This is a genomic window from Arthrobacter sp. SD76 (assembly GCF_049726125.1).
Taxonomy (GTDB): Bacteria; Actinomycetota; Actinomycetes; order Actinomycetales; family Micrococcaceae; genus Arthrobacter; species Arthrobacter nitrophenolicus.
This window is the reverse complement of record NZ_JBNBLR010000001.1, coordinates 3,556,952-3,668,647: the sequence shown is the minus strand read 5'-3', so window position 1 is coordinate 3,668,647 and position 111,696 is coordinate 3,556,952. Positions and strand designations below refer to the sequence as shown.

Below are 111,696 nucleotides of genomic sequence, written 5' to 3'. Positions count from 1 at the left end.
CCTTGCGGCCGCCGACGTTGTGGTCACCGGCTACCGGCAGGGGGCGCTGGACCGGTTCGGACTGGGGGCCGGGGACCTGCTGGAGGCCCGCCCGGGGCTGGCCGTGGTCACGCTGAACAGCTGGGGTGCAACAGGGCCGTGGAGCGGCCTGCGCGGCTTCGACAGCATTGTGCAGGCGGCTGCGGGCATAGCAGACCTGTACGGCCGGACCGACGACGACGGCTGGCACCCGGGTGCCCTGCCCGTCCAGGCGCTGGACCACGCCACCGGGTACGGAGCGGCAGCCGCAGCTGTCACGCTCCTTGCCCGCCGCCGTCGTACCGGCCTGGGCGGGACCGCGCGGCTGTCACTGGCGAGGACCGCCGCGGAGCTGTTCTCCCTGCCCGGAACCGACGACGCGGCAGCAGGACTGGCGCCGCCGGACTGCCGGACCATGGACAGCTCCTTCGGGGAGCTCCGGTACGTCCCGCCGCCGTTGCTGCTGGACGGGCAGCCCCTCGATTACCGCAATCCGCCCCCGCCCTACGGCAGCTCCGCCCTGGCCTGGGCCTGACCCCGGCAGCTGCCGGCCCGGTTTCAAGCGTCCGCCCTCGCTGTGGTTGAGTTGGACCATGATTCTCCTGGGATCACCGGCCGTCCGGGTAGGTATCTCCATCAGCATCGCCACCGGGCTGTACGGGGTGTCCTTCGGGGCACTGTCGGTCACGTCCGGGCTCAACTTCTGGCAGACCATGGCCCTCAGCCTCCTGCTCTTCAGCGGCGGCTCCCAGTTCGCGTTCATCGGCGTGGTGGAGGCGGCGGTTCCGGCATCGCGGCCATGAGCGCGGCAACGCTGCTGGGGATGCGCAACGGCATCTACGGGATGCAGCTGAACGCGCTGCTTCGGCCCACCGGCTGGCGGAAATACGTCGGTGCCCAGCTGACCATCGACGAATCAACGGCCACCAGCACCGGGCAGGCTGATCCGGCAGAGCAGCGCCGCGGATTCTGGGCAGCCGGCATCGGAATCTACGTGCTGTGGAACCTGTTCACCGCCGTCGGCGCCCTGGCCGGCGCAGGCCTCGGGGACCCCGGCGATCGGGCCTGGACGGCGCCGCGGTGGCCGCCTTCCTGGCCTTGCTCTGGCCCCGGCTCAAAGGCCGCGAGCCCGTGGCCATTGCCGTGGTGTGCGCTGTTGCAACGGTTATTGCCGTTCCCTTCGTGCCGGCGGGCGTGCCCATCCTGGTGGCCGCCGTCGTGGCGGCAGTCATTGGCTGGTTCAGTCACGGACGCAGCGACGAGGGCCTGGAACCCGACGTGGATCCTTACCGGGAGCACCACCGGCACGACGGGGGCCACGGCGGCAGGCACGACGGCGGCCATCACGGGACTGTTCCGGGAGCAGGCGCATGAGCCTCTGGTTCTGGCTGCTGGTGGCCTGCGCACTGGCCTATGCCTGGAAACTGGTGGGCTACCTGTGCCGGCCCGCTTCCTGGAGAATCCGCGGATGTCGCGCATCGCAGGAACCATGACCATCGGGCTGCTCGCCTCCCTCACCATGGTCAATGCCGTGGCATCGGGCCAGTCGCTGGCCGCCGACGCACGGCTCGGGGCGCTGGCTGCGGCAGCGGTGGCCCTGGCGCTGCGCGCCCCGTTCCTGGTGGTGGTGCTCGCCGGAGCGGGAACGGCGGCGCTGCTGAGGCTGTTGGGCTGGAATTGACCGCCCACCGCCGGGGCCGCGCCGGGTGACGTAGGTCACTTCCAATGGCTGTCCCCGGCTGTACTATGGGAGCGGCTATGCAGTTGGCCACTGAATTCCCTGTGAACGGCGACCATGGACAATCAGCTGCACGCTGCCGGAGAAAGAGCCGGCCGGCCCCGAAAAGATGCCCGGCGGCGGGCGGGGCTTCCTGCCAAACGCTTCTACACACGATTTGCTGCCCTGTCCGACGTCCCGCCGGAGGATCTTGAGCTGCTGGCCGAGAGGCTGCGCGCCGGCCTGACGGCCGATCCGTCGTCGCCGGTTCCAGCGCTGCAGGCCCTGGTGCGGCGGGAAATCCGCAAGAGGGGGGACGCGGCCAGCGGATGACCCGCAGCCCGGACAGCCAAAGTCCGGAGAGCGGCTGCAACGCCCCCTTGGCGGCCAAAGGAGGAACCGAGATGAACGCAGAATCCCAACCCGCGGGGGAGCGGTCAGGCAGGCGCCGGCCCGGCTACCGTGAGCCCCGGGGCGCCGAGTCCACCCGGGAAATGCGGGATACCGCGCGGCGGCGCAGGGACGCCGAGGAGAAACTGCAGCAGCATCTCCTGGAAGCGAAGGGCCATGTCCCCAACGAAAACCGTGGTCATCGGGGGGCCGGGCGGCGGGCGGGAATAGGTGCGGAAAGTCCCGGTGCTACGCCACTCCGTGGGCGGCGCCGTCACGCAGTGCGGCCCTGCGGCAGCTTTCTTCGACGGCCATGTCGTACCAGGCCTGGGCGCCGAATTCGGGTTCCGGCGTGTCAAGGTTCTGGTAGAGCGCGTCCAGCAGGTCCGCGAGTTCATTCGCGGTTAATGTGGGCAGGACTTCTTCCGGATCGCGCGGATTATTGAGGTAGTGCGAAAGCTTTGAACTGTTCATCGCGCCGCTGCCAGTGGGCGCCGGAAATGCAGGAACTGCATCATTGAGATCGCTCCATCTCGAATGTCCAGAGGCTGGCTGCGTAACCCTCTTGAAGTGTATTGCACAAGGCTGGGGGCCACAATGGGTCCCCCGGCGAGGGGACCGGCGGCCGCCAGGTCAGGGCAAATCCAAAAACCTACCCCAGTTCAGGGTCCTCCAGCGCGGCCAGGGGCAGCGCGGCCGGGGTGGTTGCGGCCGGCACCGGGACGTGCGGCGGCAGGGGCCGCGCGGGCCGGGTGGTGCGGATAGCGTCCTCCACCAGGGCCAGCGGCCGACGCCACGCATCGGATCCTGGTTCCATGGTGTCCACCACGCCGATCAGCATGGCGAGCAGCCGGAACATGTCCGTCATGGAGATGTCGGGCCGAAGGCTTCCCTGCCCCTGCCCGCGCACCAGCAGGACGCTGATGGATTCCATGAGGGACCCGGTGATGCCCGTCAGCAGTTCCCGCCTGCCCGCCACGGCGCCCAACAGGTTGGCGTCGGCGCTGGAGGCATCCATGAGGGACTCCATCACCCGGAACAGGCCGGCGGCGGCGTCAATATCGGCCAGCGCGCCTTCGATCACGGGATCGACGGTGAGCCGGAGCTGGCGGTTCAAGGCCGCGAGGACGAGCTCCTCCTTGTCCGCAAAGTTCCGGAAGAGGGTGGCTGGGCCTACGCCTGCGGTCATTGCGATGGTCTGCAGGGGTACGTCCGGGCCGAATTCCCGGAAGCACTGGCGCGCCGCCGTGATGATCTTGTCCACGTTCCGCGCTGCGTCGGCGCGGAGGGGCTTGCGGGCGACTGCGAGGCTCATGCCCAAAAGGTTAGCAACGCGGCTGCGCACCTTCACCGTTACTGAAGGGTAGGAGCTTATGTGACGGCGGCGCTGCCCGCGCTGCCCGTTTCGCTGCCCGCGCTGCCCGTTTCGCGGGCTGGCGGCGTGGCAAACTGGCACCATGTTGCTTGCGTTTTCTGTTGCCCCGTCCGGCACCCCCCGCCGAAGGTTCCCGCCCGGGTGACGCCTCCGTCCACGATGCCGTTGCCGCCGCCGTGAAGATCGTCCGCGAGTCGGGACTTCCCAACCAGACGGACTCGATGTTCACCACCATCGAAGGCGAATGGGATGAGGTCTTCGACGTCGTCAAGCGCGCCACCGAAGCGGTAGGGCGTTACGGCAGCCGGGTATCCCTGGTGATCAAGGCAGACATCCGGCCCGGATACACAGGAGAGCTCACCGCCAAGGTGGAGCGCCTGGAGGGCGCCCTGGCGGACGGTTCCTGACACTTCCGTTGCGGTGCCCCGCAGTCCGGCTGATTCTCTGGACCAGCAAGTCCGCCCGTGCCAAACTGTGGCAATGTTCGAGCACAAACCCCGGCCGGAGTGGACGGCAGCTGAAGAGTTCCTGACACGCGTGGTGGTCCATCCGGACCCGGCCCTGGAGCAGGCCATCAGTTCCGCCGCGGAGGCGGGGATGCCAGCCATCGAGGTGGCGCCAAATGCCGGTAAGCTCCTCAAGCTCCTGGTTCAGCTGTCCGGTGCCCGCCGCGTCCTCGAAATCGGGACGCTTGCCGGTTTCAGCACCATCTGGATCGGCCGGGGGCTTCCCGAGGACGGCACGGTGGTCACCTGCGAATTCCTTCCCAAGCACGCGGAAGTAGCCTGGGCCAACATCGATTTTGCCGGTCTGGGCGAGAAGGTGGAGATCCGGCTGGGGCCCGCGCTGGAAACCCTGGCAGCACTCGCAGAGGAGGGCCGCGAGCCGTTCGACTTCATCTTCATCGACGCGGACAAGGAGAACAACAGCCGGTACCTGGACTGGGCGGTGCGGCTGGGCCGGCCCGGCGCCACCGTGGTCCTGGACAATACCGTCTGGGAGGGTGCCATCCTGGATCCTGACCTGGACCCGGTCAACGCCCCGGGCATTGTGGACGCCCTCAAGCTGCTGGGGGAGCACCCCAGGCTTGATGCCACCGTCATCCAGACGGTCGGTTCCAAGGGATGGGACGGCTTCGCGCTCGCGAGGATCAGCTAGCTGTATTGTCCCGACAGGCATGGGCAGCAGCCCGGCAGCGACATCCTGGCAGCGGCAGTGGCTGGCCCATTACTAAGTATGCTTAGAATGAGGTCCGGCTGAAGGGCAGCCGGCCAGGCCGCATCGGAGGTACTTGATGAAAGCGTCACCCACCCTTGCCAGCAACCTGCAGATGGTCCTCACCGACCTGATTGAGCTGCACCTGCAGGGAAAACAGGCCCACTGGAACCTCGTGGGCACGAACTTCCGCGACCTTCACCTGCAGCTCGACGAGATCATCGCTGCGGCCCGGCTTTTCGCGGACCAGACCGCCGAACGGATGCGGGCCCTGCACGCCCTGCCTGACGGGCGCAGCAGCACGGTCTCGGCCGACAACAGGCTGGACGAGTTCCCCGAGGGCCTCACGTCCACTAAGGACACCGTCAAGCTGATCACCGCGAGGCTGGAGCGCACGGTGCAGACGATGCGCGACGTCCACGACGACGTCGACGACGAAGACCCCACCAGCGCTGACCTGCTCCACGCAGCCATCGAGCGACTGGAACAGCTGGCCTGGATGGTCAACGCGGAAACCATGTCCCCCACCGCCTCCGTCACCGAGCCGGCCGCCAAATAGGTGGCAGTCGGGCAGGCGGTCCACAAAAAAGCGGATCAGCTCCACAGCGAAGCCGGCGGACCGGACGGAACCGGAGGCCCGCTCCGTCCGGTCCGCCTGGCGTCCCCGCCGGAAGATCTTGCAGGATGGACGCCGCTGCTCCAGGCCGTGCAGCGCAGCGTGGGCGACGTGCCCGCGCTGCTCCGCCTTGCTGCTGACGCGGGCCGCAGCTGGCCTCGGCCGGGCGAAGGGAACACTGCCCTGCTGTGGGAACTGCTGGCATCCGTCACCGCTGTGGACGTGGCGGCAGGCCGGGTCTTCGAGCCCCACCTTGATGCCCTGGCCATCCTCCACCAGGCCGGGGCGCCGTACGGGCTGGACCGCAGTTGGGGCGTCTTTGCGGCTGAAGGGCCAGGGATGCTCCTCCGGGCAGAAGGCTCCGGCCCCGGCGTCCTCCTCACCGGCTCCAAGCCGTGGTGTTCCCTGGCGGGTCTGCTGCAGCACGCCGTCGTCACGGCACACACCGGCGACGGCGGCAGGGCAGCTTTCGCCGTGGACCTCAAACACAGCGGAGTGGCCTGTGACGAGCCGGGGTGGATTGCCCGCGGGCTCCGGGAGATCCCCAGTGGCACAGTCCACTTCGACCAGGTCCCCGCGGCAGCGGTCGGCACCGCCGGCTGGTACTTCAGCCGGCCCGGCTTCGCCTGGGGCGGCATGGGCGTTGCCGCGTGCTGGCTCGGCGGAGCGGTTGGGGTGGCCCGGGACTACCGCCGCGCCCTGCTGGCCGGGGCAGATGCGGGACGCGAACCGGACCAGCTGGCGCTCGCCTCCCTGGGCGAGGTGGACCGGATCCTGGCCTCGGCCCTCCAGTACCTTGCCCGGACCGCCCACGCGATCGACGAGGGAAGCCTCGGCACGGAGGAAGGCCGGAGCGCCTGGAGCGAGGCCTTGCGGGTACGCGGCACCGTTGCGGCAGCGGTGGAGCGGGTCCTGCACCTCGTCGGTTCCAACCGGGGACCGGCCCCGCTGGCCTTCGATGAGCAGTACGCCAAGCGCACGGCGGACCTTGCCCTCTACGTCCGGCAGCACCATGGCGGCCGCGACGACGCGCACCTGGGTGCGCTCGCGCTCAAGGGCGACTGCGCGTGGTGACCTTCTCCACACCGACCAGGGAACGGAAGAAGCCGCCTGGGAGGCTAGCGGCCTGCCGGTGGCGCCCGAACTGCCCCTGGGCCGGACGAACTCGCAGCCCTGCGCTTCGTGGTCCTCGCTGCCCATCCCGATGATGAAACCCTCGGCGCCGGCGGCCTGCTCGCCTCCCTGCAGGCCACGGGCGCAGCAGTGGAAGTCCTGCTGTGCACAGCCGGCGAAGGCTCGCACCCTGACTCCCCGACCCATACGCCGGAGGAACTTGCCGCTGTCCGGATCAGGGAGTTCTCCGAAGCCATGGCTGCCTTGGGCCTCCAGGACCGCTGGCACTTCCTGGGGCTGCCGGACAAGGGATTGGGCATGCACGCGGACACCATCGCCGCGGCCATCCGCGATGCCGGCCGCAGGCTTCGGGGAAACCCTGGCTCGCTGGTCCTGGTTGCTCCCTACCGTGCCGACGGCCACGCCGACCACGACGCCCTGGGCGCTGTCTCCGCTGAGGTTGCCCGCCAGGACGGCCACGGCCTGCTCGAGTACCCCATCTGGTACTGGCTGTGGGCCACTCCGGACCACGCGGACTGGCAGGACTGGCTGCGGTTCCCGCTGGACGCGACGGCCCGGGCGGCCAAGAACCAGGCCCTGCAGGCGCACTCATCCCAGGTCCGTCCGCTGTCGCCTGCAGCGGGGGACGAGGCCCTGCTGGGCGAGGGATTCCTGGGCCACTTCACCCGTGGCTACGAAATGTTCGCCTGGACGCCGCCACGGGAGACCCCGGCAGGCTCCCGCCGAAGCACCGACGCCGAACGGGTTTTCGATGACGTCCACGGGCGGTCCGAAGACCCGTGGAACTACACGTCCAGCTGGTATGAGCGGCGGAAACGTGCCCTGACGCTGGCCGCACTGCCTGCGGAGACGTACGGGTCGGGGCTGGAAGTGGGATGCTCGATCGGAACCCTGACCGCGGAACTCGCAGGCCGCTGCCGCAACCTCCTGGCTGTGGACGCGAGCGGGACGGCCCTGCAGCTGGCAGCCAGGCGGCTGGCCGGACTGCCTCATGTCGGGCTCCGCCAGCTGGTGGTGCCCCAGGCCTGGCCCGAAGGAAAGTTCGACCTGGTGGTGGTGTCCGAGGTGGGCTATTACCTCGCCGCCGATGAGCTTTCCGTGCTGTGGGACAGGATTGAAGCATCCCTCGAGCCTGGCGGGACACTGCTCCTCTGCCACTGGCGGCACCCGGTGGACGGCTGGGAGCTCGACGGCGACACGGTCCACGCCTTGGCAAGGAAGAGGCCCGGATGGAAGCCCGCCGGGCTCCACCGCGAACGCGATTTCGTCCTGGAAACGCTGGTGGCGCCCGCCAGTATCCGGCCGGGGGAGCGGCGATGACCACCGTGGGCTGCGAATGCGCTGCTTCCCTTTCCTTCGCCTGCCCGGACCATCCCGACGTCGGCTCCGTCATGGTGGTTGTCCCCGCACACAACGAGGAGTGGCACCTGGAGGGCTCAATCGCCAGTGTCCGTGCCGCCGTCGACGTCCTGCAGGCCGAGCAACCCGGCATCATCGTCCGCGCCATGCTGGTCCTGGACTCCTGCACGGACAACTCGTCCTTCCTCGCCCGGAAGTTCACGGCCGGCGACGGCCGGTTCGGCACCATGGAGGTTGCCTACCGCAGTGTCGGGCGGAGCCGGCGGGCCGGAATCCAGGCACTCTGGGCCCAGGCCGTGCCGGACGCCAGGGCGGCCTCCGGAACCTGGATAGCAAATACCGACGCCGACACGCGCGTCCCAGCGGACTGGCTGGTGCGCCAGCTCCAACTCGCGGCTGCCGGCGCGGATGTTGTCCTGGGCGCCGTGGAACCCGATGCGGACGGAATGGATCCGGAACTGCTGAGGCGCTGGCACCTGCGGCACCCGTTCGTGGAAAACCATCCGCACGTGTACGGGGCCAACCTGGGCGTCCGGGCCTCCGCCTATCGGGCAGCCGGAGGTTTTCCGCGTCACGAGTACGACGAAGACCGGACCCTCGTGGCCCGGCTCCGGGCGGCCGGGGCAGCCATCCATGCCACGGACAGCAACCGGGTGGTGACCTCGGGGCGGACAGCGGCGAGGGCTCCCCGCGGCTTCGCAGCCTACCTGCGGACCCTTGCCGGGGACTGCGGGGGAGCGGTGGGGGTTGCGGCGTTGTGAAGCACGCGCACTGGACCCGGGCAAGCGAAAGGGTGCTGCCGCACCATGCGGCAGCACCCTTGCGCGTGGACCTAGTCCTTCTTGAAGGCGTCCTTGACCTTCTCGCCCGCCTGTTTCAGGTCGGCCTTTGTCTGGTCCATTTCGCCCTCGGCCCGGAGGTTTTCGTCGTCCGTGGCCCGGCCGGCGGCCTCCTTGGCTTTGCCGCCCATCTTCTCGGCGGCGTTGTCGATCTTGTCATCCAAACCCATGGCATTGCTCCCTTCGGCTGGTGGCCGGCGGACCATGATGCCCGCCGGCCATAATCCCATGCTAGCCAGACTCGGGACGCTCCAACAGGGGCTGTCCCGCCCTTGACCTGCACATACGTGGAAACCGGAAGGATCAGACCAGCGGCGGTGCGCTGGCCACGATGTAGTCGGCGGCCGCCGGCCCGGTCATGGACAGGTTGTTGCTGTCCGGGTTGATTCCGTGTTCCGCGAGGGCGTCCCAGAGTGCATCCGGTGACTGAAGCTGTGCTTTATGGATGAGGCACCAGCTGGTGTAGAGGCCGTAAAGTTCGTCGCGTCCAAGGCCCAGGCCGGGCTCCCTGTCCGGAACAACTGCTTCGGCAAGAAATTCTTCAAAGTGGTTAGCAGGCATGTCCGCTCATTAGGGTCGACCGTGATGCCGCCGTATCTGCTTCAGCGGCCCTGCCGGCACCGGGGACCGGGGCCAGCAGAGTAATCAAGAAAGTATTGCAGTACGGATCACTTTGTCCAGTTAGGCCACCGAATTGAGGCGCTGCCAAGTGCGCGGATCGAGGGGGCCGACGGCGACTGGGGGGACTGGCCTCGGTCTCAGAGGAGGCCATCTCACCGCCGGCCCCGCCTTGCCCCGGGCCCTTGCCAAACCCGGGATCTTCAACTGGACCTACCTATAATTTTCCCCCATCTTGGAGGTCCTGCCTAGTACCTGCGGCGCACGCCCTGAGCGCGCCGCACGAGGAACGGCCGTCAAGCACAAAGAGGGGTACAGCGCCCTGCAGCGGACGCTGTACCCCTCCGTTGGAAGCAGCCGGTTGTGACTACCGGTTGCCGTGTTCCCCGCCGCCGGGGGACTCCCGGTGGCTGGCGCGGTCCCGCACCTTGTCCTTTACCCGGTCTCGGTGCGGCTCCGTTTCCTGTTGCCGGTCGTTGTCATCCTCATCCTGGTTTTCCGTGCCGTCGCCATGTTGCGCGCTGTACTTCTCACGCAGTTCGCGGCCAACCCGGATGTCTTCTTCCTCCTGCGCCTGGAGCTTTTCGCTCTTCTTGGTGTCCCTTGGCGGCAGCTGGATGGTTTCTTCCGCCTCGATGCCGGCCTCAAGCTGGCGGCCGCGTTCGAGTTCGGCATCGAACTCGGCGCCAAACAGCAGGGACAAGTTCAGGATCCAGAGCCACAGGAGCATAACGATCACGCCACCCAGGGCGCCGTACGTCTTGTTGTAGTTGCCGAAGTTGCCCACGTAAAACCCGAAGCCAAGGGACGCAATCAGGAAGACGAACAGGGCAATGCCCGAGCCCATGCTCATCCACTTGAACTTGGGCTGCTTGACGTTGGGAGTGGCGTAGTAGAGCACGGCGATGATGACGATGATGAGGGCCACCATGACCGGCCATTTAGCTATATTCCAGACGGCGAGGAAGACGCCGCTCAGCCCGATCAGGCCGCCCACTGCCTCTGCTACCGGACCGCTCAGGACCAGCATGCCGGCGAGGATCGCGATGATGACAATTGCCAGGAGGGTGACCACCAGCATGGTGCCGCGCAGCTTCACGAACGGCCGGCCTTCATCCACCTCGTACACCCGGTTCATGGCCCGCCCAAACGCGCCAACATAGCCCGATGCCGACCACAGGGCGGTGGCAAGACCGATGACCAGGGTCAGCCCTGCCGCCGGCGCGTTGGCCAGGTCTTCCACCACGCCGCTGACCGTATTGACTGTCTCCGCGGGGGCGAAACCGCGGACGATGTCCAGCAAGGCAGTGGTGGTCTTTTCCGGATCGCCGAAGATCCCGACCAGTGACACGAGGGCCAGGATGGCCGGGAACAGCGACAGGACGGCGTAGTACGTCAGCGCTGCGGCGAGATCGGTGCATTGGTCCTTGTTGAACTCGCGCAGTGTCTTCTTGAGGACGTATTTCCAGGAGGGCTTGTCCACGTCCCGGAGGTTGTCCGGTTTCCTGGAGTCGTTCGGATCCGGCGCCTGTCCTGCCTTGGCTGTGCTGGTCTCGGATGCGTCGTGAGTGGCCATGATGTGTCCTCTCGATCAGGGGCTGAAACGGACAGGCCGGTTCCGCGGGGTGCGGAACCGGCCTGTCTTCTGGTGCAGTTGCCTTGCGTTGCCGCGGGGCCCGGGCTCAGGTGTTTTGGACGTTGGTTTTGGCGTCGGTGGCGCGGTCCTTGACGTCGGTGGCGGCGTGTTGGCCTTCTGTTTTGACGTTTTGGGCTGCGTCGGTGGCGGTGGCTTTGACGTTTTCCATCGCTTCGCGGGCGGGTTCCTTGAGGTCCTGGGCCATGTCTTTTGCGGCCTCGGTGACCTGGTTGGCCAGGGGCTGGGCTGCGGTTTTGAGCTGGTCCGCGGCTTCGCGTTCTTTCTGGCTTGGCGGGATCAGGGAGGAGACTAGCATCCCGGCGCCGAAGGCGATCAGGCCTGCGGCGAGGGGGTTGCCCTGGGTTTTGGCTTTGACCTGGTCCGGTGCGTGGGACACGGCGGTGCCGGCGTCGGAGAGCCGGGCGGCGACGTTGTCCTTGGCGTCGTGGAGGGTGTCGCCGGTGTGGTGCAGGGCGTCGCTGGTGTGTCCGGTTCCGGTGTGCATGGTGTTCTGGACGCGGGTGGTGGCGTGGTCTGCTGTTCCCATGATTTTCTCCTTGACCCCGGTCACGGCGTCCCGGACTTTGTCGGTTTGGCGGTGGACGATGTTGGACGGGTGACTTTGTCCGCGACGGCGTCCACGTTGGTGCCCAGCCGGGCGCGGGTGGCTTCGATGTCTTGGCGGATTGCGTCGGGGTTCTCGCTCATCGGTTGACCTCACCTGGTTTTAGGGTTGGGGGGATTTCGGAGAGTGTTTCGCCGGTCTGGGCAGGCCTTTGATCTGCTTGAGTTCCTTGCGGCCGATGCTGGCCAGGACCGCGGCGATGATGGCCCAGAGGACGGCGACGATCACGGCGGCCCAGCCAAGCGGCATCAGGGCGCCGAGGGCGAACATGAGGGCAAGGGACAGGAAGACCAGGACGAAGTGTCCGGCCACGCCGGCGCCGGCGAGCATGCCGGAGCCTTTCCCGGCGCGGGTGGCGGATTGTTTGAGTTCGGCCTTGGCCAGTTCCACTTCCTGGCGCATCAGGGTGGACAGGTCCCGGGTCACATCACCCAGGAGCTCGCCAAGGGAGGCGTTATCGGCCTTCTGATGCGCCTCACTCGGCGGCATCTCAGGAATCTGGCTACTCATCACAAGCCGCCAGTGTGGCCATCCGCCCTGCGGTCACGGGTGAGCGGGTCTCCCGGCATGGGGTCGTCCGCAAGGTCGCGGTCGCGGAGGGGATCGTCAGCAATCCGGTTGCCCGACCATGGTTCTTCCACCAGTTGCGGGCTATCCAGGGCGCTGGCGGGACGCACGGGTTCGGCGTAACCGCCGCCGGGAGCGCCGCCGTCGTACCCCGCCGTGGTGGTGGCGGGGCCGGGGAGCTGGACCGGAGGTGGCGGAACGGTACCGCCGGCAGGTGCGTACGATTCGCTGTACTGGTCGCCGTACGGGGTGCCGGAGTACTGCCCGGCAAGGCCGGCACTGCGGCGTGTTCCGGACGACGATTCCGGGGCGCCTGCGGTGAGGCCGCGGGTGAGGCGGCCGGCCAGGACGCCGGCCCCGGCTGCCAGCAGCAGAAAGGTCCCGGGACGGTTCCGGGCGAACCGCTGGACCTCTGTCAGAAGGTCACCCGGCTCCCTGTTTTCCAGCCACGTGGCCATGGAGGAGGTGCGCTCGGCGGCCTGCCGGATGAGGTCGCTGGCCATGCCCTGCTGGTCCGGGGCGTCCGCCATGCTCCGCAGCTGGCCGGAGATAGAGCGCATGCCCTCGGCTGCCTTCTGCTGCTGCGTGCCGGCCTGGCTGGTCAGGCCCGTCTTCGCCTGGTGCAGCAGGTCCTGCGCGCTGTACTTCGCCTCCGCAGCAACGTTGGCAGCCTCGCTCTTGGCCGTCTGCGCCACGCTTTGGGCCGAATCTTTTGCCGTGCGGGCTACGTCCGCTGCTTCTTCCTTTGCCGCGTCCTTGCGGGACGCCCCGGCGGTGTCACCGGTTTGCGTCACCCCGGTCTGCGTCACCCCGGCCGGCGGAGTGGCGGCGGCTGGAAAGGTAGTGGCGGTCCGCTCGCCCGGTACACCCGTTGAGGCCGGGGGAGCCGTGTAGGCGGGATCCTCGGGCCATTGGTTCTCTGTCATCTTCGCTCTCTCTTTCCAAGAAGGCCGGCTGTTGATCAAGAACCAGCAATACTGGCCGTAAAATAATAAGCATGATTACTAATGGAAAGTAAGTACCCTTGCTAAGCGAGTTATAACGGTTCCAGAAACGTCAGCCGGAATGGCGCAGGCCTGCCCGGACATCGAAGTGGAAAGTGGTGGGTAGTTTGGAAACAGCTCCATGGGTTTGGGTGGTAGTGGCCATTGTTGTGCTCGTCCTTATTGTGTTGCTGCTGGCAACCGGAAGGCGCCGGAAGGCAATGCAGCAAAAACGCGATGAAGCCCACCGGGAACAGGCAGCCGAAATCCGCCGCGAGGCAGAAAATGTGGAACTTGATGCCCGGGAGCGCGAGGCCAAGGCTGCGCGTGCCCGTGCTGACGCAGAGCAGGCGCAGGTAAATGCCGCACGGCTCAAGCAGGAAGCCGACGCGACAGCCCGGGAAGCACAGTCGCTCCGCGCCGATGTTGCGGACCATACCCGCAGGGCGGACGAGGTGGATCCCGACGTCGGACGGGACGGAGCTGCGCGGGACCGGGATACCCGTGGTGACGGTGTCCGTGACGACACTGTTCGTGATGACGCCGTCCGGGATGACGCCGTCCGGGATGACGCCGTCCGCAGCGACGGGGTCCGCCGGGACGCCGTCCGGGATGATGCCCGTGGTGCCGCCGGCCCCGTCGGTGCCGCGGCCGGCGACGCACGCGCTGAGCGCCAGGAGGGTACGCATGTGGACCGGGACCGGATGGATGCTGCCCGTGAGGAAGCGGCACGCCGGGATGCTGCCCGGGAGGATGCGGCACGCCGGGACGGCGAGAACCCGCGGACCGGTATCTCAGCCCGCCAATGGCCTCCGGCTGGCCCCCGATAGGGCTCCCGGTCAGGGTTTACGCGGCTTGAGGACAGGGGAGGGGCTAATGCCCTTCCCCTGTCCCATGCCTTCGAGGACTTCCTTGACGGCGTCGACAGATGAGGTTCGCGCTTCCCATCCCAGGATGCGGCGGGCCCGGCTGGTATCCATCACCGGTGCCCCGGCTGCCATTTCCACCCAGCCTGAATCGGTGGGCACGAGGCGCAGCCACCAGGCCAGCCCCACCAGCCTGTGAAGCAGTCCCATGGGAATCGGAAGGATCCTGCGGGCGCCCAGGATGCGGGCCAGTTCCCGGGGCGTGAGGACGGGTTCGGCCGCGATGTTGAACGCCCCGCTGGCCCGCTGGTCGATGACCCGCCAGTAGGCCTCCGCCACATCGTCGGCGTGGACCGCCTGGAAGATGAGATCGTCAGGTGCGGGCAGCAGCGGAATCCGGGGCCGGGCCGGCAGGAGCCGCGGGTATACAGGTCCCAGGAAATACCTGCCGATTTCGCTGCCCGCGTCGCGCTGGAAGATCAGCCCCGGCCGGAGCCTGGCCACGGAGATCCCCGGCTCGGCCGCCGCGAACTCATCCAGCAGTTTTTCCTGTTCGGCCTTGTGCCGGCTGTAATGCGAGCCCGGCATGCCCTCTGCCGGCCACGATTCGTCCGTGCGCCTGTCCTTGGGGGCTTTGCTGTAGGCGCCAACTGAGGAGGCGCAGACAACCTGCTTGGCCGCTGCCGCCTTGGCTGCCGCCAGAACATTTCTGGTGCCCGTGACGTTGGTGCGGTAGAGCTGCTCGAGGTCCCGGTTGGGCTGGATCTGCCAGGCGAGGTGGACCACGGCGTCCACTCCGCGGAGCGCTGCCTCCAGCAGTGGCTTGTCCCGCTCCAGGCCGACGTCCAGGGTGTGCCAGTCCACGCCCGAATACGGTTCCCTGGTGGTGTCCGGAAGCCGCCTGCTCATGCCAACCACCTCCAGGCTTCCCGGTTTTTTGGACAGGTGGCCCTGCAGGTTCCGTAGCAGCGCTGTTCCTGCGTTTCCACTGGCTCCGGTGATGGCGATGCGCATGAAAAGGCTCCTCCGGCGGGGGGTGTGCTGATTCCGCTTACGTGTTGAGCCTATAGGGGGAAGGATTGTTTTATAAGCAACCTTATGATTTCCTACTTCTAAGTCTTGCCGCAGGCTTTCGGAACCAGACCGAGGGAACCATCGACAATGCCCGAATACTTCGCCGCGCTTGCCGTGGATGCTACGCCAGTCCGCCGGGAACAACCAGAACTCCCGCATCGAAACCCCTCAACCACCGCTTCCGGACAACTGCGGGAAACGTTTGAAAACGACCTGGTCCTCAGCTACCTGGATCTCGCGGAAGCCCTTGCCGGCCGGTTCGAGGCCCGCGGACGCGAACGGGCGGACCTGAACCAGGTGGCCTACCTTGGCCTGGTGAAGGCAGCCCGCGGGTTTGACCAGTCCAAGGGCGAAAGTTTCCCCGCCTACGCCGCCCCCACCATCACCGGTGAGCTGAAGAGGTACCTGCGGGACCGGACCTGGGTGGTCCGGCCGCCGAGGCATATCCAGGACCTCCGGACCAGGCTTTTCCGCGCCGAGCCGGAACTGACCCAGGCGCTGGGAAGGAACCCCAGCGTGGAGGAACTGGCCGGAGAGCTGGGGACGGACCCGGCGGAAGTCCAAGAAGCCATCTCGGCATCCAGCAGCATGCACCCGGATTCCCTTGACGCCGTCAACCCCAACTCGGACGCGCCGCCCATCGGCGACGTGCTGGCCTGCCCGGAAACGCCGCTGGAGCGGCTGGAGGACCTTGCCTGCCTGCGTGAGGCGATGCAGGACCTGGACGCCGCGGACCGGGAGCTTCTGTACCGCCGCTACTTCTGCGAGGAAACCCAGGTGCAGTTGGGGAAGCGGCTCGGCATGTCCCAGATGCAGGTTTCGCGCCGGCTGGCCCGCGTCCTGGTGGAACTCCAGCGGCGGCTTGAAAACAGCTCCCGTCCCGGCACTGCCCAGGACGGCGGCAACGCAGGATCATTGCGTGCCGTCCGCGGTGGCAGGGCTTCCGGCCCGGCCTCCCACACCCGCCGGTTGGGTGCCAAGCCAAGGACCGTTTAGTCCCCTAATGACCGTACGCCTGCCATGGAAAGTGTCTCCGCGGCGGGGCTGAAGGAGCAGCAGCAAACCCGCGAATTTCGTATCTTGCCTGTTCAGCGGCTCGGATCTTTCCGGTCCGAAAGCCGGGAAAAGCCTGCGGCCCTGTTTAGGAGCAGCAGGAGGAGGGAACAGGGTGCTTATGGAAAGCCCCGAAACGTCCAAGTTCCGCGCTGTCCTGTTCGACCGGGACGGAACCCTGGTGGTCGATGTGCCCTATAACGGGGACCCGGCACTGGTCCGGCCGGTGCCGGGTGCCAAAGCCGTGCTGGACGGCCTCCGGGCCGAGGGCATCGCCACCGGCGTCATCAGCAACCAGTCCGGCATCGCCCGGGGCCTGATCACTGAAGCCGATGTGGCGGGCGTGAATGCCAGGGTGGAAGAACTGCTGGGGCCTTTCGATGTGTGGGAAGTGTGCCCGCACTCGGAGCAGGACGGCTGCGCCTGCCGGAAGCCGCAGCCCGGAATGGTCCACAGCGCCTGCCGGAAGCTGGGCATCGCCGAATCCGAGGCAGCACTCATCGGCGACATCGGGGCGGATGTCCGTGCGGCGGAGGCTGCCGGAGCAACAGGCGTGCTGGTTCCCACCCCGGTGACCCGGGCTGAGGAGGTGGCAGCGGCGCGGCTGGTCGCCCCTGACCTGGCGGCCGCCGTCGGCCTGCTGCAGGGGACGCCCTGATGGGCCGCGTGCTGGTTGCACGCCTGGACAGCATGGGCGATGTCCTCCTGGCCGGGCCCGCGGTCCGGGCCGTGGCCCACGGCAGGGTTCCGGACGGCAGCGGCGCCAACCACGTGGTGATGCTGTGCGGCCGGCAGGGGGAGGCCGCGGCTGCGCTGCTGCCCGGCGCCGCGGAGGTGTACAGCTGGGACAGCCCGTGGATCATGAACCCCGCCCCGAAGATGACCGGCCCCCACGCGGACCGGCTCATCGATTTCGTCCGCAACTCACGGATCACCGAAGCGGTCATCCTCACGTCCTTCCACCAGTCCCCGCTGCCGCTGGCCCTGCTGCTGAGGCTGGCCGGCGTGGAGCGGATCACCGGGGCGTCCACCGATTACGCCGGGTCGCTGCTGGATGTCAGGCTCAAGCCCGGTGAGGATTTCCCGGAGGACCAGCCCGAGGCCGAGCGGGCGCTGGGCATCGCGGAGGCCGCCGGGTTCCGGCTGCCGGCCGGGGACGACGGCAAGCTCCACCTCGCGTCCGTCCCCGATGTACGGGACCTGGTGGGCACCGAACCCTACGTGGTGGTCCATCCGGGGGCTGCCGTCCCGGCCAGGGCGTGGCCGCCGCTGCACCACGCCGCGGCCGTCGAACTGCTTCAGGGCGCGGGACGCCGGGTGGTGGTGACGGGCGGCCCCAACGAGGCCTCACTGACCGCCACCGTGGCCGGCCCTTCCGCGCTGGACCTCGGCGGACGGACCGACCTCTCAACCCTGGCGGGTGTCATGGCGGGGGCCGACGCGGTAGTCACCGGGAACACCGGCCCCGCCCACCTCGCAGCCGCCGTGGGCACTCCGGTGGCGTGCCTGTTTTCGCCCGTGGTGCCCGCCATCCGCTGGGCGCCGTACGGGGTGCCGCTGGAACTGCTGGGCGACCAGAACGCGGCCTGCCGGATGACCCGCGCCCGCGTCTGCCCGGTCCCGGGCCATCCCTGCCTCGACTCCGTCTCGCCCGAGGAGGTGGTTGCCGCCGTCGAACGGCTGATCGGCGGAGTGAGCTCCTTCAGCACCCATGTCAGCACCCGTAGAAAGGCCCGTAACAGATGAGAATCCTGCTATGGCATGTCCACGGTTCCTGGACGGACGCGTTTGTGCGCGGACGTCATGAGTACCTGCTTCCTGTCCTGCTGGAAGGTGGTGCCTGGGGACTTGGCCGTGCCGGCAGGGACTGGCCGCCTTCAGTGCGGGAGGTGGACCTGGCAACGCTCGACGCCGACGCCGTTGACGCCGTCGTGCTTCAGCGCCCGGAAGAGATTGCGGAGGTGTCCCGGCTGCTGGGCGGACCCGGGCCGCGACCTGCCGGCGGTGTACGTGGAGCACAACACCCCCAAGGGCAATTTTCCGAACACCCGCCATCCGCTCGCGGACCAGGACAGCATCCCGGTGGTCCACGTGACCCATTTCAACCGACTGGCCTGGGACAACGGCTCGGCTCCCGCCACCGTCATTGAGCACGGGATCCCGGACCCGGGCACCTGTACACGGGGGAGCTGGCCGAGCTGGGCGTTGTGGTTAATGAGCCGGTGCGCCGCGGCCGGGTGACCGGAACCGATCTGCTGCCGGCCTTTGCCTCGGTGGCGCCCCTTCAGGTCTTCGGCATGAAGACGGACGGGCTCGCCGCCGCCACCGGCATCGATGCGTCCCGGCTGGCGGCCCGGGGCGACCTGAAGACGCAGGAACTGCACCGGGAACTGGCCCGCTGCCGGGTCTACGTGCACCCCATGCGCTGGACGTCCCTGGGCCTGTCCCTCCTGGAAGCCATGCACCTGGGCATGCCGGTGGTGGCGCTGGCCACCACCGAAGCGCCGCGGGCGGTGCCGCCGGAGGCCGGCGCCGTCTCCGCCGACATCGACGAGCTGCTCCGCTGTGCGCAGAGGCTGGTCGCCAATCCGGATGAAGCACGACGGCGGGGCGCAGCCGCCCGTGAGGCGGCGCTGGAACGCTACAACCTGGGCACGTTCCAGGACCGCTGGGATGAGCTGCTGGCGGACCTGCGGAGCCGGCCCCGTCACTCCGTCAACGAGCACCCGGACGAGCGGATCCTTGTCCCGGCGCCAGAGAGGAAGACCCCATGAAAATCGCCATGATTTCCGAGCACGCCAGTCCGCTGGCGGCCCTGGGCGGAGTGGACGCGGGCGGACAGAACGTCCATGTTGCCGCGCTGTCCGAAGCGCTCGCCAAGCGGGGCCACCACGTCACCGTCTACACCCGCAGGGATGCAACGGAGCTCCCGCCAGGGTCCGGGTGGGTCGCCGGCTTGAGGTTGTGCACGTCGATGCCGGCCCCGCCCGGCACGTGCCCAAGGATGAGCTGCTTCCCTACATGGGGGAGCTCGCGGACGGTGTGGCCAGGGACTGGGGACAGCGGCCGCCGGACGTGGTGCACGGCCACTTCTGGATGTCCGGTCTTGCCGCGCTTGACGCTGCGCGCCGGCCCGACGCGGGATACCGCGTCCCGGTGATCCAGACCTTCCACGCCCTCGGCACGGTGAAACGCCGGCACCAGGGCGCAGAGGACACCAGTCCCACCGAACGCCGCTGGCTGGAGCCCGGCGTGGGCGCTCCGCGGACAGGATCATTGCCACCTGCTCGGATGAGGTTTTTGAGCTCAAGGCCATGGGCATCACCACGGGCAAGATCTCCATCGCCCCCTGCGGCGTGGACCTGGGCTTCTTCTCGGCTGAGGGACCCGCTGCCGCCCGGAAGCGGCGCCACCGGGTCCTCTCGGTGGGCCGGCTGGTGCCGCGCAAGGGCGTCGACCTGGTGATCCGCGCCCTGCCGCACCTGCGTGCCGCGGGGTTCGACGACGTCGAGCTCCTCATTGTGGGCGGCGGCGGGGATTCCGGCGTCCTGCACGCGGACCCGGAGGTGCGCCGGCTGCTGGCCCTCGCTGCCGAGCTGGGCGTCGCGGACCAGGTCTCGCTGCAGGGGCAGGTGTCCCGCGCCGAAATGCCCGGGATCTTCCGCAGCGCCGACGCCGTGGTCTGTGCGCCCTGGTACGAGCCGTTCGGCATCGTCCCGCTGGAGGCGATGGCCTGCGGCGTCCCCGTGGTGGCGGCTGCCGTGGGCGGCCTGCGGGACACCGTGGTGGACCACGCCACCGGCCTGCACGTGCCGCCGCGGGACCCGGAAGCGATCGCCTCGGCGCTCGCGCTGCTGCTCGGAAACCCGGACCTGCGCACCGAACTCGGCAACGCCGGCCAGGTGCGTGCCCGCACCAGGTACTCGTGGGAGCGGGTGGCCGCCGAAACGGAGAAGGCCTACCAGCTCGCCGTGGCGGAGACCCCGGCCGGCGCCATACCCATGGAAGGAGCAGCGCTGTGACTGCTGAATGGTCCCTGAGGGAAGCCGACCTGCGGGTGCTGGCCACCGCGCCGGCGCTGCCCGCCGTGCTGCCTGGGGCGGCTTTTGTCGACCCGGACAGTGCCGATGCCGTGCGCAGCCACCTGGACAACGTGGTTCCGGCGCTGGAATCGCTCCGCAGCCAGTCCGGCCGCCTCGCCGCCTGGGGAGTTGAGCTCGCCCAGCGGCTGCTGCGCGGCCAGCGGCTCCTCGCCGCCGGCAACGGCGGGTCCGCCGCCGAGGCACAGCACCTCACCGCCGAACTGGTGGGCAGGTTCGACGGCGAACGCGTCCCGTTCTCCGCCATCTCCCTGCACGCGGAATCCTCCGCCGTCACGGCCATCGCCAATGACTACGGCTACGACGAGGTGTTCGCCCGCCAGGTCCGGGCGCATGCCCGTTCCGGCGATGTGCTGATGCTGCTGTCCACCAGCGGCAAGAGTTCCAACCTGCTGCGCGCCGCGGAGGCGGCAGCGCGGCTCAACGTGACCACGTGGGCGCTGACCGGAACAGGCCCCAACCCGCTGGCCGATGCCTGCGACGAGGCCGTGATGGTCGACGCCCTCAACGCCAATGCCCAGGAAGGGCACCTGATCGCGCTGCACGCCGTGTGCCGGGCCTTCGACCTCGAGGTGGCCCGCCGCAGTCCCACGGTGGGAGGTGGCCGGCCATGAGGATCGTGGTGGTGGGCGACGTCATGCTGGACGTTGACCTTTCGGGTGAGGCCACCCGCCTCAGCCCCGATGCTCCGGTTCCCGTGGTGGATGTCTCGGGCGTCCGCCGTCGTGCCGGGGGCGCCGGGCTGGTGGCCCGGATGCTGGCCGAGGACGGCTGGCCGGTCACCCTGGTGACGGTTATTGGCGACGACGACGCCGGGCGGCAGCTAAGGGAGCACCTCGCCGGAGTGCGGCTCGTGGCAGGCCCCAGCGGCTACCCTTCGCCGGTGAAGACCCGGGTGCGGGCAGGCTCGCGCCCCTGGTGCGCTTCGACCAGGGGTGCGAAAAGACGCCGGTACCCGACGTCAACCCCGCCATGCTCAGCGCCGTGGAGCAGGCGGGGGTGATCATCGTCGCGGACTACGGCAGGGGAGTGGCCGCCAACCCGCGGCTCCGCGAACTCCTCACCAGGCTGGCCCGGAAGGTGCCCGTCATCTGGGATCCGCATCCGTCCGGTCCGGACCCGGTGCCCGGCGTGGCAGTGGCCACGCCCAACCTGTCCGAAGCGGTCAGGGCCGCCCAGGCCTTGGCACCCAAGGACCCGCAGCCAGCAGCGGACAAGGGGGCAGCCGGCGGAAAGGACGGGTCCGGGGACCATGCCGCAGAGGCGGGCCGCATCCTGCTGGACCACTGGCAGAGCAACGCGGTGCTGGTCACCCGGGGAGAGCAAGGCGCCGTCCTGCTGCGCCGCGATGGCCAGGAGCCGCTCACCGTGCCTGCTCCCCGGGTGGAAGCGGGGGATCCCTGCGGCGCCGGGGACCGGCTCGCAGCGGGCCTGGCCGTGCACCTGCTGGCCGGGCGGAGCCTGGAGGAGGCCGCCGGCCTGGCGGTTCACGACGCCGCCGATTTCCTCGCTGCCGGCGGGGTGGCGGCGCTTCCCGACCGCACCACTGGTCCTGCCGGGCAGGACGCTGAAACGGACGGCGCAGCATCCGACCCGCGGTCCCTCAGGGCGAAGCGCCGCCCCACCGAGCCGCTGCTGCTGGCCAGGACGGTCCGGCAGAACGGCGGAACCGTGGTGGCCACCGGCGGCTGCTTCGACCTGCTCCATGCAGGCCACGTCCGTTCCCTCACCGCGGCCCGCGAGCTGGGGGACTGCCTGATCGTCTGCCTGAACTCGGATGACTCGGTGCGGCGGCTCAAGGGCCCGGAACGTCCCATTATCGGCCAGCTCGACAGGGCCGAGCTGCTGCTCGCCATGGAGTGCGTGGACGCGGTGCTGGTCTTCGACGAAGACACCCCCGAGGCCGCCCTGGAGCGGCTGCGCCCGGACATCTGGGTCAAGGGCGGCGACTACAAGGGCGCCCGGCTCCCGGAATCGGACCTGGTGGAAAGCTGGGGCGGCCGCTGCCTCACGGTTCCCTACCACCCGGCGCGGTCCACCACCGGACTCGCCAACGCGCTCGCCAAGGTGGGCTGACCGGCCCTCCCCGCGCTACACGACAACGTATTTACCCATGTGAAAGGAACACCATGACCGCAGAATCGCATGCACCCGGCCGCGTCCTCATTACCGGAGGGGCCTCCGGACTGGGCGCCGCCGTCGTCGAGGCCGTCCTCAACGCGGGCGGCACCCCGGTGGTGCTGGACCGCGACATCAGCAACGTCTCCGGCGTGAAGGCCTTCGAAGTGGACGTCGCCGACCGCCTGGCGGTGGAAGTCGCGGTGCGCGAAGCCGCCGAGACGGTGGGCGGGCTGGACGCGGTGGTCACCGCCGCCGGGATCGACCGCTGCGGCAAGCTGGCCGACGTGGATGCCACGGAGTGGGAAAAGGTCATCGGCGTGAACCTGATGGGCACCGTGTCCGTGGTCCGGGCCGCCCTGCCGTACCTCAAGGCCACCCACGGCCGGGTTGTCACGGTCGCTTCCACGCTGGGCAAGCGCGCGGTGGCTGACGCCACAGCCTACTGCGCCTCCAAGTTCGGCGTGGTGGGCTTCAGCCACGCGCTCGCCGCCGAGACTGGCGGGGAAATCGGCGTCACCACCATGATCCCGGGCGGGATGAAGACCCGCTTCTTCGATGACCGCACCGAACAGTACAAGCCCCAGGACGATTCGAGGCTCAACGATCCGGCGAACGTGGCCAAGGCCATCCTGTTCGCGTTGTCCCAGCCGAAGGGCTGCGAAGTCCGCGAGATGCTGGTCTGCCACGAGGAGGAGGGCTCCTGGCCCTAAGCCCAGACCGGCCCTGCATGAACCGACGGGAGGAACCCCATGCCTACAACAGCCACCGAAACCATCAGCCAGGACACCGCCAGCGGTTCCGGCATCACCATCCGGGATCCACGCACGGGTGACATCCTGTGGACGGTGCCCGAAGCCGGGCCGGGTGCAGTGGACCATGCCGTGGAAGTGGCCCGCAGTGCCACCGCCGAATGGGCGGCCACGGCCCCGGGAGAGCGGGGTGCCGCGCTGCGCTCCGCTGCCCGTGCACTCGATGCCGCAGCGCAGGAGCTGGCCGGCCTCAACGCCAGCGAAACCGGCCGGCCGGTGGAGGAAGCGCTCGCCGGCATTGCCGCCGGGGTGTCCACCCTGGAGCAGTACGCCGAGCTCGGCCCGGTGCACCGTGGCCACAGCCTCCGCGGAAACCGGCTCGCCTCCGACTACACGGTGGCCGAACCCCGGGGCGTGGCAGTCCTCCTGACGCCCTGGAACGATCCGGTGGCGGTGGCCTGCGGCCTGATCGGCGCAGCCCTGGTCACCGGAAACACCGTCATCCACAAGCCCAGCGAGCGGTGCCCGCGCCTGGGCGAGGCGCTCGGCGAGGTCCTGGCGCCGGCCTTTCCGCCAGGGGTGTTCCTTACGGTCAACGGCGGGGCGGAGGTGGGCGCCCTGCTGTCCCAGGCCGACGTGGATGTGCTGGCCCACGTGGGGTCCAGCGCCTCTGGTGCCCGGATCGCCCGGGCCGGGGCGCTGACCGGAGCCCACGTGATCAGGGAGAACGGCGGCAACGATCCGCTGCTCGTGGACAGCGATGTGGATCCCGCCTGGGCCGCCAGCCAGGCCGCCATCGGTGCCTTCAGCAACAGCGGCCAGATCTGCACAGCGGTGGAGCGGATCTACGTCCACAAGGCCATCGCGGAGGAGTTCTGCGCCGCCCTGCAGGCAGAGGCCGCGCAGCGCAACAGCAACGGCAGCGTGGCGCCGCTGGTGGACCTGCGCATGCGCGACGAGGTGCACGCCCAGGTTGCGGACGCCCTGGAACAGGGTGCCCGGGCGGTTGAGGGCGGCACCCTTCCGGACGGGCCGGGTCCTTGTATCCGGCCACCGTGCTGCTGGACTGCACGGACGGGATGCAGGTCATGACAGAGGAGACCTTCGGCCCGGTTGCCCCGGTGCAGGTGGTGGACACGTTCGACGACGGCCTGCGCCTGGCATGCAGCGGCAGGTATGGCCTGGCCGCCACAGTCCTGAGCGGCAATATCGCGCACATCCAGCAGGCGGTCGCGGCCCTGCCGGTGGGAACCGTCAAGGTCAATGAGGTGTTCGGCGGCGCCCCGGGCGGCGCGGCACAGCCGCGCGGCGACAGCGGGCACGGGTTCGGTTACGGCCCGGAGCTGCTGGACGAGTTCAGCCAGGTGAAGGTGGTGCACATTGCTGCCCCGCCCGCGACGACCCCCCGGAAGGACCAGCCATGAGCACGTCTCCCGAAGCCGTGGACCTCTCCAGCCAGCGGGCGCTGTCGGAGTGGCTGCCCGGGCGGCTGGCGGCGGAAGAACCACGCATCCTGGTGATTGGCGACCTCATGCTGGACGGCTGGTGGAGCGGCACCATCGAGCGGCTCTGCCGCGAGGCCCCCGCCCCGGTGGTGGACATCCAGGTCCGGGAGTCCGTCCCCGGCGGTGCAGCCAACACCGCCATGAACCTGGCCGCCCTGGGCGCGCGGGTTTCCGTGGCCGGGATCATCGGCACCGACGACGCCGGCGTGGACCTGCGGAACCAGCTGGTGGCTGCCGGCATCGACGTCCGGCACCTGCAGACCCACCCGGACATGGTGACCACCACCAAGACCAGGATCAGCAGCGGCGGGCAGGTGATGCTGCGCCTGGACGACTCAGCCAGGACTGTGCCGGCCGACGCGCTGGCCGCGCTGGCCGCCTCGGTGCGCGCCGCCGTCGAACGCCAGGATGCCGTCCTGGTCTGCGACTACGGCAACGGCGTCCTCGCCGGGCCGGTGCATGACGGACTGGTGGCGGCGCTGGGGTCCCGGGAGGGCGTGGCGCGGCGGCCCCTGGTGGTGGTCGATTCGCACGATCCCCGCCCCTGGGCTCCGCTGCACCCTGACCTGGTCACCCCGAACGCGCAGGAAACGGCGCGGCTGCTGGACCGGCGGCTGCCCGACGGACAGGAACGCGTGGACGCCGTGGGTGCGCACGCCGAAGCCCTGCTCGCGGCCACCGGCGCCCGGGCGGTGGTGGTCACCCTGGACCGCGACGGCACGGTTCTGCTGACGTCCGACGGCGTCCGGCACCGCACGTGGGCACGGCCGGCGGCCGAGAAGCAGGCCTCCGGGGCCGGCGACACGTTCGTTGCGGCCCTCACGCTGGGCCGCTCGGCCGGGCTGCCCCTGACCGCGAGCCTGGACCTGGCGCAGTCCGCAGCGGATGTGGTGGTGCACCAGCCGGGCACGTCGGTGTGCAGCACAGAACAGCTGGGCCGCTACCTCCGGGCCTTCGCGGACACCGCGCTGGGTGCCGACGAACTGGAACGGCAGCTCGACGTGCACCGGGCGCAGGGGCAGCGGATCGTGCTGACCAACGGCTGCTTCGATGTGCTGCACAGCGGGCACACCCGCTACCTCAACCAGGCCAAGCAGCTGGGCGACATCCTGGTGGTGGCCCTCAACAGCGACGACTCGGTCCGCCGGCTCAAGGGCGCCGGCCGGCCCATCAACGCCGTGGGCGACCGGGCCGCCGTGGTGGCCGCCCTCAGCTGCGTGGACTACGTGACCGTCTTCGACACCCCCACCGCCGGGCCGCTCATCCGGCAGCTCCGCCCGGAGGTCTACGCCAAGGGCGGGGACTACACCCCGGAGATGCTGGCGGAGACCCCGGCCGTGGAGGAATACGGCGGCCGGGTGGCCATCCTGGACTACGTGGCGGAACGCTCCACCACCGCCGTGGTCAACCGGATCAGGGACGGCGAGGGTGCCGCTTCGGCCATCTAGCTGTTTCCGCAGGCCCGCCTCTGTCCGCGAAGGACCGGAGGCGGGCCATGGATTCAACTAGGGTTGAAGCATGACTGAGGCGCGGCACGGGTAATGGCGAAACGCGGAAAGTCAGGGGGCCGGGCCGGCCGGACGGCGGCTGTCACGGCCGAACAAACCAAGGGGACAAAGCCTGGCGGTCCCGTGGAAGGCGTCTACTACATCGATACCGGCGACTGCGAGCTGATCGCGGACCAGGACAACTCCACCGGCTGGCTCCTGAAGATCAACGGCGTCATGAGCTCGCACATCGACCTCGCCGACCCGCTGTTCCTCGACTTCGAGTACATGCGCTGGATGGCGGCGCTGATCGAGTCGCGCTGGCCGCCGTCGGGCATTGCTTCCGGAGGCTCCGCAGCGGGCACCGGCACAACCTCCCGGCTGCGCGGGCTGCATTTGGGCGGCGGCGCCTGCTCGCTGGCCCGCTACTTTGCCGCCGCCTACCCCGACGCGCGGCAGGTGGTGGTGGAGCTCGACGGGAAGCTGGCCGAATATGTCCGCGGCTGGTTCGACCTCCCCAAGGCCCCGCTGCTGCGCCTGCGGGTGGGGGAGGCCCGCCAGGTGACGGAGACCCTGACCCCGGACACCCGGGACTTCATCATCCGGGACGTCTTTGCCGGTGCCCTGACCCCGCGCCCGCTGACAACGGCCGAGTTCAACCAGCACGTCCGCCGGGTCCTCGCCCCCGGCGGGGTGTACGTCGTGAACTCGGGCGACGGGCCGGACCTCAAGAACGCGCGTGAAGACGCCGCCACCATCGCGGCCGCCTTCGCGCACACCGTCATCATCGCCGACCCCGCCATGCTGAAGGGCAGGCGCTACGGGAACATGGTGATGGCCGGCAGCGACGTTCCCTTTGGGGACGATCCGCAGCTTGCCCGCCGGCTCCTGGGCGGCGCGGTCCCGGCACACCTCTGGGACGACGCCCAGGTCCGGGCCTTCGCTGCCGGCGCCCCGGTCCGCCACGACCCTCCCGCACCGGTGGATGGGCCCGGTCAAACCAGTCACCCATCGATTGCTGAGTAACTGCCGTTATCAGGGCTCATAACGGCAGTTATGGAGCAGTCGATGAGGAGGAAGCCCGGCCCAGGAGCGCCTCCCGGTGGGCGGCCACCTGGTCCCGCAGCGCCTGCACCACGGCCGCGACCGCCGGCCGTCGCAGTGACTCCGCACGCAGGACCATCCAGTAGGGGAGCAGTTCGGCGATCTCATCCGGGAACAACCGGACCAGGTCATCGTGGAGGTCGCCCATGAAGCAGGGCAGGAATCCCACACCTGCGCCCGCCCGCGTGGCCTCGACGTGGACGAAGACGTTGGTGGACGTCAGTCCGTCGCGCATGGCGGGGACCAGCCGGCGCGGCGCGTCCAGGTCGTCCACCTGCAGCATCGAGTCCACGAAATACACCAGCGGATGCTCGTTGAGCTCGGCCACGCTGCCGGGCATCCCATGCTCGGCAAGGTAGGCCCGTGAGGCGTACATGCCCAGCATGTATTCGCCCAGCCGCACGGCCTCGGCACGGTGCACCTGCGGCTCTCCCACCACCACCTCGATGTCAAGCCCCGAGCGCTGCTGCAGAGCCCGCCGGGTCATGGTCACCACCTCCACGCTGAGGCCCGGGTGGTCACGGCGGAGCCGGGCCACTGCAGGAGCCGCGATGTAGGCGCTGAACCCGTCGGTCGCCGTCATGCGCACGACGCCGGTTATCGGGTCCGGTGCCTTGCCCGCCGGTCCCAGCGTGCCCAGGACGGCCTCCACCTGCTCGGCCACAAGCACCGCCTGCTGGCCCAGCTCGGTCAGTTCCCAACCGCCCGCGGCGCGGGCAAGGACCCGGCCGCCCAGCGCTTTCTCCAGCGCGGCGATCCTGCGCGAGACGGTGGTGTGGTTCAGCCCCAAGGCCTGGGCCGCCGTCGTAAATTTTGCCGAGCGGGACACTGCGAGCAGGACCAGGAGGTCATCCGGATTGGCGTTCATATCTGCAATTCTGCACATGGCGGGTGCCGGTTTGGTTATTGAAGCCGCATCTGTGTGCAGCAATACTCAGGGTAGCCGTCAGTGCTGGAGACCAGCACGTGTCAGTGAAGACACCAAGGAGAAACAGTGAGCGCAGAGCAACGCCCCGCAAACCAGGCAGCCGGGTCCGGCGGTGATTTGAACGGCCGGAAGGCGCTGGTTACCGGAGGTGCCAGTGGAATCGGAGCGGCGTGCGTGCGGGAGCTCGCGGCGCGCGGGGCCAAGGTGGTGGTGGCCGACGTCGACTCCGCCGGCGCCGCCGCGCTCGCCGACGAGGTGGGCGGCACCTCCTGGGCTGTGGACCTGCTGGATGTGGACCGGCTCGCCACCCTGAGCCTGGACTGCGACATCCTGGTGAATAACGCCGGGATCCAGCGCATCAGCCCCATCGAGGAGTTCGATCCCGCCGATTTCCGGCGGCTCCTCACCCTGATGCTGGAGGCGCCGTTCCTGTTGATCCGGGCGGCACTGCCGCACATGTACGCCAACAATTTTGGCCGGATCATCAACCTTTCCTCGGTTCACGGTATTCGGGCTTCGCCGTTCAAGAGCGCCTACGTCGCCGCCAAGCACGGGCTTGAGGGGCTCAGCAAGGTGACGGCGCTGGAGGGCGGGGAGCACGGGGTGACTTCCAACTGCATCAACCCCGGCTATGTGCGCACGCCGCTGGTGGAGTCGCAGATCGCGGACCAGGCCAAGGTGCACGGCATCCCCGAGTCCGAAGTCCTGGCCAGGGTGATGCTTACCGAGTCCGCCATCAAGCGCCTGGTGGAGCCGGAGGAGGTAGCATCCCTGGTGGCGTGGCTGGCGTCGGCCCCTGCGGGAATGGTCACCGGTGCCAGCTACACCATGGACGGCGGCTGGTCAGCGAAGTAGCCCCCCTCGAGTTCTTGTCCTTTGGGGGTTAGTCAAGGCGTTTGAGCTGCCGGTGGTCGTAGAAGAACACGCCCTGTGCTGTGTCCACACCGGCGGCGGTTCCCTGCAGGAACACCACCACCCCCTCATGCCGGCCCTTGAAGGGATCGTCACCCACTACGGCGTCGCCGATCTTGAAAGGGGAACGTGGGGCGAAGGACCTCCGGACCCGGGTCCAGGTGTGCTTTGCGGCTTCGGCCAGGCTGACGGGCCGGCCCATGCTGTAAGGGTCCTGGACTTGGGCTTTGACCATGCGAACCAACTCCTCGAAAGCGGCAGGGGCCGCTCACTGGCGGTGCAGGTCAACCGGAACGCTCCCAGCAGAGGGCGGCCCTCCCATTCCGGCTGGGCACCTTACCCCAAAGCTATGCGCTATTCACATCAGTCACACCAGTAACAGGTACTCGTCTTTGCTTGGGCCGCTACTTGCCTTGCCCGGCTCCGCGACTGCTCTGGCCGTTGATGATGTCGTCAGCGTTGTCGAAGGCCCAGGCAACAGGGGCACCAGCAGTCCGCTGAGTTCGTACCCCTTCTCCGTGAGGCTGTAGTCGACGCGTGGCGGAATGACCGGCTGGGCGTGCCTGCTGACCAGGCCGTCCCGTTCCAGGGTCTTGAGCGTCTGGGCCAGCATTTTTTCGCTGATGCCCTCGGCCCGCCGCCGCAATTCGCTCCACCGCTGCTCCCCTTCGGACAGGGACAGCAGGATCAGCACGCCCCATTTGCTGGTGATGTGGTCCAGCAGGGTCCGGCTGGGGCACCCGGCCGGGAAGACGCCGTCGGCAAAGCTGCGGGGCAGCGGGGACGGATGCGTGGTGGCTTCCATGGACCTAGCTTACCGCGGGGTCAGTACCTTACTTCAAAGTGCGTACTATCTTTCGGGAAGTAAACCCAGCGGACCATGGTTGTGCCCTTCGACAGGCTAAAACCAAACGAAAGGACCCATTGTGAGCATCGTCGTAACCGGAGCCACCGGACAACTCGGCCGCCACGTCATTGAGGCACTGCTGGAGCGCAACGTTCCCGCGCAGGACATCGTGGCCGCCGGCCGCTCCATCGACAAGCTCGCGGACTTCGCGGAGCAGGGCGTGCAGGTCCGGCGCATGGACTATGCGGACACGGCATCCGTGGCTGCGGCCCTGCAGGGTGCCCGCCGGGTGCTGCTGGTCTCCGGCAGTGAGGTGGGCCAGCGGGTGGAGCAGCACCGCACTGTTATTGAGGCGGCCAAGGCCGAAGGCGTGGAGCTCCTGGCGTACACCAGCATTGCGAACGCCGATACCACCGGCATGCTGCTGGCCGCCGAGCACAAGGAGACGGAAGCCATCCTCCGGGGATCCGGCGTCCCCTTCGTCCTGCTGCGCAACGGCTGGTACCTGGAAAACTACACGGGGCAGCTGCCGGGAACCCTCGCCCAGGGTGGGCTCGCCGGCGCCGCGGGCTCGGGCAGGGTCAGCGGTGCCTCCAGGGCTGACTACGCGCACGCGGCCGCGGCGGTCCTGGTTGCCGACGGGCAGGCGGGCAAGGTGTACGAGCTGGGCGGCGACGAAGCTTTCACCATGGCGGACCTGGCCGCCGAGATCACCGCCGCCACCGGCAAGGAGACCAGCTACAACAACCTGCCCGCCGAGGATTACGCGGGCCTGCTCGCGGGCGCCGGCGTTCCGGCTGCCTTCGCGGAAATCCTTGCCGACTCGGACCTGGGCATCGCCCGCGGCGACCTGCTGGTCAGCACGGGCGACCTGCGGAAGCTGATTGGACGGCCGACGACGTCCCTCGCCGAGGCGGTGCGGTCGGCGGCCGCCGCCGTCTGACGAACGCGCCGCACCTCCCGGCGCTCCCGCACATCCTGCAGGTTTTGGGGGATCCCTCTGTCACCCGGTGAGAGAGGGATCCGACATACCCGTGCATTAAGTGAGCGAGCGCCGGGAGGGGGTCAGGACTTGCTGCCCGTGAGGGCGAGGGTGCCGCCCAGTCCGATCATCAGTGCTCCGCCCGTGGCCTCCACAGCGTCCACCCTGCGCGGAGACCGGGCGAACCACTGCCGGGCCGTGCCGGCGGCAATGGCCCAGAGGCTGTCCGAGACCAGGGCGATCAGCAGGAACACAGCGCCCAGCAGGCCCAGTTGCAGGGGGATGGCGCCGGACGGATAGTCCACGAACTGGGGCAGGACGGCAACGAAAAAGACGACCGACTTGGGGTTGGTGGCACCCACAATGGCGCCCTGCCCCACCAGCCGCCAGGGCGCGGACGGGGCAGGGTTTCGTTTCGGCGCTGCCGGCCTGCGGTGATGCCGGATTGCCTGCACGCCCAGATAGACGAGGTAGGCGGCACCGGCAAACTTCACGATGGTGAAGAGAGCCACGGACTGCGCCACCACGACGCCCACCCCCAGGGCCACGGCAGCCACCTGGAGCAGCTGCCCCGCCGCATTTCCCAGGACGGTGAGGACACCGCCCTTCCAGCCCAGGGCCAGGGAACGGCCGATCACGAAGAGCACGCTCGGCCCCGGGACGGCAATGAGTACCACCGAGGCGAGCGAAAACGCCAGCAGGTTGGAGAGGGGAACCATGCCTGATTTTCAGTCCCGGGGCGGGGCGGGCGGCACCGGTCGGGCCATGCCGGACCAGCCTTCCCGGGCAGGCTGGACCACGGGCAAGGGCGACGTTTCGTCCACAAGGTAGGCCCGGCGTCGTCCGTTGCTGCAGTCACTGGCGATGTCTGGAATCCCAGACAACGGTTCTTGCTAGCGGTGGTCTGTTCTTCCCCTAAGGGCGCATCCTTGTGTATGGGATACCGGACAGTTCCGGTTTCCCGGAGGGAGGAGTACCTGTGGCAGTAACGGAAACCCAGCCGGCCCCCGCGCGCGAAGCAAGGGTGGCGTCGAAAGTTCCCGCGGCCGAAAACACGCTGCGCATTTTGAAGCTGCTCGCGTCCCGGCGGGGGCCGATGGCAGCGTCCCAGATCGCGGCGACACTCGGGCTGCCGCGCTCCAGCGTCTACCACCTGCTGGGGGTCATGGAGGCCAACGGCTTTGTGCTCCACCTGCATGAGGAGCAGCGCTACGGGCTGGGGATCAGCGCCTTCGAACTCAGTTCCGCGTACTCCGCCAGGAGCCGCTGTCCCGGCTGGGCCGCCCGCTGCTGGCGTCGCTGGTGGACGCCATCGGCGAGAGTGCGCACCTGGCCGTGCTGCACGGCCGCGACGTGCTGTACATCGTGGAGGAGCGGGCCAAGAACCGCCCGTCCCTGGTGACCGACGTCGGCGTCCGGCTTCCCAGCCACCTCACCGCCAGCGGGCGCGCCATCCTCGCCGCACTGCCCAAGTCTCAGGTCCGCGCGCTCTACCCGAACGCGGCTGCGTTCACGGCCCGGCATGAGACCGAGACGCCCATCATGAAGTATTCCGCGCTGTCCTCCACCTGGACCAGGTCCGGCACCGCGGCTATGCCACCGAGCACGGCGAGGTGACGCCAGGGTTCGGGTCCATCGCCGCCGCCGTCACCGACCACCTGGGCTGGCCCACGGCCGCCGTCGCCGTCACCTTCCTCGAGGATAAGCTGGCGGCGGACGAGTGGCCCGCGCTGGCCGCCCGGGTCCAGAAGGTCGCCGACGAACTATCGGTCCGGATTCACGGACGCCCCGGCAAATAACCCTCGTTGCTCCATCACTTACGGCTGCTAAAACCCCGGAATGGGAGCCTTAAGTGATAGAGCAACCTGGCCGGCCGCGGGTGTCTGGAATGCCGGACAGCACCCTCGCAAAACCCCTGTGAACCCCCTTCCCAAAGGGCTTTAGTTGTTACAGAAGTTCTTTCCCATCACAGACACACATGAAAAGGAGCCATCATGGCACCCGCCGATTTCACCACCGGTGCCCGCCCGGTCAAAGCTGCCCGCGGCACCGGGCTCACCGCCAAGTCCTGGCAGACCGAAGCGCCGTTGCGCATGCTGATGAACAACCTGGACCCCGAGGTCGCCGAGCGCCCGGATGACCTGGTGGTCTACGGCGGCACCGGCCGTGCTGTCCGGTCCTGGGCCGCGTTCGACGCCATCACCCGGACCCTGGAAACCATGGAAAGGACGAGACCCTGCTGGTCCAGTCCGGCAAGCCGGTGGGTGTGTTCCGCACCAACGAATGGGCGCCCCGGGTGCTGCTGGCCAACTCCAACCTGGTGGGGACTGGGCCACGTGGCCGGAGTTCCGCCGGCTCGAAGCCGAGGGCCTGATGATGTACGGCCAGATGACCGCCGGGTCCTGGATCTACATCGGCACGCAGGGAATCCTGCAGGGCACCTTCGAGACCTTCGCCGCGATCGCCCGCAAGCTCACCGGGGACGAGAACGGCACCCTCGCCGGCACCCTGACCCTCACCGGCGGCTGCGGCGGCATGGGCGGCGCCCAGCCACTGGCTGTCACGCTGAACGAGGGCGCCTGCCTGATTGTCGACGTCGACGAGACCCGCCTGCGCCGCCGCGCCGGCAAGCGCTACCTGGACGAAGTGGAAACCGACCTCGACGCCGCCATCGCCAAGGTGCTCAAGGCCAAGGAAGAGCGCCGCGGCTGGTCTGTGGGTTACGTGGGCAACGCCGCCGAGGTCTTCCCCGAGATCCTCCGCCGCCACAAGGCCGGCGAACTCACCGTGGACATCGTCACTGACCAGACCTCCGCCCACGATCCGCTGAGCTACCTGCCCGAGGGCATTTCCGTGGCCGAATGGCACCGCGAGGCCGAGTCGGATCCGGAAGGATTCACCAAGAAGGCCCAGGCCTCGATGGCCCGGCACGTCCAGGCCATGGTGGAGTTCCAGGACGCCGGCGCCGAAGTCTTCGACTACGGCAACTCGATCCGCGACGAGGCCCGCAAGGGCGGCTACGAGCGCGCTTTCGAGTTCCCCGGCTTCGTCCCGGCATACATCCGGCCGCTGTTCTGCGAGGGCCTGGGCCCGTTCCGCTGGGTGGCGCTGTCCGGTGATCCCGAGGACATCCGGGTCACCGATGAAGCCATCAAGGAACTGTTCCCGGAGAACCAGCACCTGCACCGCTGGATCGACGCCGCTCAGGAACGCGTGGAGTTCGAAGGCCTGCCCGCCCGCATCTGCTGGCTTGGCTACGGCGAACGCGCCAAGGCCGGGCTGCTGTTCAACCGGCTCGTCAAGGAAGGCAAGGTCAAGGCCCCCATCGTGATCGGCCGCGACCACCTCGATTCCGGCTCCGTCGCGTCCCCGTACCGCGAGACCGAGGCCATGGCAGACGGCTCCGACGCGATCGCCGACTGGCCCCTGCTGAACGCGCTGCTGAACACCGCCTCCGGTGCCACCTGGGTGTCCCTGCACCACGGCGGCGGCGTCGGCATCGGCCGCTCCATCCACGCCGGCCAGGTCTCCGTCGCAGACGGCACCGACCTCGCCGCCGAAAAGCTGGAACGCCTCCTCACCAACGACCCCGGCATGGGCGTCATCCGGCACGCCGACGCCGGCTACGACCGCGCCCTCGACGTCGCCAAGGAACGCGGCGTCCGCATCCCCATGAACGAGAACCGGTGATTGAGCTTGTCGAATCAAGGTTTCGACAAGCTCAACCAACGCCACAGGCTCAACCACAGAAGTAGGAACCAGGATGACCATCACAACCCATGAACCGCTGACCGTCACCCTCGGCTCCAGCGGCGTCACGCCCGAGGATGTGCTCGCCGTCGCGCGCCACAACGCCAAGGTTGCCGTTGCGCCTGAGGCCCTCGACGCCGTCGCCAAAGTCCGCGCCCACATCGACAGCCTGGCCGCGAGCGACACCCCCGCCTACGGCATCTCCACCGGCTTCGGCGCCCTCGCCAACCGGCACATCCCCAACGAGCTGCGAACCCAGCTCCAAAAGAGCCTGATCCGCAGCCACGCCGCCGGGATGGGGCCGGCGGTGGAACGCGAAGTGGTGCGCGGCATCATGTTCCTGCGGGCCAAGACCCTGGCATCAGGCCGCACCGGCGTCCGTCCCGTGGTCCTCCAGACCATGGTGGACGTGCTCAACGCCGGCATCACCCCGGTGGTCCGCGAGTTCGGGTCGCTCGGCTGCTCCGGCGACCTCGCCCCGCTCTCGCACTGCGCCCTGGTGCTGATGGGCGAGGGTGAAGCGGAAGGGCCCGACGGCGTCCGTTACGGCGGGCAGGGACAGCGGCCTGTCGCCGAACTGCTTGCAGGGCACGGCATCGAACCCGTCATCCTCGCCGAGAAGGAGGGCCTTGCCCTCGTCAACGGCACCGAGGGCATGCTGGGCATGCTCCTGATGGCCATCGCCGATCTCCGCCAGCTGCTGACGACGGCGGACATCACCGCCGCGCTCAGCGTCGAGGCACTGCTCGGCACCGACCAGGTGTTCCTCCCGGAGCTGCACGCCGCCCTGCGTCCCCATCCGGGACAGGCGGCCAGCGCGGACAACATGCTGCGCGTGCTTTCCAGTTCGCCGATCGTGGCCTCCCACCGGGTGGGCGATTCGCGCGTCCAGGACGCCTACTCGCTCCGCTGCGCGCCGCAGGTCGCCGGTGCCGTCAGGGACACCGTGGACCATGCCGAACTCGTGGCCACCCGTGAGCTGGCGGCCGCCATCGACAACCCCGTGGTGCTGCCCGACGGCCGGGTCAGCTCCAACGGCAACTTCCACGGCGCCCCGGTGGCCTACGTCCTGGACTACCTGGCCATCGCGGTGGCTGACCTGAGCTCCATCGCCGAGCGCCGGACGGACCGGATGCTCGATCCCGCGCGCTCGCACGGCCTGCCGGCCTTCCTGGCGGCAGACCCCGGCGTCGACTCCGGCCTGATGATCGCGCAGTACACCCAGGCGGGGCTGGTCTCGGACAACAAGCGGCTGGCAGTCCCGGCGTCGGTGGACTCCATCCCGAGCTCCGCCATGCAGGAGGACCACGTGTCCATGGGCTGGCATGCTGCCCGCAAGCTGCGGAAGGCCGTGGACAACCTGCGCCGCGTCCTGGCCATTGAGCTGGTCACCTCGGCCCGGGCCCTGGACATCCGCACACAGCTGTCCGGGGGCGTCCTGACGCCGGGGCCGGCGGGTGCCGCCGTGGTGGCTACCCTCCGCGAGGTGGTGGACGGGCCCGGAACGGACCGCTTCCTGTCTCCGGAACTGGAAACGGCTGACCGGCTGGTGGCGTCGGGGGAGGTGCGCCGGGCGGCCGAATCCGCAGTCGGCCCCCTCGCCTGACAGCGAAGGATCTTCGGCTTCTGCTGCCTCTGTGTCCACCTGATGGAATTTTGGCCGACACGGACGTCAGGGGCGTACAGAGTGTAGTAGAACTGAAGGTGTAGTGAAAGTCACATCAACGAGGCTGTGGCGCAGAACGTATACAAAGGGGTAGAAGTTCACATGAAAGCACGTGGGGCAGTCCTATCGAGGCGCAATGCCCATTCCGCCGTGGTATCCGACTGGAAGAGCCTTTCCGTCGGTGACCGCGTCGAGATCATCAAGCATGCGCATGTTGTAGCGGCCGGGGAGGTGGAAGAGGTGTCGCAGAGCGGAAACGTCCTGTGGCTTGTGCCGGCGGGCCCGGCGGAAAAACAGCTCTTCCTGAAGTCCGACGGCGTGCAGGTCCGCCGCGGCTAGCAGCCCCTGGAGAAACAGCAAAATCCCCGTACCGCCTTGGGCGGTGCGGGGATTTGTGCTTAAGCGGCTTGTGCCGGAAGGGCCGTGCTTACGCGGCGATGGCCTCATAGGTTTCGCCGAACGGCACTGATTCATCCAGGGCCACGGTGTAGCGGCCCGGGTGGAGCCTGGTCACCAGGATGCCGCAGGAGGCGTCCTTGCTTGCCACCTCGATCAGCTCGGCAACAGCCTCTTCCAGCCCGGCGTGCACCTCGAGGGCACTGGAGAATTCCAGGTCGATGGACCGGGCGGGCGCTGCTTCAGCGAGCTCCGTGGTAGCCGGGTGGCGTTCCAAAGTTGCTGTAGTCATGTGCTGAACTTTCTGTGTTTTCGTGCCGGAGGGCTGGTCCAGTTTACCCGTTGCGCGCATAGATGTCAGATGACTGCTGTTTTCGGCGGCCGGAAGGGCAGTCACAATCGGTGCGTTTGGCGGGAGCCTGGCCGCATCCGCCACTATGAAATCCAGCAAACCGGGACCACGGATCAAAGGAGACCCACCATGAAGCTAATGCGCCTGGGCGAGAGCGGGCACGAGCAGCCGGTGGTCCTGGTGACCGCGGACAATGGATCCGGCCAGTACTTCAGCCTTCTCCCGCTGACCCGCGATGTGGACGGCGCCTTCCTGGCGTCCGGCGGCGTCGCGAAGGTCCGTGCCGCGCTGGAAGCCGGGACACTGCCGGCCGTTGAAGTCGCGCCGGACCTGCGCGTGGGGTCCCCGGTGGCCCGGCCGGGAGCGGTGGTGGGTATTGGAATGAACTACGAGGCCCATGCGGCGGAGTCGGGCTCCGCCCCGCCGGAGGTACCGGTCATGTTCCTCAAGCCCAGCAATACTGTCACCGGGCCCTTCGACCGGGCCGCAGTTCCGCCGCTGTCCAGCAAATTCGACTGGGAAGTGGAACTGGGCATCGTCATCGGCCGGGAAGCCAGCTACCTGGAAAGCACCGCAGAGGCGGCGGCATGCATCGCCGGCTACGTCACGGCGAATGACCTTTCCGAGCGGGAGTACCAGCTTCCCGGCGCGGCGGGGCAATGGACCAAGGGCAAGACATTGCCGGGTCCACACCCCTGGGCCCGTGGCTTGTGCCGGCAGAGGATATCGACGGCGGGAACCTGCCGCTTCGGAGCTGGGTCAACGGGGAGCCACGCCAGGACTCGGACACGGCGCAGCTGATTTTCGACGCACCCACGCTGGTCCACCACTGCAGCCAGTACATGCGCCTGGAGCCCGGTGACGTGATCCTCACCGGAACCCCGGAGGGGGTGGCGCTGAGCGGCCGCTACCCCTACCTCCAGCCTGGTGACGTGGTGGAGGTAGAGGTGCAGGGGCTGGGCCGCCAGCGCCAGGAGCTGGTCCGCTCCTAGCCTGCCTTCACGGCAAGGACCGGGCAGTCCGCTTCCAGCAGGATCCGCTGGGAGACGCTGCCCATGATCAGCTTGCCCACCGGGGTCCGGCGGCGCAGGCCGATCACGATCAGCTCGGCGTTGTGCTCCTCCGCGGCATCCAGGACCTCGGCTGCGGCATCGTGCCCACGGACCGGCTGCTTGATCTCGTGGTCGATGCCCTGGGTTGCCAGGCGGTCCTCGATGCTCTGGATGTCCGGCTCCTGGGCATAGCGGTTGTCCACCAGCGCGTCCCCACGGGACGAATTGATGACCAACAGTCTGGTATTGCTCTTCCGGGCCTCGGTGATGGCCTGGGTGAGGGCTGCTTCGCCTTCGGGGGTCGGGACGTATCCCACCACGATGGTCATGGTGTCTCCTTCTTGTCTGAGCGGACAGTGCGGTCCTCGTGGCCTGAACCGGGTGCATGGACAGTGGTTTCGGTGCGGGCTGCAGGCTCCTGGCGGCCGGGGAGTTCTGCCGGCGCTGAACTGCCTGACGGGGCGGAACTGCCTGACGGGGCGGCCGGGGCCGACGGGGCGCCGGCAGCCTGCGGCCGGTTGCGGCGGATCAGCTTCAAGACAAACGGCCACACCAGGATGAGCGCCACGATGATGTAGACGACGATGGCAATCGGCTCGCTGAAGAGCCCGGCCGGGTCGCCGGCACTGAGCTGCAGGGTCTTGCGGAGCTGCCCCTCGATGCGCGGGCCGAGGATGACGCCAAGGATCAGCGGCAGGACCGGAAGGCCAAAGCGGCGCATCATGAAGCCCAGCGCACCCAGGACCAGCAGGACCACCAGGTCGAACGCCTGCAGGTTCACCGAGTAGGCGCCCAGCGTGGCAAAGAACAGGATGCCGGCGTAGAGGTACGGACGGGGCAGCTGCAGCAGCTTGGCCCACAGCGGTGCCAGCGGCAGGTTGATCAGCAGGAGGAGCAAGTTGCCGATGAACAGGCTGGCGATCAGCGCCCACACCAGGGGTCCCTGGCTGGCGAAGAGCTGCGGCCCGGGCTGGATGCCGTAAGTGGTGAAGGCGGCCAGCATGACGGCGGCGGTTGCGTTGGTGGGCAGGCCGAGGGCCAGCAGCGGAGTCAGGGTTCCCGCGGCGGCTGCGTTGTTCGCCGCTTCAGGTCCGGCCACACCCTCGATGGCCCCCTTGCCGAATTCCTCGGGGTGCTTGGAGAGGCGCTTTTCGGTGACGTAGGACAGGAACGTGGGGATCTCGGCACCACCGGCGGGCAAGGCGCCGAACGGGAAGCCGAAGGCGGTTCCACGAAGCCAAGGCTTCCAGGAGCGCCCCCAGTCCTTCCGGCCCATCCAGGGCCGCCCCACGGGAATGACATGCAGGGGATTGCGGCGCAGGTGGGCGGCCACCCAGAGGGCTTCACCGACGGCGAAGATGGCCACGGCCACCACCACGATGTCCAGGCCGTCCGCCAGCAGCGGCTGGCCGAAGGTCAGGCGGCGCTGGCCGGTCACGGAATCGATGCCCACCAGGCCGATGGCCAGGCCGAGGCCCAGTGAGGCGAAGCCGCGCAGGCGGGACGAGCCCAGGACGGCCGTCACAGCCAGCAGGGCGAGCACCATGATGGCGAAGTAGCTGGGGGCACCCAGGCTGACGGCGAACTCCACCACGATGGGTGCGAAGACGGCGAGGAGCGCGGTGCCGATGGTGCCGGCAACGAACGAGCCGATGGCCGCCGTCGCAAGTGCCTGCGCCGCGCGGCCCGCCTTGGCCATCTTGTTGCCTTCGATGGCCGTCACCACCGACGACGATTCGCCCGGGGTGTTCAAGAGGATCGAGGTTGTGGAGCCGCCGTACATGCCGCCGTAGTAGATGCCGGCAAACATGATGAAGGCGCTGGTGGGTTCCAGGGCGTAAGTGACCGGAAGCAGCAGCGCCACGGTCATGGCCGGGCCCAGGCCCGGAAGGACGCCGACGGCGGTGCCCAGCAGCACGCCGATGACAGCGTACAGGAAGTTCATGGGGGTCAGGGCGGTGGCAAAACCGTCCATCAGTGAGGACCAGACGTCCATCAGAGGATTCCTTCCAGGAGTCCGGCCGGGAGCGCGATGCCGAGGCCGAGGTAGAAGCCGTAGAAGGTCAGCAGCGAGAGGGCCACGGAGAGGAGCCCGTCCCGGATGTAGTGGCGGCTGCCCAGTGCCAGGACGCTGCCCCAGAACAGGACAGTCCCGGAGATGACCCAGCCGGCCCAGTCGATGAGCAGGATGTTGAGGACGAACGCGCCGGCCAAGGGCAGGACGGTTTTCCAGTCGGCGGGGTGGCCAAGTTCAATGTCCTCGCCGCCTTCGGCTTCACCCTTGCCGCCGCGCATGACGTTGACCGCCAGCAGGATGGCGCACACTACCAGCAGCCCGGCCACGATGAACGGGACGGTCTTGGGCCCTACCGGATCCGACTGGGAATAGGGGACGGACAGGCGGCTGGCGTCAAGGAAGACCAGGACGCCGGCCGCGCCGAGCAGGAGGGCGACCCCCAGCTCGGCGCGGCCTTTCAGGCCGGTTGGCAAGGAGCTCACGCCAGGCCCAGTTTCGTCAGGACGTCCGCCACCCGCTTGTCCTGCTCGGTAAGGAAGGTCTCGAACTCATCGCCGGTGATGAACGCATCGGTCCAGCTGTGGGTCTTCAGGGCTTCCTTCCAGCCTTCGCTCTCGTGCATCTTCTCGAGGGCGGCGATCAGGGATGCCTTGTCCTCGTCGCTGATGCCGGGAGGGGCCACGACGCCGCGCCAGTTGGTGAACACCAGGTCGATGTTGGATTCCTTCAGCGTGGGTGCATCCACGCCTTCGAGCCGCTCTTCGCCGCTGGTGGCCAGCACCCGGATCTCACCGGACTGAATCTGCTGGAGGAACTCGCCGGCACCGGAGGCAGCGAAGCCCAGCTTGTTGCCGAGGATCGCGGGCAGCAGGTCGCCGCCGCCGTCGTAGGAGACAAAGTTGACCTTGGTGGCGTCAATGCCCACCGCGCCGGCCAGCTGCATGGGAAGCAGGTGGTCCGGGCCGCCGGGGGAGGAGCCGCCGCCCACGGAGATGGAAGCGGGGTCCGCCTTCCAGGCTGCCACGAGGTCGTCGATGGTCTTGTACGGGGAGTCCTTGCTGACCATGATGGCGCCGGGCTCTTCGATCAGGCGGGCCAGCGGGGTGGTCTCCGTCAGCTTCGACTCGGACTTGTTGGTGTAGCTGGCACCAACCACGCCAAGGCCCATGAGCATGGCAAGATCGCCGTTGCCCTTTTCGTTGACCACGCGGGCCAGGCCCACGGTGCCGCCGGCACCGGCGAGGTTGAAGACTTCGGTGTTGCTGGTGATCTTCTCGTCCTCGAGGACCTTCGCAGCTGCACGGGCAGTGGTGTCGTACCCGCCGCCCGGGGTGTTGGGGACCATGATCTGGAGGCCGGTGATGGGGCCGGCGGCGGCGCCGGAGGTTTCCGAACCGTTGGAGCTCTTGCCCGTGGCACCGCAGCCGGTGGCCATCAGGGCGATGCCGGCAGCGACGGCGGCGATTCGCAATGCGCGGATCTGGCGCATGGTGTTCCTCTTCTCTGAAAAACGATCAGCAAGACTGACTGGTGATTCGATGCTAGGTTCCGCCGTGATGCCGGTCACTCTTGTGTACGCAGAGAAAGTTGAGTTCATTAAGTTCACGTGTCAGCCGGGCCGTGCTGCCGGTGGGGTAGCCAGACGCCGGGAGGGCGACGGGGTTTAGGCGGCGGGAGGTGAGAAAGCGTCTGAGGTGGTCGGCCCGGTATAGTTCCCGGTAATTACGGCAGGAACCAGGCCGGCATGGGAATCAAAGGGAAGCAACCACAGTGACTCGACGAAGAGGGATGTCCCTCGCGGGGCAGTACCTCCTGCTGCAGTTGCTGATTGTCCTGGCCGTCCTGGTGGCAGTGGTGGCCATTTCCCTGGCCCAGTCCGCCGCCACATTCGAGCGGGTCGAGGGCCGCCGCGCCCTCTCCGCCGCTGAGGCGCTCGGCAGCAATCCGGCCGTCCGCGAGCTCCTGCCCACCGCCGAACCCAGGGCCGGAGCCGCGCTGCCCGCCGTGGCCGAATCAGTCCGCACCGTTTCCGGCTCCTCGCACGTGGCGCTGGCGAAAATGGACCGGACGGTAGTGGCGTCCTCGGACCCGGCCTGCTCGGACAGCCCCTGGAACTGGGCGCCAGCCGGGTGCTGGAGGGCCGGGCCTGGACCGGCGTGGTGGCCGGCAGCGGCAGCGCCGTCCTTTCCGCCCACGTCCCGGTGCTGGACGACACCGGGAAAATGATCGGGATCGCCTCCATCAGCAGGGACTACCCCACCACGTTGGAGCGGCTGGGCGACGCCATTCCCAACCTGGTCACCTATGTGGGCGTGGCCAGCGTCCTGGGCGTTGCGGGATCCTTCCTGCTGTCCCGGCGCGTCAAGCGACAGACCTTGGGCATGGAGCCGAGCGAGATCACCGGGCTGGTGGAAAACCGCGAGGCCATGCTGCACGGGCTCAAGGAGGGCGTGGTTGCCCTTGACCCGAACGAACGCATCACCGTGGCCAATGACAGCGCGCGGGAGCTGCTGGGCCTGCCGGAGGACTGCGTCGGAAAGAGGCTGAATTCGCTCCCGGTGGATCCGGCGCTGAAGGTGGTGCTCACCCGGGACCAGCCGGACCCGGACCAGCTGGTGCTGGTGGGGGAGCGCCTGGTGGTCCTGAACCGGGTGCCCATCCGGTCCCGCGGCCGCGAGATTGGTTCCGTCACCACGCTGCGTGACCGGACCGAGCTGTCCTCGCTGGAACGGGAACTCGGCGCCACCCGGACCGCCACCGACACGCTGCGCGCCCAGGCGCACGAGTTCGCCAACCAGCTGCACGTCATCTCGGGGCTGATCCAGATCGGCGACTACGATTCCGTGGTGCAGTTCGTCAACGGCGCCACCGTGGACAGGACCCGGCTCAACGACGAAGTCACCGCCAGGATCCAGGACCCGGCCCTGGCCGCGCTGCTGATTGCCAAGTCCAGCCTGGCCGCGGAACGCAATGTCACGCTCCAGCTGGACCCCGCCTCTGCCCTGGCTCCCGTCAGCGATGAGCTCTCGCGCGACCTCGCCACGGTGGCGGGAAACCTCGTGGACAACGCGTTCGACGCCGTCTCCGGGGTTGGGCAGGCGACAGTCCGGGTGCTGGTGAAGGACGGCGGGGACCAGGTCACCCTGACCGTGCGGGACGATGGGCCCGGCGTTCCGCCGGAAGCAGTGGAGGACATCTTCCGGCAGGGCTTCACCACCAAGGCCTCCGTCCGGGAAGGCGGCCGCGGGTTCGGCCTGGCCCTGTCCCGCGTGGTCTGCCGCCGGTCCGGCGGCGACCTGACGGTGGACAATGACAACGGGGCGGTTTTCACCGCCCGCTTTACGCGAGGTGTACATCATGATTAAGGTCCTGATCGTCGATGACGACTTCATGGTGGCCAAGGTCCACGCCGGTTTCATCCAGCGGACCCCCGGCTTCACGGTGGTGGGAGCGGCGCATACCGGCGCCCAGGCCGTCGTCGAAACCGAACGCCTGCAGCCGGACCTGGTGCTGCTGGACATCCACCTTCCGGACATCAACGGCCTGGACCTCATGCACCGGCTGCGTGAGGTGGCCCCGGAGCTTGACGTGCTGGTGATCAGTGCCGCCCGCGAAGTGGAAACGGTGCGGAAGGCGCTGCGCGGCGGCATCGTGCACTACCTCGATTAAGCCCTTCTCCAGAAGGACCTGCAGGAACGGCTGGAGCACTACCGGAGCGCGTACCAGGCCCTCGACTCGGCCAAGGACATCGCCGAGCAGTCGGACGTCAACCGGGTGTTCGGGCTGGACAGGAGCGAACGGCCGCTGCCCAAGGGCTGCAGCGTGGAGACCCTGAAGCTGGTGGAGGACGCGCTGAAGGAGGCCGACGGCGACCTGTCGGCTGCCGAGGTTGCCGAACAGCTGGGCACGTCCCGGGTCAGCGCCCGCCGCTACCTGGAGTACCTGAACGATGAGGGCCTGCTCGAGGTACGGCTGAAGTACGGGGTGGGCCGGCCGGAGCGCAGGTACCTGCTGAAGGCCTGAGGGCTCCGGCGGGCTGAAGACCCCTAGCGCTCACCGCCCGTCGTCGGGCCGGGCAGGAACTCGGAAGGCAGTTCAGCCACCGGGACGATCACCATGTCCTGCACCTTCCAGTCCATCGCTATGCAGGCCTCGCGGGCCTGCTCCAGCTGCTCCAGGCTGGGCATGCTGCCGGCGGCGGGCACCACGAACGATTCCACGTGGAACACGTGCCCCTCGTCCCGGATGCGGGACCGGGCCTCCCGCGTCCAGGGCAGTCCGCGGAGGTAGGCGTCCAGCCGTCGGGCCAACGGGTGCGGGGCGTCGTCGTCGTATGTCATGGCCCTTTTGTCCATCAGCGCCGAGACTGCTCCGCGGGTGTTCCGGATGCCGTCATGAAGGATGCTGCCGGAGATGAGGATGGCCGCGGCGTAGTCTGCCCACCACCAGCCCAGCCCGATCCCGGCCACGCCCACCGCGGCGGCCGCGGCCGTCATCCAGTCGGCCTTGTTCATGTCCGCGTCGGCGTACAGCACCTTGTCGTGCAGCTTCTCCGCGAGCTTCATCTTCACGCGGCCCAGCCAGATGGGCGGCCCGGCCGTGAGCACCATGGCCGTGATCATCAGCCAGCCCAGCCAGATGGTCTGGCCGAAGAAATTAAAGCCGCCGATGGTGGGATGCTCGGCACTGAGCAGGCCGATGGCCGAATCCACGATCAGGTAGGCGCCCATGACGGTGAGGGCCACCGCCGCGACCACGTGGGCGATGCCCACCGCGCGGTGGTAGCCGTAGGGATGGTCCTCGCTGGGCCGCTTGCGGATGACCCTGGCCGCGAGCAGGAAGGACAGCGGCGGCAGGAAGGACAGGAGATCCTCCACCCAGGCGGCCTTCATGGCCTGGGAGTTGCCGAGCACCGCGTAGACCAGCGCGGTGGAGGCTGCCAGGAAGGCGATGGTGATCCACTCATACTTGCGCGCTTTGCGCAGGGCTTCCTGCTGTTCGGGCGGCAGCTCGGTATGGCCGAACCGGACGGTTTGGGTGCTGTTGGTCCCGATCATGCCTGCCTGCTTTCCAACAGGAACCGGTCCAGCTCAAGGAGGAAGGCGTTCTCGCCCAGCGGGACCAGCATGACGTGCCTGTGCAGGGAGCCGCGGCTGTCGCGGGACTCCGTGTATGGCCGGGTCAGTCCGGCATGGGTGGACCACGGTGTCTTGTCGTCCAGGCCGCCGATCACCAGATCCAGCCCGCCGTGCTTGAGCTCATCGGCCAGGACCTGTTCGGTGCCCGTGACCCACTCGATGTCCGCACCCAGCCGCTCAGCGAACCGCTGGACCAGCTCGGCCTCCTTGCCCTCGACCCTGGCCGCGCCGCCGCTGCCGGACGGAAGCCGGACCCAGTCGCCGTTGGGGCTGGCGCCCACGCGGAGCGTTCCGCCGCGTACCCGGTCCAGCGTCCCTTCCGGGTCTGCCGGATAGCTGGTGCCGCAGCCGGCCAGGGCCAGCAGCGCGGCCAGCAGCAGGAAAAGTACTTTGCAACGCCGCATGGGCAACTCCTTCCAGCTGAAGATCCACCTTCATAATAGACAGCATGCTTATCACTTTGGCGATTCCGGTGCTGGCGGAGCGTGCAGCGTCAGCGCAGCAGGGTGTCCAGAAGCCGCGCGGCAACCCTTGCCGTCCGCCCGTCCACGTCGAAGGCAGGGTTCAGCTCGGCGATGTCCAGGTGCAGGAGTTTGCCGCTGGCTGCCACCTGCCGGCACACGGCGCTGATGACCGGCAGGGGCACGCCGAACGCGGCGGGGGCGCTGACGCCGGGCGCAACGGCGGCGGGAAGCACGTCCAGGTCAATGGTCAGGTAGAGGACGTCTATGTCGGCCAGGAACGATGCCACAAACTCACGGACCCGGCCCGTTTCGCAGTCCTCGTCCAGCAGGTACTGCACGCCGAGGTGCCGGGCGGTGTCGAACAGGGCCCGGGTGTTGTTGGCCTCCGAGATGCCGGCGACGGCGTACCTGAACTGGCGCCCCGCGGCGGCTTCGGCGCGGGCCATCTGGAGGAACGGGGTCCCGGAGCTGGGAACCGGCTCGTCCCGGAGGTCGAAATGCGCGTCGAGGTTCAGCACTCCCAGGCGTGCGCCCTGCTGGACTGCCTGCGATCCGCTCACGCCCAAATAGCTGGCATAAGCGGTCTCATGGCCGCCGCCGAGTACCGCCGTGAGGTGCCCGGCGTCGAGCAGTTCCGAGACCACGCTCCCGAGCCGCGCCTGGGCGTCTTCGAGCGCACCCCCGGAAACGGCCACGTCGCCAGCGTCCGTCACGGAACGGTCCAGGTGGAAGGCCAGGGGCCCAGGGCTTTGCGGATTGCGGCCGGTGCCGCGGCGGCACCGGTCCGGCCCTTGTTGCGGCGCACCCCTTCATCGCTCGCAAAGCCAATCAGCGCGGCAGGCTTGGGGGCGGAACCGGACGCTGCGGCGCCGGTGGAAGGCACCACCGCCTGCCACCAGCGGCGGTGCTTCGGCGCATCGCCGTCGAACCTTCCCGTCCAGGGTGCGGGCGGGACGTCGACGGAAGGGGTCATGGAGGCCATGCCTCCAGCTCACCGCATGCCGGCCGGGAAAACCAGCAGCGCCGCCGCGGAGGTGTCTGGAATGCAAGACCCCCGCGTAGTTTTGTCCAGATACGGCGACTTCGCCGGGCCCGGAGGCCGCTTTATCTGGCCAAAAACGCTCGGCTGCACCGGGAGCCGGCAGAGGCTATGGTGGAGCAATCCCTCCCGGGACCGCACCACGCTGCTTGCGCCGGACCGGCGCAACGAACAGGCCGGAGAACAGCACGTGTTTGAAGCCCCCAATATCCTGTTTGCCGCGGCAGGCCTGGCGGTGTTTACCGCCGCAGTATTGCCCAAACTGCTGCGCAACATGCCGTTTTCGATGCCGATGGTCTTCCTTGGGGCGGGGATGGCGGCCTTTGCCCTGATTCCCACCCTGCCCAACCCGGATCCCCTCGCCCACGGCGACTTTGCCCTGCACCTTTCCGAGATCTGCGTGATCGTCTCGCTGATGGGTGCCGGGCTGGCGCTGGACCGGCCGTTCGGCCGGAGCAACTGGTCCACCACCTGGCGGCTGCTGGGAGTCGCCATGCCGCTGTGCATCGTGCTCCTGACAGTGCTCGGAATGGGATTCCTGGGACTGGGCCTGGGTGCCGCACTGCTCGTGGCCTCGAGCCTTGCCCCCACGGACCCGTCCTCGCGTCGGAGGTCCAGGTGGGTGAACCCGCGGATAACGACGACGATGCCAACCAGGAGGACGAGGTCCGGTTCGGCCTCACCTCCGAAGCCGGACTCAACGACGGCCTGGCCTTCCCCTTCGTGTACCTGGCCATCGCCATCAGCATCGCCGGCCCGGACCCGGCCGGCTGGTTCCCGCAGTGGTTCGGGGTGGACGTGCTGTGGCGGCTGGCCGTCGGCCTGCTCCTGGGCTTCCTCACCGGCAAGCTGCTGGCGCGGCTCTTCTTTTCGGCGCGGAAGGAAAGCCTGCGGCTCTCCAACCACTCAGAGGGGTTTGTCGCCCTGGCCGCGACCTTCCTCGCTTACGGGCTGACCGAGATGGTGGAGGGCTACGGGTTCATCGCCGTTTTCGTCTGCGCCGTCACCATCAGGGCCGCTGAGCACACGCACGGCTACCACCGCGTGCTGCACTCCTACGTGGAGCAGCTGGAACGGCTCCTGACGGTGGTCATCCTGGTCCTGCTCGGTGGTGCCATCGCCCGGGGCCTGCTGGCCGGAATGGGGCTGGCAGAGGTGCTGGTGGCGCTGGTGTTCCTGCTGCTGGTCCGCCCGCTGGCAGGTTGGCTGGGACTGCTGGGCGGGAAGACCGGTCCGCGGGAAAGGATTGCCCTGTCCTTCTTCGGCATCCGCGGGATCGGCTCCCTCTATTACCTCTCCTACGCGCTGGGCAAGGGCGAGTTCCCGGACCAGGCGGAGTGGCTCTGGGGCTTCGTGGGGCTGGTTGTCGCCATGTCCATTGTCATCCACGGCGCCACCACCTCGCCGCTCATGAACCGGCTGGACCGGCTGCGGGAAAAGAAAGCCCGGGCGGTGTCCGGGGACGAGGGCCTGGCCCCGAACACGCCCGTGTAGGGCTACATTCCCAGGGCCGCCTCAATGGGGCCGACGGCGAAGAACAGCAGGAACGCTGCGGCCACGGCCCACATCAGCGGGTGAATGTCCTTGACCCGGCCCTGGACGGTGCGGATGAGCACGTAGGCGATGAAGCCGGCACCCAGGCCGTTGGCGATGGAGTAGGTGAAGGGCATCAGGGTGAAGGTCAGGAAGGCCGGGATGGCGATGCCCCAGTCCTGCCAGTCGATCTTGCCCACCTGGGAGACCATCATGAAGCCCACCACCACCAGCGCCGGCGCCACGGCCTCGAAGGGGACCAGGTTGATGAGCGGGGTGAAGAACATGGCAACGAGGAACAGCAGGCCCGTGACGATCGAGGCGATACCGGTCCGGGCGCCCTCGCCGATGCCGGCGCCCGCTTCGACATAGATCTGGTTGGACGACACGGACGCGCCGCCGCCAACAATGGCACCCAGCGCGTCCACCTGGAGCACGCGGTCCACGTCCGGAATGTTGCCGTGCTCGTCCACCGTCCCTGCTTCGTTGGCCAGGCCCACCATGGTGCCCATGGCATCGAAGAAGATGCTGAGCAGGATGACGAACGCCAGCAGCGTGGCCGCCACGAATCCGAGGCGGTCGAACGCGCCGAACGGGTTTGCCTTGCCGATCAGGGAAAGGTCCGGTGCGGCCCACTCCGAGAACGTGGGGGCCACCAGGGACCAGCCCTCCGGGTTGTACTCCTTGCCCGGGACCACGCTGGGGCCGATGCGCAGCGTCAGTTCCAGGATGACGGAGATGACCGTGGAGGTGATGATGCCGATCAGGATGGCGCCTTTGACCTTGCGCACCACCAGCGCGATGGTGAGGACCAGGCCGAAGACGAACACCGCCGTCGGCCAGCCAAGTAGCTTGCCGTCAAAGCCAAGGCCCACCGGGACCGTGGTGCCGGCCACGTCCGGGATGCGCCGGACAAAGCCTGCATTCACGAGCCCGATCAGGGCGATGAACAGGCCGATTCCCACCACGATCGCGGTCTTGAGTCCGTCCGGCACGGCCTTGAAGACGGCGGTCCGGAATCCCGTGAGGACCAGGATCAGCATGGTCACGCCGGACAGGACCACCAGTCCCATCATGTCCGGCCACGTCAGACCGGGGTTGGTGGCCACGGTGACGGCGACAAAGGCGTTGACGCCCAGACCGGTGGCGAGAGCAAAGGGATGCTTTGCCCAGGCGCCCATCAGGATGGTCAGGATGCCAGCAACGAACGCCGTCACCGCTGCAACCGCGGTGAAGCCGAGCGTAGTGCCAGTGGAATCGGGGCCCGAGAGGATCAGGGGGTTCAGCACCACGATGTAGCTCATGGCGAAGAAGGTGGCGAAGCCGCCGCGGATTTCGCGGGAGAGGTTGGAGCCACGCTCGGTGATCTTGAAATACCGGTCCAGGGCAGAGCCTTGCTTAAGCATTAGTCCTCCGGGGGAGTATGTGGGGATAACTGCATCCTATGGCGGCGGCGGCGGAAGCCCCGGCAAATTCCCCTAGTCTGTAAGGAAGCCAACACAAGGAGCAGTCCCGCATGCGCCCCATCCGCCGCCGTCCGCTGAGCTTCCTGCTCGGATTCCTCGTCCTTGCCGCCGCAGTGCTGGGCCTGGCCGGGCCGGCCGCCGCCCACGACGCCGCCGAATCCAGCAGCCCGGCGCAGGGCGCGTCTGTCCCCGTCCCGCCGGAACAGGTGTCGGTGACGTTCAGCAACAAGCCCCTGGGAATTGGCGCGTCCGTCTCCGTGAAGGACGCTTCGGGCACGGAGTGGGCCGACGGGCAGGTCCAGATCGTTGACAACGTGGCATCCCAAAAGCTCCGGCCGGGAGCACCCGCAGGCGCGTACACCGTGTCGTGGCGCGTGGTCAGTTCGGATTCACACCCCATCGAGGGCACCTTCGGCTTCACCGCCGCCGCTGCCGCAGCGGGAACGGCTCCGGCCACGGGCCCGACGGCGGCCGCCAACGTTCCGGGAATGGGCACCGCGGAGCCGGGAGCCACGGCTGAGCCGTCCGCGCCCGCGGACTCCGGCGAGCCCTTCCAGTGGAGCATCGTGATCTTTGCTGCGGTGGCGGTGGGCCTGCTGGTAGCGCTGGCTGTCATCGCAAAGCGCCGGCTGTCCGCCGGCGAAGAGCCGGACGCGGGATAGCCCGTCCCCAACGGGAGGCTTCGGGCGGCAGCGCCGGCGCACACGCTAGCAGGGCAGCATCGCGAGGCTGCCGGTTGACGGCGGGGCCAGGGGAGCCGGGTGGACTTTGGCCGAAATGGCCAGGCCCACGGTCTTGGCCTGGCGCAGGACTTCCTTGGGGGAGGGCGTAATCAGCTCGCCCACGCCCACCAGGTAGATGCCGATGGCCCGCATGGCCGCAGCCAGGTTCCGCCCTACGGCGATGCCGAACTCGTTGATCATCCGCCGGAGCTGGCTCTGTGCGCAGCGGGTCAGGACGATGTGGTCTGCCAGGAGGACACCCGTGGCCGTGTGGACTTCCCACTGCGGGGCGGGTGCGGCATCCACCTTGGTCAGCTGTACCGCGCGGGTGGTGTTCCGCACGTCCACCTGGTGGCTGGCGGCGTAGTTGCGCAGGTGCCGCAGGATCTCGTTCCGCTCGCGCAAGGTGGCGGGGTCCGCGGCGTCGCAGCGCTGCAGCGACGTCGTTGCGGGCTGGGCGGCGCCCAGGACGTCGAGGCCGTCCACCACGATGGAGTCCACCCCGCGCCGGCGCAGCTCGGCCGCCACGGCAAGGCCGGAAAGCCCAGTGCCAATGATCACGGTGGTGGTCTGTTCGGTCCCGGCACTCCCAGGCATGCTTGACACTACAGTTTCCCTCCTTCGAAGTTTCGGCTGGTGCCGGCATCCTCGCCGGCGCGCGTTCCGTGCCCCCCAAAGTCCGGCCGCAGCACATTGGAGGGCAGCCCTGGCAGGCAGTGCCTGCGGGCTTCCCGGACCAACAATGTCCTGAAGACTACAGAACATTTCCGGCCAGGGATAGCCCAAAACGCAAACATTCTTCTGCGGGTGAACGCGCTTTCCGGAGGGGTGTGGAAAGGCTGTGGATAACATGTGGATTTCCGCGCTGATCAGGCTTGCTAAGGCATCCCGGACGGAGAATAGTGAGAAGCGGAGGCGGGTTGTTCCGCCGGCGCCCGCGGCGGCCCGCCGGGTGCGGGTAACGCTCCCCGCTTCTGGCAGAATAGCCGCAACATCAGCGGCAGTAGCGCAAGGAGGCGGCCCCATGGGCGCACACGAGTTGCATCCGGACCCGGCCCGGGACGGCGGCGGCACTTCCGCCGCGCCTGAGGGGATCGTGGTCGGCGTTGACGGCTCGGACCATGGCCAGTGCGCCCTGGTGTGGGCGGCCCGTGAAGCGCAGCGCCGCCGTCGTCCCCTGCACATCGTGACCGCTTACTCCGTGCCCATCTTCGCTGCCTCCGGCCTTGACGGCGGCTACGCCACAGTGGACGACTCCGTCATCCGCGAGGGCGCCGAGGCCGTGGTCCGGCAGGCCCTGCAGAAGGTCTCCCAGTACGACATCGAGGTGACCTCGTCCGTGGAGAACGGTGACGCCTCGGGAGTGCTGCTGGACATGTCCGAAACCGCCGAACTCCTGGTATTCGGTACCCGCGGCCGCGGCGGCTTCGTGGGCCGGCTCCTGGGCTCGGTCAGCAGCGCCCTGCCCGCCCACGCCAAATGCCCCACGGTGACCGTGCCGCTCATCTGCTCCGACCGGCTCGGCGAAACCACCGAGGACCGGCGCATCAAGGCAGAACAGGCGAAGGCCGGGCACCAGCGCGTAGAAAATGTGGTGGTGGTGGGCGTGGACGGATCGGAACAGGCCCGGGTTGCGGTGCTGGAAGCAGCAGACCAGGCTGAACGGCTGGGTGCCACGCTGCGTGTGGTGTGCGCCGTCCCCCAATACAGCGGCTCGCTGGCCTGGGTTCCGGCACCGATGGACCGCAAGGCCCTTTTCGCCGACATCCAGGTGACCCTGGACGCCGGCATGGCCTGGCTGCGGAGCCATTACCCTGCCCTTCCTGCCGAATCGCAGTTGCGGGACGGATCACCCGTGGACGTGCTGGTTGAGGAAAGCCGCCACGTGGAGCTGGTGGTGGTGGGAACCCGCGGCCGGGGCGGCTTCACCGGAATGCTGCTGGGTTCCACCTCCGACGGCGTGCTGCACCACGCCAAGGGCCCCGTCATGGTGGTCCCGGACCGGGAAGACCCCCGGCTGGCGGACCGGGCCAGGTTTGGGCCCATCCTCGGTGACGCTGCCTGATCCCGTAGCCCCGCCGCCAGGAACGCCAGGACATGCAGCCGCACGCCGAGCCCGGGGGAAGCCCCGCGGCGGACACTCCCGGACTGGTCCGGGACCTGTCCTCCCTGGACACCGGCATGCTGGACCTGGCCGGAGGCAAGGCAGCCAACCTGGGCGAACTGATGTCCGCGGGCCTGCCCGTGCCGGACGGCTTCTGCCTCACCACGGAGGCGTACCGCCGGGCAACCGGCGCGCCTGCTTCCCTGCTTCCCGGCCTCGCCTACGTCCAGGCCGCCCTGAAGCCGGAACCCGGCGCGGGGCCCGTGGATCCTTCGGCACTGGCGGATCTTGCCGCAGGGGCCCGCAGTGCCATCCTTGCTGCGCCGATCCCCGCTGACATCGCCGCGGCCGTCGAACAGGCCTACCGCGGACTGGGTCACGACGTGCCGGTGGCGGTGCGGTCATCGGCCACCGCGGAAGACCTGCCGTTCGCAAGCTTCGCCGGGCAGCAGGACACGTACCTTAACGTGGTGGGTGTGGCCCCCGTGCTGGAAGCGGTGCGTAAGTGCTGGGCGTCGCTCTGGACGGACCGCGCCACCACCTACCGCGCGGGCCTGGGCATCGATCCTGCCGGCGTCGCCCTGGCCGTGGCGGTCCAGCGGATGGTGGAGGCCGAGACCGCTGGGGTCATGTTCACCGCCAACCCGCTCACCGGCCGCAGGGGCCACGCCGTCATAGATGCCAGCCCCGGCCTGGGCGAGGCAGTGGTGTCCGGGGCAGTCAACCCGGACCATTATGTGGTTGATGCCCTGACGGGCAGGGTCCTGGAACGGAAACCGGGGGACAAGAAGGTGGTGGTCCGGGCAGTCCCGGGAGGCGGGACCCGGACCCTTGAGGCGCCGGACGCCGCGGCGGGCGAGTGCCTCGATGACGCCCAGGCCGCCGCCTTGGCACGGCTGGGCCGCCAGGCAGAGCAATACTTCGGGGCGCCGCAGGACATCGAATGGGCCATCGACGGCTCCGGAACCCTGTGGCTGACCCAGTCCAGGCCCATCACCACCCTCTATCCGGTCCCGCAACGGGCCGGCGCGCAGGGCGGCACCGGCACCCGGGTCTACCTCTGCTTCAGCCTCGCGCAGGGCCTGACCCGGCCGATCACACCCATGGGCCGGGCGGCATTCCGGCTCATCGCCTCCTCGGTGGCGCAGGCGGCACGGTTCCACGTTCCCGATCCGCGTAGGGACCGTCCCCTACGCGGAGGCCGGCCAGCGGCTGTACTTCGACCTCACCACCCCGCTGCGGAGCACCGTGGGCCGGTGGATCCTTCCCCGCGTGTTCGACGTCATGGAGGCCCGCTCGGCAGGCCTGTTGAGGCAGCTCTTCGACGAGCCCGCGTTCTCCGTGACACGCAGGACGCCGCTGGCGCTGCTCCGCCATGTTGTCCCCGCCGCCGTCCGGCAAGGGCCCCGGAGTCGCTCCTGCGGGGGATGTTCAGGCCGGCTGCTGCACTCCGCCGCCTGGACCGCTTCACCCGCGACTTCGAGGCTGCCCTGGAAGCGCCGCCCGCTGCAGGACCCGCCGCGCGCCTTGAGCACGCCGAAATGCTCCTGCGGACCCGCCTGTTCACCATCGTGCCCGCCATCCTGCCGCTGCCCGCCCTGGGGTTCGCCATGCTCGCCGTTGCAGGGAAGGTGCTGGGCGGGGCCCGGTGGACGAACTCGAGCCGGTGCTTCGCGGCCTGCCCAACAACGTGACCACCGAGATGGACCTGGAACTGTGGCGGCTCGCCGTTGCCATCCGGGACGACGCCGAATCGTACACCGCCCTCACAACGCAGGACCCGTCCCGCCTGGCCAGGGAGTTCCAGGCCGGGCGCGTCCCCGCCAGGCTTGAGGCCGGCCTCACCCGGTTCCTCGACCGGTACGGCCACCGGGCAGTGGCGGAGATCGACGTCGGGATGCCGCGCTGGTCCGACGACCCCGCCCACATCATCGGTGTCCTGGCCAACTCATCTTCGGCTGGAGGTCCCGGACCTGGCGCCGACGTGCAGTTCAGCAAGGCGGCAGAGGACGCCGACGCGCAGGTGGCAAGGCTGGTCGCCCGTGCAGGGGCACGAAGCCCCCTGCACGCCGTCGTGGTCCGGGCTGCCCTGCGAAGGGCACGGCTCTTTGCCGGGCTGCGTGAGCTGCCGAAGTACCAGCTGGTCCTGGGCCTCGCGGAGGTCCGCAGGCAGCTGCTGCACGTCGGCAAGGAGCTTGCCGAAACCGGAATCCTTGAACAGCCTGACGACATTTTCTTCCTCGACTTCCACGAAGCGCACCAGGCCCTTCCGGATCATCCTGGCGGCGCGGTCCCGGACCTGCGGGAGCTGGTGGCGGAGCGGCGGGCAGCGTACGAGTGGGAAGTCGGGCGGCGGCGCATCCCCCGGGTGCTGCTGTCGGACGGCACCGAGGTCGAGGCGCTGCAACCGGCGGCCGCAACAGCGTCGGACGGTGCACTGACCGGGAGCCCCGCCTCCACAGGATCCGTGACAGCGGCTGCCCGGGTCATCCTGGATCCCGTGGGCGCGCACCTGGAGCCCGGCGAAATCCTGGTGGCCCCGTCCACAGACCCCGGCTGGACCCCGCTGTTCCTCACGGCGGGCGGACTGGTGATGGAGATGGGCGGCCCCAACTCGCACGGCGCGGTGGTGGCCCGGGAGTATGGCATTCCGGCCGTCGTGGGAGTTCCCGATGCCACGGGCAGGATCACCACCGGGCAGAGGATTACGGTCGACGGCGGCGCGGGAACCGTGACGCCTGCCTGACCAGTCCCCGGGTACCAAAACCCCTTCCGGGAGGGGGCTTCCGGCCCGTGTCTACGTGCCTGCGCAGGCGTAACCTTGAGCTATGGGCTCAGAAGCAGCGGGCTCCGGCACCACCGGCTCCGGCAGTTGGCTCCAACGGCGGAACGCGCCGGGCGCCAGGCGTGCCTGGCTGCGGTGGCTGCCTGCCATGACAGTACCTGCAGTGATCGCGGCCGGGGTGCTCGCGGGATCCATCCCGGCCCGGGCGGGCGACCCCCTGCCCGAAAAGTCGCCGGCGGAAGTGCTGGCCCTGCTGGGGCAGCACAAGGTCTCCACGTTCTCCGGCACCGTTGAGCAATCGTCGGATCTGGGACTGCCTGAACTTCCCCCTGCCGGGCCTGCGTCCGGGCCCGCCTCGGCAGGCGGCGCAGCCTCCCTGTTCGAGCTGCTCTCCGGCGGGCACACCGCACGGGTTTACATGGACGGCAAGGCCAAAGTCCGGGTACAGGTGGTGGACCGGCTGGCCGAACGTGACATTGTCCGCCGGGGCAATGACGTCTGGTCTATTCCTCCAAGGACAACTCCACGGCGCATCTGACCCTTCCGGCCTTTGCCAGCGACCTGCCGCTGTACGTGCCGCCGACCGCCGGGCCGCAGGACCCGAACGTGCCGCCGGCCGAACCGGACAAGCCGGGCGCCATGCACACGCACACGCCCGCGGACATCGCCGGACACCTCCTGGCCAAGGTGGAGCCAAGCACCGCCGTGTCAATTGGTGAGGATGTGGACGTTGCAGGGCGCACCGCCTACAACCTGGTGCTTGAGCCCCGCACCGATGCCACGCTCGTGGGCAAGGTGGCCATTGCCGTGGACGGGGAAACCGGGATGCCCCTGTCCGTCCAGGTGACCGCCCGCGGTGCCTCCTCGCCGTCGTTCCGTGCCGGCTTCACCAGCCTTTCCCTGGACGCGCCGGACGACTCCCTCTTCACCTTCGCCCCGCCGCCCGGCAGCCCCGTGAAGGAACTGCAGTTCCGTGACCCGGACCGGTGGCCCCTCAACTTCCGTGCGCCCGGCATGATCATCACCCCGGAAGACCTGGCAGCCCTCAGGCAGCATCCGGCCCGCCCCTCCGTGACCGGAACGGGCTGGGAGACGGTGGTGGGGATCCCGGCCGCTGCCGCGGGCGGAACCCTCGCTGACTCGCTGCTGCGGGATCCGCTCCTGTCCCAGGCCGCCGTCGCTGTCCCCGGCGGGCGGCTGCTGTCCACCACGCTCCTGAACGTCCTCATCACCGATGATGGCCGCATCTTCGCCGGCATGGTGCAGCCGGACAGGCTGCAGGCCGCTGCGTCGGCGGCTCCGTGATCCCGCAGGGCGGAAGCGGGTCCGGGAGGTACAACCTTGCCATCGAGACGCGGGGCCTGACCAAGCACTTTGGCCGGCAGGTTGCCGTGGACGGCGTGGACCTCGCCGTGCCGCCCGGTTCCGTCTTCGGGTTCCTTGGCCCCAACGGATCCGGTAAAACCACAACCATCCGTATGCTGCTGGGCCTCGCGGCGGCGTCAGCAGGAACGGTGAGCCTGCTGGGGATGGAAATGCCGGGCAGGTTCCGGGACGTGCTGCCGCGGGTGGGCGCGCTGGTGGAAGGGCCCGCCTTCTACCCCTTTCTGTCCGGTGCAGCGAACCTTTCCCGGCTGGATGCCGCCGGCCGCAGCACCGTGCCCGCCACCCGGAAGGGCCGGGTGGACCGTGCCCTGGAACGGGTGGGGCTTTCACATGCCGCCGGCAAGAAGGTGCACGCCTACTCGCTGGGGATGAAGCAGCGGCTGGGCATCGCCAACGCACTGCTCGCCCGCCGGGACCTGCTGGTGCTGGATGAGCCCACCAACGGACTCGACCCGCAGGGCACGCGGGAGGTGCGCAACCTGGTCCGTTCCCTTGCCCATGACGGGGCCACGGTCTTTGTCTCCAGCCACCTGCTCGCCGAGGTGGAGCAGATGTGCACGCACGCGGCCATCATGAGCGCCGGCCGCCTCGTGGCGCAGGGACCGCTCGCCGAACTGCGCCGTGCCGGCAGCGCACGGATCCGGCTCCTGACACCCGACGCCGGTCAGGCCAGGTCTGTCCTTGCCGGCCTGGGCCTGGCGGCGGAGGCCGGCGGATCCCAGCCCGACGGCGAGGTCCTCCTCGCCAGCCTGTCCGCCGCTGGCGACGGCCGTCTCCCCGAGGATGTTGTGGGGCAGCTGGTGGCGGGCGGCGTGCGGGTCCGGGGATTCGCCGTCGAACGCGAAAGCCTGGAAGACCGCTTTGTTGCCTTGACCGGAGAGGGGTTCGACGTTGCCCAGTAGCGTGCCGGCGGAAGTCCCCGGAACAGCCGCGCCGGCGGTCCGGGAGGCGCGGGAATCCGCGTTCTCTTTGATGCTCTCGGAACTGCGGGTCCTGTTCGGCCGCCGCCGCACCTGGGCGCTGCTGCTTGCACTGGCAGCCATTCCCGTGCTGATCGCCATCGCGGTGCGGGTTTCGTCCGCCGTCCCGCCCGGTCGGGGCCCGGCCTTCCTGGACCGGATCAGCCAGAACGGCCTCTTTGTTGCCTTCACCGCCATGCTGGTCTCGGTGCCGCTGTTCCTGCCGCTCACGGTGGGGGTGGTGGCGGGGGACACCATCGCCGGCGAGGCAAACCTGGGCACCCTCCGGTACCTGCTCGTGGCGCCCGCCGGGCGGGTCCGGCTGCTGCTGGTCAAATACGCAGGGGCGCTCGCGTTCTGCATTGTCGCGCCGCTCACCGTCGGCCTTGCCGGTGCCGCAATTGGCGCGGCCCTGTTTCCGGTGGGGCCCGTGACGCTGCTGTCGGGGGACGTCATCCAGCCGCCTGAAGCCGCGGTCCGCATCCTCCTGATTGCCGCGTACCTCGCCGTTTCGCTGGCCGGCCTTTCCGCCGTCGGGCTCTTCCTGTCCACCCTCACGGTGGTACCGGTGGGTGCCATGGCGGCCACCGTGGTGGTGTCGGTGGTGTCCCAGGTCCTGGACCAGCTGCCGCAGCTGGAATGGCTGCACCCGTGGCTGTTCAGCCATTACTGGTTCGGATTCGGCGACATGCTGCGCCAGCCCCTGCTGTGGGACTCATTCACCAGCAACGCCCTGCTGCAAGGCGGCTACATTGCAGTGTTCGGGGCGCTGGCTTACGGGAGGTTCGTCACCAGGGACATCCTGAGCTGATGCCGGGGCAGGGCCGGCCACGCTTATGCGTGCTGGTGCGCCTCATGCTCCGAGTGGCTGGCCGGCTCCAGCTGGAAGGTGCAGTGGTCGGTGTCGAAGTGCGAGCCCAGGCAGGTGATGAGCTTGTCCAGCAGCTGGTCGGCACCGCGCGCATTCAGCACCCCGTCCTCCACCACCACATGGGCAGAGAACACGGGCACGCCGGAGGTGATGGTCCAGATATGGATGTCGTGCACGTCGGTGACGCCTGCCACGGACAGGATGTGCTCACGGATCATCTGGACTTCCACACCCTTGGGGCTGGCTTCCAGCAGGACATCCACCACGTCGCGCAGCAGGCTCCAGGCCCGCGGCAGGATCAGGATGGCGATCACCACCGAGGCGATGGTGTCCGCGGCGTTGAAACTGGTCAGCATGATCACCACGGCGGCGGCAATAACGGCGAACGAGCCCAGGAGGTCGCCGAGGACCTCCAGGTAGGCGCCGCGCACGTTGAGGCTTTCATGGTGGGCGCCGTGCAGGATCAGGAGGGACACAACGTTCGCCACCGCGCCAAGGATGGCGGCGAAGAGCATGATGTCCGTGGCCACTTCCGGGGCGGAGCCGATCCGGCGGATGGCCTCGGTGAAGATCACCACGGAGATCACGATCAGGATGAGGGCGTTGGCCAGCGCTGCCAGCACCTCTGCGCGCTGGTACCCGTAGGTGCGCTGGTCGCTGGCGGGCCTGCCGGCGATCCAGGCGGCGAGGAGGGCGATTGTCACCCCGGCTGCGTCGGAGAGCATGTGCCCGGCGTCAGCCAGCAGGGAGAGCGACCCGGACAGGACGGCCCCCACCACCTGGACCAGGACAACGGCAAGCGTGATCACCAGCACGGCCACGAGCCGCTTGCGGTGCTGGCCGGTAGCGGTGATGCCGTGGGTGTGGCTGTGGTCGTGTCCCATGCCTACAAGGCTAGCCCCAGCCCAGCTCGTGCAGCCGGTCATCGGAAATGCCGAAGTGGTGCGCGATCTCATGGACGACGGTTACCGCCACCTCATGGATCACGTCCTCCCGGGACGAGCAGATTTCCAGGATGGGTTCCCGGAAGATGGTGATCCGGTCCGGCAGGGACCCTGCGTCCCACCATGAGTCGCGTTCGGTCAGCGGGACGCCTTCGTAGATTCCCAGCAGCACGGTGTCCGGATCTTCCCCCGGCCCGGGCACGTAATCGTCGTCGATGAAGACCGCCACGTTGTCCATGGCACGGGCCAGCTTGTCCGGGATGCTGTCCAGCGCGTCGGACACCGCGGCCTCGAATTCATCCGCGGACATCCGGAAGCCCAGCGGCTGATGCGGACCGTCGGGAATGATCGGAAGGCCGGGTGGAAGGCTGGGAGGCATACTTCGACTTTAGCGCCGAACAGCCGCCGGAGCCCCTGTCCCTTCGCGGCTCCGGCGGCGGGTCAGCCCTACGCCCAGCAGGCAGATGACGCCGCCCGCCAGGCCCAGGCCGTGGGAACCTCGCCGAGCAGGAGCCAGGAAATGAGCACGGTAACTCCGGGAACCAGGTAGGTGGTGGCTGCCAGCTTGCCGGCGTCCACGAGCGAGAGTGCGTAAGCCCAGGTTGTGAAGGCGATGGCAGTGGGGAAGACACCCAGGTACACCAGCCCGGCCGTGGCTTCGGGCGGTGCGGCCTGCAGCTCGGAGGCCAGTTGCCCGGCAAAGGGCAGGCAGCACACCGATCCCACCATGATGCCGAACCAGGTGGCCTGGGCCGCGGGGAATTTCCGCAGGACAGGCTTCTGGATGATCACGCTCACCGCGGCGAGCACGGCGGCAAGGAGGCACAGCGCAACTCCCGCCAGGTCCGCCGTCGCGCTTTTCCCGGGCCGGGCGCCGTCCCGGCCGCCGGTCCGGACCCCAGCGCGATGAGCGCCACCCCCACAAAGGCCACGGTGCTGCCGATCAGCAGCCACCGCGGAAAGCCCTCCTTGAGGAAGAGGCCGGCCATGATGGCCACCAGGATGGGGCTGACGTTGATGAGCAGGGCGCTGGTGCCCGCATCAAGGACATGCTCGGCGGCGTTCAGCGCTACGTTGTAGCCGCCGAACCACATGACCCCGTAGGCCAGGATGGGCCACCATTGGCGCCCCCGCGGCAGCTTGCGGCTCTTCAGCAGTTGCGGCAGCACCACGAAAGACAGCACGACGGCGGCAACCGCCAGCCTGCCTAGCGTCAGGGATCCGGGGGAGAAGTGCGGCCCGATGGCCCGGATTCCCACGAAGGCCGAGGCCCAGAACACCACGGTGACCGCCATCGCCGCGACGCCCAGGGCCCTGGTCCGGGAGGCTGCCGGAGGAGACTCGGAATTGGGTTTGCGGGCGGGGGCGGTGAAGGGCATGCAGCCAATGTATCCGGACGGGCCGGGCCGGGGCTGGCGGAAATCGGCCACGTCTGGGCAACTTCCTGCCAAAGTTGCACGACCCTTGAGCCGGCGGCGCTCCCGGCCTCCGCTAGGATGCGGATTATGGTCTCAAACCCTGCTCCACCCCGCGATAACGCACGCCTTGCCAGGATCATCATTTGGATCGTGCTGGCGGTCATCTTGATTGGCGGGGCGGTGTGGTTCGCGCTCTCGGTGGCAGGGAGGCAGCAGCAGGCGGCGCCCCCCCGCAGCGGGGGCTGAGCAGCTTGTCCGCGCGGACAGCCACCGGCTCACCACCCCGGCGGTGGAGAAAGCCCAGCTGGTGGAGTTCCTCGACTTCGAGTGCCCGTCCTGCGGTTCCATCCACCCTGTGGTGGAGGAGCTCAAGGCGGAGTTCGGGGACCGGATCACGTTCGTGCACCGGCACTTCCCGCTGTCGATGCACCCGAACTCGGGCCAGGCCGCACTCGCTGCCGAGGCCGCCGGGCAACAGGGCCAGTACCAGCAGATGGCCAACAGGCTTTTCGAGACCCAGTCCCAGTGGGCCGGCAGCCAGCAGTCCCAGGCGCCGCTGTTCCGCAGCTATGCGGAGGAGCTGGGGCTGGACCTGGCCCTGTATGACGCCGCCGTCGCCGACCAGCAAACGGAGGAGCGGGTCCTGGCGGATATCGCAGACGGAAAGGCGCTGGGTGTCAGCGGCACTCCAACCTTCTTCCTCAACGGCGAAAAGCTGGTCCTCTCCACGAAGGCGGACTTCCGGCAGAAACTCGCTGACGCCGTCGAATAGCTGCACCCTGGGCGGTTGCCGCGGCCGCTGGGAAGGCGGTTATTTCGCCGCGGCCCACTCCAGCAACCGTTCCACAGGCCACGTGGTGATGATGCGGTCCTGCGGGACGTCGTTCCGGGCCGCGCGCTCGGCGCCGTACTGAAGGAAGTCGAGCTGGCCGGGCGCATGCGCGTCACTGTCGATCGAGAACAGGCACCCGGCCTCCAGCGCGAGCTGGATCAGCGGATCAGGCGGGTCCTGCCGCTCGGGCCGGGAGTTGATTTCCACTGCCACGTTGTTCTCGGCGCAGGCGGCAAAGACCTCCCTGGCATCGAATTCCGACGGCGGGCGGGTACCGCGGGAGCCCTCCACCAGCCGGCCGGTGCAGTGGCCGAGCACGTTCGTATGCCTCGCCTGGATGCCGCCGAGCATCCGCCGGGTCATGGTTTTCCGGTCGGCGCGCAGCTTTGAGTGGACGCTGGACACCACGATGTCCAGGCGGTCCAGCAGTTCCGGGTCCTGGTCCAGCTCGCCGGATTCCAGGATGTCCACCTCGATCCCCGTCAGCAGCCGCACTTTGCCTTCCGGCTGCCCTTTGGACCCGGCCTGCCCGTCGGCGTTGATCGCCGCCACCACATCCAGTTGCCTGGTGAGGCGCTCCGCTGACAGCCCGTTGGCGATGGTGAGGTTGGGCGAGTGGTCCGTCAGCGCCAGGTACTCCCGGCCCAGTACCCCGGCGGCCGCCACCATCAGCTCGATGGGGGAGCCGCCGTCGGACCAGTCGCTGTGGCTGTGCAGGTCGCCGCGGAGGGCGCTCCGAAGTTCGCTGCCGCCGGTGGCCAGCGGCTGGGCGCCCTTTTCCCGCAGGTCGGCCAGATAGTCGGGGACGCCGCCCGCCACGGCCTGCTGGATGACCTGGTAGGTCCGGTCTCCGATGCCCTTCATGGATTTCAGCCTGCCGGTCCTGGTCCGCTCAGCCACTTCTTCGGCCGGCAGCGGGCTGATGGCCGCGGCGGCCTTCCGGAAGGCCTGGACCTTGAAGGTGGCAGCGCGTCCGCGCTCCAGCCAGAAGGCAATCTCATTGAGCGCTGCAACGGCATCCATCAGTCCATCTTCACCTGTTCTCCCTGTTCAGGCACGGGGTTTTTGGCCGATTTTGGATTATCAGGAACTAGGCCCTATAGTTTTAGAGTCCAGTTCGGAGAACGCAAAGGACAAAGACGGAAAGCCTCGCTTTACGCCTTTTATTTTGCTCCGAACGGGTTCTGGCCCCCATCGTCTAGCGGCCTAGGACACCGCCCTTTCACGGCGGCGGCACGGGTTCGAATCCCGTTGGGGGTACGCAGGGAACTGGTCAAACAGACTAAAAAAGTCTGGTAGGCTGGAAGCCTTGAAAAAAGCGGTAGAGATACTGCGAAAGCAAGAAACGCAAGGCCCTGTAGCGCAGTTGGTTAGCGCGCCGCCCTGTCACGGCGGAGGTCGCGGGTTCAAGTCCCGTCAGGGTCGCTCTGATTGTTGGAAGCAATTCCGGCTCTCATGGTGACTAGTCACCTAGGCTCTGTAGCTCAGTTGGTAGAGCGTTCGACTGAAAATCGAAAGGTCACCGGATCGACGCCGGTCGGAGCCACCACTGGGAAGCATCAGTTCTTCGGAACTGGTGCTTTTCTGCTTAACCAGCTTTTCCCATCCTGGCCGTCAGCATGCAGCTTGGCACCCAGGCGTGGCATCTGCCGCCGCATCCGCCGGACCCGCACCCAGAGCAGCCCCTCCTCACTTCTTCGGGCTGACCGCTGCCGGAGCGACGGGCGGAGTCATTTTCGACGCACACAAGCACTTCCGCGGCGCCCGCCCATTCCCGACGCGCCCGCCCATTCCCGACCCGCAAGGAGTTTTGCGCGGCCCAAATCCGGGGCGCGCGGAGGAGGATGCGCGTCGAAATCAATTTTGCGTGTCCCTGGCATATGTAATCCCCGCCTCTTGTGGCCAGCACGCGGATGTGGCCAACCCAACAACGGGCGGCTCCACAAGAAAATATTTGTCTGACATCTGTAACATTTGACCCCCGAAGAACCATATGCCACGCGCGCGCATTGGAATGTGTAAGCGCTTGCACAGCCGGGTGAAACTCGGTTTTCGGGGCCGCGAAACACGGTTTGAAATGCCGTGAAAGGCCTGCCTAGCGTGGAGACCGGCCCGGATATCCCCGGTATCAGCACGGGCCGCATGTGGGACCCCACCCAGGTCCCGCCCCTCGACACGACGGCGTCCTCGATGACGCCTGCCAAGGTGTCGAGGCTCGCCGGAGTGCGGGGAACCAGGGCATCCGCCCGTCTTCCACGAACAGTTTCAACTCCGCGAGAAGAGCAAACATGCACAAGCACCCCCAAGCACCCCGGATGCTGCGGTGGCGGTCCGCCGCCGCAGCACTGGCAACAGCCGTGGCTGCCTCGACCTTCCTAGCCGTGCCGTCGGCACAGGCCAACGAGCCTGCCGACCCGCCGGCCGCAGAGCAGATGCCGGCCCCCACGCCCGGCTTCCCCCTCCCCACGGAACACACCCAGGAAGCTTTCGACCCGGCGTCGGACTTCACCTCCAAGTGGACCCGCGCCGATGCCAGCCAGATCATGGCGCAGAGCGACACCACGGTAGCTCCCGGGCAGAACTCCATGAGCCCGGACGTCACCATGCCGGAAATCCCCGAGGATTTCCCCACCATGAACGAGGACGTCTGGGTCTGGGACACCTGGTCCCTGACGGACGAGCACGCCAACCAGATCAGCTACAAGGGCTACGACGTCATCTTCTCGCTCGTCGCTGACCGCCACGCGGGCTACAACTTCGACCAGCGCCACTGGAACGCCCGCATCGGCTTCTTCTTCCGCAAGACCAACGCGGACCCGGCCAAGGACAAGTGGAACTACGGCGGGCACCTTTTCGTGGACGGTTCCTCCATCGGCAACACCGAATGGTCCGGCTCCACCCGCCTGATGCAGGGCAACCACGTGAACGTGTTCTACACGGCCACCACCTTCCACGATGTGGCCGAGCGGAACGCCGGCGGCGGCGGCATCGCCCCGGACGCGGCCATCGCCAAGGCCCTCGGCAACATCCACGCCAACGAGGAACGCGTCTGGTTCGACGGCTTCGAGCACACCAAGCTGCTTGAGCCGGACGGCGAAATGTACCAGACCAAGGAACAGAACCCCGGCTTCGCGTTCCGTGACCCGTTCACCTTCGCCGACCCGGCGCACCCCGGCAAGACCTTCATGGTCTTCGAAGGCAACACGGGCGGCAACCGCGGCGAGTACCAGTGCACCGAGGAAGACCTCGGCTACCGTGAGGGCGATGCCAACGCAGAGTCCCTCGACGAGGTGAACAGCAGCGGCGCCTACTACCAGACCGGCAACGTGGGTCTCGCGGTGGCGGACAACAAGGACCTCACCAAGTGGTCCTTCCTGCCTCCGATCCTCTCCGCGAACTGCGTGAACGACCAGACTGAACGTCCCCAGATCTTCATCCAGAACGAGGACGGCAAGAACAAGTACTACCTGTACACGATCAGCCACCAGTTCACGTACGCAGCAGGCATGCGCGGCCCCGACGGCGTCTACGGCTTCGTGGGCGACGGCGTGCGCTCCGACTACCAGCCGGTCAACAACTCCGGCCTGGCACTTGGCTCGCCCACCGACCTCAACCTGCCCGCCAACAACCCGAGCGGCACCATCTCCGGCCAGCAGAACGGCCGCCAGTTCCAGGCCTACTCGCACTACGTGCAGCCCAACGGGCTGGTGCAGTCATTCATCGACAACGTCAACGGTGTCCGCGGCGGCTCCCTGTCCCCGACCGTGAAGATCAACTTCAAGAACGGCATCACCCAAGTTGACCGCAGCTTCGGCCAGAACGGCCTTGGCCCCTTCGGCTACCTGCCCACCAACGTCAAGGTCGGCGGCGAAGGACTGTACAAGTAGACCGCGGCATAGCCGCACCGCCGCTGCTGCAGCGGCACCGCCCAGGCGGGGATGCTCTGGGGGCATCCCCGCCTGGGCCCTTTAACTACTGCCCCTCAGTTAACAGCGCAGCACCGCAGGCTAGGGATAGGGTTGGATCAACAGAAGGGGGAGTGCCTGATGGAATACCAGAACCCACAACCCGAGCCGGGCTTCCGCAGCGGTGCCGCGCCGGTACCTGTCCCGGCGCCCGGATTGGGACGGACCGTAATTTCCGAGACCGCTGTTGCCAAGGTGGCCGGGATCGCCGCCCGCGCCGTTCCCGGCGTCTACTCCCTGGGATCGGTACCGTCCCGTGCCTTGGGGGCCATCCGCGACGCCGTCGGCAGCTCCGACCATGCGGCCGGGGTCCGCGCCGAAGTGGGCGAAACCCAGGTCGCAGTGGATATCAGCCTCGTGGCGAGCTACGGCACGCCCTTGCATTCCCTTGCCAACCAGGTGCGCGCCGCCGTCTACCGGGCGGTGGAGGAACTGGTGGGGCTCCAGGTCATCGAGGTGAACGTCGAAGTCACCGATGTCTATGTGCCGCCGCCCGTTAAACCGGCCGCCGCCGGAACCCCTGAAAGGGAGGCACTGCTGTGAACCTGACACTGGCAGGCGCCGCCATGGGCGCCTTCGTAGCCTTCATGTCCCTCCAGTTCGGGCTGTGGGGGTTCCTGGTAGCCCTGCTCTTCATGGCCATTGGGGCACTCCTGGGCCGCGCCGCCGAAGGGAAGCTGGACCTCCGCGGTGTCCTGGACGCCATCATCGGCCGGCGCTCATCATCATGAGCACGCCCGCCCCGGCGCTGCGGGGACAGGCGCTCAGCGGCCATAACCGCATCAGCACGCAGGCGCTGACAAGCCTTGCCAAGGCAGCGGCTGCTGCGGCGTTCGACGTCGACGCCCAGGACGTGCGGGCAGACTGGACGGACGACGACGGCCTGCTGGCTTTGTCCCTCGTCACGCCCATCAGCATCCCGCCTTTGAAGAGCGTTGTCTTGGATCCGACGCGGGTGGAGAGGTTCGGCGGTTCCATCTGGGACCGGACTGTCGAGGCTAAAACCCGCATCCTGGAAACCGTCACGGAGCTCAGCGGTGCCCGGTTGAGCAGGGTGGATATCCGCATCAGCGGTGCAAGGATCAGTGAAGGGGGCCGGGTCCGGTGAGCAGCAGGGTGGACGCCGGAGCCAGGCGGTCGCGGCGCGAGGGGGACCGCCGTGCCGCAGGCCAGGGGCCGGACATGCGCCGGGTGGCGTACCGGGAAACGCACTCCTCGCGTGCCGCGGTGGCCATCGTCGCTGCCGTCCTGGTCATGGTGCTGGCGGCCTACGGACTCCTGGAAGCAGCGGTTCATGCCATCGGCCAGCCTGCCTGGCTGATCGAGCCCCAGGTTGCCGCGCAACGCATCGTGGAGCTCCCCGCCGGGATCCCGCCGCTGCTGCTGGGCGCTGTCGGCGCGGTCCTGGCGATGGCCGGCCTGATCTTCGTGCTCAACGGGATACTTCCGGGACGGCGGGCACGCCACCTCCTCGCTGGCGCCGGGCAGGCATCCGGTGGCCCCGCCGTCGTGGTTGACGATGAAGTCATCGCCTCATCGCTTGCCCGCCGGGCCCGCCTGGCGGCGAACGTGACCCCGGAGCAGGTAATGGTGGTTGTTTCCCAGCGCCAGGTGCTGGTGAACGTCAGGCCCACGTCCGGAGTGCCGGTGGACGGGGGGACAGTCCTCGCCGCCGTCCAGGATGAGCTGGACCAAATGGAACTGGAACCGTCACCCGAAGCCCGGGTCAATGTAACGCCAACGGGAGTGATCGGGGCATGAACAGCACACCAAGCCTCCTCAACCGGATCCTCCTCACCGTTTTGGGGCTGATGCTCCTTGCCGCCGGCATCCTGCTGGTGCTTCTGGCGACCGTCCCGCCCGTGGGTGCCTGGTGGCAGTCCTGGTCCCCGGGGATCTGGGACGGAATCAACCAGGCCTTCAACGCCACCAGGTTCCCGGGACGCACCGAAAGCTGGCTGTGGATTGTGGTGGCCCTGGTCCTTCTGCTGCTGATCGGGCTTATGGTGGCCTGGATTGCCCAGCAGGGCAAGGGCCGGTCCAACCTGTTGGCCGCCGAATACGATCCGGGCGATGTTCCCGGTGACGTCCGCATCGGCGGGGGAGTCGCGGAACAGGCCCTCAAGCATGCACTGGCGGGACGGCCGGACCTCGCCGGTTCCACGGTAGCCACCTATGACGTCAAGGGGTCACCCGCGCTGAAAGTCCGGCTGCTGCCGCGCCAGGGCGTGGCGCCGCACCTGCTGGCAGCAGAGATCGCCGGCCTGCTCGCTGCGCTCGAAGCGGTAGTCGGCAAGGAAACGCCGGTCCTGATCCACATTGGTGCGGGGGCACGGACACGCTTCGGCCGTGCCGAGCGCGTCCGCTGACCGCCCTATACCCGCTCCAGGTAGACAGCACAGTCGACCGGTACCTCCTGCACCGCAGCCAGCTCTTCGGCGGGAACAGGTCCACTGGCCAGAGCCACCCTGTATCCCGCGGGAATGGGAGCCGACGCGAATCCCATGTTCGCCAGGACCAGGACATCCCCGTTGCGGAACGCCAGCACCCCGGCGTCCGGTGCATGGAGGTCGTCCCATTCCAGGCTGCCCAGGCCCAGCCTGCGCCCCGAGCGGAAGGCCAGGGCAGCTTTGTAGAGCTCCAGGGTGGAGCCCTCCTCTCCTTCCTGCTGGTCTGCAGCAAGGGGTCCGAAACTCTCCGGCTGCGGCAGCCATGGCTGTGCCTGGCTGTGCCGGGACGAGAAGCCGTAACCGGGCAGGTCGGCGGCCCAGGGCAGCGGCACCCGGCAGCCGTCCCGGCCAATCTCGGCACCTTTCGTGCGGAAGAAGGTGGATCCTGCCGCGCTTCTGCCGGAAGAGTGGTGTGTTCCGGAAGGCCCAGTTCCTCGCCCTGGTACAAGTACGCGGAACCCGGCAGCGCCAGGGACACCAGCGTGGCGGCACGGGCCCGGGCCAGTCCCAGGGCGGAGTCCGGCTGCTCATCATCCGCGGCCAGCCCCTTGGGAAATGTCGTGGGGTCGGAAAGCCCGAACCGGGTGGGATGCCGCACGGTGTCATGGTTGCTCAGCACCCAGGTGCACGGTGCCCCCACTGAGGAGGCCGCTGCCAGGGAAGCGTCGATGGCGGCCGCCATCCGCTCCGCATCCCAGCCCGCGAGCAGGAAATCGAAGTTGAAAGCCTGCTGCATCTCGTCCGGCCGCACGTAGCGGGCCAGCCGTTCCGCCGGTTCCACCCAGGCTTCGGCCACCATCATCCGGTCGCTGCCGTACTCCGCCAGCACCCGGTGCCAGTTCCGGTAGATGTCGTGCACGCCCTCCTGGTCGAAGAAGGGCGACGGCGGGTAGACCGGGGAGACGGCACGGTGCGGTTCCTCGGCGTCGGTATGTGCGCCCGGCGCGTCACCGGGCGGCAGCGCCAGGCTGTGCGTTCCTTCCACCATGGACGCCGCTCCGTCCCAGTCGGGAAGGCCCTTTTCCTTGACCATGCCGTGGGCAACGTCCACCCTGAAACCGTCCACGCCGCGGTCCAGCCAGAACCGGAGGACGGAACGCATCTCCTCGTGGACCTCGGGATTCTCCCAGTTGAGGTCGGGCTGCCTGGTGTCGAACAGGTGGAGGTACCATTCACCGGGCGAACCGTCCGGTCCCGCAACGCGGCTCCACGCCGGGCCGCCGAAGATAGACTTCCAGTTGTTGGGTGCCCGGTTGCCGTCCCCGGACCCGGCATACTGTCCTTCCCGGGACGGAAGATGTAACGGTCCCGTTCGGGGGAGCCGGGCGCAGCCCTGAGAGCAGCCTGAAACCAGGCATGCTCATCGGAGGTGTGGTTGGGAACCAGGTCCACGATGACCTTCAGGCCCCGGCTGTGAGCATCCTGCAACATTGCATCGAAGTCGTCGAGGGACCCGAAGAGCGGGTCCACCTGACGGTAGTCCGCAACGTCGTACCCGCCGTCGGCCTGCGGCGACTTATAGAAGGGGGAGAGCCAGACGGCGTCCACTCCCAGCTTCTCGAGATAGGGCAGGCGTTCTGTCACACCGCGCAGGTCACCCATGCCGTCCCCGTTTCCGTCAGCGAAGGAACGCGGGTAGATCTGGTAGACGACGGCGTCTGCCCACCACTCCGGCCGGGGCTGGCCGGAAGCGGGAACGGCCTGTTGGACATTTGGTTCCCCTCAGATAACTTTTTGATGTAAACGCTTGCATTGCACGCAGCAACCTTACTAGTGTGACAGTCACCACATCAACCTCACCTAGCAAGCGCACTGTCGACTTACTTGTCACTCAGCGAGGAGCTTCAAGCTAATGAAAACCCCTAGATTCCTTCTTCCGGTCGCCACTGCCGGCGTCCTGGCCCTGTCCCTGTCCGCATGTGCGGGCGGTGGCGGCGGAACCACGGGCGGTGGCGGCGGCGACGCCGAGGCAAACCTTGACAGCCGGGGTCCCATTACCTACGTGCAGGGCAAAGACAACAGCAACGTGGTCCGTCCGCTGATCGAGAAGTGGAACGCTGCGCACCCGGACGAGAAAGTCACGTTCAAGGAGCAGACTGACCAGGCTGACCAGCAGCACGATGACCTGGTGCAGAACTTCCAGGCCAAGAATGCCGACTATGACGTCGCAAGCGTGGACGTCGTCTGGACTGCCGAATTCGCCGCAAAGGGCTGGCTGCAGCCGCTCAAGGACAAGATGGCGATCGAAACCACGGGCATGCTTGAGCCCACGGTTGAGGCTGGTTCCTACAAGGGGACCCTGTATGCAGCCCCGGTTTCCTCCGACGGCGGCATCCTCTACTACCGCAAGGACCTGTTCCCGAGCCGCCCAAGACCTGGGACGAAATGATGGAGATGTGCTCCATCGCCGAGGCCAACAACATGGGCTGCTACTCCGGCCAGTTCAAGCAGTATGAAGGCCTGACGGTCAATGCTTCCGAAGCCATCAACTCAGCCGGCGGTTCCGTCCTTAACGACGAGGGCAAGCCGAACCTGAACACCCCCGAGGCCGAGGAAGGCCTGAACAACCTGATCGAGGCCTTCAAGAACGGGAACATCCCTGCTGAGGCCATCACCTACCAGGAAGAGGAAAGCCGCCGCGCTTTCCAGGAAGGCAAGCTGCTGTTCCTCCGCAACTGGCCTTACGTCTACAACCTGGCCACCACCGAAGGCTCCTCCCAGGTTAAGGACAAGCTGGGAATGACTGCCCTCCCCGGCAAGGACGGCCCGGGCGCTTCGTCCCTGGGTGGCCACAGCGCCGCCATCAGCGTCTACTCGGACCACAAGGCCACGGCCCTGGACTTCGTGAAGTTCCTGATCGAGGAAGAGCAGCAGAAGTTCTTTGCAACCCAGGGTTCCCTGGCTCCTGTCTTCGGCTCCCTGTACGAGGACCAGGAACTGGTCGCCAAGCTTCCGTACCTGCCGGTCCTGAAGACCTCCATCGAGAACGCTGTGCCCCGTCCGGTCACCCCGTTCTACCCTGCAGTCACCCAGGCAATCCAGGAGAATGCCTACGCGGCCCTGAAGGGTGAAAAGCCCGCCAAGGACGCACTGTCCGACATGCAGAAGTCCATCGAGTCCGCTGGCGCAGGATCGCAGTAAATCATGGCAACCGAATTGGGCCCGACGCCGGTCAAGAAGCCGGCGTCGGGCGCGCCCGATGTACACCACGGTCCCAAGGGCGTAGGCGAAGACAACGCCATCCTCAGCCAGGGCAAATGGGCCTCCTGGCTGCTGGCACCCACCATCATCGCCCTGGGCATCGTGATCGTTTACCCGATCATCAGCGCCATCGTGATGTCCTTCCAGAAGGACGCGGGACTGGACCCTGCCACCGGCCTCTTCACCGCAGGCGGGCCGGCCGGTATCCAGAACTACGTGAACTGGCTTGGACAGCAGTGTGCAGCACCGGGCGGCGGCACCGTCGCCTGCCCGCCGGGCACCCTGGGCGGCCAGTTCTGGACCGCCACGGGCACCACCTTCCTCTTCACGGTGATCACCGTGGCCTTCGAAACCGTCCTCGGTTTCTGGATGGCCATGATCATGGCACGCACCTTCAAGGGCCGCAGCCTGGTCCGTGCGGCCGTGCTGGTGCCGTGGGCCATCCCCACCGCCGTCACCGCCCAGCTGTGGCTGTTCATGTTCGACTTCAACGGCATCATCAACAAGCTGTTCAACGCCTCCATCCTCTGGACCGGCAGCGAATGGCCGGCCAAGTGGGCAGTGATCATTGCCGATACCTGGAAGACCACGCCGTTCATGGCGCTCCTGATCCTTGCCGGCCTGCAGATGATCCCCGCAGAGGTCTACGAGGCATCAAAGGTTGACGGTGCCAGTGCTTGGCAGCGCTTCCGCCTGATCACTTTGCCGCTGGTGAAGCCGGCGCTGATGGTTGCCATCCTGTTCCGCACCCTGGATGCCCTCAGGATGTTCGACCTTCCGTACATCCTGACCGGTGGTGCGAACAACACCACCACGCTGTCCATCCTGGTGATCAACCAGATCAGGCAAGGCTTCAACTCTGCGGCCGCGCTCTCCACCATCACGTTCCTGATCATCTTCCTGGTGGCGTTCATCTTTGTCCGCTTCCTTGGCGCGAACGTTGTGGAACAAAGCGGAGCCACCGGTAAGGGGAAGAAATGACAACCACAGCCGCTTCCGCCAATTTACGGGCGCAGCAGGACAAGGGCCGCAAGGCTTCGCAGAACCGGGAAAAATGGGCGAGCGTCCGGACCTACATCAGCGCCGCCGTCATCCTGATCTGGTGCCTTGCGCCGGCGTACTGGATGGTCGTAACGGCCTTCCGTGAAGTCGGGTTCACCTACGACACCACGCCCTGGCCCACGCACGTGACGCTTGACAACTTCATCACGGCGTTCGACACCTCGTTCGGCAACAAGTTCGGCCAAGCACTGCTGAACAGCATCATCATCGGTGTGACCGTCACCGTGGTTTCGCTGATCATCGGCGTGTTCGCGGCGTACGCCCTTGCCCGCCTGAACTTCCGGTTCAAGTACCTGGTGCTGGGCTTCATCCTGGGCGCGTCCATGTTCCCGGGCGTTGCCCTCATCACCCCGCTGTTCCAGCTGTTCACCAACATCGGCTGGATGGGCACCTACCAGGCGCTGATCATCCCGAACATCTCCTTCGTCCTGCCGCTGACGGTCTACACGCTGACCTCCTTCTTCCGCGAGATGCCGTGGGAGCTTGAAGAATCAGCGCGCGTCGATGGCTGCACCCAAGGGCAGGCGTTCCGGAAGGTGATCATGCCGCTGGCCGCACCGGCCATCTTCACCACCGCCATCCTTGCCTTCATCTCCTCCTGGAATGAGTTCCTGATCGCCAGCCAGCTCTCCAATGAGGCTACGAAACCGGTGACGGTTGCCATCGCCAGCTTTGCCGGCGCGCAGCCCAACCAGATTCCGTACACCGCGATCATGGCCGCGGGCACCATCGTCACCATTCCGCTGGTGATCCTGGTGCTTGTGTTCCAGCGCAAGATCGTGGCCGGCCTGACTGCGGGTGCAGTCAAGTGACCCGCGATGCTTCCCGCTCCCGCTCCGCGGGGGCGGGAAGCGACCGCAGGCGCGTCCGGTCCGGCGAGGACTTTGACATCATCATCGGATTCCTTGGCTTTTGGGCCCTGGTCCTGCTGGTGGTCACGGTCTGGATGGAAGTGACTGCACAGCCTGCGCTCGGCTGGGCCCTGGGGCTGCTGGCCACGCTCCTGGCGCTCTACGGCATGATCCGTTTGCGCCGGAAGCTCCCCGAACGCAGGTAGCCGGGGGAAGGCCATGACCGTCACGGTTTAACGCTGCGTGGCCGGGGAGTGCGAAAATACGAAGGCTCGGGGGCCAGCGCAGGGCGAGCGGCAGCTTCACGCTGCATGGAGTTATTGAGGGGACACGGTGGCACGCACAACAGAAAGATCCCAAAGGGGCGGCCACTCGGGAGTCAGCATCGAGGACGTTGCGGCAGCCGCCGGTGTCTCCACCGCCACAGTTTCCCGGGCCGTCCGTGGCCTGCCCCGCGTTTCGCCCGCCACCCGCGAACGCATCCTTGAAGTAGCCGGGAACCTGGGCTACGTCGCCTCATCCTCCGCGTCCGGGCTCGCTACCGGCCGCACCAAGACCATCGGCGTGCTGGCCCCGTTCGTCAGCCGCTGGTTCTTTTCCAAGGCCATTGAAGGGGCTGACCGGGAACTCCATGCCCGGCAGTACAACCTTTCCCTGTTCAACCTTGGCGGCCATGGCAGCAACCGTGAGCGGCTCTTCAGCAAGACCATGGTCTACAAGCAGATTGACGCCCTGCTGGTCCTCTGTATGGCACTGACGCATGAGGAGCTGGACCACCTTCAGAAGATCGACATCCCGCTGGTGGTGGTGGGCGGACACGTCGAGGAATGCGCCTACATCGGCATTGACGACTACGCCGCCGCTTCCACTGCCGTGCGGCACCTGATCGACCTGGGCCATCGCGATATCGCACTGCTCCACGGTGACGACGAGACGGACCTGAACTTCGACGTTCCCAGGGTCCGGATCCTCGCCTTCAAGGACGTCATGACGGCCGCCGGCCTGCCCACCCGTCCCGAGTGGGACGAATGGGGCGACTTCACGGTCCGCAGCGGGCAGGAGGCCTTCCGCCGGTTGTGGGCACGGCCAGGTGCCAAACCCACCGCCATCTTCTGCGCCTCCGACGAGATGGCCATGGGCGTCATCTTCGAGGCCCAGCGCATCGGCGTCCGCGTACCGGAGGAACTGTCGGTCGTGGGGATCGACAACCACGATTTTGCCGACGCCATGGGCCTGACCACCGTGGGGCAGCGGCCCGACGAACAGGCCGAGCTGGCCACCAAGATGCTCCTTGACGAACTGGACGGGCAGGTTGGTGCCGTGAAGTCCGCCGTAGCGCCCCATGAACTGATTATCAGGAGGACGACGGCGCCGCCCCAGTCGTAGGACTGCGGCACCTGCGGCATGCCCACCCCGGCAGGGACAGCGGCGTCAGGACGCGCGCGCCAGCTGCCGGATGGGGATCCAGCGCGAGGCCAGGCGCCGGTAGGCTGCCGCAGCCCCGGTCATGTCGCCCTCCGCGAGGCATTCGATGCCCAGCCGGATGTCCATCGGGGATTCGTCCGGATACACCTTGTCCGCCACGGCACCGTAGTCCAGCTCCACCATCGATTCCACATGGAACTGCTCGAGCCATTCGGTGAGCTGGGCGAGGTCGTCCAGCATGTCCAGGTCCGGGGCCGCGAGGGCCAGGTTGGCAACCGCGTAGCGGGCCCGTTCCAGGGCGTCGGTGATCGAAGCCCAGACCCGGACGGTGAGGATGCGGCCGGCCGCCTCCACCACGTCCTTGTGGTCCGACTCCATGAACAGCGAAAACCAGCTGAACGGGATCCCCCAGGTTGACGCCCGGGTATGCACCCTGATGGAGCCGTCCCGGGCCTTGACCTGGTCGATCCGTTCCTGGTGCTTGTCCCGCTGTTCCTCGGGGATCAGCAGTTCCGCGAGCGGGCCGTGGATCCCCTCCATCAGCGCGTTGGCTGCCAGGCCGGCACGGAGGACCAGCTGGCTGGGCAGTACAGCAGCACCGGCTCGGCGTCAGCGCCGTCGTCGGCGGCTCCGCCCTGGGATGCCGGGGCAGTGGTGACCCGCACCAGGTCGGTGCGTCCGGTGGGAAACGGGTCACCGCCTGAACGCGTAATGCGCCCCAGCGAGGCGAGCAGTTCGGCGTTTTCGACGGCGGCACGCGAGGCTGTGCGTGCACCTGCCGCCTGGATGGCGGCGCGCTGCTCTTCCGGGAACGCGTCCAGCGGCTCGTAGACCCGCAGCGTGGAGGAAAAAGGCAGGCCTGCCTGGCCCCGGTAGAGGTTTCCCGTCATCGCGGTCTCCTTGTCTGGGTCCAGGTGGCTGTCATCAATCCGCCAGTTCCACCAGGACGGGGGCGTGGTCCGAGGCGCCCTTGCCCTTGCGTTCCTCGCGGTCAATGGAGGCGCCGGTAACCCGGCTGGCCAGTGCGGGGGAGGCGAGGACAAAGTCGATGCGCATGCCTTCCCGCTTGGGGAAGCGCAGCTGGGTGTAGTCCCAGTAGGTGTAGACGCCGGGGCCGGGAGTGTAGGGGCGCACCACATCGGTGAAGCCCGCGGATTCGAAGGCGTGGAAAGCGGCACGCTCGGGCGGGCTGACGTGGGTGTACCGGTTGTTCACGAACAGATCGATGTCCCAGACGTCCTCGTCGAAGGGGGCGATGTTCCAGTCGCCCATCAACGCCACCTGGGCCTGCGGGTCCTCGGCCACCAGTCCCTGCGCGTGCGTCTTGAGGCTTTCCAGCCATTTGAGCTTGTAGGGCATGTGCTCGTCGTCCAGCGACCGGCCGTTGGGAACGTACAGGCTCCAGATCCGGATGCCGGCGCACGTGGCGGCCATGGCACGGGCCTCCTGCACGGGATCCTTGCCGGCCTTGCCGAAGGAAGGCTGGTCGAGGAAGGTCCGTTCGACGTCCTCCAGGCCTACCCGGGACGCGATGGCCACGCCGTTCCACTGGTTCACACCGAAGTGGGCCACCTCGTAGCCCATCCGCTCAAACAGTTCCCACGGGAAGTTATCGTCCTTGCACTTGGTCTCCTGGATGGCCAGGACGTCGCAGTCGCTGCGCTGAAGCCAGGCTTCGACGCGGTCTGCGCGGGCACGGAGCGAATTTACATTCCAGGTAGCTATCTTCACAGTTCCTAACTTACCGTGGCAGCACTGCAGCAGGTAAAGCAGGACGGGGCCTGCAGGAGTGCCGGCGGAGCGCATGCCCGGCTGATGGAACTTAGTTGGAAGTCCGAGTAGATTCGCAACCAGAAATGACCTGGGCCACAAACCGGAACACTGCGAAGGAGCATCAGCCATGGTGCGCGAGCTGTCCCATTACGTCGGAGGCCGGCATGCCGAGGGGAGGTCCGGACGGTTCGGGGACGTCTTCGACCCCTGTACGGGCCGCGTCCAGGCCCGGGTTCCGCTGGCCGGCCGCGACGAGGTGCAGGAGGCTATAGCAGCCGCCGCCCATGCACAGCCAGCCTGGGCGGCCATGAACCCCCAGCGGCGGGCACGGATCCTCCTGAAGTTCGTCGACCTGGTGAACTCGCAGATGGACGAGCTGGCGCGGTTGCTGTCCTCCGAGCACGGCAAGACCGTTGCCGACTCCAAGGGGGACATTCAGCGCGGCCTGGAAGTGGTGGAGTTCGCCGCCGGGGCTCCCCACCTGGTCAAGGGCGAATTCTCCACTGACGCCGGGGCCGGCATCGACATCCATTCACTCCGCCAGCCGCTCGGCGTCGTGGCCGGCATCACGCCGTTCAACTTCCCGGCCATGATCCCCCTGTGGAAGTCCGGCCCCGCCCTGGCCGCTGGCAACGCCTTCATCCTCAAACCTTCCGAGCGGGACCCCTCGGTACCGCTCCGGCTCGCGGAACTCTACAGCGAGGCGGGCGTGCCCGACGGCGTGTTCAGCGTGGTCAACGGGGACAAGGAAGCCGTGGACGCCATCCTCGAGGACCCCCGGATCAAGGCGGTCGGCTTTGTTGGTTCCACCCCCATAGCCCAGTACATCTATGCGACGGCGGCCGCGCACGGGAAGCGGGCGCAGTGCTTCGGCGGAGCCAAGAACCACATGGTGGTCATGCCGGACGCGGACCTGGACCAGGCTGCGGACGCCCTGATCGGCTCCGGTTACGGCTCCGCCGGCGAACGGTGCATGGCCATCTCCGTGGCAGTGCCGGTAGGCAGGGAAACCGCGGACCGGCTGGTGGAAAAACTTCAGGAACGGATCAAGGACCTCCGGGTCGGCTCCAGCATGGCGCCGGATTCGGACTTCGGGCCCGTGGTGACAGCCGCTGCCAAGGAACGCATCGAGGGCTACATCAGGGCAGGCGTGGACGACGGCGCCACCCTCCTGGCCGACGGCCGCGGGTTCACGGTGAAAGGCTATGAGGACGGATTCTGGGTGGGTCCCACCCTCTTCGACAACGTCACCCCGGACATGGCGGTGTACCGCCACGAGATTTTCGGGCCCGTCCTCAGCGTGGTCCGGGCGTCCGGCTACGAGGAAGCACTGCGGCTCTGCACGGACAACCCGTACGGCAACGGCGTTGCCATCTTTACCCGCGACGGCGACGCGGCCCGGGATTTCGCCACCCGCGTGGACGTCGGCATGGTGGGCATCAATGTCCCCATCCCGGTGCCCCTGGCCTATTACACGTTCGGCGGCTGGAAGGCGTCCGGCTTCGGCGACCTGAACCAGCACGGCGCGGACGCCTTCCGGTTCTACACCAAGACCAAGACCGTCACCACGCGCTGGCCCTCCGGAATCAGGCAGGGATCCAGCTTCGTCATGCCGGAAGGAAGCTGATGGCGCAACGTGCAACGGACGGGCCGGAGGTGCTGTTCGAACGGCGGGGCGCGCTGGCGGTGATTACCCTGAACAGGCCTCGGGCGGTTAACGCATTGACCGCGGGCATGGTGGGCATGATCCTGGAGCAGCTCACCGCGTGGGCGGACGACGACGGCGTGGCCACCGTCCTGGTCCAGGGCGCCGGAGAGCGGGGCCTCTGTGCGGGCGGGGACATCGTGGCCATCTACGAGGACATCCCGCACGGCGGCCACCGGACTGCTGACTTCTGGCAGGCCGAGTACCGGATGAACTCCCTGATAGCCCGCTACCCCAAACCGTACGTGGCCCTCATGGACGGCCTGGTCCTCGGCGGTGGGGTGGGCATTTCCGCCCATGGTTCCGTCCGCGTGGTCACCGAGCGGACCAGGACCGGGATGCCGGAAACCACCATTGGCTTTGCCCCCGACGTCGGCGGGACCTTCCTGCTCGCCCGTGCACCGGGGGAGACGGGAACCCATGCGGCGCTGACGGGAGCGCACCTGGACGGACCGGACGCCTTGTACCTGGGCCTCGCGGACCATTACGTACCGTCCGCCCGGTTGCCCGGCTTGGTGGCGGCGCTCGAAAGCGAAAGCCCGAACGCCGCCGTCGGACGCTGTGCCGGGGAGGCCCCGCCCTCCGCCCTGGCGGCCCAGCGGGAGTGGATTGACGCCTGCTACGCGGAACCGGACGCCGGGGATATCGTCCGCAGGCTCCGCTCCTGGCAGGGCAGCGGCGCTGCGGAGGCACGACAAGCCGCGGAGGCGATTGAGGCAAAATCGCCGACGTCGGTCAAGGTGACGCTGGAATCGCTCCGCCGTGCCCGCGGATTGAGCCTGGATGAGGCCCTCGCCGAGGAATACCGCGTGGGCCTGCGCTTCCTCGCCGGCGCTGACTTCCGGGAGGGCATCCGCGCCCAGGTGGTGGACAAGGACCGTACGCCGCGCTGGCAGCCGCCCACCCTCAGCGAGGTGCACCCGCAGCATGTTGCCCGCTACTTCCAGCCGCTGGACGGCGGGGAACTGGATCTTGGTACGGCGTTGGACAGGGTTACAGCGGCAGACCGGCAGTTAAAGGAGACGGACCATGCCTGACAAGTACACCGTGGCGTTCCTGGGCCTGGGACACATGGGCGTTCCGATGGCCGCGAACCTGGTCACGGCAGGGCACAGCGTGGCCGGCTACGACGTCGTGCCTGCCGCGCTCGAGGCAGCCCAGTCCAGGCAGATTCCGGTGGCAGCCGGCGCCGCCGACGCACTCGCCGGTGCCGACGTGGTGCTGACCATGTTCCAAAGCGGCCAGCAGGTGCTCGATGCCTACCGCGGGACCGGCGGCGGGCCCGGCCTGCTGGCGGCAGCCGCGCCGGGCACCATGTTCCTGGACTGCTCCACCATCAACGTTGACGAGGCACGCGAGGCGGCCCGGCTGGCAATCGAGGCAGGACACCGCTCCGTGGACGCCCCCGTTTCCGGCGGCGTGGTGGGTGCCGAGGCGGGAACCCTTACCTTCATGGTGGGCGCCGGGGACGATGACTTCGAGGCCGTCCGGCCCCTGCTGGAGGTGATGGGAAAGCGGGTGGTGCACTGCGGTGCCCATGGCGCCGGCCAGGCAGCCAAGGTCTGCAACAACCTCATCCTTGGCGTATCCATGATCGCAGTCAGCGAGGCCTTCGTCCTGGGGGAGAAGCTGGGCCTCAGCCACCAGGCACTGTTCGACGTTGCATCGGCGGCCTCCGGCCAATGCTGGGCCTTGACCACCAACTGTCCCGTCCCCGGCCCCGTCCCCACCAGCCCGGCCAACCGCGACTACCAGCCCGGATTCGCCGGTGCGCTGATGGCCAAGGACCTCAACCTTGCCGTCAACGCCCTGCACAGCACCGGCGTGACAGGGCGGATGGGGCAGCTTGCAGCGGAAATCTACGATACGTTTGCCGCGGAAGGCGGTGCCGGCCGCGACTTCTCAGCGATCATCACAGACATCCGGGAAAAGTCCGCCACAGGGGCTCCGGCGGCGCACGGAACGGCTCCGCCACCGGATGCCGCCGGGCCGGGCGCAACAACGGCGGGTACAGCAACGGGTAATGCGCCAACAGCACACGACGACGGGAGTCCTGAATGACGGAGTACCACAACATCCTGGTGGAGCAGCAGGGGCGGGTGGGGCTGGTCACCCTCAACCGGCCGCAGGCGCTGAACGCGCTGAACAAGGCCACCATGGAGGAACTGGTCTCCGCGGTCACCGCGATGGACTCGGACCCCGGGGTGGGCGCCGTGGTGATCACCGGATCCGGCAAAGCCTTCGCCGCCGGCGCCGACATCAAGGAGATGGCGGCGCAGGGCTACATGGACATGTACGCGGCCGACTGGTTCCGCGGGTGGGAGGACCTCACCCGCCTGCGGATCCCCACCATCGCCGCGGTCTCCGGTTTCGCCCTGGGCGGCGGCTGTGAGCTGGCCATGATGTGCGACCTTATCATCGCCGGCGACAACGCCAAGTTCGGCCAGCCCGAGATCAACCTGGGGGTGCTGCCCGGCATGGGCGGATCCCAGCGACTGACCCGAGCAGTGGGCAAGGCCAAAGCCATGGACCTGATCCTGACGGGCAGGTTCATCGGGGCCGAAGAGGCCGAACGCAGCGGCCTGGTGTCCCGGGTTGTCCCCGCCGAGGACGTCGTGGGGGAAGCCCTCAAAGCAGCCGAGGTCATCGCGTCAAAGTCGAAGCCGGTGGCCATGGCAGCCAAGGAGGCCGTGAACGCCGCCTTCGAAACCGGGCTCGCACAGGGCGTCCTGTTCGAGCGCCGGCTCTTCCACTCCCTCTTTGCCACGGAGGACCAGAAGGAAGGCATGGCGGCATTCACGGAGAAGCGCCAGCCGGCTTTCAAGCACCGGTAAGGGCCTGCGACTCCCGGTAGGCCGCGAGATCGCGTTCCATTTCCTCCGCCATCAGGTGGTTGTTGATGACGACGGCGGTCCACGCTGCCGATGCGGCAGAGGCCAGCACCTGCGCCTTCAGGTCCGTGACGTTGCCCGCGGCCCAGACGCCGGGAACCGCCGTGGCGCCGTCGGCATCCGTTTCAAGGTAGTCACCGATGCCCATGGGTGCGGTAACGGGGACAGGCCAAGGCCGGCAAAGGCATGGAGGCGGGCGGAGGTCCGCGCACCCACCACCAGGGCGTCCAGGGCAACCTCGGGACCCCCGGCCAGTGCCACTCCGCGCAGGGCGTCGCCTTCCACCCGAAGGGTTTCCACGGCGCCGGCGACGACCTTGACGCCCCGCGCTGCCAGTAGTTCGAGCTCCGGTTCCGAGGGAATGGTGCGGTCATTGAGGAACAGGGTGATGTTGCTGCTCCATTGCCGGAACAGCAGTCCCTGGTGAACCGACCACGACCCGTTGCCCAGGATGCCGATCGCCTGGTCCTGCACCTCCCAGCCGTGGCAGAACGGGCAGTGCAGTACGTCCTTGCCCCACCGCTCCCGCAAGCCGGGAATGTCCGGCAGTTCGTCCACCAGGCCGGTGGCAATGAGGAGCCGCCGGCCGCGGAGCCGACTACCGTCGTCGAGCGTTACCCCAAAGCCCTGCCGCACGTCGCCGGTGGCGGCAGTTGCCTCTCCGCGGAGGATCACTCCGCCGTAGCTCGCCACCTCCGCCCGTCCGGCGGCCAGCAGGACTGCGGGGCTGATTCCGTCACGGGAGAGGAAGCCGTGGACACCTTGTGCCGGCGCGTTCCGCGGATCACCGCTGTCCACCACCACCACGGACCGGCGGCTTCGACCCAGCATCTGGGCTGCACTGAGGCCGGCGGCACCGCCGCCGACGATGACGACGTCGTAGAAGGGACCACGGGAGCTGGATGGGGCATTTTCAGTCATGGGTCCATGGTCTGGCGAAGGCGTCGGTTTCCGCAAACAACTTTGCCGTTATGGCAAAATAGCTGAATGGATGAGAACCTTGACGACGTCCTGGCGGCCGTGGGCCCGCGGCTGAAGGCCCTCCGGGTCAGCCGCGACGTCACGCTCACCGCTCTGGCGGAGGCCACCGGAATCTCGGTCAGTACCCTGTCACGGCTCGAATCCGGCCAGCGGCGGCCCAACCTCGAACTGCTCCTGCCCCTGGCCAAAGCGCACCAGGTGCCGCTGGACGAACTGGTGGGGGCGCCGGAAACGGGCGATCCGCGCGTGCACCTCCGCCCTATCGAGGCCCGGGGGATGACCATCATTCCGCTGACCCGGAAACCGGGCGGCATCCAGGCCTACAAGCACATCCTGCCCGCCGGCCGGCTGGAAGAACCCAGTCCGCAGGTACACGAGGGCTACGAGTGGCTGTATGTCCTGAACGGGAAACTGCGCATGGTGCTGGGCAGCCAGGACCTGGTCCTGGGGCCCGGCGAGGCGGCGGAGTTCGACACCCGCATCCCCCACTGGTTCGGCAGGGCCGACGGCGGGGCCGTGGAATTCCTCAGCCTGTTCGGCACGCAGGGCGAACGGATGCACGTGCGGGCAAAGCCCGCCGCCAAAAGATAGGGGCTTGCCGGGCTGTCAGGTTTCCCCCAGCCCCGTAAGGTAGACAGGACCGCAGGAAGTTTGCAGCGGAAATGGGGGAGAATCAGATGCAGGTACCGGCGGCGGGCGCGGCGGACGGACTTGGTGGCCTTGTTGGTGTTGCTGCGCAGGCAATTGACAGGCTGGGGGAGTGGGGTGTGGGAGCCTTCACTCTCGCCGAAACAATACTTCCGCCCATTCCGAGCGAGGTGATCCTGCCGCTGGCGGGCTACCTTGCCAAACAGGGGGCCCTCAACCTGCTCCTCGTCTTTGCCACCAGCCTGCTGGGCGCCTACGCCGGGGCACTGTTCCTCTACTGGCTGGGTGCCAAGCTGGGGCTGGAACGCTCCATCCGCGGGCTGTCCAAACTGCCCCTGGTGGACCGGGAGGATTTTGAGCACGCCGCCGAATGGTTCCGCCGCCATGGCCGGTCTTCCATCTTCTTCGGCCGGCTCCTTCCCGGCGTCCGCAGCCTCATTTCGCTGCCAGCCGGGGCCTCCGCCATGCCGCTGGGGACCTTCAGCCTCTACACCCTCGCGGGGAGCGGGTTGTGGAACGGCGCCCTGATTGGGTTGGGGTATGCCCTGGGCACCCAGTACCGGCTCATCGAGCAGTACTCCCGGTTCCTCAACTACGCGGTGTACGTGGCACTGGCCGTCACGGTGGTCCTGCTGGTGGTCCGGAGGGCGAAGCGGGCCAAAGCCAACCGCTGACCGGCTGCCTCCCCGCGTTCAGTCCGCGAAGTCCCCGGCATTCCTGCGGAAGTCGCCCAGGATCCGGATCAGGAGGTCCACGTCCCCGGGGCTGAAGCCGGGATCGCTGAACACCTCGCTGTTCAGCGCCGCCGTGGAACGCCTGGCCAGGCTGCGTCCCTCGCCGGTGAGGGCGATCAGCGTGGTGCGGCCGTCCGTGGGATGGGGGGACCGCGCCACCAGTCCGGCGCGTTCCAGCCGGTCCACGGCGTTGGTGACCGACGTCGGATGGACCTGGAGCAGGGCGCTCGCCTTCTTCATGGGCAGCGAGCCCTTCCGCGAAAAATTCAACAGTGCCAGGAGTTCGTAGCGGGCAAACGTGAGGCCGAACGGCTTGAGGGTGGCTTCAATCCTGGCAAGGAGGATCTGCTGCGTCCGCATGACGGCCGTGATGGCTGCCATGGGCGCGGCAACATCTTCCCACCCGTGTTCCTCCCAGTTGCGCCGGGCTTCGGCAATGGGATCGCGGGGCAAATGCGTACCCAAACCAGCCCCTTTCCGGAAAATCCTGTGAATATACTAGGACATCCAACGGTTTGGCGAGGGAGGAATTCCGTGCAGCCCCAGGAGCATAACGGCCGGCCGCCCTTTCCGGACGCGGACCTGATCCATGTGGTGGAGCTCCTTCCGGCCGCAGAACGGCAACGCTATGCGCGGACGCGGGAATTCCTGCAGGCAACTGTGCGGCCGGCATCCCTCGGCTACTGGAACCGCGAGGACTTTCCGTTCGGCCTGCTGCAGGACATGGCTGGCCACGGCCTGGGGGCCCTGCAGCTGGATGGCAGCTCCGCCTTGTTCAAAGGGCTGATGTACGCGGAACTGGCCCGCGCGGACGTCTCCCTTTCCGCGGTCGCCGGCATCCACAATGAGCTGATTGTGGGCATGATCAGCCAGCTGGGCTCCGAGGAGCAGAAGAGCCGCTGGCTGCCCGGGCTTACGGGCTTCACCGAGCTGGGGGCCTTCGCGCTGACGGAGCCCGGCCACGGTTCGGACATTTCCCGGGGGCTGGAGACATCCGCCAGGCTGGAGGGCGGTGAGTGGGTCCTCAACGGGGCAAAGCGCTGGATCGGTGCCGGGACCATCGCCGACTTTGCCCTCGTCTGGGCGCGGGACCAGGCGGACGCAGGAGATCAAAGGCTTCATCGTGGAGACCGGCCGTCCCGGCTTCACGGCCACCAGGATCGCCAACAAAATCGGACTGCGCATCATGCAGAATGCGGACATCACGCTGGAGGATGTCCGGATCCCGGCCGGCAACCTGCTCCCCGGGGCGGCCCGCTTTGCATCGGTCCAGGGGCTCCTGCGGGATTCCCGGGCGTGGGTGGGCTGGCAGGCGGCCGGCATCCAGTTCGCCGCATTCGACGTCGCCCGGGACTATGTCCTGGAGCGGCACCAGTTCGGCCGTCCACTCGCGGGATTCCAGCTGGTCCAGCAGCAGCTCGCCGATATCCTGGGCAACGCCTCCGCATCCCTGGCGCTGATGGTGCAACTGGCGCGGCTCCAGGAGGAAGGCCGGCTGGAAATGGCGCAGGCGGCCATGGCTAAGGCCACTACCACGCGGCTGGCCCGGGCAACGGTTGCGATGGGCCGGTCGCTGCTGGGCGGCAACGGCATCAGCGGTGACTACGGCATGGCCAAGCTGTTCGGTGATGCCGAGATCCTTTATACCTACGAAGGCAGTTACGAAATCAATTCACTGCTGGTGGGGCGGGCTGTCACCGGGATTTCCGCCTTCACCTGAATCCCGTTCGGACGGGGACGACGCCGGCAGGCGTTGTCCCGCGCCCCGCCCCTGGATAGCATCGAAGAGGTAAGCCTACTTACTGTTGGTCTGCTCCCCTGGGGATGCGGGAAGGGAAGCCCGATGCGCGTCAAGAACTCCGTCATTGTGATCACCGGTGCCTCGAGCGGGATTGGCCGGGCCACCGCGCTTCGCTGCGCATCCAGGGGCGCCAGCCTGGTCCTGGCATCGCGTGGAACCAAAGCCCTTGAGTCAGTTGCCCGGGAATGCAGGAAGCGCGGGGCGAAAGCAGTTGCCGTAGCCACCGACGTGACGGACCCGGCTGCGGTGGAGAACCTGGCCGCGCGTGCCGTGGCGGAGTTCGGACGCCTTGACGTATGGGTCAACAACGCGGCAGTGGGCGCCTTCGGCCGGCTCCTGGACGTTCCGCCTGCTGACTTCCAGCGGGTCCTTGACGTGAATATTTCCGGCTACGTGAACGGTGCGCGTGCTGCCCTGGCCCGCCAGGCTGCCCAAGGTTCAGGGGTCCTGGTCAATGTCGCGTCAGTAGTGGGGGAGACCCCGTTGCCCTACTCCGCAGCGTATTCCATCACCAAGGCCGCGGTCCGGTCCCTCAGTGTCAGCCTACGGTCGGAACTGGCACTGGAAGGACTGTCCGGGTGGACGTGTGCACAGTCCTGCCGGCCACCATCGACACCCCGTTCTACCAGCACGCAGCCAACTACACCGGCCGGCGGGCACGTGCCCTGCCCCCTGTCTACACCCCGGAACGCGTCGCGAGGGCAATCATCAAGGTCATCGAGCACCCGCGCCGCGAAATCGTGGCGGGCGGTCCGGTCGCCCGCCTGCTGGTTCTGCAGCACAGGGTCACGCCGAAACTGGTGGAAGGGTCAGTCGCCCGCCAGGTGGACAAGAAGCAGCTTCCCCGCCGCAAGTCCGTCGCCGTCACCCCGGGCAACCTGCACCGTTCTTCGGAATCGATCAGGAAAGGCTCCGTGAGCGGTGGCTGGCATGGCCGGCGTGGGACGGCCAGGCGCAGGTTCTTCACCGCAGCGGCAGTGGCCGGCGCCGTGATGGCCGCCGGCAGGCTGCGGGGCCGGCAGGCTTACTGACGTCCACCCGGGGCCCGGGCCCCAATGGAATGCAAGCCCTAAAGGTTCCTGTCCGCGTAGGCGTGCAGCGCGTCCCGCACGAAGCCCGCGCCGGCCTCTCCACCGTAGTTGGCAGCGAACCGGGGGTCGGCGACGTACATGTCCGCGAGCCCGGTGACGTATCCCTTGATGTCTCCGCCGCTTTCCGCGGCCGGGGTGCCGGGGATGGACTTCAGCCATTCAACGTGGCGCCGGGCCAGTTCCTGGGCTTCGGGACTGGCGGGAGAAATATCTGATCCGGCTGCGGCCAGCCAGTCCTTCCCCAGCTGTTCGGAGCGCGACTTCCACTCCCTTTTCTCCGCTTCGTCCATGCCCCGCCACCACGAGTCACCCTTCGCGTAGGCGTCCTTGCCCCACCGCTCCTCGACCTCGTCCTTGTACTGCGTGTGGTCGAATCCGTCGAACATTTTTTCTGCCATGAGTTCTCCTCCTTCTTAACCGTTTCGAGTGTTTGCCGGACGGACGCGATCTGGCGGGACAGCCTGTCCTGTTCCTTCCGCAGCCAGTCCAGGTGGCGGGTCAACGCCTTCACGGTGTCCGTCTGCTGCTGGAAGACCTCCGCGATGGCCGGCAGCCCCAGGCCCAGTCCGCGAAGCAGCAGGATCCGCTGGAGCTGCAGGAGGGCGGCGGCGTCGTAGTGCCGGTAGCCGTTGCTGCCCACCCGACTGGGCTTGAGCAACCCGATGTCGTCGTAGTGCCGGAGGGTGCGGCTGGTGGTGCCCGCCATCCGGGCGACGTCCTGGATGGACCAGTCCCTCGCTGCCTCAGCCGTGGTTTCTTCCATGGACTGAGCGTAGGGGTTGACGCAGCGTCAAGGTCAAGGGGCGGAACCGGTTCAGGGGCGGAGCAGGTTCAGGGGGTGGGGCGGTTCCGGGGTGACCGATTGCGTGCCTGGGCCACGAGACGGCGGAAGGCGAGGATGAAGATGGCTTCAATCAGGAGCATCAGGCCCACCAGCAGCCACTGTTCCCCGGCAATAAAAACAACGCAGCCGGTCAGTGCCAGGACTGTGCCCAATGCCAGGGTGTACGTTGCGAAGCCCACGGCAACCCGGGCGCTGCGAACTCCGGTGCGGAACCCGAAGCCGTGCGGTTCACCACCGGGGTAACCGGGAACGCGGTCCGGCGCGGCGGGTCCCAGGGCATCGAATTCTTCCCAGGGATCCTTGTCCTGCGCTTCTGCGGCCATGCTCCAATTATCCCAAAAGGGGTTCCCGGATGGGCAGGGCCGGGAAGCAACGCAAAACAGCGGCCCCGCCAGCTGTCGCTGGCGGGGCCGCTGGACGGGTTCTCCGGTGCAGGCGCCGGAGGCCCAAGCCTTAGAGGGGGCGGATGTCTCTGCCTGCGGGCCCTTGGGGCCCTGGGTCACATCGAATTCGACCTTCTGGTTCTCGTCCAGGGAGCGGTAGCCGCTGGTGGCGATTGCCGAGTAGTGGGCGAAAACGTCAGCGGACCCGTCATCGGGGGCAATGAAGCCAAAACCCTTTTCGGCGTTGAACCATTTAACTGTGCCTGTTGCCATGGCTGCATTCCTTCATGTGACTCTGATTCTCTCCCCGGGGTGTCAGCCCGGAGTGTGCGGAGAACGTCCCCCGCTGTTCCCCAACGTACGGGGACAATGGCCTGCGTGCAAGGGTTGGCCCGGCATGGCGTGCTCAGCGCATGCCTTCACGGCGGATTGCGGTGGCTATCGCAGCCGCCCTGGTCTCCACTCCGAGCTTGGCGTAGATGTGCGCGAGGTGGGTTTTGACCGTGGCTTCGGAGATGAAGAGGCGCTGGCCAAGTTCCCTGTTGCTGAGCCCCTCAGTGAGCAGGCTGAGCAGCTCGGCCTCCCGCGGCGTGAGGATCTCGTCCGGGTTGCGCAGCTGCTGGAACAACCGGGACGCCACGGGCGGGCTCATGACGCTTTTGCCCTGCACGGCGCCACGGATCGCAGCGAAGATTTCCTCCGGCGCCGCATCCTTCAGGAGATAGCCCATGGCGCCGGCATCCACGGCGCGCACAATGTCCGCATCGGAATCGTAGGTGGTGAACACCAGGATGGCCTGCCGCTGGTTGAGCCCGCGGATCCTGCGGATGGCCTCGATGCCGTCCATGCCCGCACCCATGGCCAGGTCCATCACCACCACGGCGGGGGAGTGCTCGCGCACCTGCACCAGGGCTTCCTCGCCGGAGGCGGCCTCTGCCACCACGGTTATGTCCGGCTGCGTCCCAAGCAGGGCGCGGAGGCCGCTGCGGACTACCAAATGGTCGTCCACCAGCAGGACGGTAATGGCGCTCATGCCTGACCTCCCTGGTCTTCGCCGCCGGCAGGAGCCGCGGGCAGTTGGGCGGCCACGATGGTCCCTTCCCCGGGTGAGCTTTCCACCGAGAAGGTGCCGCCCAGCTGTTCCACCCGCTGGCGCATGGCCCTCAGCCCGTACCCTCCGGCGTCCGACGGCGGTGCTGCCGCCGCCGGATCAAAGCCGACACCGTCGTCGTAAATGTCCAGGGTGACGGCCTCGGGAAGGAAGCCCAGCGTCACGGTAGTGGTAGTGGCTGACGCGTGGAGCTTGATGTTGGAGGTGGCACTTTGCACGACGCGGAGCAGGGCATGTCGCACCTCCCCGGCCACGGCCCGCGGCTCGCCGGTAACGAGGAGCCGGGCCTGGGGCGCGTACTGCCTCGCGGCGACGAGGAGGGCTTCGGGCAGGGGAGATCCGTCGAGCCCGGGGGAGGCCAGTTCGTGGACGAGGCTGCGGGTTTCGGACAGGTTGGTGCGCAGGAGCCCGGTTGCCTGCCGGAGTTCGTCCCGGGCGGCAGCCCCTGGCCAGGCACGTCCGGCGGCCTCCAGCAGGAGCAGGCTGCTGGCCAGTCCCTGGGTGACGGTGTCGTGGATTTCCCGGGACATGCGTTCGCGTTCGGCGATGGTGCCGGCGCGGCGCTCGCTGGCGGCCAACTCGCCCTGCGCCCGCGAGACCTCCGCGTGCAGGCGGCGCTGCTCCTCGGCGTCGTGCTGGATGCGGTCGTAGATCAGCGTCAGCATCAGTCCCACCGCCAGCGGGCCCAGGAGCATGGCGAGGTCCGTGCCGTCACTCATCCGGAACAGCCCTGCCGCGGTGGCGGCCGCTGTGGTGCCTGCCGCCAGGTAGGCGGCGGTTCCGGCCAATGCGCTGCGGCAAAGGAAGAAGAGCGCGAACGAGCACCAGGCAAAACTCGGCGCCGCGACCACCAGGACCGCCCAGACAACCACCAGGGTGAACATCCACGGGATGCCCGGCCTGCCCCGCGCCGCGAGCACGGCCACGGCGGCATAGAGCAGGCTCGCCGCGGCAGCCAGGCCAAGGATCAGCAGGTTGTCGGCGGGGCTGTGCCGCATGACGTAGCGGACCAGCGAGGCCACCAGGAGCACCGCGAATCCCAGGTGTACTGCGGTGCCGATGCTGCCCAGGCCGGTGCGCGGTGCGCTGGTCCGGGGCCGGGTTCCCGGGGCGGCAGCGGTGGCCGGGGCGGTACCGGCGGCTCGGGTAGGCATGGGATGTCCCGTTCTGGCTGGTGGGAAACGCTCCCTTCCATGCTATTGCCCCCGCCGTTGCCGGTCTCTCAGCCATTTGGCTGATACGGCTGGCCTTCCGGTGGAGGGTTCAGCAGACGAAGGCCCGATGCCGGCGCCGGCCGCCCCCGGAAGGATTGGGGCGTACCCACCATGACCCTCCAAGGAGACACCGTGAAGAAGTCGCACAAAGCCTTTGCCGCCGCCGCAGCCGGCGCCCTCGTCCTGACCGCCGGAGCGACGGCGGCAGCCAACGCCGGGACCAGCCCGGCACCGGCAGCCGTCCCCGCCGTCGACGTCCAGGCCGTGCCCGAAACCGTGGTGCAGCAGAACCGCATCAGCGTGAGGGCCTCGGCCACAGCCGTCAGCGCCGCCCTGGCGAAGTGCCAGGCGGACAAGCTGCCCTTCGTCACGGTTGCGCTGGTGGACCGGTTCGGTACCGTCCAGGCGCTGCTCCGCGGTGACAACGCTGCCGAACACACCATCGAAGCGGCCAGGCAGAAGGCCTATACGGCTGCCGCCTTCGGCGCTCCCACCAGTGAACTGGCCAAGCGCATCAACGGCACCGGCCCATCCATCGCCGACCTCCCCGGCACCCTGTTCCTGGCGGGTGGTGTCCCGCTGAAGGTCAACGGCGTCTCAGTGGCGGGCATCGGCGTCGGCGGTGCTCCCGACGGCGCACTGGACGAGGCCTGCGCCACGGCAGGGGCTGATGCCGTCGCCGGCACTGCCAAGTAGGCTCCGCGTATGAAGCGATTCCGGGCGGCCCTGGTGCTTGCCGCCGTCGGGCTTTTGCTCAGCGCGTGCCAGGCCGGTCCACCCGCCCCGCAGGCTGAATCTGCGCCAGCCCCGGCATCCTCCGTCCCCCAGCCCAGTCCGGAACAGCCCACTCCCGAACTGCCCAGTCCGGAACAGCCCCCGACGGCGGCGCCCGCCCCGCTAGCCGCGCCGGCCCTGTCCGCCGCGGAACAGGCGCAGCTGGACCAGGAACTGATCGCAGCCGCCAAAGCCAACAACGCCCCACTCGTGGCCGCGCTGATCGGGCGCGGCGGGAACGTCAACGCCAAGGACGCCATCCAGGACTCCGCGTTCCTCTATGCCGGTGCCGAAGGCTTGAACGAGGTCCTCCGGCTGACGCTGGCGGCGGGTGCGGATGTTTCCAGCATCAACCGCTACGGCGGGACGGCACTGATTCCCGCAAGCGAGCACGGGCACGTGGAGACGGTGCAGATCCTGATCGCGGCCGGTGTGCCGGTAAACCACGTCAACAACCTTGGCTGGACGGCCATGCAGGAAGCCATCCTGCTCAACAACGGCGGCCCGCGCCAGCTGGAAGTGGTGCGCCTGCTCCTGGACGCCGGTGCGGATCCGGACATCCGCGATCCGGAGGGCCGGACCGCCCTCCAGAACGCCGATCGGCTGGGGTTCGCGGAAATCGCGGCCCTCATCCGCTCCCGGGGCTAGCCGCGGCCCCTGCGCACTACCGTTGTGGGGCACAATGGCGCGGACACGCCGTCGGCCATGGCCTTAACGGCTGGCCGCGGCTTCAAACTGCCCCACGACGGCGGCTCCAAGCTCCGGTCAGACAGCTTCGAGGATGCTGACATAGTTGGCGATTCCGACGCCGCCCATGTTTTGGACGGCAGCGCGGCGGGGGTTTGCCAGTTGCATGTCGCCGGCGGTGCCGGTGAGTTGCATGGCGGCGAGGACGTGCTGCGAGACGCCGGTGGCGCCCACGGGGTGGCCCTTTGATTTGAGGCCGCCGGAGAGGTTGACGGGCAGCTTCCCGTCCTTGAAGACCCAGCCTTCCTCGAGGGCCAGGGCGCCCTGCCCGGGCTCGGTGAGGCCCATGGCTTCGTACACGAGCAGTTCGGCGATGGTGAAGCAGTCGTGCACTTCCGCGAGGTCCAGGTCTGCGATTCCGACGCCGGCCATCGCCAGGGCGCGCTGCCAGGACACACGGGTGGCTTCGAAGGCCACGGGGTCCCGGCGGGAGGCGGGGAAGAAGTCATTGGCCTGGCCGAACCCGGCCAGCCGCACGGGCGACGCCGTGCCGCCTGTTGGCGAGGTGGACAGGACGACGGCGGCGGCGCCGTCGGACACGGGCGAGCAGTCCGTGCGGCGCAGGGGGTCGGCGACCATGGGGTTCTTGTCCGAGACCGTGCGGCAGAACTCCTCGCCGAGGTCCTTGCGGAGCTGGGCGTAGGGGTTGTCCACGCCGTTGCGGTGGTTTTTCGCGGAGATGGTTCCCAGGACGTCGCCGAGCTTCCCGTCGGCGTCGTAGCGTTTTGCGTAGTGTTTGGCGACGTCGGCGAAGAGCCCGGTGAAGCCGGTGGTGGAGGACTTGCCGGCCATATCGTAGTCGGCGCCCAGCAGTCCGGCGCCCACCACGTCGGCCCCGGCGTGGGTCATCTTCTCGGCACCGATCACCAGGACGGTCCTCGCTGTGCCGGCGAGCAGGGATTTGGTGCCCTGCTGGAACGCGGCGGATCCGGAGGCGCAGGCGTTTTCCACCCGGGTGGCGGGTACGTTGGCGAGGTCGGGAGAGACCTGCAGCGCCAGCGACGACGGGAAGGCCAGCGGCATCATCCCGGAGTTGAACTGGCCCACGTAGACCTCGTCCACCTGTCCGGGCTCGATTCCCGCGGTGTTGATGGCGTCGGTGGCCACCTGCACGATCAGGGACTCCAGGGTCTCGTCGGTGAGTTTGCCGAACTTGCTGTGCCCCCATCCGGTGATGAGGATGTCCTTGCCGAACTGTTCTTTGAGGCTCATGCGATGGCTCCTTCGCGTTCGAGGGCGATGTCGAATTCTGCGTCGGTTTTGTCGTGGATCTCACCCAGCGTGACGCCGGGCGCCATGCGGGTGAGCGTGAGCCGCCGCCCGCCGTCGTCCTTTTTCACGAGGTCGAAGACGGCGAGATCGCTGATGATCCGGTCCACGCAGCCCAGCCCGGTGAGCGGCAGCGTGCATTCGCGGACGATCTTGGCGGTGCCGTCCTTGGCGTTGTGCTCGGTGAGGACCACCACCCGGGGTGTGCCAGCCACGAGGTCCATGGCGCCGCCCATGCCTTTGACCATCTTGCCCGGGATGGTCCAGTTGGCGAGGTCGCCGTTGCCGGAGACCTGCATGGCGCCGAGGATGGCGACCTTGACGTGGCCGCCGCGGATCATGCCGAACGAGGTGGCGGAGTCGAAGATGCTGCTGCCGGGCAGGACGGTGACGGTCTGCTTGCCGGCGTTGATCAGGTCTGCGTCCTCTTCGCCCTCGTAGGGGAACGGGCCCATGCCGAGCAGGCCGTTCTCGCTTTGCAGGACCACGCGCACGCCCTCGGGCAGGTTGTTGGCGACCAGTGTGGGGATGCCGATGCCCAGGTTGACGTAGTCGCCGTCATTCAGTTCCTCGGCCGCGATGGCGGCCATTTCATCCCTGGTCCAGGCCATGGGGTTTCTCCTTCGAAAGTGGTGGGGGTTCAGAGGGCCAGCGCTTCAGCGGCGGGCTCGGTGCGGGGCCGGACGGTGCGCTGTTCGATGTCCTTGACCCGGGCGGCGGCCTGCACCAGGCGCTGGACGAACACGCCGGGGGTGACGATGTGGTTCGGGTCCAGGGTGCCGGGCGGGAGGATGACCTCGGCCTCGGCGATGGTCAGCTTCCCGGCGGTGGCCACCACGGGATTGAAGTTGCGCGCGGTGTAACGGTAGATGAGGTTGCCGTCCGTGTCCGCGGTGTGGGCGTGGACCAGTGCGACGTCGGCCACGATGCCGCGCTCCCGGACGTACGTTTCGCCGTCGAACACCTCGTGCGGCTTGCCCTCGGCAACAGGGTGCCCACGCCGGTCCTGGTGTAGAAGGCGGGGATGCCGGCGCCGCCGGCGCGCAGCCGCTCGGCCAAGGTGCCCTGCGGGGTGAACTCCACCTCGAGGTTTCCGGCGAGGTACTGCTCGGCGAACAGCTTGTTTTCGCCTACGTAGGAGGCGATGACTTTGCGGACCTGGCCCGCCTCGATCAGGATGCCCAGGCCCTTGCCGTCCACGCCCATGTTGTTCGAGACCACCGTCAGGTCCTGCACCCCCGAATCCCGCACGGCCTCGATCAGATCCGAGGGGATGCCGCTCAGGCCGAACCCGCCCACGGCGAGGGTCATCCCGTCCCTAAGCGCCCCCTGCAGGGCGGCCGCGGCCGAGGGCTGGACTTTGCTCATGGTGTCTCCTCGTTGAGAGTCAGATATCCACTTTGTGGACACGTGGTGGTGACTTCGAGGCTAGGGAGGTGGGCTGGGGGTGTCAAGGCCCGAAAGTGTGCGGATAAACTGTGTATCTAGACTGTGGACGGTAAGCTGATACATATCCATAATGTGGACAAAAGGAGTGGGGATGGGTGCAGTTCCGATGCAGGGGGCGCAGGTGGTCAGCAGGATCGCCGGTTTGTTACGCCTGGTGGCGCGCAGTGCGGACGGCATGCCGCTGGCCGGCCTGGTCCGCGAGTCGGGACTGACCCGGCCCACGGTTCACAGGCTGCTCGCCTCCCTGGCAAGCGAGGGACTGCTGGACCACGACCCGGCATCCGGAAACTGGGTGCTGGGGCCGGAAATCCTTCTGATGGGATCGGTCGCGTCCGCCCGGTTCCCGCTGGAGGACATTGCGCGCCCCAGCCTCCGCCGGCTTGCCGAGGCCACCGGCGAGAGCGCATTCTTCTCGATCCGCCGCGGCTCGGAGACTGTCTGCCTGCTGCGGGAGGAGGGCAGCTTTCCGGTCCGGTCCTTCGTCCTCCACGAGGGTGTCCGGTTCCCCCTGGGTGTGGCCTCCGCGGGCACGGCGATCATGGCGTTCCTGCCGGAGGCCGAGCAGGAGGAGCTGCTGGCGGACTGGGAAAGCATGCGGGTGCCTTCGCCGCGAACCACACGCGGGAGCTGGTGCGGGAAAACCTCGGCACCACCCGGATGCAGGGTTATGCAGTGAATCCCGGTTTGGTGCTGGAAGGCAGCTGGGGGATGGGCGCGGCCGTGTTCGACAGGTCCGGCCGGCCCGCCTGGGCGCTGTCCCTGACCGGTATCGAGCCCCGGTTCCGGCCGGACCGCCAAGAGGAGCTGGGCGGGCTGCTGATGGCAGAGGCCCACCGGATCACCCAGCAGTTGGGCGGAAACGCCGCGGGTTAGAGCCCGGTGCGTGCCTCTTCGGGGCCCTCGCCTTTCCACCAGGTATCAAAAATCGTGACAGGGACGGTCCGCTTGTGCCGGGTGCGCAGGTACTTCTGTTCGATGCGTTCGGCGACGTCCGCGGGAACGTCCCGGCCTTCCAGGTAGTCGTCGATCTGGTCGTAGGTCAGGCCCAGTTCGTCTTCATCGGTGCGGCCCGGCTGGTCGTCCAGGAGATCGGCTGTGGGCACCTTTTCCCAGATCCGCGCCGGAGCGCCAAGCTCCGCCAGCAGGGCGCGGTTCTGCCGCTTGTTCAAGCCGAAGAGCGGAAGGATGTCCGCGCCGCCGTCGCCGTATTTGGTGAAGAATCCGGTGACGGACTCCGCGCCGTGGTCGGTGCCGATCACCAGGTAGTTGTGCTCGCCTGCCAGCGCGTACTGGGCGATCATGCGCGTCCGGGCCTTGGTGTTTCCCTTGTGGAAATCCGAGATCCCGTTACCCACAGTCTTTTCGAACTCGTCCTCGAAGCCGTCAACGGCAGCGGAAATGTTGAATGTCCACTCCGTCTTCGGCCGGATGAAGTCAAGGGCGGCCTGGGCATCCGCCTCATCGTGCTGGACGCCGTAGGGAAGGCGCACCGCCACGAAGTTGGCTTCCGCGCCCTCGGCCTCCAGTTCGTCGACAGCCAGTTGGGCGAGCTTTCCGGCCAGGGACGAATCCAGGCCGCCGGAAATGCCCAGGACAAAGCCCCTGGTCTGTGTTGCCTTGAGGTAGTCCTTGAGGAATGTGACGCGCTTGCGCACCTCCCCCGGCAGGATCGATCCGGGGCTGTACGCCCATTTCCTTGATGATGGAGGCCTGGAGTTCGCGCATGTGCCCCAGCCTAGCCAGCGGCGCCGACACTGCTCAAGCATGTCCACCGGCCTGTCCCGACTAAACTGGAACCCATGACTTCCCCAGTGAGACTGCAGTGGACGCTGCAGCCGCCCGTGCCCGCCTGCTCGAACTGATCAAGGAACTTGCCGTGGTCCGCGGCAAGGTGATCCTCTCCAGCGGAGCGGAGGCTGACTACTACATCGACCTCCGCCGGATCACCCTGCACCACGAGGCCTCCAAACTGGTGGGCCAGGTCATGCTCGCGCTTGCCGACGACGCCGGGATCGACTTCGAATGCGCCGGCGGCCTCACCATGGGCGCCGACCCCGTGGGTACGGCCGTCATGCATGCAGCTGCCGACGCCGGCCGTGCCGTGGACGCCTTCGTGGTCCGCAAGGCGCAGAAATCCTACGGCATGGGCCGCCAGGTGGAAGGCCCGTCCGTGGAAGGACGCAAGGTCCTGGTCCTGAAGACACCTCCACCACCGGCGGATCCGCCCTGACCGCCGTCGAGGGCGTCCGCAACGCCGGCGGCAATGTTGTAGCGGTGGCAGTGATCGTGGACCGCGACACCGGGGCCAAGGAAAAGATTGAAGCCGAAACCGGTGTTCCCTACCTGTTTGCGTTCAGCAAGGACGAGCTGGGTCTTTCCGCAGCCATCCGCCGCCGCCCCGCAGGCCCGGGGCGGCGGCCTGCTGGAGCAGCCTCCCGGGGACTGGGGCTGCATTCTGTTGGATGACCGGCTGAGGCTGGCCTATCATTTGCGTTAACCCTTAACTCCCCCTACGGAGAACGTGCAGCATGCTCCCCTCTGAACAGCCCTTGAACACCAACGAGCAGATCCAGAACCTCATCCTGGAAAGTGCAGACTTCGAGGATTTCCTCAACGAGCTGGCACGGTTCTCCGCGCACCAGGTGGCAGGTGACGGGGATGATGCGCTGTGTGGCATCACCCTTCTCCGGGACCGCAAGGCAGCCACCATCGGCTGGAGCAGCGACTCGGCGCGGGAAGTGGATGAGATCCAGTACTCCCTGTCCCAGGGGCCCTGTCTCACTGCGGCCGAGGAAGAACGCGAGGTCCACGTGCCGGACCTCCTCAAGGAGAACCGCTGGGGGCCCGACTACGCCAACGCGGTGGCTTCGCATGGCCTCCGGTCCGTGCTCTCGCTGCCCTTCAACCTGCAGGGCGAAGCCAAAGCGGCACTCAACCTGTACTCGGACGTTCCGCACAAGTTCGATGAAAAGGCTGCCGCGAAAGCCCGCGGCTACACCCGGGAGATCTCCCAGGCGCTGCGGCTGGCAGTGCGGTTCTCGCTGCACACGGACAGCGCGGCCAACCTGCGTGCCACACTGGAGTCCCGCACTATTATCGATATCGCCGTGGGCATCGTGATGGCGCAGAACCGGTGCAGCCAGCAGGCCGCCGTGCAGATCCTCACCGAAGCTTCCAGCAACAGCAACACGAAACTGCGGGACATCGCGCGGTCCCTGGTTGATTCAGTGGGCGGCAGCGGCACCAGGACCCACTACCAGGAACCCAGCCAAAGGCAGTCCGACCAATCTGCCTGATGCCCGGCGTTGTTACTGGCGGGTTGTGCCCGGCTGGAACTGGGAGTTACGCTTACCGAGGTTGAGCCGTCGGCCATAGACACCCTTTTTTGGAGTACCTATGGACCGCGCACTGAACGCCCTCGTTAACCTCGACGTCCCCGCCGAGACCGTCCGGATCGACGTCCGGGGGAGCCTGAACCACGAGTCGCGCCCCGACCTGGTTCACATCATCCGCCGGGTCCGGCGCATGGGCATCCGCTCCCATATCCGCGTTGACCTTTCCCAAGCTGCGCTGGTGGAGTCCGCCGCGCTGGCGGGACTGCGGAGCGACCTCAACGCCATGGACATCACCGCGCTGGCCGGGATTGACGGCGCCGGCGTCTCTCTCCAGATCTCAACTTCCACCGGCAGCTGGACACCTGCCGGCAGCCCTGCCGGGCGGACTGTTCCAGCTTCCGACGACGACGCCCTCCTTCCGGACGTCAGCCGGGAATTCCTGGGCGTGCCGGCAGCCCGGCTTGAGGATCTGTTCTCCCGGCCGCTGCAGGAATACTCGGGCGAAGAACTTCTGGCGGCCAGCGATACCCTGTTCGCCCTGCTGGACAACCCCTCGTCACTCGCCGGCTCGGACCTCCTGGGCCGCTACAACGACATCGGCCGGGAAATCCTCCGGCGCCGGCAGGATCCCGAAGCGCCGTCCACTGCGGCAGAGGACCAGACCGCCAGTTGACCCGGCGTCACTGAATGGTTACACCCCGCTCCTTGCGGGCGTGTCTTCGGTTGTGCCTACGGTAGAGGCGTGCCGTATGAGGGGGAGGTAAGTCCGCAGGACCGGCGCGGGTCTTCCGCGGCCCGCCTGCTGGCGGAAGCCGCTGCCCTGAAACGCTTTTCCCGGCGCACATTCCTCACCGGCGCCGGGGCCTCCGGATTGCTGGCGGCGGACATGCTCCTCACGCGGGAGGTCCAGTCGCAGCGCCGGACCAACAAGATCCTGCCCGTGCCGGACAACTTCGCGGACGCCTACTACCCGGACGCCAGCTGGTTCCTCTTCCCCGGCTACAAAACCAGCTGGGAAGAGGCGCAGTGGATCCTGAACTCGCTGCGCGGGTCCCTGAACAAGCGGGCCCGGCTGGCCGCCGTCGGGTACTCCAACCAGGGGCTGGACATCGACGAGGTGGTCATCGCGGTGATCGAGTACGTCCGCGCCCGGAAGCTCACCAAGCTCTTCTTCTACGGGCACAGTTTCGGCGGGATGGTGGCAACCCAGGTGGCCGCCCGGCTTTTGGAGCTTCACGGCGTGGAAGTGCAGTTCATCGTCCTGGACTCCAGCCCGTACAGCAAGCATGACGTCCTTGACCAAAGCTGGTTCGACGGCGTGGTGTTCCTCTACGAGCGCGGCTTCCGGTTCCCGTCCACCCTGCGCGGCGGTTACGAGCTGGGCGAACGGGTGATCCACAAGGACGAGCGCAGCTGGCGGCAGATCCTGGACCAGACCCTGGAACAACTGTCCCCGATCGCCCCGTCCAGTGTGCTGATCCAAACCGAATCCGCCTACATCTACTACTTCGACGGATCCCGGTTCGCCGGGCGGATCGGCAACGCCAGGATGGCCTACATCGGCAACCCGAGGGACCGCACCGTGCGCTACCAGACGGCCGCCGAGGCGTGGGCGGTGGCGTTCAAGGACAACATGGTTTCGACGGGCCTGCAGACCACCGGAGCCGCCCCCGCCCACGCCAGCCCCGGCTGGAACCCGAACGTGTACAACCCCCTCCTGGAGGAACTGCTGAACGGGTTCTTCCCGCTGCCCCGGGGCGGCTCCAGGGTGAGTGTGTTCTAGATCTGGTTCTTCAGGTCCGCCACGGAGTTCAGGACCTGGTTGGGCCGGAACGGGTAGGCGGCAATATCGTCCTTGTGCGTAATGCCGCTGAGAACCAGGACGGTGTGCAGCCCCGCCTCCATGCCGGCAATGATGTCCGTGTCCATCCGGTCACCGATCATGGCGGTAGTTTCCGAGTGCGCGTCGATCTGGTTCATGGCGGAACGGAACATCATGGGGTTCGGCTTGCCCACGATGTACGGCTCCCGCCCCGTGGCCTTGGTGATCAGGGCAGCGATGGCGCCGGTGGCCGGCATGGGGCCGTCTTTCGACGGGCCCGTGGCATCCGGGTTGGTCGCGATGAAGCGGGCACCGGCCAGGATCAGGCGGATCGCGGTGGTGATTGCCTCAAAGGAGTAGGTACGTGTTTCGCCGAGCACCACGAAGTCCGGGTTCTGGTCGGTAAGGATGAAACCAGCCTCGTGCAGCGCCGTCGTCAGCCCGGCTTCGCCGATGGTGTAGGCGCGGTTTCCTGATTCCGAGCCGCCCGCGGACACCTGGTCCTTCAAGAACTGGGCGGTGGCCAGCGCCGAGGTCCAGATGTTCTCCTCCGGAACCTCCAGGCCTGAGGCCCGCAGCCGGGCGGCCAGGTCGCGCGGGGTGAAGATGGAGTTATTGGTCAGCACCAGGAAGCGCCTGGAGGTGTCCACCCAGCGCTGGATCAGTTCGGCTGCTCCCGGGATCGGCTGGTTCTCGTCGACCAGGACCCCGTCCATGTCCGTCAGCCAGCACTCGATTTCCTGGCCGCTGCGGTATACCGCGGGATTTCCTGCTACCTGGTCTGCTTCTGCCACGCTTACCTCCACCGGTGATGTTTGCTCCAGTGGACCAGTCTAGTGTTGAGGGGTGAACCAAACGCCCGGCCTTCCCGACGACCCCAACGCACACCCCGAGGAGGCCGCGGCGCCCAAGGCGGAGGTCGGCGTCGGGCCCTGGGAAGGCGAACTGCCGGAAGGCGACCACTGGGACCCGGACCTGCTGGCCGACGGCGACCGCCGCAACGTGCTGGACAAGTACCGCTACTGGAAGCACGAGGCGATCGTGGCGGAACTGGATTCGCGCCGGCACAACTTCCACGTGGCCATCGAGAACTGGCAGCACGACCTCAACATCGGCACGGTGGTGCGGACCGCCAACGCGTTCCTCGCCAAAGAGGTGCACATCATCGGACGACGGCGGTGGAACCGGCGCGGTGCCATGGTGACCGACCGCTACCAGCACGTCCGCCACCATCCCACCGTTGAGGACTTCGTGGCGTGGGCGCAGGGCGAGGGGCTGGCGATCATCGGCGTCGACATTTTCCCGGACTCGGTGCCGCTGGAAACCTACGACCTGCCCAGGGACTGTGTGCTGGTTTTCGGCCAGGAAGGCCCGGGCCTTACACCCGAAGTCCACACGGCGGCGGAGGCCACGCTATCCATTGAACAGTTCGGCTCCACCCGGTCCATCAACGCCGCCTCAGCGGCAGCCATCGCCATGCACGCCTGGGTCCGGCGGCACGTCTTCAACCAGCACGTGTAGGGCGCGCGCTTCTGGTTGCGGGAGTGTTACCGACGGCTGACCCGAATCGGCGGCGGTGTGGCGGATATCGCTAGGATGGAGCTAGCCGTAAAGCGGTCTACGGGTTACCAGCCCTCAGACGAAACTCAGCATAGGAGTCAGCATGCCCATTGCAACCCCAGAGATCTACTCCGAAATGATCGACCGCGCGAAGGCAGGCGGCTTCGCTTACCCGGCCGTGAACGTCACCTCCTCGCAGACCCTGAACGCCGCCCTGCGCGGTTTCGCCGAGGCTGAGTCCGACGGCATCGTCCAGGTTTCCACTGGCGGTGCGGCCTACTGGTCCGGCGCCTCCACCAAGGACATGGTTGCCGGTTCCCTGGGCTTTGCAGCCTTCGCCCGCGAGGTGGCCAAAAACTACGGCGTGAACATTGCGCTGCACACCGACCACTGCCCCAAGGACAAGCTGGACGGCTTCGTCCTGCCGCTGCTGGCCGCCTCCGAGGCTGAGGTCAAGGCCGGCCGCAACCCGCTGTTCAACTCCCACATGTGGGACGGCTCCGCCGAGACGCTGCAGGAAAACCTCCGCATCGCCCGCGAACTGCTGGAGCGCACTGCCGCCGCCAAGATGATCCTCGAGGTTGAAATCGGCACTGTGGGCGGTGAAGAGGACGGCGTTGAGAACGAGATCAACGAAAAGCTCTACACCACCGTTGAGGACGCCCTGGCCACCGTTGAGGCCCTGGGTGCCGGCGAGCACGGCCGCTACATCACCGCGCTGACCTTCGGCAACGTCCATGGCGTGTACAAGCCCGGTGGCGTCAAGCTCCGCCCGGAGATCCTCAAGGACATCCAGGCCCAGGTGGGCGCGAAGATCGGCAAGGAAAACCCGTTCGACCTGGTGTTCCACGGCGGTTCCGGCTCCTCGGACCAGGAGATCGCTGACGCTGTCTCCTACGGCACCATCAAGATGAACATCGACACCGACACCCAGTACGCCTACACCCGCCCGGTGGCCGACCACATGTTCAAGAACTACGACGGCGTCCTGAAGGTGGACGGCGAAGTGGGCAACAAGAAGACCTACGACCCCCGCGTCTGGGGTGCCTCCGCCGAAGCCGGCCTGGCAGCCCGCGTGGTCGAAGCCACCAAGCAGCTCGGCTCGGCCGGAAAGACCTTCTAGATGTCGGACGAGTTCCGCAAAAACCTCATGGGTCCGGAGCCCACGCTCCTGCCCGCCGAGACCGAGGTGTACCAGCACCTCGCCCTCGGCCAGGAAGCGGTGGACCTGGTGGCGAAGAACCCCACGTCCTCGCTCCTGTGGGCCATCCTGGCTGAAGAGGCGTGGGCCGAGGGGCGAACCATCGACTCCTACGCCTACGCCCGGGTGGGCTACCACCGCGGGCTGGATGCGCTGCGCCGCAACGGCTGGCGCGGCGCCGGCCCCATTCCCTGGGAGCACGAGCCCAACCGCGGCTTCCTGCGCGCCCTCTACTCGCTGGGCCGGGCCTCGGCAGCCATCGGCGAGCCGGAGGAACCCGAGCGCATCGAGAAGTTCCTCAAGGACTCGGATCCCGCGGCCAAGGCAGCCATCGAAGGCCAGTAGTACAAACATTCGCTGAAAGAACGACGGCGGGCGGCCACCTGGCGGGTTCTAGCGGTCGTTGCAACACCCAGAATTTTTGGGAGTTGCAACGACCGTGTCGTCTTTAGGGAGAAGCCCGCTGGGCGGCGGAGATATTCGCAGGAGCAGAAGGATCAGTTCTTTGCGGCCCTCGATCGGGTTCAAAATGTCAGTGCCGCCGCGAGGGAACTCGGTTTCAATGTGATGACCTGTCACCAATGGATCCGCAAGGCTGGTTTGCCCCGGGGCAAAGTACGGAAGCAGTCGGTGCACCGGAAGTACACGGCTAGGCAGAAAGAGCAGTTCTTCGCCGTGTTCGACCGTCTTAAGAGCACCACGGAGGCTGCAAAGGAACTCGGGCTGAATCCCAATACGTGCGCCGCGTGGGTGCGGAAAGCCGGGCTGAAGGGTCAGGGAAAGCCGGGGACAGGTCCACACCCTGGAAGGGACGAGTTCTCCCGGCTGCGCAACGCCGGCGTGAGCCGACGGAAAGCTGCCGCGGCAGTTGGTATTCATTTACGGACCGCTGAGGAGTCGGGACCAGGGAATCCGGAAGTCCGGCGGACGACGCATTTATCCGGATGGCCGGGTGGTCGACTACAAACGTGGTGTGATCACTATGACCTCTGCCGCCGGCACAACAGAAACGGTCCAGGTCCCGGTGGCCGCGCTGGAGAAACCTATCCACCCGCGGTACCTCAACGTCAAGGAACGGGAACTTATCCGGGACCTGCAGGCCGCCGGATCCTCGGTGCGGGCGATCGCCCACGCCCTCGGCAGATCGCCCTCAACAGTCAGCCGCGAGTTGGCCCGAAACACCGATCCGCGGATGGGCTACCTTCCCCACGGTGCACATCGGAAGGCAACTGCCCGGCGGGCCCGGCCCAAGACAGCCAAACTCGCGGGCGAGTCGGACCTGCGTAAGTACGTGAAGGACAAGCTGCTCCTACGCTGGTCTCCGGAACAGATCAGCCACACGCTGGTCGAAGAGTTCCCCGACAACCCGGAGATGCGCGTGAGCCCAGAGACGATTTACCAGGCCCTCTACCTCCAAGCCAGAGGCGGACTTAAACGTGAGGTGCAAGCAGCTCTGCGGACCGGCCGGACCCGGCGAAAACCCCATGCCACCGCTGATCAGCGCACTCCCAGGTTCACCGACCCCATGATCATGATTTCCGAACGTCCGCCCGAGATCGAGGACCGCGCCATACCGGGGCATTGGGAGGGGGACCTCATCACTGGCGCCCACAACCAGTCCGCGATCGCGACCCTGGTCGAGCGCACCACCCGTTACCTAATGCTCGTCCACCTGCCAAAGGACCACTCTGCCTCAACCGTCCGTGACGGCCTCATCAAAACCATGGCCACCCTTCCGGCGCACCTTCGGGGATCCCTGACCTGGACCAGGGATCGGAAATGGCTGCCCACAAATCCTTCACTCTCGCCACCGACATGCAGGTCTACTTCTGCGACCCCGCAAGCCCGTGGCAACGCGGCTCGAACGAGAACACCAACGGCCTGCTGCGCCAGTACTTCCCCAAAGGCACCGATCTGTCTGTCTTCGGACCCGAGGACCTCGAACACGTCGCCCAGGAACTCAACGGCCGCCCACGCAAAACGCTCGGCTGGAAAACTCCAGCCGGGCGTTTACGTGATTTACTACTAACCACCTAACCAGCAGGTGTTGCAACGACCCCTTGAAACCGCCCCTTTTCCACGAAGGTGACCGCCCGCCGTCGTTCCCCACCCGCACCCTCGCCTCGCAAGCTCGGCCAGGGAACCCTGCGGGCGTGGGCCCGTTCTTTGGTTATGCCTTCTGCAGGCCGGTCCGCGCCATTGCGTCGGCGTAGGCAACGCGCATGTCCTCCAGGTATTCCGCCTGGCGGGCCGGGGAACCGGCGAACGCGCGGCCGCTGAGGGAGCGCACCTTGTAGGTCTTGAGCCCCCGGCGCCACAGAAGCGGCACCTCGGTCTTCAGCAGCAGGTTTGCCAGGCGGTTGGCTTCGGTGCCATGGGCCACGATGACGGACGCCCGGGGGACCAGGGCCAGGAATTGAGCAGCGGCTTGAGCCCGGACTGGATCTGGTCCGGGGTGAACTTTCCGTTGGCCTCACCGGGGACGTGCCAGGGGTGGACGTTCCACGGCATCACGAACTCCGGGCGGAGGCCCAGCTTCCACTGGATCCCGAGCATGCGGGTGGCGGCGTCCTGGTCGCCGGCGGTGATGAAACCGGAGGGATCTGCTTCACCGATGTTCGAGAACAGGCTGATGATGCGGCATTCTTCGACGTCGTGCATGGGGTCGACGTAGGAACCACGGTGCCGGGCCTGGTCTCCTGCAGGGAATCGCAGAGTTCGTTGACGGCGGCGACGTTGGGCTCGTAGCGGCGGCTCAGGAGCTGCTCATGGAATGATTCGGGGGCCAGTGCTGTCATGTACTGCTCGGTCTCCTGCGGGGATTGGCGGTGCATCCGCAGCTGAAACGGGCGCACGGGGGCGCGGCGCATCAGCGGCGGCAATTGGGGGTGGGCCGGTTCCTGGCCGGCCTTGCCCAGTCTACCAAGCCGCGCGAAACGAAACGCCGGTCAAGTCCCCCAGCGCGCAGGTATCAGGGTTTGTCGAATTGATTGACAGAAACCGCTTACGTTGGTTGGCTGTTGTCACAGTCCGCAATGGGGGACATGGCGGCTGGACTCACCTAATGCACTCGAAAGAGGTAACGCGCTGTGAAGAAATCCTTGAGGACCCTTGCCGTGTCCGGAGCCCTGGCACTCGCCGTCGTCGCAGGACCGGCCCCGCTGGCGCAGGCCGTCGGCGAGGGACCGAACTATGACGGCAACGGCCAGGTCACAACCTCGAAGCTGGCTACCTATGACCAGATGGTTTCCTTCCTGAAGGACCAGGACGCCAAGCAGCAGGCAATGGAGCTGGAAGTCATCGGGCAGACCGTCAAGGGGCGGGACCTCCACCTGGTCAAGTACATCTCGGACCCGGACAATCCCACCATCCTCTACCTCACCCAACAGCACGGCAATGAACAGCTCACCACCGAGGGCGCGCTGGAATTCGTTAAGCACCTGGGGACGGGCAAGTCAGGGGACATCCTGTCGGGCGTGAACATCCTGATCGTTCCCATGCTGAATGCAGACGGGGCCATGGGCGACGTGAACTTCCCGCTGGACGATTACGTGGCGAAGGGTGACCGCAACCTGACCCGCTACAACGCCGAGGGCGTGGACCTGAACCGCGACCATGTTGCCAAGGTCCAGCCCGAAACGCAGGCGCTCCACAACAATGTGATGCGCAAGTACGACATCGACTACATGATCGACCTGCACCACCAGGGCACCCGCAGCGAGCGTGACGGCGAGCTGGTGTCCGGCTCCATCCTGTACCCCACCACCCCCAACGCGGACCCCGCCGTCGTCGAAAGGTCCAAGCAGCTGGGTGCCGTGGTGTTCGACAATGTGGACTCCACAGGCTGGGGTCACCTGGGCAAGTACCAGGGCGGCAGCGCCGAAACCATCAGCCGCAACGGCATCGCGGTAGAGTACGGGATCTCCACCCTGCTGTTCGAGATGCGCGGCATGTCGGACCACTACCTGGACGGCTACGCCCTGGGGCTGCGCAGCAACGGCTACCTGATCAAGCAGACGGTCACCACTCTGACGTCCACCGCCGCGGCCATCGCTGACGGTTCAATCGCCGACGCCGACACCTCCTTCTGGGACGGCCTCGCCGAGCAGACGTCCCGGCCGGGCGGGGAAGCTGACGACGAGTAGGGCACAGGCCCACCGGTTGCGGCCCTCCTTTGCCTTGCGTAAAGGAGGGCCGCGGCCAAACGGGGACAAAGGGCACCATCGGCTAAACTTGGGTGGTAAGGGCCCCGGGGCCATCGCGCCGCAGTCCCGCCCGCGGGACAACGGACGCCGGTCCACTCGGGGCATTCTCATGAACGGCGCTGCACCAGGGCCGCCACGATGTGGCGGGCTGCTGGGGAGCCCGAACGAATGGGGGAGGATCCCATGCCAGCAATTGTGATCGTAGGAGCCCAGTGGGGCGACGAAGGTAAAGGCAAAGCCACCGACCTGCTGGGCGGCCGCGTCGATTACGTCGTCAAGCCGAACGGCGGCAACAACGCCGGGCACACCGTCGTCGTAGGCGGTGAAAAGTACGAACTCAAGCTGCTCCCGGCAGGTATTCTCAGCCCCAACGCGGTTCCCATTATCGGCAATGGCTGTGTAGTGAACCTCGAGGCACTGTTCCAGGAGATTGACGGCCTGCAGGCGCGCGGCGCCGACACCTCCAAGCTCCGCGTCTCCGCCAACGCACACCTCGTTGCCCCGTACCACCAGGTGCTGGACAAGGTGACCGAACGTTTCCTCGGGAAGCGTGCCATCGGCACCACCGGCCGCGGCATCGGCCCCGCCTACATGGACAAGGTGGCCCGCCTGGGCATCCGCGTACAGGACGTCTTCGACGAATCCATCCTCCGCCAGAAGGTGGAAGGCTCGCTGCACCAGAAGAACGAGGTCCTGGTCAAGATCTACAACCGCCGCAGCGTGGTGGTGGACGAGATCGTGGAGTACTTCCTGTCCTTCGCCGAGCGTCTCCGGCCGCTGGTCATCGACAGCACCCTGGTCCTGAATACCGCCCTTGACGAAGGCAAGGTGGTCCTTATGGAAGGCGGTCAGGCCACGTTCCTGGACGTCGACCACGGCACCTACCCCTTCGTCACCTCGTCCAACCCGACCGCAGGCGGCGCCTCGGTGGGCTCGGGCATCGGCCCCACCCGCATCTCCCGGTCCATCGGCATCATTAAGGCCTACACCACGCGCGTCGGTGCCGGCCCGTTCCCCACGGAACTCTTCGATGACATGGGCTTGTACCTGCAGAAGACCGGCGGTGAGTTCGGCGTCAACACCGGCCGCCCGCGCCGCTGCGGCTGGTACGACGCCGTCCTGGCCGGCATGCTTCCCGGGTCAACGGTTTCACGGACTACTTCGTCACCAAGCTGGACGTCCTCACCGGCATCGAGCAGATCCCTGTGTGCGTGGCCTACGACGTCGACGGCGTCCGCCATGACGAGATGCCGATGACGCAGACCGAGTTCCATCACGCCAAGCCGATCTTCGAGTACTTCGACGGCTGGACCGAGGACATCACCGGTGCCCGCACCCTGGCGGACCTGCCGGACAATGCGCGCAACTACGTCCTCGCCCTGGAGAAGCTCTCCGGCACGCGTTTCTCCGCCATCGGCGTGGGACCGGACCGGGACCAGACCATCGTGGTGAACGACCTCATCAACGACTGACCCTCCAGGCCAGCCAGTCCTGATACGGCGGCGGCGGACCACCATTTCCAGGGGTCTGCCGCCGCCGCTTTAAGGTGGCAGGCAATTTACACAGGGTTAACGGGGCTGGTCTTGTGAGGGCGCGGGCGGGGGCCGCAAACTTTTTTAATACTTGGTGTACCGATCACCTGCAGTTCACACAACCCGCGGAAATCGCAGCGATGCGTACGTGCCGGCCGGCGCGAGGGCGTCGCCAGCATGATTTCCCTCTGGAAGGATGTCGCTATGGCCGGGAACTTCGAAGTGTTTGTCGACGCGGACTCGCTGTACAGGTTCCGGTTGCTGGGGCCTGACGGCACGGTCATGGCCGTCTCCCAGGCGTTCAAGGACAAGCCTGCCGTGAAGGCAGGGATCGACGCCGTCCGCGAATGCGCCGGCACCGGACTGGTGACCGATCTTTGCCCGGCCGGGGCAGCTGCTCCGCCGGCGCCTCTTCCCGTCCACGAGCCTGCGCCGGCCGCTTCGCAGGGCGACTGCGGGCCGCGGCCCGCGACGAGGCTGCACATTTTCAGCCTTGCCAAGGGACCGCGCGGGCTGGCGGCCGCCCCGCGCTGGACCCGCGCCGTGGCACCGTAACCGCCCCACCAAAAGATTCTTAAGCTTTTTCCGGAACCGCGTAACCCTTCCACCGGCTCCGGCGATTACCTTTATGTAGCGCCGGCCTGGAACTTGTCCCCCATCACGTTCCAGGCCGGCTCTTCCATTCATCCGGCGGCAGGGGCAGCTGCTTTCACACCGGAGCCGGTACCGTCCGTGGCGGTCCCGGCGCAGCGGTTACTGAGGGGTAAAGTTAGCCGGGGAAAAGGCATTCCGTCCCACGGTCAGGCCTTGAACCGAGCGTTCCCCTCTTTGACTGAAAGCACTACGTCCGTGACCGATGCACTGACTGACGAGGCGCTCCGGGACCAGTCCCGGCAGCCCGCCGTTTACAGCCTCGTGTACCGGACTTACGCGTCACAGGTCCTGGGCTACCTCACGGCCCGTGGAGTCGAAGATCCGGAGGCGGCAATGCAGGAAGTGTTCCTCTCCGTCCTGCCCCGGCTGGACTCGGTGCATGGTGGTGCGGCAGGACTTCGCACTTTCATTTTCTCGGTGGCCCACGCCCGGATGGTGGACGATCGCCGCCGCCAGAGCCGCACTCCTGCCCAGGTGACGTTCGAGCCGGAGCTCGACCGCCGGGAGGATGCGTCGGCTGAATCCGAAGCGCTGGACCGCATTTCGCCGCAGGAAGTCCTCCGGCTGCTTGATGACCTCCCCGATGACCAGCGGGAGGTCCTCTCACTGCGCCTTGTAGCCGGGCTCACCGTGGAGCAGGCAGCGGAAGCAATGGGCAAGAGCGCCGGCGCGGTCAAGCAACTGCAGCGGCGGGCGCTCCTCAAGTTAAGGGACCTTGCGGCAGTGAAGGAGTACCTCAAACCATGACCCCCCACGCCACCCGCCTGCCCGCACTGGTCGAGGACATGCTCGCCGACGCCGGCCATCCCGAAGATACGGAACTCCGCACCGCCCTGTTCTCACTGGGATCCTTGGCATCCCTGCCTGCGCCCGCGCCGTCGGCGGAACTTGCCAGGCTGATGGCCGGCGCGGGAAAAGTCACCCCGTCCGTTGCTCCGGCCGATGAACTCGCCCGCCGCCGTCGTCGCATCCACAGGCCTACGGCGCTGGGGCTTGCCCTGGTGGCGGGAATGGCAACAGGGATAAGCGGAGTCGCAGCCAGTTCCCAGGCTCCTGTGCAGGCAGGCAGCTCCTCCGTGCAGGAACTGCTTGAAGACTGGCGGCCGTCCTGGAACATTGCAGCCCCGGGGGACCAGGAAATCCGGCTGCCGGACACGTCAGGCATTGATCCCGGTGCAGTGGCAGCGGACCCCGTTACTGATGGTGCAACCGTCCCTGCCGAGGCTCCTGGCGGGCAGCCTGCCGCACAGCAACCTGCTCCCCGCAAAGTACCGGGGACACCCGCTCCTGATCAGCAAACCCGGCAGGGAAACGGTGGCGTGACAGGCGCTGGCCGCCAGAATAATCCCCAGGCGCCAGCCCAGGAACGTGTCACATCGGATGGCCCGGGTACGGACCTCCCCGGCGCTGGACAGCCCGGCGGAGACAGCTTGCCCGGCGGGGAGAAGCTGGTGGAGAAGGCAGCCTCACCGAGGAGGCGTTGAAGCCGCTGGCGGAAGTACTCCAGTCCGTGAACGGCGCCCCCGCAGCGGCCGGCACGCCGGCGCCCGGTGACAGCTGGCTGCAGAAGTTCAACCGATGATGTGCAGCCGAACGCTGGCGTGCAGCCGTGGCCATCTGCGGACACGCAGGTAGGCTAAGGCCATGGGCCACACTAACGATCCAGCTGTCATCGAACGCTTGATGCGGACCAAAGGCCGGTGGGCCATCGTCGGCCTCACAACCAACGAATGGCGCGCCGCCTACGACACGTCCCTGTTCATCAGGGACAGGCTGGGGATGGATATCATTCCCGTGAACCTGCCCGGCGATCCGGTGCACGGCGAACAGGGATACCGCAGGCTCAGTGATATTCCCCCCGGGAAGCATCCCATCGACGTCGTGGATTGCTTCGTGAACTCGCAGAAGGTGGGTGCGGTGGTGGACGAGGCGATCGCCGTGGGGGCGAAAGCGGTGTGGCTTCAGCTTGGCGTGATCGACGAAGCGGCGGCGGCGCGGGCCAAGGCGGCGGGCCTGGACGTGGTGATGGACGTCTGTCCCGCCCAGGTGGCCTGGCAGTTCAATCTCTGACGCCGGCCGAGGGGTGCGGCACCGGCTTACCGCTTCATCAGCTCCGGATAGTGCCGCTCGGTGACATCCGGATGGGCGCGCATCCGGCCCTTGAGCATGTTCATCCCAAAGGACGCGAGCAGGGGGTTGGCGGGATCATCGGTGATGCCGCGCGCAGCCGCCTTGAGCTCCGGCGGCAGGGGGACAGGGCCGATGACGGCGTCCAGCCGGGGCGACCAGAAGAACGGCACCGAATAGCGGTCCACGCCGGGCGGGGGCGCCTGTACCCTGTGGATGGTGGCCGCAAGATACCCTTCAGTGGCCACTTCCAGCATTTCGCCGAGGTTCACCACCAGCGCGCCGGGGATCGGTTCCACCGGTATCCATCCCGTAGTACCGGGCGGCTGTACTTCCAGCCCGCCCACCTCGTCCTGCAGCAGGAGGGTGACGAAGCCGTAGTCCGCGTGCGAACCTACCCCCTGGTCCCCGGCCTCCTCCACTACACCGCCGACGTAGTGGACCAGTTTGCCCATCCATGCGGGCGCATCACGGAACGGCTCGTCAAAGTAGTCCTCAGGCAGCCGGAGTGAAACGGCAATCGCACGGAGGAGCTCCATGCCTACCGAAGACATCAGCCCGGCCCACTCCATCGCAGCCGGCTTGAGCTCAGGAAAGGATTCGTCAGGCCACAGGTTGGGGCCCTGGAGCAGCCAGTATGGCTCGTCCGGCGGATAGTCGCTGACCGGCTCGCGTTCGGGGGAGTAGTCAATCTGCTCGCGCGCGTCCGCCCTTCCCTGGGTCACCTCGGTGCCCATGCGCGTGTATCCGCGGAAATGGGGCGACAGCCGGTTGTCCAGCTTGAGCCGTTCATCCAGGGGAAGGTCGAAGAAGCGCCTGATCACGTCCAGGAGATGCTCCGCCTGTCCGGGCGCCCCGCCATATCCCGTGATCTGGAAGAAACCGACGCTGTGGGTGGCGTGCCGAAGCTGCTCGATGAATTCCGGACTGAAAGACCCGTAGGGCTGCCGTGCGGTGCTTAGGTCCAGAACAGGAATGCTGCCCTGATCGTCTGACATCCTCGCAGACTAGCACCGCTGCGGCCCGCTTTATAGGCTGGCTTCATGGACCCCGACGCGCTACGGACAATCTGCCTGTCATTCCCGGGCGCCTATGAGGATTACCCGTTCGGGCCGGAAACGGCAGTATTCAAGGTCCGGGCCCTCAGCGGCGGTGGAACTGCGTCCGGGGCAAGCTT

The 111,696-nt window shown here is 67.6% G+C and carries 90 protein-coding genes, 3 tRNA genes and 36 pseudogenes (2 of these 129 only partly in view); 84 read left to right on the top strand and 45 right to left on the bottom strand.

The window, feature by feature from the left end:
• The 4 genes and pseudogenes from ACPEE0_RS17770 to ACPEE0_RS17755 form a co-directional block, all read left to right on the top strand.
• Positions 1-553, top strand: the final stretch of a protein-coding gene (locus ACPEE0_RS17770) for a CoA transferase (protein ID WP_354177390.1). 794 nt of this gene lie to the left of the window's left edge; the window shows 553 of its 1,347 coding nt (coding positions 795-1,347); its start codon lies beyond the left edge, outside the window; it ends in the stop codon at positions 551-553.
• A gap of 58 nt (positions 554-611) precedes the next feature.
• A pseudogene (locus ACPEE0_RS17765) lies at positions 612-1,392 on the top strand (AzlC family ABC transporter permease).
• Positions 1,389-1,699, top strand: a pseudogene (locus tag ACPEE0_RS17760) (AzlD domain-containing protein). The pseudogenes ACPEE0_RS17765 and ACPEE0_RS17760 overlap by 4 nt, the downstream one beginning before the upstream one ends.
• Before the next feature lie 114 nt (positions 1,700-1,813).
• The gene (locus tag ACPEE0_RS17755; protein ID WP_009359656.1) at positions 1,814-2,068 is read left to right on the top strand and encodes a hypothetical protein; all 255 of its coding nucleotides are present in this window, start codon (positions 1,814-1,816) and stop codon (positions 2,066-2,068) included.
• A 306-nt stretch (positions 2,069-2,374) separates the two neighbouring features.
• Here ACPEE0_RS17755 and ACPEE0_RS17750 read toward each other — a convergent pair whose 3' ends face one another.
• Together ACPEE0_RS17750 and ACPEE0_RS17745 are read right to left on the bottom strand one after the other, a co-directional pair.
• Positions 2,375-2,599, bottom strand: coding sequence for a hypothetical protein (locus ACPEE0_RS17750; protein WP_009359658.1), 225 nt, complete (start codon positions 2,597-2,599; stop codon positions 2,375-2,377).
• 178 nt (positions 2,600-2,777) lie between these two features.
• Complete coding sequence (locus tag ACPEE0_RS17745) at positions 2,778-3,440, bottom strand: TetR/AcrR family transcriptional regulator (RefSeq protein ID WP_424574969.1); 663 nt, start codon at positions 3,438-3,440, stop codon at positions 2,778-2,780.
• Positions 3,441-3,582: 142 nt separating this feature from the next.
• Here ACPEE0_RS17745 and ACPEE0_RS17740 point away from each other — a divergent pair.
• From ACPEE0_RS17740 to ACPEE0_RS17715, 6 genes and pseudogenes are all read left to right on the top strand, one after another.
• Positions 3,583-3,907: pseudogene (locus tag ACPEE0_RS17740) on the top strand (thiamine-binding protein).
• Positions 3,908-3,980: 73 nt separating this feature from the next.
• The gene (locus ACPEE0_RS17735; RefSeq protein ID WP_035753964.1) at positions 3,981-4,658 is read left to right on the top strand and encodes an O-methyltransferase; all 678 of its coding nucleotides are present in this window, start codon (positions 3,981-3,983) and stop codon (positions 4,656-4,658) included.
• Positions 4,659-4,794: 136 nt separating this feature from the next.
• Positions 4,795-5,274, top strand: coding sequence for a Dps family protein (locus ACPEE0_RS17730; protein WP_009359622.1), 480 nt, complete (start codon positions 4,795-4,797; stop codon positions 5,272-5,274).
• A 135-nt stretch (positions 5,275-5,409) separates the two neighbouring features.
• Positions 5,410-6,405: a hypothetical protein gene (locus ACPEE0_RS17725; protein ID WP_424575300.1), complete on the top strand. Its 996-nt coding sequence runs from the start codon at positions 5,410-5,412 to the stop codon at positions 6,403-6,405.
• A pseudogene (locus ACPEE0_RS17720) lies at positions 6,371-7,785 on the top strand (PIG-L family deacetylase). Before ACPEE0_RS17725 ends, ACPEE0_RS17720 begins: the two are co-directional and overlap by 35 nt.
• Positions 7,782-8,585: a glycosyltransferase gene (locus ACPEE0_RS17715; protein ID WP_354177395.1), complete on the top strand. Its 804-nt coding sequence runs from the start codon at positions 7,782-7,784 to the stop codon at positions 8,583-8,585. Before ACPEE0_RS17720 ends, ACPEE0_RS17715 begins: the two are co-directional and overlap by 4 nt.
• A gap of 71 nt (positions 8,586-8,656) precedes the next feature.
• On the opposite strand, the gene ACPEE0_RS17710 is transcribed toward ACPEE0_RS17715, so the two are convergent.
• The 6 genes and pseudogenes from ACPEE0_RS17710 to ACPEE0_RS17685 all read right to left on the bottom strand — a co-directional run bounded on the left by ACPEE0_RS17710 (position 8,657) and on the right by ACPEE0_RS17685 (position 13,035).
• Positions 8,657-8,833: a CsbD family protein gene (locus ACPEE0_RS17710; protein ID WP_009359626.1), complete on the bottom strand. Its 177-nt coding sequence runs from the start codon at positions 8,831-8,833 to the stop codon at positions 8,657-8,659.
• A 133-nt stretch (positions 8,834-8,966) separates the two neighbouring features.
• Positions 8,967-9,224 carry a hypothetical protein gene (locus tag ACPEE0_RS17705; RefSeq protein WP_009359627.1) on the bottom strand — a complete coding sequence of 86 codons (258 nt, stop codon included), beginning with the start codon at positions 9,222-9,224 and terminating at the stop codon, positions 8,967-8,969.
• A gap of 424 nt (positions 9,225-9,648) precedes the next feature.
• A complete protein-coding gene (locus ACPEE0_RS17700; protein WP_009359628.1) occupies positions 9,649-10,857 on the bottom strand; it encodes a YihY/virulence factor BrkB family protein in 1,209 nt (402 codons plus the stop codon).
• 106 nt (positions 10,858-10,963) lie between these two features.
• Positions 10,964-11,625: pseudogene (locus ACPEE0_RS17695) on the bottom strand (DUF3618 domain-containing protein).
• A pseudogene (locus ACPEE0_RS17690) lies at positions 11,622-12,052 on the bottom strand (phage holin family protein). The pseudogenes ACPEE0_RS17695 and ACPEE0_RS17690 overlap by 4 nt, the downstream one beginning before the upstream one ends.
• Entirely contained in the window at positions 12,052-13,035 is a 984-nt protein-coding gene (locus ACPEE0_RS17685) for a hypothetical protein (RefSeq protein ID WP_407708852.1), read from the bottom strand. The pseudogene ACPEE0_RS17690 and the gene ACPEE0_RS17685 overlap by 1 nt, the downstream one beginning before the upstream one ends.
• A gap of 278 nt (positions 13,036-13,313) precedes the next feature.
• Here ACPEE0_RS17685 and ACPEE0_RS17680 point away from each other — a divergent pair, with 278 nt between their 5' ends.
• Complete coding sequence (locus ACPEE0_RS17680) at positions 13,314-13,922, top strand: hypothetical protein (RefSeq protein ID WP_424574968.1); 609 nt, start codon at positions 13,314-13,316, stop codon at positions 13,920-13,922.
• A gap of 9 nt (positions 13,923-13,931) precedes the next feature.
• Here ACPEE0_RS17680 and ACPEE0_RS17675 read toward each other — a convergent pair whose 3' ends face one another.
• Positions 13,932-14,972 (bottom strand): NAD-dependent epimerase/dehydratase family protein, encoded by a 1,041-nt coding sequence (locus tag ACPEE0_RS17675; protein ID WP_407708854.1) that lies wholly within the window; start codon positions 14,970-14,972, stop codon positions 13,932-13,934.
• Positions 14,973-15,119: 147 nt separating this feature from the next.
• Here ACPEE0_RS17675 and ACPEE0_RS17670 point away from each other — a divergent pair, with 147 nt between their 5' ends.
• The 13 genes and pseudogenes from ACPEE0_RS17670 (at position 15,120) to ACPEE0_RS17610 (ending at position 27,073) form a co-directional block, all read left to right on the top strand.
• Positions 15,120-16,028 (top strand): sigma-70 family RNA polymerase sigma factor, encoded by a 909-nt coding sequence (locus tag ACPEE0_RS17670; RefSeq protein WP_407708855.1) that lies wholly within the window; start codon positions 15,120-15,122, stop codon positions 16,026-16,028.
• Between the two features lie 178 nt (positions 16,029-16,206).
• Positions 16,207-16,743 carry a D-glycero-alpha-D-manno-heptose-1,7-bisphosphate 7-phosphatase gene (locus ACPEE0_RS17665; RefSeq protein ID WP_354177092.1) on the top strand — a complete coding sequence of 179 codons (537 nt, stop codon included), beginning with the start codon at positions 16,207-16,209 and terminating at the stop codon, positions 16,741-16,743.
• Positions 16,743-17,831 carry a glycosyltransferase family 9 protein gene (locus tag ACPEE0_RS17660; RefSeq protein WP_133348732.1) on the top strand — a complete coding sequence of 363 codons (1,089 nt, stop codon included), beginning with the start codon at positions 16,743-16,745 and terminating at the stop codon, positions 17,829-17,831. Before ACPEE0_RS17665 ends, ACPEE0_RS17660 begins: the two co-directional genes overlap by 1 nt.
• Positions 17,828-18,859, top strand: a pseudogene (locus tag ACPEE0_RS17655) (glycosyltransferase). Before ACPEE0_RS17660 ends, ACPEE0_RS17655 begins: the two are co-directional and overlap by 4 nt.
• Positions 18,856-19,020 (top strand): annotated as a pseudogene (locus ACPEE0_RS17650) (glycosyltransferase); the annotation flags it as partial. The pseudogenes ACPEE0_RS17655 and ACPEE0_RS17650, both read left to right, overlap by 4 nt.
• Positions 19,021-19,028: 8 nt before the next feature.
• A pseudogene (locus tag ACPEE0_RS17645) lies at positions 19,029-19,265 on the top strand (glycosyltransferase); the annotation flags it as partial.
• A gap of 134 nt (positions 19,266-19,399) precedes the next feature.
• Positions 19,400-20,107, top strand: coding sequence for a glycosyltransferase (locus ACPEE0_RS17640; RefSeq protein WP_424574967.1), 708 nt, complete (start codon positions 19,400-19,402; stop codon positions 20,105-20,107).
• Entirely contained in the window at positions 20,104-20,799 is a 696-nt protein-coding gene (locus tag ACPEE0_RS17635) for a D-sedoheptulose-7-phosphate isomerase (protein ID WP_407708858.1), read from the top strand. The genes ACPEE0_RS17640 and ACPEE0_RS17635 overlap by 4 nt, the downstream gene beginning before the upstream one ends.
• Positions 20,796-22,261, top strand: a pseudogene (locus tag ACPEE0_RS17630) (PfkB family carbohydrate kinase). The gene ACPEE0_RS17635 and the pseudogene ACPEE0_RS17630 overlap by 4 nt, the downstream one beginning before the upstream one ends.
• 53 nt (positions 22,262-22,314) lie before the next feature.
• On the top strand, positions 22,315-23,016 hold the full coding sequence (locus ACPEE0_RS17625; RefSeq protein ID WP_407708860.1) for an SDR family oxidoreductase: 702 nt from the start codon (positions 22,315-22,317) through the stop codon (positions 23,014-23,016).
• A 39-nt stretch (positions 23,017-23,055) separates the two neighbouring features.
• A pseudogene (locus ACPEE0_RS17620) lies at positions 23,056-24,479 on the top strand (aldehyde dehydrogenase family protein).
• Positions 24,476-26,008, top strand: coding sequence for a D-glycero-beta-D-manno-heptose 1-phosphate adenylyltransferase (gene rfaE2 / locus ACPEE0_RS17615; RefSeq protein ID WP_133348330.1), 1,533 nt, complete (start codon positions 24,476-24,478; stop codon positions 26,006-26,008). The pseudogene ACPEE0_RS17620 and the gene rfaE2 overlap by 4 nt, the downstream one beginning before the upstream one ends.
• 93 nt (positions 26,009-26,101) lie before the next feature.
• On the top strand, positions 26,102-27,073 hold the full coding sequence (locus tag ACPEE0_RS17610; protein ID WP_407708862.1) for a spermidine synthase: 972 nt from the start codon (positions 26,102-26,104) through the stop codon (positions 27,071-27,073).
• Between the two features lie 28 nt (positions 27,074-27,101).
• Here the strand turns inward: ACPEE0_RS17610 and ACPEE0_RS17605 are convergent, their stop codons facing one another.
• On the bottom strand, positions 27,102-28,019 hold the full coding sequence (locus ACPEE0_RS17605; protein ID WP_407708863.1) for a LysR family transcriptional regulator: 918 nt from the start codon (positions 28,017-28,019) through the stop codon (positions 27,102-27,104).
• 126 nt (positions 28,020-28,145) lie between these two features.
• On the opposite strand from ACPEE0_RS17605, the gene ACPEE0_RS17600 reads away from it, so the two are divergent.
• Positions 28,146-28,934: a 3-hydroxybutyrate dehydrogenase gene (locus tag ACPEE0_RS17600; RefSeq protein ID WP_009357263.1), complete on the top strand. Its 789-nt coding sequence runs from the start codon at positions 28,146-28,148 to the stop codon at positions 28,932-28,934.
• Between the two features lie 28 nt (positions 28,935-28,962).
• On the opposite strand, the gene ACPEE0_RS17595 is transcribed toward ACPEE0_RS17600, so the two are convergent.
• Both ACPEE0_RS17595 and ACPEE0_RS17590 read right to left on the bottom strand, forming a co-directional pair.
• The gene (locus ACPEE0_RS17595; protein WP_407708864.1) at positions 28,963-29,226 is read right to left on the bottom strand and encodes a hypothetical protein; all 264 of its coding nucleotides are present in this window, start codon (positions 29,224-29,226) and stop codon (positions 28,963-28,965) included.
• A 169-nt stretch (positions 29,227-29,395) separates the two neighbouring features.
• Positions 29,396-29,796, bottom strand: a pseudogene (locus ACPEE0_RS17590) (winged helix-turn-helix transcriptional regulator).
• Positions 29,797-29,917: 121 nt separating this feature from the next.
• On the opposite strand from ACPEE0_RS17590, the gene ACPEE0_RS17585 reads away from it, so the two are divergent.
• Entirely contained in the window at positions 29,918-30,781 is an 864-nt protein-coding gene (locus tag ACPEE0_RS17585; RefSeq protein WP_424574966.1) for an SDR family oxidoreductase, read from the top strand.
• 122 nt (positions 30,782-30,903) lie between these two features.
• Here the strand turns inward: ACPEE0_RS17585 and ACPEE0_RS17580 are convergent, their stop codons facing one another.
• Complete coding sequence (locus tag ACPEE0_RS17580; RefSeq protein WP_424574965.1) at positions 30,904-31,539, bottom strand: LysE family translocator; 636 nt, start codon at positions 31,537-31,539, stop codon at positions 30,904-30,906.
• Between the two features lie 260 nt (positions 31,540-31,799).
• On the opposite strand from ACPEE0_RS17580, the pseudogene ACPEE0_RS17575 reads away from it, so the two are divergent.
• From ACPEE0_RS17575 to ACPEE0_RS17560, 4 genes and pseudogenes are all read left to right on the top strand, one after another.
• A pseudogene (locus ACPEE0_RS17575) lies at positions 31,800-32,619 on the top strand (IclR family transcriptional regulator).
• Positions 32,620-32,814: 195 nt separating this feature from the next.
• Positions 32,815-34,510 (top strand): annotated as a pseudogene (gene hutU, locus ACPEE0_RS17570) (urocanate hydratase).
• A 73-nt stretch (positions 34,511-34,583) separates the two neighbouring features.
• Entirely contained in the window at positions 34,584-36,176 is a 1,593-nt protein-coding gene (hutH, locus tag ACPEE0_RS17565; protein ID WP_424574964.1) for a histidine ammonia-lyase, read from the top strand.
• Between the two features lie 162 nt (positions 36,177-36,338).
• The gene (locus ACPEE0_RS17560; protein WP_035752228.1) at positions 36,339-36,575 is read left to right on the top strand and encodes a hypothetical protein; all 237 of its coding nucleotides are present in this window, start codon (positions 36,339-36,341) and stop codon (positions 36,573-36,575) included.
• Positions 36,576-36,663: 88 nt separating this feature from the next.
• Here the strand turns inward: ACPEE0_RS17560 and ACPEE0_RS17555 are convergent, their stop codons facing one another.
• Positions 36,664-36,924 carry a hypothetical protein gene (locus ACPEE0_RS17555; protein WP_424574963.1) on the bottom strand — a complete coding sequence of 87 codons (261 nt, stop codon included), beginning with the start codon at positions 36,922-36,924 and terminating at the stop codon, positions 36,664-36,666.
• A 189-nt stretch (positions 36,925-37,113) separates the two neighbouring features.
• Between ACPEE0_RS17555 and ACPEE0_RS17550 the strand changes: the two are divergent.
• Positions 37,114-37,976: pseudogene (locus ACPEE0_RS17550) on the top strand (fumarylacetoacetate hydrolase family protein).
• Here the strand turns inward: ACPEE0_RS17550 and ACPEE0_RS17545 are convergent.
• From ACPEE0_RS17545 to ACPEE0_RS17530, 4 genes are read right to left on the bottom strand one after another with little or no spacing between them, the layout of a single operon-like run.
• Positions 37,973-38,365 (bottom strand): universal stress protein, encoded by a 393-nt coding sequence (locus ACPEE0_RS17545; RefSeq protein WP_009357252.1) that lies wholly within the window; start codon positions 38,363-38,365, stop codon positions 37,973-37,975. The pseudogene ACPEE0_RS17550 and the gene ACPEE0_RS17545 overlap by 4 nt on opposite strands.
• Positions 38,362-40,032, bottom strand: coding sequence for a tripartite tricarboxylate transporter permease (locus ACPEE0_RS17540; protein WP_424574962.1), 1,671 nt, complete (start codon positions 40,030-40,032; stop codon positions 38,362-38,364). The genes ACPEE0_RS17545 and ACPEE0_RS17540 overlap by 4 nt, the downstream gene beginning before the upstream one ends.
• Entirely contained in the window at positions 40,032-40,535 is a 504-nt protein-coding gene (locus tag ACPEE0_RS17535) for a tripartite tricarboxylate transporter TctB family protein (RefSeq protein ID WP_009357250.1), read from the bottom strand. The genes ACPEE0_RS17540 and ACPEE0_RS17535 overlap by 1 nt, the downstream gene beginning before the upstream one ends.
• Positions 40,532-41,542: a Bug family tripartite tricarboxylate transporter substrate binding protein gene (locus ACPEE0_RS17530; RefSeq protein WP_424574961.1), complete on the bottom strand. Its 1,011-nt coding sequence runs from the start codon at positions 41,540-41,542 to the stop codon at positions 40,532-40,534. Before ACPEE0_RS17530 ends, ACPEE0_RS17535 begins: the two co-directional genes overlap by 4 nt.
• A 299-nt stretch (positions 41,543-41,841) precedes the next feature.
• Here ACPEE0_RS17530 and ACPEE0_RS17525 point away from each other — a divergent pair.
• Together ACPEE0_RS17525 and ACPEE0_RS17520 are read left to right on the top strand one after the other, a co-directional pair.
• Positions 41,842-43,418, top strand: a pseudogene (locus tag ACPEE0_RS17525) (sensor histidine kinase).
• A pseudogene (locus ACPEE0_RS17520) lies at positions 43,411-44,076 on the top strand (response regulator). Before ACPEE0_RS17525 ends, ACPEE0_RS17520 begins: the two co-directional pseudogenes overlap by 8 nt.
• Positions 44,077-44,099: 23 nt before the next feature.
• Here ACPEE0_RS17520 and ACPEE0_RS17515 read toward each other — a convergent pair.
• The 3 genes and pseudogenes from ACPEE0_RS17515 to hutG form a co-directional block, all read right to left on the bottom strand.
• On the bottom strand, positions 44,100-45,110 hold the full coding sequence (locus ACPEE0_RS17515; RefSeq protein ID WP_424574960.1) for a cation diffusion facilitator family transporter: 1,011 nt from the start codon (positions 45,108-45,110) through the stop codon (positions 44,100-44,102).
• Positions 45,107-45,595, bottom strand: a complete 489-nt coding sequence (locus tag ACPEE0_RS17510; protein WP_424574959.1) for an ABC transporter substrate-binding protein — start codon at positions 45,593-45,595, stop codon at positions 45,107-45,109. The genes ACPEE0_RS17515 and ACPEE0_RS17510 overlap by 4 nt, the downstream gene beginning before the upstream one ends.
• Positions 45,596-45,684: 89 nt before the next feature.
• Positions 45,685-46,637 (bottom strand): annotated as a pseudogene (gene hutG, locus ACPEE0_RS17505) (formimidoylglutamase).
• 247 nt (positions 46,638-46,884) lie between these two features.
• Here hutG and ACPEE0_RS17500 point away from each other — a divergent pair.
• A pseudogene (locus tag ACPEE0_RS17500) lies at positions 46,885-48,188 on the top strand (cation:proton antiporter).
• A 2-nt stretch (positions 48,189-48,190) separates the two neighbouring features.
• Here ACPEE0_RS17500 and ACPEE0_RS17495 read toward each other — a convergent pair.
• A complete protein-coding gene (locus ACPEE0_RS17495) occupies positions 48,191-49,633 on the bottom strand; it encodes an NCS2 family permease (RefSeq protein WP_424574958.1) in 1,443 nt (480 codons plus the stop codon).
• Positions 49,634-49,743: 110 nt separating this feature from the next.
• Here ACPEE0_RS17495 and ACPEE0_RS17490 point away from each other — a divergent pair, with 110 nt between their 5' ends.
• On the top strand, positions 49,744-50,355 hold the full coding sequence (locus ACPEE0_RS17490; protein ID WP_424574957.1) for a copper resistance CopC family protein: 612 nt from the start codon (positions 49,744-49,746) through the stop codon (positions 50,353-50,355).
• A 45-nt stretch (positions 50,356-50,400) separates the two neighbouring features.
• Here ACPEE0_RS17490 and ACPEE0_RS17485 read toward each other — a convergent pair whose 3' ends face one another.
• Entirely contained in the window at positions 50,401-51,012 is a 612-nt protein-coding gene (locus ACPEE0_RS17485; protein WP_424575299.1) for an NAD(P)-binding protein, read from the bottom strand.
• A 427-nt stretch (positions 51,013-51,439) separates the two neighbouring features.
• Here ACPEE0_RS17485 and ACPEE0_RS17480 point away from each other — a divergent pair, with 427 nt between their 5' ends.
• The 7 genes from ACPEE0_RS17480 (at position 51,440) to ACPEE0_RS17450 (ending at position 58,460) form a co-directional block, all read left to right on the top strand.
• The gene (locus ACPEE0_RS17480; protein ID WP_009357240.1) at positions 51,440-52,480 is read left to right on the top strand and encodes a universal stress protein; all 1,041 of its coding nucleotides are present in this window, start codon (positions 51,440-51,442) and stop codon (positions 52,478-52,480) included.
• Positions 52,481-52,512: 32 nt separating this feature from the next.
• Entirely contained in the window at positions 52,513-54,213 is a 1,701-nt protein-coding gene (locus ACPEE0_RS17475) for a PEP/pyruvate-binding domain-containing protein (protein ID WP_424574956.1), read from the top strand.
• Entirely contained in the window at positions 54,168-55,265 is a 1,098-nt protein-coding gene (locus ACPEE0_RS17470) for a PEP-utilizing enzyme (protein WP_424574955.1), read from the top strand. The genes ACPEE0_RS17475 and ACPEE0_RS17470 overlap by 46 nt, the downstream gene beginning before the upstream one ends.
• Before the next feature lie 187 nt (positions 55,266-55,452).
• Complete coding sequence (locus ACPEE0_RS17465; protein WP_424574954.1) at positions 55,453-55,842, top strand: hypothetical protein; 390 nt, start codon at positions 55,453-55,455, stop codon at positions 55,840-55,842.
• 68 nt (positions 55,843-55,910) lie between these two features.
• A complete protein-coding gene (locus ACPEE0_RS17460) occupies positions 55,911-56,609 on the top strand; it encodes a LolA family protein (protein ID WP_424574953.1) in 699 nt (232 codons plus the stop codon).
• Positions 56,606-57,592, top strand: a complete 987-nt coding sequence (locus ACPEE0_RS17455) for an ABC transporter ATP-binding protein (protein WP_009357239.1) — start codon at positions 56,606-56,608, stop codon at positions 57,590-57,592. Before ACPEE0_RS17460 ends, ACPEE0_RS17455 begins: the two co-directional genes overlap by 4 nt.
• 70 nt (positions 57,593-57,662) lie before the next feature.
• Positions 57,663-58,460, top strand: a complete 798-nt coding sequence (locus ACPEE0_RS17450) for an ABC transporter permease (protein ID WP_009357238.1) — start codon at positions 57,663-57,665, stop codon at positions 58,458-58,460.
• A gap of 23 nt (positions 58,461-58,483) precedes the next feature.
• Here the strand turns inward: ACPEE0_RS17450 and ACPEE0_RS17445 are convergent, their stop codons facing one another.
• From ACPEE0_RS17445 to ACPEE0_RS17435, 3 genes and pseudogenes are all read right to left on the bottom strand, one after another.
• Positions 58,484-59,404 (bottom strand): cation diffusion facilitator family transporter, encoded by a 921-nt coding sequence (locus ACPEE0_RS17445; protein ID WP_424574952.1) that lies wholly within the window; start codon positions 59,402-59,404, stop codon positions 58,484-58,486.
• Between the two features lie 10 nt (positions 59,405-59,414).
• Complete coding sequence (locus ACPEE0_RS17440; RefSeq protein ID WP_424574951.1) at positions 59,415-59,843, bottom strand: metallopeptidase family protein; 429 nt, start codon at positions 59,841-59,843, stop codon at positions 59,415-59,417.
• Between the two features lie 9 nt (positions 59,844-59,852).
• Positions 59,853-60,843, bottom strand: a pseudogene (locus tag ACPEE0_RS17435) (DMT family transporter).
• Positions 60,844-60,969: 126 nt separating this feature from the next.
• Here ACPEE0_RS17435 and ACPEE0_RS17430 point away from each other — a divergent pair.
• A pseudogene (locus ACPEE0_RS17430) lies at positions 60,970-61,654 on the top strand (DsbA family protein).
• 39 nt (positions 61,655-61,693) lie between these two features.
• Here ACPEE0_RS17430 and ACPEE0_RS17425 read toward each other — a convergent pair.
• Positions 61,694-62,737, bottom strand: coding sequence for a PHP domain-containing protein (locus ACPEE0_RS17425; RefSeq protein ID WP_009357234.1), 1,044 nt, complete (start codon positions 62,735-62,737; stop codon positions 61,694-61,696).
• A 164-nt stretch (positions 62,738-62,901) separates the two neighbouring features.
• On the opposite strand from ACPEE0_RS17425, the gene ACPEE0_RS17420 reads away from it, so the two are divergent.
• From ACPEE0_RS17420 to ACPEE0_RS17380, 9 genes are all read left to right on the top strand, one after another.
• A tRNA-Glu gene (locus ACPEE0_RS17420) sits at positions 62,902-62,974 on the top strand.
• Positions 62,975-63,065: 91 nt separating this feature from the next.
• Positions 63,066-63,139, top strand: a tRNA-Asp gene (locus ACPEE0_RS17415).
• A gap of 48 nt (positions 63,140-63,187) precedes the next feature.
• Positions 63,188-63,263: transfer RNA gene (locus tag ACPEE0_RS17410), tRNA-Phe, on the top strand.
• Between the two features lie 739 nt (positions 63,264-64,002).
• Positions 64,003-65,601, top strand: coding sequence for a glycoside hydrolase family 68 protein (locus ACPEE0_RS17405; protein WP_009357233.1), 1,599 nt, complete (start codon positions 64,003-64,005; stop codon positions 65,599-65,601).
• A gap of 159 nt (positions 65,602-65,760) precedes the next feature.
• Positions 65,761-66,222 (top strand): Asp23/Gls24 family envelope stress response protein, encoded by a 462-nt coding sequence (locus ACPEE0_RS17400; RefSeq protein ID WP_009357232.1) that lies wholly within the window; start codon positions 65,761-65,763, stop codon positions 66,220-66,222.
• A complete protein-coding gene (locus tag ACPEE0_RS17395; RefSeq protein ID WP_009357231.1) occupies positions 66,219-66,410 on the top strand; it encodes a DUF2273 domain-containing protein in 192 nt (63 codons plus the stop codon). The genes ACPEE0_RS17400 and ACPEE0_RS17395 overlap by 4 nt, the downstream gene beginning before the upstream one ends.
• Positions 66,407-66,787, top strand: coding sequence for a hypothetical protein (locus ACPEE0_RS17390; RefSeq protein ID WP_009357230.1), 381 nt, complete (start codon positions 66,407-66,409; stop codon positions 66,785-66,787). The genes ACPEE0_RS17395 and ACPEE0_RS17390 overlap by 4 nt, the downstream gene beginning before the upstream one ends.
• Positions 66,784-67,440: a hypothetical protein gene (locus ACPEE0_RS17385; RefSeq protein ID WP_009357229.1), complete on the top strand. Its 657-nt coding sequence runs from the start codon at positions 66,784-66,786 to the stop codon at positions 67,438-67,440. The genes ACPEE0_RS17390 and ACPEE0_RS17385 overlap by 4 nt, the downstream gene beginning before the upstream one ends.
• Positions 67,437-68,048 (top strand): hypothetical protein, encoded by a 612-nt coding sequence (locus tag ACPEE0_RS17380; RefSeq protein WP_354177060.1) that lies wholly within the window; start codon positions 67,437-67,439, stop codon positions 68,046-68,048. The genes ACPEE0_RS17385 and ACPEE0_RS17380 overlap by 4 nt, the downstream gene beginning before the upstream one ends.
• Before the next feature lie 5 nt (positions 68,049-68,053).
• Here ACPEE0_RS17380 and ACPEE0_RS17375 read toward each other — a convergent pair.
• Positions 68,054-69,731 (bottom strand): annotated as a pseudogene (locus tag ACPEE0_RS17375) (glycoside hydrolase family 13 protein).
• 250 nt (positions 69,732-69,981) lie between these two features.
• Between ACPEE0_RS17375 and ACPEE0_RS17370 the strand changes: the two are divergent.
• The 5 genes and pseudogenes from ACPEE0_RS17370 to ACPEE0_RS17350 all read left to right on the top strand — a co-directional run bounded on the left by ACPEE0_RS17370 (position 69,982) and on the right by ACPEE0_RS17350 (position 74,629).
• Positions 69,982-71,270: pseudogene (locus tag ACPEE0_RS17370) on the top strand (ABC transporter substrate-binding protein).
• A gap of 3 nt (positions 71,271-71,273) precedes the next feature.
• Positions 71,274-72,311, top strand: a complete 1,038-nt coding sequence (locus ACPEE0_RS17365) for a carbohydrate ABC transporter permease (protein WP_009357224.1) — start codon at positions 71,274-71,276, stop codon at positions 72,309-72,311.
• Entirely contained in the window at positions 72,308-73,204 is an 897-nt protein-coding gene (locus tag ACPEE0_RS17360) for a carbohydrate ABC transporter permease (protein WP_354177055.1), read from the top strand. The genes ACPEE0_RS17365 and ACPEE0_RS17360 overlap by 4 nt, the downstream gene beginning before the upstream one ends.
• Positions 73,201-73,449, top strand: a complete 249-nt coding sequence (locus ACPEE0_RS17355) for a hypothetical protein (RefSeq protein WP_424574950.1) — start codon at positions 73,201-73,203, stop codon at positions 73,447-73,449. The genes ACPEE0_RS17360 and ACPEE0_RS17355 overlap by 4 nt, the downstream gene beginning before the upstream one ends.
• Before the next feature lie 127 nt (positions 73,450-73,576).
• On the top strand, positions 73,577-74,629 hold the full coding sequence (locus ACPEE0_RS17350; RefSeq protein ID WP_133348397.1) for a LacI family DNA-binding transcriptional regulator: 1,053 nt from the start codon (positions 73,577-73,579) through the stop codon (positions 74,627-74,629).
• Positions 74,630-74,674: 45 nt separating this feature from the next.
• On the opposite strand, the pseudogene ACPEE0_RS17345 reads toward ACPEE0_RS17350, so the two are convergent.
• Positions 74,675-75,558, bottom strand: a pseudogene (locus tag ACPEE0_RS17345) (hypothetical protein).
• 34 nt (positions 75,559-75,592) lie between these two features.
• A complete protein-coding gene (locus ACPEE0_RS17340) occupies positions 75,593-76,399 on the bottom strand; it encodes an exodeoxyribonuclease III (RefSeq protein WP_133348401.1) in 807 nt (268 codons plus the stop codon).
• A 169-nt stretch (positions 76,400-76,568) separates the two neighbouring features.
• Here ACPEE0_RS17340 and ACPEE0_RS17335 point away from each other — a divergent pair, with 169 nt between their 5' ends.
• From ACPEE0_RS17335 to ACPEE0_RS17320, 4 genes are read left to right on the top strand one after another with little or no spacing between them, the layout of a single operon-like run.
• Complete coding sequence (locus ACPEE0_RS17335; RefSeq protein WP_424574949.1) at positions 76,569-78,068, top strand: CoA-acylating methylmalonate-semialdehyde dehydrogenase; 1,500 nt, start codon at positions 76,569-76,571, stop codon at positions 78,066-78,068.
• Positions 78,068-79,183, top strand: a complete 1,116-nt coding sequence (locus ACPEE0_RS17330) for an enoyl-CoA hydratase/isomerase family protein (protein WP_424574948.1) — start codon at positions 78,068-78,070, stop codon at positions 79,181-79,183. Before ACPEE0_RS17335 ends, ACPEE0_RS17330 begins: the two co-directional genes overlap by 1 nt.
• Positions 79,176-80,207, top strand: a complete 1,032-nt coding sequence (mmsB, locus tag ACPEE0_RS17325; RefSeq protein WP_354177050.1) for a 3-hydroxyisobutyrate dehydrogenase — start codon at positions 79,176-79,178, stop codon at positions 80,205-80,207. Before ACPEE0_RS17330 ends, mmsB begins: the two co-directional genes overlap by 8 nt.
• A complete protein-coding gene (locus tag ACPEE0_RS17320; protein WP_009357218.1) occupies positions 80,204-80,980 on the top strand; it encodes an enoyl-CoA hydratase in 777 nt (258 codons plus the stop codon). The genes mmsB and ACPEE0_RS17320 overlap by 4 nt, the downstream gene beginning before the upstream one ends.
• Here the strand turns inward: ACPEE0_RS17320 and ACPEE0_RS17315 are convergent.
• Together ACPEE0_RS17315 and ACPEE0_RS17310 are read right to left on the bottom strand one after the other, a co-directional pair.
• Positions 80,967-81,089, bottom strand: coding sequence for a hypothetical protein (locus ACPEE0_RS17315; protein ID WP_424574947.1), 123 nt, complete (start codon positions 81,087-81,089; stop codon positions 80,967-80,969). The genes ACPEE0_RS17320 and ACPEE0_RS17315 overlap by 14 nt on opposite strands.
• An 8-nt stretch (positions 81,090-81,097) precedes the next feature.
• Positions 81,098-81,958 (bottom strand): NAD(P)/FAD-dependent oxidoreductase, encoded by an 861-nt coding sequence (locus tag ACPEE0_RS17310; RefSeq protein WP_424574946.1) that lies wholly within the window; start codon positions 81,956-81,958, stop codon positions 81,098-81,100.
• A 66-nt stretch (positions 81,959-82,024) separates the two neighbouring features.
• On the opposite strand from ACPEE0_RS17310, the gene ACPEE0_RS17305 reads away from it, so the two are divergent.
• The gene (locus tag ACPEE0_RS17305) at positions 82,025-82,609 is read left to right on the top strand and encodes a helix-turn-helix domain-containing protein (RefSeq protein ID WP_407708888.1); all 585 of its coding nucleotides are present in this window, start codon (positions 82,025-82,027) and stop codon (positions 82,607-82,609) included.
• A 71-nt stretch (positions 82,610-82,680) separates the two neighbouring features.
• On the top strand, positions 82,681-83,340 hold the full coding sequence (locus tag ACPEE0_RS17300; protein WP_424574945.1) for a DedA family protein: 660 nt from the start codon (positions 82,681-82,683) through the stop codon (positions 83,338-83,340).
• 18 nt (positions 83,341-83,358) lie between these two features.
• On the opposite strand, the gene ACPEE0_RS17295 is transcribed toward ACPEE0_RS17300, so the two are convergent.
• Positions 83,359-83,865, bottom strand: coding sequence for a MarR family winged helix-turn-helix transcriptional regulator (locus tag ACPEE0_RS17295; protein WP_424574944.1), 507 nt, complete (start codon positions 83,863-83,865; stop codon positions 83,359-83,361).
• Between ACPEE0_RS17295 and ACPEE0_RS17290 the strand changes: the two are divergent.
• The 3 genes and pseudogenes from ACPEE0_RS17290 to ACPEE0_RS17280 all read left to right on the top strand — a co-directional run bounded on the left by ACPEE0_RS17290 (position 83,854) and on the right by ACPEE0_RS17280 (position 86,232).
• A pseudogene (locus ACPEE0_RS17290) lies at positions 83,854-85,120 on the top strand (acyl-CoA dehydrogenase family protein). The gene ACPEE0_RS17295 and the pseudogene ACPEE0_RS17290 overlap by 12 nt on opposite strands.
• Before the next feature lie 123 nt (positions 85,121-85,243).
• Positions 85,244-85,711, top strand: a pseudogene (locus ACPEE0_RS17285) (SDR family NAD(P)-dependent oxidoreductase); the annotation flags it as partial.
• 68 nt (positions 85,712-85,779) lie between these two features.
• A complete protein-coding gene (locus ACPEE0_RS17280; protein WP_424575342.1) occupies positions 85,780-86,232 on the top strand; it encodes a hypothetical protein in 453 nt (150 codons plus the stop codon).
• Positions 86,233-86,270: 38 nt separating this feature from the next.
• Here the strand turns inward: ACPEE0_RS17280 and ACPEE0_RS17275 are convergent.
• From ACPEE0_RS17275 to ACPEE0_RS17255, 5 genes and pseudogenes are all read right to left on the bottom strand, one after another.
• A pseudogene (locus ACPEE0_RS17275) lies at positions 86,271-86,998 on the bottom strand (MerR family transcriptional regulator).
• A 125-nt stretch (positions 86,999-87,123) separates the two neighbouring features.
• Positions 87,124-87,459 (bottom strand): hypothetical protein, encoded by a 336-nt coding sequence (locus tag ACPEE0_RS17270; RefSeq protein WP_009357212.1) that lies wholly within the window; start codon positions 87,457-87,459, stop codon positions 87,124-87,126.
• 135 nt (positions 87,460-87,594) lie between these two features.
• Positions 87,595-87,792, bottom strand: a pseudogene (locus tag ACPEE0_RS17265) (cold-shock protein); the annotation flags it as partial.
• Between the two features lie 133 nt (positions 87,793-87,925).
• Positions 87,926-88,552, bottom strand: coding sequence for a response regulator (locus tag ACPEE0_RS17260; RefSeq protein WP_009357210.1), 627 nt, complete (start codon positions 88,550-88,552; stop codon positions 87,926-87,928).
• The gene (locus tag ACPEE0_RS17255; protein WP_424574943.1) at positions 88,549-89,784 is read right to left on the bottom strand and encodes a sensor histidine kinase; all 1,236 of its coding nucleotides are present in this window, start codon (positions 89,782-89,784) and stop codon (positions 88,549-88,551) included. Before ACPEE0_RS17255 ends, ACPEE0_RS17260 begins: the two co-directional genes overlap by 4 nt.
• A 192-nt stretch (positions 89,785-89,976) precedes the next feature.
• Between ACPEE0_RS17255 and ACPEE0_RS17250 the strand changes: the two genes are divergently transcribed.
• Together ACPEE0_RS17250 and ACPEE0_RS17245 are read left to right on the top strand one after the other, a co-directional pair.
• Entirely contained in the window at positions 89,977-90,540 is a 564-nt protein-coding gene (locus ACPEE0_RS17250; RefSeq protein WP_424574942.1) for a GlcG/HbpS family heme-binding protein, read from the top strand.
• A gap of 9 nt (positions 90,541-90,549) precedes the next feature.
• Positions 90,550-91,266: an ankyrin repeat domain-containing protein gene (locus ACPEE0_RS17245; protein ID WP_407708896.1), complete on the top strand. Its 717-nt coding sequence runs from the start codon at positions 90,550-90,552 to the stop codon at positions 91,264-91,266.
• Between the two features lie 117 nt (positions 91,267-91,383).
• Here the strand turns inward: ACPEE0_RS17245 and ACPEE0_RS17240 are convergent, their stop codons facing one another.
• The 3 genes and pseudogenes from ACPEE0_RS17240 to ACPEE0_RS17230 form a co-directional block, all read right to left on the bottom strand.
• On the bottom strand, positions 91,384-92,577 hold the full coding sequence (locus tag ACPEE0_RS17240) for an acetyl-CoA acetyltransferase (RefSeq protein WP_424574941.1): 1,194 nt from the start codon (positions 92,575-92,577) through the stop codon (positions 91,384-91,386).
• Entirely contained in the window at positions 92,574-93,245 is a 672-nt protein-coding gene (locus ACPEE0_RS17235) for a CoA transferase subunit B (RefSeq protein ID WP_009357205.1), read from the bottom strand. The genes ACPEE0_RS17240 and ACPEE0_RS17235 overlap by 4 nt, the downstream gene beginning before the upstream one ends.
• A gap of 29 nt (positions 93,246-93,274) precedes the next feature.
• A pseudogene (locus ACPEE0_RS17230) lies at positions 93,275-94,002 on the bottom strand (CoA transferase subunit A).
• 172 nt (positions 94,003-94,174) lie between these two features.
• Here ACPEE0_RS17230 and ACPEE0_RS17225 point away from each other — a divergent pair.
• Positions 94,175-94,956: pseudogene (locus tag ACPEE0_RS17225) on the top strand (IclR family transcriptional regulator).
• Here ACPEE0_RS17225 and nadE read toward each other — a convergent pair.
• Positions 94,953-95,808, bottom strand: a pseudogene (nadE, locus tag ACPEE0_RS17220) (ammonia-dependent NAD(+) synthetase). The pseudogenes ACPEE0_RS17225 and nadE overlap by 4 nt on opposite strands.
• Before the next feature lie 97 nt (positions 95,809-95,905).
• On the opposite strand from nadE, the pseudogene pyrE reads away from it, so the two are divergent.
• The 4 genes and pseudogenes from pyrE to ACPEE0_RS17200 form a co-directional block, all read left to right on the top strand.
• Positions 95,906-96,459, top strand: a pseudogene (gene pyrE, locus ACPEE0_RS17215) (orotate phosphoribosyltransferase); the annotation flags it as partial.
• A 152-nt stretch (positions 96,460-96,611) separates the two neighbouring features.
• Positions 96,612-97,379 carry a GAF and ANTAR domain-containing protein gene (locus ACPEE0_RS17210; RefSeq protein WP_009357200.1) on the top strand — a complete coding sequence of 256 codons (768 nt, stop codon included), beginning with the start codon at positions 96,612-96,614 and terminating at the stop codon, positions 97,377-97,379.
• Between the two features lie 100 nt (positions 97,380-97,479).
• Entirely contained in the window at positions 97,480-98,091 is a 612-nt protein-coding gene (locus ACPEE0_RS17205) for a hypothetical protein (protein ID WP_424574940.1), read from the top strand.
• Between the two features lie 69 nt (positions 98,092-98,160).
• Positions 98,161-99,201, top strand: coding sequence for an alpha/beta fold hydrolase (locus ACPEE0_RS17200; protein ID WP_424574939.1), 1,041 nt, complete (start codon positions 98,161-98,163; stop codon positions 99,199-99,201).
• On the opposite strand, the gene ACPEE0_RS17195 is transcribed toward ACPEE0_RS17200, so the two are convergent.
• Positions 99,198-100,034: an HAD-IIA family hydrolase gene (locus tag ACPEE0_RS17195; protein ID WP_424574938.1), complete on the bottom strand. Its 837-nt coding sequence runs from the start codon at positions 100,032-100,034 to the stop codon at positions 99,198-99,200. The two genes, ACPEE0_RS17200 and ACPEE0_RS17195, sit on opposite strands and share 4 nt — an antisense overlap.
• A gap of 52 nt (positions 100,035-100,086) precedes the next feature.
• Here ACPEE0_RS17195 and ACPEE0_RS17190 point away from each other — a divergent pair, with 52 nt between their 5' ends.
• The 4 genes and pseudogenes from ACPEE0_RS17190 to ACPEE0_RS17175 all read left to right on the top strand — a co-directional run bounded on the left by ACPEE0_RS17190 (position 100,087) and on the right by ACPEE0_RS17175 (position 104,038).
• Positions 100,087-100,761 carry a TrmH family RNA methyltransferase gene (locus ACPEE0_RS17190; protein ID WP_424574937.1) on the top strand — a complete coding sequence of 225 codons (675 nt, stop codon included), beginning with the start codon at positions 100,087-100,089 and terminating at the stop codon, positions 100,759-100,761.
• Positions 100,762-100,903: 142 nt separating this feature from the next.
• Complete coding sequence (fbaA, locus tag ACPEE0_RS17185) at positions 100,904-101,923, top strand: class II fructose-bisphosphate aldolase (protein ID WP_009357195.1); 1,020 nt, start codon at positions 100,904-100,906, stop codon at positions 101,921-101,923.
• Positions 101,924-102,346 (top strand): DUF3151 domain-containing protein, encoded by a 423-nt coding sequence (locus ACPEE0_RS17180; RefSeq protein WP_009357194.1) that lies wholly within the window; start codon positions 101,924-101,926, stop codon positions 102,344-102,346.
• 285 nt (positions 102,347-102,631) lie between these two features.
• Positions 102,632-104,038: pseudogene (locus tag ACPEE0_RS17175) on the top strand (IS30 family transposase).
• Between the two features lie 133 nt (positions 104,039-104,171).
• Here ACPEE0_RS17175 and ACPEE0_RS17170 read toward each other — a convergent pair.
• A pseudogene (locus tag ACPEE0_RS17170) lies at positions 104,172-104,799 on the bottom strand (uracil-DNA glycosylase).
• Between the two features lie 291 nt (positions 104,800-105,090).
• Here ACPEE0_RS17170 and ACPEE0_RS17165 point away from each other — a divergent pair.
• The 6 genes and pseudogenes from ACPEE0_RS17165 to ACPEE0_RS17140 all read left to right on the top strand — a co-directional run bounded on the left by ACPEE0_RS17165 (position 105,091) and on the right by ACPEE0_RS17140 (position 110,462).
• Complete coding sequence (locus ACPEE0_RS17165; RefSeq protein WP_354177223.1) at positions 105,091-106,146, top strand: M14 family zinc carboxypeptidase; 1,056 nt, start codon at positions 105,091-105,093, stop codon at positions 106,144-106,146.
• 243 nt (positions 106,147-106,389) lie between these two features.
• A pseudogene (locus tag ACPEE0_RS17160) lies at positions 106,390-107,678 on the top strand (adenylosuccinate synthase).
• A 264-nt stretch (positions 107,679-107,942) separates the two neighbouring features.
• Positions 107,943-108,293 carry a YegP family protein gene (locus tag ACPEE0_RS17155; protein WP_009359047.1) on the top strand — a complete coding sequence of 117 codons (351 nt, stop codon included), beginning with the start codon at positions 107,943-107,945 and terminating at the stop codon, positions 108,291-108,293.
• A 294-nt stretch (positions 108,294-108,587) separates the two neighbouring features.
• Entirely contained in the window at positions 108,588-109,139 is a 552-nt protein-coding gene (locus ACPEE0_RS17150) for an RNA polymerase sigma factor (protein WP_009359048.1), read from the top strand.
• The gene (locus tag ACPEE0_RS17145) at positions 109,136-109,876 is read left to right on the top strand and encodes a hypothetical protein (RefSeq protein WP_424574936.1); all 741 of its coding nucleotides are present in this window, start codon (positions 109,136-109,138) and stop codon (positions 109,874-109,876) included. The genes ACPEE0_RS17150 and ACPEE0_RS17145 overlap by 4 nt, the downstream gene beginning before the upstream one ends.
• A gap of 160 nt (positions 109,877-110,036) precedes the next feature.
• Positions 110,037-110,462 (top strand): CoA-binding protein, encoded by a 426-nt coding sequence (locus ACPEE0_RS17140; RefSeq protein ID WP_407708907.1) that lies wholly within the window; start codon positions 110,037-110,039, stop codon positions 110,460-110,462.
• Positions 110,463-110,488: 26 nt separating this feature from the next.
• On the opposite strand, the gene ACPEE0_RS17135 is transcribed toward ACPEE0_RS17140, so the two are convergent.
• Entirely contained in the window at positions 110,489-111,517 is a 1,029-nt protein-coding gene (locus tag ACPEE0_RS17135) for an isopenicillin N synthase family dioxygenase (protein WP_424574935.1), read from the bottom strand.
• Positions 111,518-111,562: 45 nt separating this feature from the next.
• Here ACPEE0_RS17135 and ACPEE0_RS17130 point away from each other — a divergent pair.
• Positions 111,563-111,696, top strand: a pseudogene (locus tag ACPEE0_RS17130) (MmcQ/YjbR family DNA-binding protein) (it continues 282 nt past the right edge of the window).

Excerpts from the sequence above, each read along its gene's own strand:
- ACPEE0_RS17310 (WP_424574946.1), bottom strand. The coding sequence starts at position 81,958 with ATGACTGAAAATGCCCCATCCAGCTCCCGTGGTCCCTTCTACGACGTC.
- ACPEE0_RS17320 (WP_009357218.1), top strand. The coding sequence starts at position 80,204 with ATGACGGAGTACCACAACATCCTGGTGGAGCAGCAGGGGCGGGTGGGG.
- ACPEE0_RS17180 (WP_009357194.1), top strand. The coding sequence starts at position 101,924 with ATGTCGGACGAGTTCCGCAAAAACCTCATGGGTCCGGAGCCCACGCTC.
- ACPEE0_RS17390 (WP_009357230.1), top strand. The coding sequence starts at position 66,407 with ATGAGCACGCCCGCCCCGGCGCTGCGGGGACAGGCGCTCAGCGGCCAT.
- ACPEE0_RS17685 (WP_407708852.1), bottom strand. The coding sequence starts at position 13,035 with ATGACAGAGAACCAATGGCCCGAGGATCCCGCCTACACGGCTCCCCCG.
- mmsB (WP_354177050.1), top strand. The coding sequence starts at position 79,176 with ATGCCTGACAAGTACACCGTGGCGTTCCTGGGCCTGGGACACATGGGC.
- ACPEE0_RS17145 (WP_424574936.1), top strand. The coding sequence starts at position 109,136 with ATGACCCCCCACGCCACCCGCCTGCCCGCACTGGTCGAGGACATGCTC.
- ACPEE0_RS17595 (WP_407708864.1), bottom strand. The coding sequence starts at position 29,226 with ATGGTCAAAGCCCAAGTCCAGGACCCTTACAGCATGGGCCGGCCCGTC.
- ACPEE0_RS17705 (WP_009359627.1), bottom strand. The coding sequence starts at position 9,224 with ATGCCTGCTAACCACTTTGAAGAATTTCTTGCCGAAGCAGTTGTTCCG.
- ACPEE0_RS17380 (WP_354177060.1), top strand. The coding sequence starts at position 67,437 with ATGAACAGCACACCAAGCCTCCTCAACCGGATCCTCCTCACCGTTTTG.
- ACPEE0_RS17735 (WP_035753964.1), top strand. The coding sequence starts at position 3,981 with ATGTTCGAGCACAAACCCCGGCCGGAGTGGACGGCAGCTGAAGAGTTC.
- rfaE2 (WP_133348330.1), top strand. The coding sequence starts at position 24,476 with ATGAGCACGTCTCCCGAAGCCGTGGACCTCTCCAGCCAGCGGGCGCTG.
- ACPEE0_RS17580 (WP_424574965.1), bottom strand. The coding sequence starts at position 31,539 with ATGGTTCCCCTCTCCAACCTGCTGGCGTTTTCGCTCGCCTCGGTGGTA.
- ACPEE0_RS17245 (WP_407708896.1), top strand. The coding sequence starts at position 90,550 with ATGAAGCGATTCCGGGCGGCCCTGGTGCTTGCCGCCGTCGGGCTTTTG.
- fbaA (WP_009357195.1), top strand. The coding sequence starts at position 100,904 with ATGCCCATTGCAACCCCAGAGATCTACTCCGAAATGATCGACCGCGCG.
- ACPEE0_RS17605 (WP_407708863.1), bottom strand. The coding sequence starts at position 28,019 with ATGAACGCCAATCCGGATGACCTCCTGGTCCTGCTCGCAGTGTCCCGC.
- ACPEE0_RS17400 (WP_009357232.1), top strand. The coding sequence starts at position 65,761 with ATGGAATACCAGAACCCACAACCCGAGCCGGGCTTCCGCAGCGGTGCC.
- ACPEE0_RS17485 (WP_424575299.1), bottom strand. The coding sequence starts at position 51,012 with ATGCCTGGGAGTGCCGGGACCGAACAGACCACCACCGTGATCATTGGC.
- ACPEE0_RS17680 (WP_424574968.1), top strand. The coding sequence starts at position 13,314 with ATGCAGCAAAAACGCGATGAAGCCCACCGGGAACAGGCAGCCGAAATC.
- ACPEE0_RS17715 (WP_354177395.1), top strand. The coding sequence starts at position 7,782 with ATGACCACCGTGGGCTGCGAATGCGCTGCTTCCCTTTCCTTCGCCTGC.
- ACPEE0_RS17745 (WP_424574969.1), bottom strand. The coding sequence starts at position 3,440 with ATGAGCCTCGCAGTCGCCCGCAAGCCCCTCCGCGCCGACGCAGCGCGG.
- ACPEE0_RS17300 (WP_424574945.1), top strand. The coding sequence starts at position 82,681 with ATGGGGGAGAATCAGATGCAGGTACCGGCGGCGGGCGCGGCGGACGGA.
- ACPEE0_RS17660 (WP_133348732.1), top strand. The coding sequence starts at position 16,743 with ATGGGCCGCGTGCTGGTTGCACGCCTGGACAGCATGGGCGATGTCCTC.
- ACPEE0_RS17625 (WP_407708860.1), top strand. The coding sequence starts at position 22,315 with ATGACCGCAGAATCGCATGCACCCGGCCGCGTCCTCATTACCGGAGGG.
- ACPEE0_RS17540 (WP_424574962.1), bottom strand. The coding sequence starts at position 40,032 with ATGGACGTCTGGTCCTCACTGATGGACGGTTTTGCCACCGCCCTGACC.
- ACPEE0_RS17270 (WP_009357212.1), bottom strand. The coding sequence starts at position 87,459 with ATGGCCGCAGAAGCGCAGGACAAGGATCCCTGGGAAGAATTCGATGCC.
- ACPEE0_RS17675 (WP_407708854.1), bottom strand. The coding sequence starts at position 14,972 with ATGCGCATCGCCATCACCGGAGCCAGTGGAAACGCAGGAACAGCGCTG.
- ACPEE0_RS17610 (WP_407708862.1), top strand. The coding sequence starts at position 26,102 with ATGGCGAAACGCGGAAAGTCAGGGGGCCGGGCCGGCCGGACGGCGGCT.
- ACPEE0_RS17210 (WP_009357200.1), top strand. The coding sequence starts at position 96,612 with ATGCTCCCCTCTGAACAGCCCTTGAACACCAACGAGCAGATCCAGAAC.
- ACPEE0_RS17665 (WP_354177092.1), top strand. The coding sequence starts at position 16,207 with ATGGAAAGCCCCGAAACGTCCAAGTTCCGCGCTGTCCTGTTCGACCGG.
- ACPEE0_RS17510 (WP_424574959.1), bottom strand. The coding sequence starts at position 45,595 with ATGCGGCGTTGCAAAGTACTTTTCCTGCTGCTGGCCGCGCTGCTGGCC.
- ACPEE0_RS17450 (WP_009357238.1), top strand. The coding sequence starts at position 57,663 with ATGCTCTCGGAACTGCGGGTCCTGTTCGGCCGCCGCCGCACCTGGGCG.
- ACPEE0_RS17330 (WP_424574948.1), top strand. The coding sequence starts at position 78,068 with ATGGCGCAACGTGCAACGGACGGGCCGGAGGTGCTGTTCGAACGGCGG.
- ACPEE0_RS17260 (WP_009357210.1), bottom strand. The coding sequence starts at position 88,552 with ATGAGCGCCATTACCGTCCTGCTGGTGGACGACCATTTGGTAGTCCGC.
- ACPEE0_RS17465 (WP_424574954.1), top strand. The coding sequence starts at position 55,453 with ATGACAGTACCTGCAGTGATCGCGGCCGGGGTGCTCGCGGGATCCATC.
- ACPEE0_RS17755 (WP_009359656.1), top strand. The coding sequence starts at position 1,814 with ATGGACAATCAGCTGCACGCTGCCGGAGAAAGAGCCGGCCGGCCCCGA.
- ACPEE0_RS17255 (WP_424574943.1), bottom strand. The coding sequence starts at position 89,784 with ATGCCTACCCGAGCCGCCGGTACCGCCCCGGCCACCGCTGCCGCCCCG.
- ACPEE0_RS17205 (WP_424574940.1), top strand. The coding sequence starts at position 97,480 with ATGGACCGCGCACTGAACGCCCTCGTTAACCTCGACGTCCCCGCCGAG.
- ACPEE0_RS17425 (WP_009357234.1), bottom strand. The coding sequence starts at position 62,737 with ATGGATGCCGTTGCAGCGCTCAATGAGATTGCCTTCTGGCTGGAGCGC.
- ACPEE0_RS17335 (WP_424574949.1), top strand. The coding sequence starts at position 76,569 with ATGGTGCGCGAGCTGTCCCATTACGTCGGAGGCCGGCATGCCGAGGGG.
- ACPEE0_RS17495 (WP_424574958.1), bottom strand. The coding sequence starts at position 49,633 with ATGCTTAAGCAAGGCTCTGCCCTGGACCGGTATTTCAAGATCACCGAG.
- ACPEE0_RS17140 (WP_407708907.1), top strand. The coding sequence starts at position 110,037 with ATGGGCCACACTAACGATCCAGCTGTCATCGAACGCTTGATGCGGACC.
- ACPEE0_RS17710 (WP_009359626.1), bottom strand. The coding sequence starts at position 8,833 with ATGGGTTTGGATGACAAGATCGACAACGCCGCCGAGAAGATGGGCGGC.
- ACPEE0_RS17560 (WP_035752228.1), top strand. The coding sequence starts at position 36,339 with ATGAAAGCACGTGGGGCAGTCCTATCGAGGCGCAATGCCCATTCCGCC.
- hutH (WP_424574964.1), top strand. The coding sequence starts at position 34,584 with ATGACCATCACAACCCATGAACCGCTGACCGTCACCCTCGGCTCCAGC.
- ACPEE0_RS17235 (WP_009357205.1), bottom strand. The coding sequence starts at position 93,245 with ATGGCCTGGACCAGGGATGAAATGGCCGCCATCGCGGCCGAGGAACTG.
- ACPEE0_RS17405 (WP_009357233.1), top strand. The coding sequence starts at position 64,003 with ATGCACAAGCACCCCCAAGCACCCCGGATGCTGCGGTGGCGGTCCGCC.
- ACPEE0_RS17700 (WP_009359628.1), bottom strand. The coding sequence starts at position 10,857 with ATGGCCACTCACGACGCATCCGAGACCAGCACAGCCAAGGCAGGACAG.
- ACPEE0_RS17555 (WP_424574963.1), bottom strand. The coding sequence starts at position 36,924 with ATGACTACAGCAACTTTGGAACGCCACCCGGCTACCACGGAGCTCGCT.
- ACPEE0_RS17445 (WP_424574952.1), bottom strand. The coding sequence starts at position 59,404 with ATGGGACACGACCACAGCCACACCCACGGCATCACCGCTACCGGCCAG.
- ACPEE0_RS17515 (WP_424574960.1), bottom strand. The coding sequence starts at position 45,110 with ATGATCGGGACCAACAGCACCCAAACCGTCCGGTTCGGCCATACCGAG.
- ACPEE0_RS17440 (WP_424574951.1), bottom strand. The coding sequence starts at position 59,843 with ATGCCTCCCAGCCTTCCACCCGGCCTTCCGATCATTCCCGACGGTCCG.
- ACPEE0_RS17480 (WP_009357240.1), top strand. The coding sequence starts at position 51,440 with ATGGGCGCACACGAGTTGCATCCGGACCCGGCCCGGGACGGCGGCGGC.
- ACPEE0_RS17530 (WP_424574961.1), bottom strand. The coding sequence starts at position 41,542 with ATGCGCCAGATCCGCGCATTGCGAATCGCCGCCGTCGCTGCCGGCATC.
- ACPEE0_RS17240 (WP_424574941.1), bottom strand. The coding sequence starts at position 92,577 with ATGAGCCTCAAAGAACAGTTCGGCAAGGACATCCTCATCACCGGATGG.
- ACPEE0_RS17305 (WP_407708888.1), top strand. The coding sequence starts at position 82,025 with ATGGATGAGAACCTTGACGACGTCCTGGCGGCCGTGGGCCCGCGGCTG.
- ACPEE0_RS17670 (WP_407708855.1), top strand. The coding sequence starts at position 15,120 with ATGCCCGAATACTTCGCCGCGCTTGCCGTGGATGCTACGCCAGTCCGC.
- ACPEE0_RS17490 (WP_424574957.1), top strand. The coding sequence starts at position 49,744 with ATGCGCCCCATCCGCCGCCGTCCGCTGAGCTTCCTGCTCGGATTCCTC.
- ACPEE0_RS17730 (WP_009359622.1), top strand. The coding sequence starts at position 4,795 with ATGAAAGCGTCACCCACCCTTGCCAGCAACCTGCAGATGGTCCTCACC.
- ACPEE0_RS17360 (WP_354177055.1), top strand. The coding sequence starts at position 72,308 with ATGACAACCACAGCCGCTTCCGCCAATTTACGGGCGCAGCAGGACAAG.
- ACPEE0_RS17135 (WP_424574935.1), bottom strand. The coding sequence starts at position 111,517 with ATGTCAGACGATCAGGGCAGCATTCCTGTTCTGGACCTAAGCACCGCA.
- ACPEE0_RS17750 (WP_009359658.1), bottom strand. The coding sequence starts at position 2,599 with ATGAACAGTTCAAAGCTTTCGCACTACCTCAATAATCCGCGCGATCCG.
- ACPEE0_RS17640 (WP_424574967.1), top strand. The coding sequence starts at position 19,400 with ATGGGCATCACCACGGGCAAGATCTCCATCGCCCCCTGCGGCGTGGAC.
- ACPEE0_RS17365 (WP_009357224.1), top strand. The coding sequence starts at position 71,274 with ATGGCAACCGAATTGGGCCCGACGCCGGTCAAGAAGCCGGCGTCGGGC.
- ACPEE0_RS17155 (WP_009359047.1), top strand. The coding sequence starts at position 107,943 with ATGGCCGGGAACTTCGAAGTGTTTGTCGACGCGGACTCGCTGTACAGG.
- ACPEE0_RS17545 (WP_009357252.1), bottom strand. The coding sequence starts at position 38,365 with ATGACCATCGTGGTGGGATACGTCCCGACCCCCGAAGGCGAAGCAGCC.
- ACPEE0_RS17475 (WP_424574956.1), top strand. The coding sequence starts at position 52,513 with ATGCAGCCGCACGCCGAGCCCGGGGGAAGCCCCGCGGCGGACACTCCC.